Origin of the sequence: Campylobacter sp. JMF_11 EL3, assembly GCF_027736965.1 — a bacterium.
Classification (GTDB): domain Bacteria; phylum Campylobacterota; class Campylobacteria; order Campylobacterales; family Campylobacteraceae; genus Campylobacter_B.
Genome location: NZ_JAOVTJ010000003.1, coordinates 1 through 112,411 on the forward strand (window position 1 = coordinate 1; position 112,411 = coordinate 112,411).

Sequence of the window (112,411 nt, forward strand, 5' to 3'; positions counted from 1 at the left end):
AATTACCAAAGCCACTGTGATAATCTGCTTTGTAAATGTCGCGATAGGGGCGCCAACAATGCTAATTTTAAATAAATTTAATGAAAAATATGTAAGCGATTTTCCTGTGTATTTTACAAAAAGAAAATCTACAAGCATAAGTAAAATATACACAAAAATTCCCGCACAAGCAACGCCCAAAAGCCATTTTTTGTGTAAAAATTTAGCCAGAAAAAGTGAAATTATAAAGCAAAGCAACGAAGCGTATGTCATTTTAACCTTTTTATGTAAATTCGCGCAAAATATTTAAAACGCCGAATTTTAGCAAATCCTTGTTTAAAATTCTCAAAATTTTATCTTTTTGCGCTACAATTCAAATTTTACAAAATTTCAAAAGGATACAATCATGATCAAGACTTGCTTATTTCCTGCTGCGGGGTATGGCACGCGTTTTTTGCCAGCCACAAAATCGCTACCTAAGGAAATGCTTCCAATCCTTACAAAACCGCTAATTCACTATGGCGTAGATGAGGCATTAGAGGCCGGCATGGATAATATGGCATTTGTCACAGGGCGTGGAAAGCGCGCTTTGGAGGATTATTTCGATAGAAGCTACGAGCTAGAAGACCAAATCAAGGGCACTAGCAAAGAGTATTTGCTAGATGATATTAGAAATTTAATGTCATCTTGTCAGTTTTCATTTACCCGTCAAGAGGATATGAAGGGTCTAGGACATGCGATTTTTACAGGCAAAACTCTCGTTAGAGATGAGCCATTTGGCGTAGTTTTGGCTGATGATTTGTGTATAAATACAGGTGGCGAGGGCGTGCTAGCACAAATGGTTAAAGTTTATGAGAAATATCGTTGCTCAATCGTAGCCGTAATGGAAGTAGAAAAAGAAGATGTCAGCAAATACGGCGTAATCGCGGGCAAAAGCATCAGCGATGATTTGATTATGGTTAGCGATATGGTCGAAAAACCAGCCCCAAAGGACTCCCCGTCAAACCTAGCGATCATTGGCAGATACATACTCACGCCTGATATTTTTGATATCATCGAGCGCACGCCAGCTGGCAAAAACGGCGAAATTCAAATCACTGACGCGCTTTTGGAGCAGGCCAAAAACGGCGTTGTAATGGCGTATAAATTCAAGGGCAAACGCTTTGATTGTGGCTCCGTGGAGGGCTATGTCGAGGCGACGAAGTATTTTTATGAAAAAGAATTTGCAAAGAAAAAAAATGATAAAAAATAAACTTTTTTTCACCAAAGCCAAAAACGACGCGCTAAAAAATGTCGCTTTGGCGCTAAAAGATGAATTCGAAGGTGGCGAGATTGGGTATTATCATCTACCAGATAGCGGCGAGAGCGCGATTGCGCAGGCTAGCGAGTTTTTAGCTGGCAAAAATTTTAGCGCTGTCGTAGTCGTGGGAATCGGCGGTTCGAGCGTGGGTGTAAGGGCGTTTTACGAAATGCTACGCGAAAAAATAGAGCCAAATTTAAGATTTGAAATTTTGGATAATTTAGACGATTTTAGCGTCAAAAACGCCTTAGATGGGCTCAAATTTAGCGATACGCTCTTTATCATCTCGTCCAAATCCGGCACCACAATCGAAACCATTTCGCTATTTAAGGTCGTTTTAGATGAGTTTGGCGCGCAGGATTTGAGCCGTAATTTCATCTTTATCACAGATCCAAATTCGGCGTTAGAAACCTACGCAAAAGCTCAAAACGCCACCGTGATAAATATGCCAGCCAATGTGGGCGGGCGATTTAGCGTGCTTAGCGCAGTTGGTCTCGTGCCAGCTCTCGCTCTCGGGCTTGATGCGCGCGCCTTGCTAGGTGGCGCGAAAATGGCGCAAGAAAGGTTTCTAGGCGAAATCCTAAACGGAAATTTCGAAAATTTAGAAAATAACGAAGTCGTGCAAAAAGCCCGCCACTACGCCACTCACAAAAACGCCACAATCAATGTGATTTTCAGCTATTGCGACAGGCTCAAAGCCTTCAACGACTGGTATGTCCAGCTCTGGGCGGAGAGTATCGGCAAAAAAATCGGCTACACTCGCTATGGTCTAACCCCTGTTGGGCTCGTGGGCTCGCGCGATCAGCACAGCTTCTTGCAGCTTATCATGGACGGCGTGAAGGATAAAACAGTAACATTTATGAAGCTAAAAAACTCCGGCACATCGCGAAAAATCCCAAATTTGAGCTTGGGAAATTTGGCTAGTTGCGACTTTGTAAATGATCTAAGCTTGGAGAGTGTGCTAAATTTCCAGTGCGATGCGACCGCGCAGGCTGTGATAAATGAGGGTGTGAGCGTCGATGTCATCGAAGTAGGCGCGCTAGATGAGGCAAACGCTGGATTTTTGTTTTATTATTTTGAGCTACTAACTAGCGCGGTTGGGGCGATTTTGGGCGTGAATACCTACGACCAGCCGGGCGTTGAAGCAGGCAAACGCATACTAAAATCAATGATTTTAAATAGATAATTTTGTGAAATTTAGCCCATTAAACAGCTCCTTTCGATGACGATAATCTATCATTGCGCTTCGCAAGCTTTAAATACTGCGCCGATACGCTCTTTATTGTCATTGCGAGGAAAGGCAAAGCTTTGACAAAGCAATCCAGAGAAATTCCTTTGCCTCTGATTTGTCATTGCGAGAAACGGCGTAAGCCGTTTCGTGGCAATCTACGAATATAAAATTTCGACGCAGTGTTTTTGCAGAATTTCAAAATTTAAATAGAAATTTGTTTTAAATTTTATTGGATTGCTTCGCTATGCTCGCAATGACAATCAAGTGGCGCGCAGTCGCTGTCTTGGCGAAATTTTGCCCTATCCAAACCCCATATTTCAGCGAAATTTTCGAAATTTATGAGTAAAATTTAGCCCAAATTTGACAAGGAAAATTTATGAGAAATCCATTTCACTCCCTCAAATACCGCAATTTCAGGCTTTATTGGATTGGCATGAATCTCTCATTAATCGGCTCGTGGATGCAAACAATCGCGCTTCCTTGGATTGCGCTCACGCTCACGCACGACCCCTTTAAGGTGGGGCTTGTTAGCCTCGCGCAGTTTTTGCCATCGCTAATATTCACGCTATTCTCGGGCGTTTTGCTCGATCGCTTTGACAAGCTTCGCATACTTTTGTGCGCGCAAATCGGCATGATGATCATAGCGTGCATTTTCGCCTTTTTAGCGTGGTTTGAGGCATTTAGCTTCGCAAACATTTTCACGCTTTCCCTCATAAACGGCGTATTTACGGCGTTTGACTCGCCCTCGCGCCAAGCCCTCGTGCGCTCACTCATCGCTTCTAGCTCCGAGCTTCCAAACGCAGTCGCGCTAAATTCGATCTCTTTCAACCTAGCCCGTATCACAGGACCTGCGCTTGCTGGGCTGATAATGGCGCACTTTGGCGCGAAATGGTGCTTCGTGATAAATACTATTAGCTTTTTAGCCGTCATTATCTCGCTATTTTTTGTCAAAATTTCCGAGCCCGCTAGCAAAGTGTCGCGCTCAAATTTAAGCCCCCTAGCACTCATTAAACAGGGCTTTTCGTATATGCTTTCTAAAAAAATTTTAAGCGAAATTCTGTTCATTGTGCTGATTTTATCGACCTTCATACCTAATTACAATATCACAATTTCAGCCTTTGTGAAATTCGATCTGGCTCAGGGCGAGCGGTATTTTGGGTATTTGATGTCGCTTTTGGGGCTTGGGGCGCTGTGTGGGGCGCTGGGAGTTGCTAGTTTTGGGAATTTGTCGCTGAAATCTATCCGCATTTGCGCCGTGCTTGTGTGCGTGATCTGCGCGCTGGCTGGGGCTGTGGCGAGCTTTGTTTACAATGCCACGCTAATCGCGCTGCTTGGATTTTTTTTCGTTTTGACAAACTCGTCGATGAACTCGACCGTGCAAATGCACACCAGCAACGAATTTCGCGGTAGGATAATGAGTATCTACACTCTATTTTTCTTAGGAAGCACGCCATTTGGCGCGCTTTTTGCGGGGTTTTTCACGGATAAATTTGGCGCGAAATTCGGCTTTTTTATCAGCGGATTTTGCGCACTAATTTTGCTTTTGGCTCTGTTTTATCTGCGTAGAAATAAATCAAAACCTACTTAAATGCTATCTTTAAATTTGCGCTTAAAATTTGGGCAAATTCGTCGAAATTTGGCAGATCGAGTTTGGCTTTTCGCATTTTTTTACCCCACATACTCTCGGGGAAAAAGCTGTCGTTTTTAAACCTAGCTTGCAGGTGGATATGGACTTTGGGCACATAGTTTGCGAAGCTTGCGATATTGATTTTATCGGGGTTGTAGAAGTCTCGCATGCTTCTTTCGCACTCCAAAACAGCCGCCCAAAGGTGTGCGATTTGCTCGCTTGGCAAATCCGTAATCTCCTTTGCCTTAGTTTTGGCGAAAATTTTAATCCACGGGATTTCGCTCTCCTCGCGCTCGATAAAAATTATATCATCTTCGTATATCATATTTTCTCCTTATAAAAATATGGAATTTTAAACAAAATTTAATTAAAATCGCGTAAAAATTTAAAGGAAATCCGTGAAAATCGCCGTTGTAATCTATGATAATTTCTCACTTTTAAACCTAGCCCAAATTTTAACCGCCCTAAGTGCTTGCCAGCACAAAGTGCGAATCTATGCGCTCAAAGAAGCCGTGCAAAGCGCGCAAAAAGCCTGCGTGAGGGCCGATGTCAGCGACGATAGCCTCTATGGAAACGACGCTGTGATCGTCTGCGACGGAGAGTGCGAGGATTTGGTCTATAACTCAATCTTTACCGCGTGGCTTCGCTCCGGCGCAATGGCGCGCAAAATCATCGGCTTTGGGCGCTCTGCTTTGCTTTTAAATGCGGCAAAATTTGAGAATTTCACCATTTTTGACGATTTTAGCAAAGATGAATTTTTGCAAAATTTAGTATAAATTCCGCTGTCGCAAATTTCGGATACTGTGCCGAAATTTTAGATTATGGTGGGCAAGGATGCCCACCCTACTGTGCTTTTGTATTATTTTGGCTAGAATTTGTAGCAATTGTTGATAATAATTCCTCTTTTACGCCAAAAAAACCGTTGGAATTATCCGTGTGATATATTTCATCAATCTCGCATTTATCATAACATTGTAGTTTATAAAAAACTTTGCCTTTTACGATTTCCTTTGTTGCTTCTACTTTCGAAGTATGTTCGACTTCAACATTTCCGAATTTATCCATACTAAATTCAAATTTTGAGTCTATCAAATACTCTTGTGTGCCTAAAATAGGGTCGAAATTCGCACAATCTACCCCTGTTTCATCTATTTCCCAACATTTATCGTATGCATTTTTAAAAGAATTTGTGCCATATTTTTTTAAGGCTTCATCAAAATTTGAAATTGCAACTTCAATAAATTTTTTAACAACATTTATTTTAATATCATCGTTGCTTTGTGCATTTGTCGAACTCTCTATGCTTTTATTTTCTGCACCTTTTCTGCCCCATTGTTGCAAAATATCGCTGTTTTGGGCATGTATCGTAGTGGCACATAAAGTGCTAAGCAAAATTAAATTTAAAATTTTCATAATATCTCCTTTGTTTAATTAGCACAATATTCTTTTTGTAAATTTTGCGGTTCTGCCATTAATTTTTGGATCGATTTTTCTTGATATAGTTTTTTGCAAACTTCATCGCCACTATCTTTTCCTTTTCTTATTCCAAATGGCAAACCATCTTTGTTTTCAATGTAAATTTCAACGCACTCTTTTTCGTTGATTGTATATGTAGCACTCATATCTTTGTCGCTAACCTTAGTCGGCGAAATTTTCACATAGCTCATCTCTTCAAATTTAGAAAGTTTGCATGTGGCTGTATAATACGCACTCACATCACTTACTAGCGTCATAATATCTGTCGTAACCCTTGAAATATCAGCCTTATTTTTTGTTTTTAATGAATAGTCTTTTACAAATACGCTTATGCAAGAAAGGGTTTTTGGCTGTATCCAATAATCCATTATGCTTAATTTCATATTTGCACTTTTGCATGCTTTTGCGTAATATTTAAGTGCATTTTCTTTATCATTATTTTGATCGTAGGTATTAGCTAGGTTAAAGCAACCCAAAGCAAAATTTGCATCGCAGCTTTTTTGTTGCAAAGAAATTTCATCTACAAATCCGCACGCATACATATCGCCATTTTGACACGCATTTTTGTAAGCAGTTTGCATTTTTATTTTATCTTGTTCTGTATTGCCTTTATTTACCGTGCAGCTTTCTGGATTTTTGGTGAGATTGCAGATTTGCCCCAACGCATCTTGCATTTGTGAATTATCTAAATCGTTGTTTTTTGCATTTATTAAGACCATATAATTACAAGCATACACATCGCCTTTTAGCTCTTTGCATTGAGCGGTGGCTTCTTGCTCATCTTTTGCTATTTTATCATTTATATTGTTTTTGATTGTATTTTGTAATATTTCCTCAAAACCACTGCAATAAGTTTCGTTATTAGGAGAAATATCACTTTGGCAATACTCTATAATGTCCATAATCTCGCTTTTTTCTAGCCCAGCGGCATTGCAACTAAGATAAGCACACAGTGCAAATAAAAAAATCTTTCTCATTTTTTATCCTTTTATTTAAATTTATTAAATTTTTCTTTTCCTAATAGCCATAAATACTGGTCTAGCTCTTTGATACTAAGTTTTTCTAACTCGTAGAATTTTCTAAATTCAAATATTGCGTTTTTATATGTTGGATAATTTTTCAAATCGTTTTGACTAAATTTTGAAAATTTGCCTTTTTTGTCGAAATACAACAAGATTTTTGCGACATAAGAATCATAAATAGGAAATTCATCTGGATTGTGAAAAGAGCAGTATTTGCTAGCAAAAGAGTAGAAATTTTTCTCTTTTTCTTTTATCTTAATCTTCGCTATTTTATTTACCAAATTTGCGTCGCCTTTTTGCAAGCTTTCATCGATTTTTAGCTCTTTTATGTGCTTTGCCATTTCATAAATCGAAAATATATTTGTGCTGTAAAAGTCATTTAAAGCAGCCGATTTGAGCAAAATTTTAATCAAATCGGTGTTTTCAGAATAAGCCTGAAAAAGCTGATTAAGTGCCTTTTCTTGCACCCTGTAATGCTCGTTTTCTTTGTCATTATTCCAAGATTTTATGTATTTTTGCGCTTCTGATAAATTTGGTGTGGAAATTTGCAAATTTTGCTTTGTTTTTGACATTTATATCCTTTATAAAAACTTTTACATTATAATACCTCCCTCTTAATCAAAACTAAAATTTGCAATATTGATTTATAAACTATTTTAAAAGAAAATAAGTGTAATCGTAGCAAAAACTATACGCAAAAAACGCCAAAATTTTATTTTTTCGCTATCCCTACGATACGCGGGCGAATTACGATTTCGCTCAAATTTGACTTGGTTTTATACGCCTCATAGGCGAAATTTGCAATCTCGTCTGGGTCGATATAGGCGCGCTCATCACTGCTCGGCTCGAAGCGCAAATCCGCAAAAAAGGGCGTTTGCGTCATATCGGGGCTTATGCAGGTTACGCGCAAATCCTTGCGATACTCTTCAAACAAACATAGCAAAAACGCTCTTAGTCCCGCCTTGGACGCCGAATACAGCGCGCTAAATCGCGAGTGTCTGTGCGCCTCAATCGAAGCAATGCCGATGATATGGGCGTGCGAGCGTTTGAGCGAATTGATTAGCGCATTTAGGATTATCAAATTTGCGCTTAAATTCACGCTTATCACGCGCGAAATCTCATCTGCACTTACCGCCTCGAAAGGGTCGAAATTCCCCACGCCAGCGCATAAAATCACAGCATCGAAGCTCTCTTTGCTCAAATTTACTAGCTCTTTTTTAAGCGAGGCAGTATCCTCAAATCTCGAATTTAAGGTTATAATTTCAAAGCCATTTTGGCTAAATTTTCGCGCTATCGCACTGCCGATCCCGCCACCTGCGCCCGTAATCAACGCTTTTTTCATAGATTTTCCTTTATTTTGCGCATATACGCCTCTTTCATCGCGCGCTCGAATTCGTCGTTGCTGGCAAACTCGCGCCCAAAAACCTCGCCCCAGAGTGCCTCGTCCTCCATGCAAAGATAAAAAAACACTTCCTCGTGCCACGCGCGCAGGCTAGAATAGGCGAATTTAAACATTTCAAGCTTGATATTTTTGGGGTATGAAATTTTGCCGTTTGCCTGCGAAAATGGCATTTGCAAAATTTTGCTCTCTAAGCCTCTGGCGCGCAGTTTTTTGATAACTGGTTTTATAAATGTCAGCGTGCCAAAGGATACAAGTGCTACGCTACTAGGGTCAAATTCGCGCACCAATCGCGCAAAAATCGCGCTGTATTCATCACGCCAACCTTCGAAATAAATCATCGGGTGAAAGTGAAATCCCACCAAAATGCCCTTTTGCGCCAGTTTTTTGGCAGCATTTAAGCGCTCATCTAGGCTAGCGCTGAGATGTTCTTCATTTTCGATAATGATTTGCGGATTTAGCGAAAATGTCACGATGATGTTGCGCGAAATATCGTTTTGCAAAAAAAAGGAAATATTATTCGACTTGCTTTTAAGCTCCAAAATCACATTTTCATGCGCTCTGGCGAAGGAATTTAGCGCGCTTAAAATGCCGAAATTATCGCCCCACATGAGTGAATCCGAGCTCTGACCTGTGCCGATATGATAAATTTTATCACTATCAAGGTGCAGTTTCGCTAGATTTGCGCCGAAATTTTCGTCAAATCCCACGACGCCGTTTTTGTAAAACGAGCCAATCGCGCAATACGAGCAGTCAAAACCGCACGAATTGACCGCATCGAGCGTGAGTAGATTGCAACAGCGCGTCCCCTCGCTAGCGACAGGACAGCGACCAAGGGCTAGCTTTTCGCCCGCAAAACGCGATATTTCGTAGCGTTTGGGCGTGTAGTGCGGAGTGAAATTTTCATACGCAGGCGGGCGCGATTTGATTAGCTCATACGCGGATTTTATGCGCGCGAAAACCTGCTTAGAAGCGTGGTTTGAGGCGGGTTTGGATTGTAAATTTGGCGCTGAATTTACGATAGGATTTTCGCTAAAATTTACGCTAGAATTTTCGGCGAAATTTGTGTTAGAATTTGCGTTAGAATTCCCGCTGAAATTCGAAGCAAAATTTTCGCCACGATTTTCGTCAAATTTCGCTATTTTTAAAATTTCCCCCACATTTTCGCCCCAAGCCTGCAAATCAGCGCAAATTTCGGCGATTTGCTTGCGCTCTTGAAAGCTAAAATGCCCCGATAGAAAAAATTCGCGCAAAAGCTCGCTATTTTCGGCGTTTAGTGCGAGTTTGAACTCGCCATTTATTTCACTCATAACTCTCCTATTTTTTCCGCATGCGCCCTAAGTAGCGCACAAGTGCTGGCTTTGTCGATTTTAGCGTCGATTAAATGGTCGCTTACGACCTTGTAAATTTTAAATTTCACGCCAAATTTAGCGCAAATTTCTTTGAATTTCGCGCTTTCCATATCGTATAAACTTATCGTGGGCGCCGAAATTTTCGTAGTTTGCGGGGTGCTAACGCAGATTAAGCTCGCCCCTTTTGGCGCACTGTTTTCGTCCCACAAAAATCCCTCGCCGACATCGATTTCATCGCTATTACAACCACAAATTCCAAAATTTATGGCTGTTTTGGGGCTAAATTTAGCCAAAATTTCGCCAAAAATTTGCGTGTTTTCGCCGTTTTTGCCAAAGCCCACACCGCAGATAAAAAGCAAAATTCCCTCGCCTAGCCACACATTGACACTTTTTTCGCCAAAACTTGCGCCACTCTCGCCGAATTTAGCCTCTTTTTCGCCAAATTTAACGCTACTTTTTTTTAGTCTAAATCTCTCCACCAGACCCTGCGCCTCGGACTTCGTGGCGCACACGAATACTCTCATAAACTCTCCTAAACCTCGCATTTTAGCAAGCCAAGGCTAGAAAAAAGCTAAATTTGATGAAATTTTGCGTGCATTTTGTTTATTAAAACTACATAAATTTTAGCTATAATCTACGGATTAGATTTTTTAAAAGGGGCGATGATGAGCGAAACTCAATTTTCCAACTCCGTTACCTTGCGCGACAACCGCAATGGCGCGACATACGACTTCCCAATCCTTGATGGCACAATGGGTCCTAGCGTAATTGACATTTCGAATTTTTACAAAGACACTGGAATGTTTACCCTAGATAGGGGATATACCTCCACAGCCATGTGCAAAAGCTCGATTACATACATTGACGGCGAAAAGGGCGAGCTTATGCACCGTGGATACGATATCGCGTGGCTAGCGCAAAACAAACGCTACCTTGATGTCGTGTATCTACTGCTAAATAAAAAACTGCCTAGCAAGGACGAATACAACGCATTTTTATACGAGCTAAAAACCCGCTCATTTATCAACGAAAAAATCCTAAAACTTTTCGACGCATTTCCAGATCGCGCCCACCCTATGGCGGTTTTGCAGGCATGTATTGCGACACTTAGCGCGTATTACTCTAAGGATATGAGCTTTGACGATCCTAGCGAATACATGGAAATGGCAAAACGATTAGTAGCCAAAATGCCTACCCTTGCGGCGTTTTATTATCGCCACTCCAAAGGCTATCCTATCATTTACCCTGATTTGGCGCGTGGATTTACGGAAAATTTCTTGTATATGATGCGAAGCTTCCCGCACTCGCATGTCGATCTCAAACCAATCGAAGTCAAAGCCCTAGATAGCGTGCTTATGCTCCACGCTGACCACGAGCAAAACGCCTCAACGACGACGGTGCGCACGGTAGGTTCTACTCACGCTCACCCTTATGCGTGCATAAGCGCAGGTATCGGCGCGCTATGGGGACACGCGCATGGCGGGGCGAACGAAAGCGTAATTCGCCAGCTAGAAATGATAGGCACACCAGAAAATGTCGATAAATACATCGCCAAAGCCAAGGACAAATCCGATCCGTTCCGCCTAATGGGCTTTGGACACCGCGTTTATAAAAACTACGATCCGCGCGCCAAGGTGCTAAAAGGTCTGCGAAATCAGCTAATCGAAGAGATCGGAATCGATACAAATTTAATCCGTGTGGCAAATAGATTAGAAGAAATCGTGCTAAATGACGAATATTTCGTATCTCGCAACCTCTATCCAAATGTCGATTTCAACTCAGGTCTAATCCTAAAAGCGCTCGGAATTCCGACAGAAATGTTTGCCGTAATCTTCGTAATGGGCAGAAGCCCTGGCTGGATGGCGCAATGGATAGAGCTCAAAGAGCAAGAAACTATCAAAATCGTCCGCCCTCGCCAACTCTACATTGGCCCAGAGCGCATAAACGAATAGCCCAAATTTAGGGCAAAATTTGGGTTAAATTTAAATGCAAAATTTAACCCAAAATTTTTGAAATAATTTAAAATTTATTAAAATTTTACGCTATAATCCTATGTTTTTATGAAAGGGGTAAAAATGAAAAGAAAATTGTTTTTAATATCTTGCGCGGTATTTTGTTTGGGCTCTTTGTCTTACGGGGCACCAGAGCTCACGGTAGAAACCATGCCAGACGCGGCGAATTTGGATTTAGGCGCATATATGACTCCTGCTAATGCAAGCGAAACAAACGCTAATAGCGAGGTCGCAGCCGAGGCAAACGCGACTGCTGCCCAGCCAAGTGCAGAGGCGAGTGCTACTGAGGCAAACGCTACTGATGCGGCTGAAACCACAGCTGATACGAACGCAACCGCAGCCGCTCCTGCGCCTAGCATAAGCCCAGAAGTGGCAGAACAAGGCGCATTGCTGTATAAAACCTGCGTAGCTTGCCACGGCGCAAAAGGCGAGAAAACCTACACAAAAGTCCCACCTATCGTAAATTTATCTAGCGAAGAGAGATTAGAGAAGCTCCACGCCCTAAAAGACGGCACCGCAAACGACGGCAAGGGATATTATGGTATGGGCGCAGTGATGAGAGGCCAACTTCGCATAAGCGACGATCAAATCGGCGTTTTAAACGCATATATCGAATCGTTTAAAAACTAATTTAACTCAAAAATTTTGCTAAATTTGGCTTTTGGCTAAATTTAGCAATCCTAAATTCCTTCAAATTTTAAAATTCGGAGTATTTATGCAAATACGAAGCGCGAAAACCGCAGATTTGGACGCTATCAAAGCCATAGAGGACATTTCATTTCCGCCAAATCAAAGGGTCAGCAAAGAGGCTTTTGGCGAGTTTTTGGCGAAATTCGCTGATGATATTTTCGTAGCCTGCGAAAATAATCAAATCATAGGCGAGATTGTGTCGCTATGCACAAATGAGCGAGATTTCGATGATGATATGTTTTTTGGTGCTAAATTTTACGACAAAGACGGCGCGTGGCTAATGGGGCTAAGCCTTGGCGTGGTGCCAGAATTTAGGGGTCGTGAGATCGGCTCTGCGCTGATTCACGCCCTACAAACACACGCAAAAGCAAACGCAAAAAGTGGAATCGTGCTAACCTGCAAAGAGCGTTTGGTGAAATTTTACGAAAAATTTGGCTTTGTAAATGAGGGAATTTGCAAATCAAAATTCGGCGATAAAAGCTGGTATCAAATGCGCTGGGAAATTTAAAAAGGGCTAAATTTTAGCAGAAATTTGGAAGAGAACATAAAATTTATCTAAATTTAACCCTGAATTCGCGCTAAATCGCGCGTTTTTTACTTTTTACTAACGCTATAATGCCAAAAAGTCCAAAAATAATGCCAATCACGCTAAGTAGGCCTTGATATTTTGCAAAGGCCAGCTCATCGTATTTGCTAACGCCGAAATTCTCATCAATATCCACGCTAAATTCGCTTCTGTGCTCGCCATGATCACTCTGCGCGCTTATTTCGACGCGGTATTTCCCAGGCGCAGGTGGCAAAAAGGCTAGTTTGCCGTTTTCGTCCGTCTGCGCGATTTGCATAGCGAGCGCACTATCTCCTTGATAAATGCGCACTTTGGCGTGTTTGGCTGGGATAGAAGTGGCAAAATTTGCATTGATTATCACGGCTTTATCATGCGTGATATTGTAGCTAATCCCATGCGCAAACGCCAAAATAGCGCAAAACAAAACGCTGATTAAAACTCTCATTTTCGCTCAAATGTGATTGAGGTTTGGATTAAGAGTTTGTTGGCATTAGGGTCTGAATACTCGCTCCTGGCGCTTTTAGCAGCGATTACATTTAGCCCTTTTTCAACTGGAATTAGCGCGATACCAAACTCGTTTGTGCTAAATTCCCAGTCCTCATGCACGCCGACTTCAAATTTTGTTTTTGGTGATGGTTTGCCGTTTTTGAGCACCAAAACAGGGAGTTTGTCGCCGTCTTTTAGTGAAAATGGATCTGCAAGGGCGATGATTTCGAAATCAAGTCCTATCGGGCTTAGCATTGCTTCGTTCCACGAAAAATAAGTTTTACCGATTTTAAGGCTTCTTGAATTTGCAAAAACCACGCCTTTGACGCTCTTTAATCCGCCTTTGACAAAGCTTCCGCCCTCATCTGTTTCTATCCAATACCCAGCGTCGTAAATTCCGCTCATCAAAGCTGGTTTGCTGGCTGTCAGCACGACAGGCGCGGCGTTTGCGTCGTCAAATTTATAATCAATTCCTGTTTTGATAGGTTTTAAATTTTCATCGTAGCCGTTAGCTGCGATTAACTGCTCGCTTTCGTATTTTTCATACTCGCCATGAGCCCAAAATTTGACTTCATATTTGTTCGTGTCGATGTTTTGGATAACGATTTGGTGGGCATTTACACACATGCACAATGCAACGAATAAAAGTGCTTTTTTAAACATAAAATTCTCCTTAAATATTATTAAAAATAGATTAGTATTATAGCGACTAAATTTTAATATTAATTGAATTTTGGTATTACTAATATAAATTTTTTCTTTTATTGCAATATATACGAATTTTAAGCCCCTTTGTGCTAAACTAATAGGCTATTTCACACAAAAGGATATATTATGTTTCACGAATACAGAGATTTAATCACTGAACTTAAAGGCAAAAATGCACGCTTTGATGCGTTGTTTGAAAAACACGATGATTTAGATCATCAAATCGCAGCCGCAGTCGAGGGCAGAGTGCATATGAGCGATTTAGAAGTCGATACTCTAAAAAGAGAGAAACTTCGCGTAAAAGATGAAATCGGTATGTTTTTGGCTAAGATTAAAGCTGAAAAAGAGGGCAAATAAAAAGGTTGCGCACTCCGCGCAACCACAAATTTAATATCAAATTTATAAAATTACAAAAATAATTTATCTTCCAAACTGTGTAAGCGTTGTAATCCGATATCTATGTATTCCATTAATTTTTCGTTGTTTTTGACCAAATCGTCGTAGTAAGCTTTGGCTTTTTCCTTCGCTACGAAGTCAGGTTCGACATATTTTATGCCTGATTTGAACAGACCCTTTGTCTCGACAAAATATGTGCCCCAAATCTTATCACAATGCTCAATGCTAGATTCTGTAAAGCTCACAATCGAATCATACGCGACATTTCCAAGTAACTCTTGCAATTTATTAGCAGGATTTTTCAAAAACGAGTAAAAATCCTTAAACGGAGCAAATACCTGCTCTAAATTTTGCGCTGAGTCCTGATAAATCCCCTTTTTGACGCGAAACATCATCATTTCTTGCGAATTTACAAATCTCTCAACGGCTTTTATAGTATCCGCTTTATTCACTGGAAATTTCCTTTGGTTGAATTAATATAAATCGCTATTATAACACAAATTTATAAAATTTATGTTAAAATACCAGAACAAAAAGGAAAATATATACAAAAATAGGAGGTAAGTATGGAAAGACCTGTTCCCATAGATGAACAAATCGAGTTGGATTTCAGCAAAATCATCATCTCAAAGACGGATCCTCGCGGTATCATTACCTATGTCAATGATTATTTTTTGGAGGTTAGCGGATATAGCGAGGGCGAACTCATCGGCAAACCACACTCTATCGTCAGGCATCCAGATATGCCAAAAATCGCATTTAAGCTAATGTGGGATAGCATTTCTAAGGGCAGACCATTTACGGCTGCGGTGAAAAATCTAGCCAAAGACGGCAGATATTACTGGGTCATCGCCAAGCTCGATCAAGTCATCGACCCGCATACCAAAAAGGTCGTCGGACACACGGCAATATCGGAGCATACGGCATTTCGCACGCCAGCACCAGCCGAGATAATCCAGCAAATCGAGCCGATTTACAAAAAACTAGTCGAGATCGAAAATAGCTCGGGCATAAAGGCTAGCTATGAGTATTTGGAGGGCTTTTTGCACGCCAACAATACGACTTATGACGAATTTATCGAAGGGCTTGTTACAAAAAAGGGATTTTTAGACAAACTCCAAGCCAAATTTGGCAAAATTTTTGGAAGATGAATTTGGGTAGAATTTAGTGTGCCGAATTTTATTTATAGAATTCGGCACTGTTTTTTGTAATATTAAATCTAAACAAAATAGGGTTTTGTTACCAGGAATAATTCACTATAAAACAAGCTTCTGGATATTCTGTAATCGTATGTAAGCGAGTTTTTATTTCGCGAAGTGGTTCGCCTGTGCATTTCATAGCATCGTAGGCTTCATCGGAAAATTGAAAATTTCCGTTTGGTGTATAGTAAATACCATCTTCTTTTCTAAAACTTCCACCATGAAAATATTTTCCATCAAATCCATAAAATGGATAATTCCAATCTGATGACCAAAAATAATTTCTACCTAGTCTAGATGTAACTAAAATTGGTATTATAGGATAATTTCGCGATGCGTTTATAGTGACAGGAGCGAAGCGAATAGGGGTATTTTTTATCCATATTCTATATTTGCCTTCAAGTGGCGCAAGGCGATTTAAGTCGTTTTGCATGGCACTCATCCGTTGATAATTGTAGTTATATTGAGCTTCTAAGGCATTTGCGTAAGCAGATGATTGTATGATTAAAAAATAAGCAGTAAAAATTACGCAAGCATTTATCGCTGCTTTTATTGGTTTTATGCCACGATTTATGCAACCTAGGAAAATAATAGAAACAATAACTCCAAAACCCATAAAGACTCTTGGGTCAAAAGTAGGGTTTGATAAGACTAAATAAGTCCCTGTTTGCAACACAAAACTAACTACTATGCAAATAATAGTTAAAAATAGGGCTAGAATTTTGTTTATTTTGCTTTTATAAACCATAAATATGATAAATGCTATGAGTAGATATCTAAGTGAAAATTTTAAAAATATTTCATTTACATTTTGAGAGCCGTTTAAAGCTAATGTCGGCACAGATAAGGTATATAAAATATTTATAGAAATGGAATCTAATAAACTATCAGATATTGCTGTGCCAGCGTAACCTGCTGCAACTGTTTTAAGAAGAGCGATTTTATAAAATAGTAGTGGCAAAATAAAACATACAAGTGCTACAAAGCAAAATTTAAAAATTTTATTCCATTTTTTACCTTCAAGAGCCATTTTTAGAGCCAAAAATATACTTATGATTATAAAAACACTATTTGCTGCTTGATATGTCATAGACATAATCAAAACAGAAAATAGCGAAATAATGGCAAAAAGCGGCAATCTTTTGACAAATAAAAATGGAAAAATCATCAACGCTAATGCTATCGCCATAAACGGTGAATCAAATTTAAAGCTCATATTTTCTAAATAAAATGGACTTAGTCCAACAGGCACAGTTGCCAAAACTGTCATAAAATTTAGTTTATTAGTAAAAATTTTGCAAAGTGCTAATGAAGCTAGGCTAACTATGCCTAATGTTACTAGTTGCGGAATCGGTGAAATGTCTGTGTTAAAAGTAAAATCCATGTGGATGATTTTGTAAAAAATTCGCTTCCATAACGGCTATACCCATAAACAGGATCTAAAAAGCCCGGAACGCCGTCTATCGCTCTGCGCATATCGTCTTTATAGCTAATGTTTGCTCTAAAAAGTGCAAAATAACCAACTAGATAAATTCCGTAAATAATAGCAAAATATTTTTTAAAATTTTTGTCAAAAAAATCTCTGCAAATCGCAAAAAAGCCTTGATTTCAAAATTTAAGTTATGTGCTTGTTGCATCTGTCTTCTAATTTGCAGATTTTATTTTAAGCAAATTTGATAAAATTTATTGTGTAGAAAGTGGTGCGCCCGAAGGAATTCGAATCCCTGACCTTTTGAACCGCAATCAAATGCTCTATCCAGCTGAGCTACGAGCGCACAATGAAAAAGAATTTTGATTATACATTTTTATAGCTTAAATTTAGCAAAAAATAAGTAAAAATTGTGCATTTATGCTAGACATTTGACATTGTTAAAAAATTATTCACTACCATATTTTTTTATTAAATTTTGTACTATTTTTTTATTTACTTTAATTACGCTACCATGTCTAATGCCATCGGGTAAAGATAGTTTGTCTGTTCTATCCTGCCACGAAATTCCGCCGTCATTGCTTACAACTAAATTGAATTTTTTATTTCTATAATTATCAAAATAGACAAATAATTCCTTGCCTATAAATATTGCAGCTGGTCCTTCTACCCAATCGGAACCGAAATTTATAGGATTTGATACATCAACAGGAAATCCTTTTTGCATAGAATTTGAAAAGGTTACTCGTATATTTTTTTCAGCAGGATTGGAATTTTCATTTTTAACAAACATTATAAGCATATTATTTTTTGGATTTTTTATCACAGTGGCATCTATTGGCATAAAATTTGGATCAAAGTATAATTTTGAAATGGAAAAATCTTGAAAATTTTTTGTAGTAGTAACATAAATTCTATGATTATATTTTCTTTCTTTTTGACTTGTAGGCATTTGTTTATGGCGCCCTAATATGGTTGTGGAATATAGTATATAAAAGGTCGATGTTGTTTCATCGAAAAATAAATCTGGCGCCCAAACATTTTGAGCTTTGCTTTCGTGTAACATAACTGGGATTGCTTCTTGTTTTTCGAAATTAATCATATCTTTTGAGGATGTATATCCTATGATACGATCATTCCATGAAGTCGTCCATACTAAATGAAAAGTTTTATCAACATAAATTAAAGATGGATCGCGCATAAGTTTATCTTTTCCAATGTTAGGTTTTAAAATGGATTTATTATTATTTAGTGCAATCCATTTATAACCATCATACGAATATGCTAAATGAAGTCCGTCTTTTTCCTTAACAAAATATGCAAACAAATACACATCCTTATAATTAAAAATGATTTTGCATAATAAAGATATAAGAATAAGTCTCAACAGAACTTAATCGGATTTTCTCTTATCAGTTTTAGTAAAATTTGATATAAGTTTCCATTTGTTATTTTGGTAGGGTCTAGCCTAGCAACTCTTTCTTTTTAAGTAATTTTAAAAGTATATTATACATTAATTTTCCATCCTTCTTCCACCTAAACTCACACTCTTTTAAATGAAGCTCAAAATTTGCCTTAATGCCATTAAATTTAGCAAGTCTGTGTTTGGTAACACTCCACAACAAGCAAAGCAGTGCCACGCAGTGGTAGGTTTCTTGCGTAGCGTTAGCGAAGCAGAGCAAACACTGGCTGTTTGCTTGTGCCTCTACCTCGTTTTAATTTTACTTTATTTCCTTTTATACGACTAGCGCCGAAATAGCTTTCATCAAGCTCGACACTGCCAATAATTTTATCAAATTTAGCCATTTGATATTCGTAAATTTCTTGCCTAAAAATCATAAAATACTTGTTTATTGTGTTGCGATTTATGCCTAATAATTTGTTTGTCAAAGTGGCGTTTGCATCGCAGAGAAAGTGAAAAATAATTTTTTTGATTTTATAAGTGCTTAAAGTACGATTATTTGGTGTTTTCATAAGCATCATTATACCATAATGCTAGTCTAGTCCTTTTAAAATTACCTAAAACTTGACATCTATAATTGAAAAATTTTAAAATTGGTTCAATAAATTTTTAACCAAATTTTCAGATTTATATTTTTCTATTTTTTCTAAATTTGGTAGAAAATCTTTATTATTCATTATATCAGATAAATCAAAATCACTATCTGTATAATAATCTACATATCTGTAAACATCTACCGATTTTAGAAAATCAACAGTAGCGCCATTAGAAGATACATTAAGTATTCTGCAACCAAATTTTAAATAATCTACAACTTTTGATGATAAAAATAGATTGATTTTCATTGGAGCATCTATATTTACAAGTATATCTATATTTTTATCTATAAATTTAAATAAATCATCTTTGCTCATGAATGGTAGAATTTCAACTTTTTTTTCTAGCGAATATTTGGAAATTAAATTTTTTAATTTGTTTAAATCTTTATTTTTTAAAATTTGTCCTATTTTACCAAATCTACCTTGTTCGTAATAGGCATTTCTAACAGCTCCTATTAAATAAACTTTAAAATTATCATTTTTTTGATTTTTTAAATATTGAAAGAATTTCTCTGGTGTTCTTATGCCATAAAACGAACCAGTGTATGCCAAATTAATTATTTCGCTATTTTTTTGCAAAATAGATTGTTTTATTTTATTTTCTATATTTAAAGGGTTTGGAAAGATATAAAATTTTTCTTTATCAAAACCATTTGCGATATACAAATCAATAACATATTGATTTGTATGAGTTACAATGTCGCATTTTTTAAATACTTGTTTTTCAATAATTTTAGATATTGTTTTTTTTAATATATATTTTTTACTATAATACGGACTTAGAAAGCCGACATCGCTAAACATTGCTATTTTTTTGATACTATTTGGCAAAAATAAATTTACGATATGTAGCGATATTGGTTCAGAGCGAGTTATTACCAAGTCGTATTCATTTAAATTTATTTTTTTGAGAAATAATATAGTTTTTATCACAAATAAAATTTTTTCTAATCCAAAAATATTTTTAAAAATTTTTTCTAATATTTCAGGCATAGAAGAATTAACAACCGTCTTGTTTGTATAATCAAATTCTTTATTTGTAATAACATGAACTTGATGATTTTCTTTTATAAAACCTTGTAAAATACTATTAGCAACTATACCTTCTGGATTAAATTTTGACCAAATTTCGGTTGATATAAATAAAATTTTCATATTTCATTTCTCCTGTTTGTTAATAATATACCAATTAAAATAAACATTAGTATTGGAAAACTAAATCTATTGGTCATAGCAGCAACTAAATCTATTGCGCATGCCGATATAACAAGCGATTTAATCAAAAAATTTAAATTTTTTTCGAAAATAATCAATAAAAATGACAGGTAATATAGAAAGGTTCCTATGATACCAAATCTAAATAAATTTGAGAAAAAGGCAACCTCTATGTAACTATGCTCAAATTCTCTAAAAGAAGTATAACCAAACAATGTATTTAAATCAAAACTGAATATTAAAGGTAAGATAGTTTCTATTTGTTGAGTTCTATTACCTACTGATGCATCGCTATTATCGAGATTATATATTGCTTGAAAACCAGATATTAGTTTAATGTCGCCATAATTAATATATAATAATATGCCAAATGCTAATATGCAAATCACAACTATAAAATATATTAGATTTTTAAATTTGAAAAATATTATTTTATAATTAAATAGTACAACCATTGATGTAAAAATAAAAAATAATAAAATTGAAGCTTTGGAGGTACTAAATATAATTCCAATCAATATAAAAAGTATATAAAAAATATATTTCTTAGCTTTTAAATTGATATATCTTTCTATACAGATACTTACAGAAATTAATTGCATAATTCCAAATTCCGCAAAATCGTAATATATAGAACTGGTTCTATTATATAAAGCATGATTAGCATCTGAATATAATTTATAAAAAATATCGAGACCAATTTTTTCCAATATTGAAACACTTCCCGCAATTAAACCTAAAAAAATGATAAAATTTGATATTTTGTTTTTATTGAATCCTTGTTTGGAAATGCAAATTCCAAATAATATAGAAATAATTACTGTTAAAGGTCTAATTAAATCTACAAAATCTTTAAATGTAATTTTTTGATTAGCCGAAGCAAGTAATAAACTAATCAAAATCGAAACAAAAAACAAATATGATACTACTAAATATTTATATATTTGTTTGTTTATTTTTATGTTATTTAAATTAAATATTAAGTACAACGCCATAATCAAAATTGTAGTAAAATCTGTAAGTCTGGCTATACCGTATGAATAATAATAAAAATTCGGTGTAAGAAATAGCAAAGATAATAAAAAGAAGATAAAATGATTTTTTTTTACCACCACAGAAAACCTTTTACTTCTTTTATGTAAGCATAAAAATTTTCATCAAATAGACTATTTTGATTTCTATTTGGAAATTCTTGTTTTAAGTCAATAAATGTTTGTTTTATATATTTATAATTTCTAGTTTTAAATAGCATAAATAAACCTCTAACTACAATACATGAAACAACATACGGTATTTTAAAATATCTAATAGCTATTTTACACCTATTTATGTATGATAAATAATAAATATAGCTATTATTATGTCTACCACTCGGTGATCTTTTATGATAAATAACATTGTTTGTTAAAAATTTTATGCTATGACCAGCTCCTAAAATTTTAAAAGCCAAATCTATTTCTTCCATACCATATAATCCAAAATCTGTCGGATAGCCGCCTATTTTATCGATAATTTTTTTACTAACGGCATGCCCGGCTCCAATGAATATGTAAGTAAAAAAATCATTAGAAAGATTTATATTTTTATTCTTATGTGGTATTTCAAATCGATTTGCTTTTTTGCTATTATTGTCTTTTATATGAAAAGCGATTCCTCCAATATGTTTATTGCTACTAAAAGTATAGACGCAATTTTCTATTATGTTGTTAATATCTGGTATAACCACATCATCATCAAAAATAATCATATAATCAGTATGTAAATTTTCTATTATTTTGTTCCTGCCGATAGCGACTCCATAATTCATTTTATCCCAAATATATATTAAATTAATTTTTTTATTTTGTTTTATAAATTCAATTTCGTTAAAAACATCAATATTTTCATTATTATTAACAACTACCAAATTTATTTTATATTTAGATTTTATAATATCTTTTAGTGTTTCTACTAGCAAATCAGTTCTTTGATATGTTAAAATCCCAATCGTAACTAGATTATCCATTTAAATTTCCTAAAAATTTTAAAATTTTTTCACACGCTTTTCCGTCGCCGTATGGATTATGACAACTTGACATTTCATCATATTTATCTTTGTCATTTAATAAATTTTGCGCTTCGTTAAATATTATAGCCCTATCTGTCCCGACCAACTTTACAGTTCCTGCCTTTATGGCTTCTGGTCGTTCGGTGGTATCTCTCATAACCAAAACTGGTTTTCCAAGGCTTGGAGCTTCTTCTTGAATTCCGCCGCTATCTGTAATAATAAAATATGATTTTTCCATCAAATAAACAAAATTTTCGTAACTCAAAGGTTTTATCAAATATACATTTTGCAAATTTGATAAAATTTCATTTACAGGTTTTTGCACATTTGGATTTAAATGAACAGGATAAACTATGTCTATATTAGGATTTTTTAAGGCTATATCTTTTAAAGCATTGCATATATTTAAAAATCCTTCTCCAAAATTTTCCCTTCTATGACCTGTTACAAGGATAAATTTTCGATTATCAATCACTTTGTATTCTAAACTTTTTATTATATTATTTGCTATATCTTTATCGTTTTTTATTTTTTTAACAGCTAGGTGCAAAGCATCGATAACCGTATTTCCTGTAACTATGATATTTTCTTGTTTTTTATTTTCTTGCAATAAATTTTGCATAGCTTGATTTGTCGGAGCAAAATGATAATCTGCTAAAATTCCGACTATTTGCCTATTTGCTTCTTCTGGAAATGGCGAATACATATTATGTGTTCTAAGACCAGCTTCAATGTGAGCGATTTTTATTTTAGAATAAAACGCAGATAGTGCAACCATAGAAGCTGTCGTAGTATCACCATGCACAAAAACAATATCGGGCTTAAAATCATTTAAAATTTGACGCATATCTACCAAAATTTTTGCACTAATATCATACAGGGTTTGGTTTGGCTTCATTAAATTTAAATCATAATCAGCTTTTATATCAAAAAAATTTAGAACCTGATCAAGCATTTCGCGATGTTGTGCTGTAACACATACTTTTGTTTCAAACAAATCTTTATACTTGTCAAATTCTTTAACAAGCGGAGTCATTTTTATGGCTTCTGGACGAGTGCCAAATACTATTAGAATTTTTCTATTCTTTTTCATTTTCTATCCATTCAAACATATTTTTGCAAGATAACCCATTTTCGATAAAACCATATTTTTCTTGAAAATTCTGGATTTTTATTTTATATAAATTTTCCTGAAAATTTTTAATATTTTTTAGGAGTTCGGAGTTGTTTTCAGCCAAATCAAATGGCAATTCATCAATATTTATATAAAAATCTCTGTCGTTTTTGGTGTAATCTTGTAAATCTGTACAAAATAAAAACACGGGACGATTTAAAAGAAAATAGTCAAAAACTATGCTTGAATAATCGCTTATTACAGTTTCGCTAGCACAAAGCAATTCTTGACTATCCATATAAAAACTTGCATTAATTACATCTTTTGAAATATTTAATTTATCCATGTAAAAAGCTAGATTTGGGTGAAGCCTTACCAATATAATCCATTTGCCACCAAATTCATTTTGGATAGTTTTTAATAGAGCGCTATAATCTAACAAGTATGGCTCTAAGCTATTTGTTTTTCTAAAAGTTGGAGCATACAGTAAAATTTTTGTATTTTCATCTATACCATAAAAATCGTAAATTTTCTTTTTTGCATTTTTTATTTTTGCTTTATCAAAAAATATATCTGTTCTTGGGGTTCCAAATTCTGCTACTTCTCCATCATACCAAAAACTATTTTGGAAAATTTTAGTTTTAAATTTGCAACCACTTAAAATCAAATCGATATTCGCTGAATCTAATTTAGCTTTTTTTATGTAGCTTTCTGGCAAACTAGTTGCATCTTTTTCTATCATTTTAAGAGCAAAAAGTCCGTGCCAAGTTTGGATATAAATTTGTTCTTTTTTCTTTTTTGGATAAAAAATTTTTCTCGTATTATCAATCCAAATTTTAGCAGATGATAGCTCTTGTAATGCCGAAAAAGAAATTGATTCTACTATTTTGATTTCTTTTGGAAACATTGATTTATCAATATTTTTATTTTTATCCACAAGCCATACTAATTCATAATCTAAATTATTAGAAATTATATATTCAGCGATATATTTTGGATTATCGCTATAACCAGAACCATCAAAATTTGATAATACTATTTTATTATTTTTTATGGTTTTGGATTTTAATAAATTGAAAAATTTGGGCAAAAACAATATAAATAATCTTCGTTTTAGTCTTACAAATAAAGTTCCATCTATCAAATATTGAAAAATTTTTTTAAGCAACACTTTTAATTCCTTGTTTATTTGCTACAATATGATTATTGCTTTTAAAAATTCTATATCCAAGCACAATTATTTCCGTTACCAAAACCATATATGCTACCGAATATAGTGTTATATTGTTAAAAATCGCTAGTATAGTTAAACCTACAACATGTATAATCGAGCCATAAATCACGCTCAAATTTGCATACTTGGCATATCCAAGAGCTCCTAAAAACGGATAACCAAGCAAAATGCTAGGCACGACGAATATTGCTACTACCAAAAATATATTAAATACTTTTATGGATTCTGCTCCAATTTTGTTTGTAAATAGCAAATTAAAAATTTCGGTCCCTATGAAATATAAAATACAAATTCCAATTATGTTAAAAATAGTGGCAAATTTAAAAATTTTTTTAAATAACGCTATATTTCTTTCTTTTGCAATATATGGATATAACACTTGTGTTAATGGATAATAAAAAGCTTGTAATGCTTTGTATAGTTGCTCGGCAACAGCATAATATCCCACAATCGTATTTGTCGTAAAAAGACCCAAAACAAAAGCATTTGCGGAAGTATATAAGCTAACCGAAAGTCTCGATAAAAAGAAAGAAAAACTCTCTTTAAAATATCCCCAAAGAGTTGCAAAATTTTGAAATTTAAAATTTTGCCCAAAATCTATGTGAATTATTTTTAAAGAGATTAACGAGCCGATAATCAGCCCAAGTCCATTAAATAATGGTACTAAGAGATAATCACTATTTTGCTTAACAAAAACAAAAATACAAATCGTAAAAATAAGTTGAGCCGTAACTTTGACAATTGTAATATACTTCATTTTTTCGATACCTTGAAAGTACCACACAGGAAACAACGCCTGTCCTACTATCCATAAAAATGATAAATAATAAACGCTTTTATCACCTGAAAATTTTGGCACGAAAAAAACTAAAATAGTTAAAATAAGCAAAAAAATAAAAATAAAAGCTATCTTTATACTCATCACTGAGCTATAAATTTCGGTTAGTTTTGTCTCATTTTCTCGATTTATCGAAACATCTCTTGTTGCTGAAAGATTAAACCCCCAATCTACAAAAATATTTAAAAATATTATAAAAGATTGAGCAAACATAACCAAGCCATAAGTTTCTATATTTAGCACTCTTACCAAATATGGCAGAGTTAATAACGGCAAGACATAGCTGAAAATTTGAAGCACTGTTAGCGAAGCAAAATTTCCGATTAGTCTTTTTTTGTGGCTATGATTTATGGTTTGAGTGCTCATAATTTATGCTAAATTCGTCTTTTTTCTCGCTGCAATTTCGCTTTTTAGCAAAACCCAAAACACACCCAAAATACCACCTAAAAATGTCGCAATCGCTACGATTAAAAGCTTTTTAGGTTTTACGGGAGCTTCGTTTGTTACGATTAAATCATCTTTTATGATAACATTGCTTAGATTTAGCGGACTTTGAGCGGCTTTTAGCATCTCTATATTGTTTTTAAATTCAGTAATTTTTGAGTTAAGATTGTTTGATTTGGCGACTAGTTCATTTTTTTCACTTTGGGCTACCGCTATTTTTACAAATTCATCATCATGCAAATCATACTCAATTTGGCGTTTGGTAGTGATAGTGGTAGCATATTGTTCTCTTAAATCTGCAAGTCGTTCTTTTAGAGTGATTAGCGAATTGTTGCTAACAGAACTAGTTTTTAACTCTTCTTCTGTGTTTTTTATCTCATTTTCTAAATTTGGAATTACTATTTCCACTAAATTTTTATAATCTTCTTGTCGTTTGGGGATCACGACACTTTTGAGATTTGCGATTTCTTTGTCCTTATTTGGCAATAAAACAGTTTCGTATTGTTTGATTTGGTCTGTTAAATTCGCGATGTCGTTTTCTGCTTTGGCGATATTATTTTTTATATTTTGTCGTTGCAACTCGATTTCGCTTTTGTAAATATCTTGTTCTTCCTTCACTATTTTGTTTATCAAAGCGACGGCTTCGTCGTTGCTTTTACCCATAACTTCGATGTCAAAAAAGTCGTTTAGGTTGTTTTTTGTGCCACTTATTTTAGCTGAGATTACTTTTTCTACAAACGCACTCTCTTTTGGCTGACCTTTTAGAGCGTCGATATATTTGCTTTGGATTTTATTTATTATCATATCGGCTTCGACTAAAAGCTCTTTTTTATTTTCTTCTAAATTTTTATAGTAAGGTACCGAAATCCTAGCCTTTGCGCTATACCACGGCGTGGCGATTATGGTGTATAAAACGCCCAAAGCAAAAAACGCTAATACAAACATAGCAATGCTAAATTTACCTTTCCAAATTTTGCCTAGTAACTCGAAAATATCGATTTCATCGTTTTGTGAATTGGCTGAATTCATTAAATTTTCGCTCATTTGTTTTCCTTATCTTTTAAATCTTTTTTTATCTGTGTTGTTGAAATCTCCGGCGTTCGTTTTAGATAGACCACTTCGCAGCCCTCGTCTTTTAAGAAGTCAAATTTGCCTTCCCAGTCATCGCCGATGACGAAAGTATCGACATGATACAAATGCACATCTTCTTTTTTTTGCTCCCATGAATTTTCGGGGATTACGAGATCCACATAGCGAATCGCTTCAAGCAGGTGTTTGCGTTTTTCGTATGAAAAATAGCATTTTTTTTGCTTTGAATTCCAGTTAAACTCATCGGTCGAAAGTGCCACGATAAGGTAATCGCCAAGTGCTTTTGCACGGCGAAGCAAATTTATATGTCCATAATGAAGCATATCAAATGTGCCGTAAGTTATAACGCGTTTTATAGTCTTCAAAATTTTTATCCTCAAACTCAAAATTTTGCCCTAAAATGGGCTTTGAATTTCGTTTTTTCTTTTTTAAAAATTCAATCATTTCAAAATCTTAAAAAGTTCTAATTTTATCAAAATTAAACTAAAATTTGGCTACAATGTCGCAAATTTATTTTTGGAAAATTTAATTATGAAAAAATTTTATGCTATGGCTATACTTTTAGTAGCTGATGTTTTGTGCATTTTGATATCATTTTTCATCGCTGTGAGCGTGAGAAATCTCATAGAATTCGATTTTGCGGGCAATACACCGCAGCATTACAGCACCTATATTGGATCATTTTTTATATATGTTTTGATTATCGGCACATTAGCGTATCGCAAAATTTACACCAAACGCTATGATTTTTGGCATGAAAGTTATATTGTGTTTTCATCGTGTATGTTTGCGCTGGTGATGATTTTTTTCTTGCTTGCGATTAACAAAAATGTCTCGCACTCGCGATTTGTGATATTTTTGGCGTTTGGGCTGTGCGCGGTTTTGATACCGATGTGCAAATTTTTTCTTAAAAAATACCTTTACCGTGTGGGAATTTGGCAAAAAAACGCTAGGGTTATCAATGGCGATAAAGAATTCCGCCGCGAAATCTTTAAAAACCACTATTTGGGCTATAAATTTACCCGTGGCGACGACTACGAGACCGTTTTTATCGCAAATAAAAATTTAAAGAGTATTGACGAGCTAAACAGGTTGGTCGAAGAAAATGTCATCAAAAACCGCGAGGTGATTTTCACCCCTGCTTTGCAAGGATATGATTTTGCTGGCGGGGAAATTTTCAGCCTTTTTAACTCTCGCACGAATTTATTTATGCTAGAAAATTCGCTGTTAAAGCCGATGAATTATTTTATGAAGGGTTTGGTTGATTACATTGTCGTGCTTTTGGCTTTACCATTTTTGGTTGTGGCTTTTTTTGTGATTTTTGTTTTAATGAAAATCGAAGAACCAAAGGGAAAAATTTTATTTTCGCAACCACGAGCAGGCAGAAATAACAGACCTTTTAATTGCTTTAAATTTCGCTCTATGAGAGAAAACGGCGATGAAATTTTGCGAGATTATTTGCAAAAAAACCCAGACGAAGTCGAATTTTTCGATAAATACCATAAATATAAAAACGATCCACGCATTACAAAAATCGGAAATTTTATGCGTAAAACTTCGCTTGATGAGCTTCCGCAACTCATAAATGTCCTAAAAGGTGATATGAGTATCGTAGGTCCCCGCCCGTTTGTGGTCGGAGAGCGAGAAAACGGCGGAATAAGCCAAGCTGATATGAAAATTTTACTTCATGTAAAGCCCGGCGTCACGGGACTAGCACAGGTTATGGGTAGAGGCGATACTGATTTTAAAATTAGAGCTAAAATGGATATTTGGTATGTCAAAAACTGGACGCTTTATGTCGATTTTGTAATTATTTTAAAAACTATAAAAGCAGTTTTATTCCGTGAGGGCGCAAGCTAAAATTTGGAATTTTAAAATTCCAAATTTCCCCCAAATTTGCTATAATCCCCCTTTAAATTTCACATTTTACAAGGACACACATGAAAGCAATCGTAACAGTAGTCGGCAAGGACAAGGTCGGCATCGTAGCTGGCGTAGCTACCAAGCTAGCCGCGCTTGGGCTTAATATCGACGATATCACACAGACCGTTTTGGACGAGTTTTTCACAATGATGGCTGTGGTCAGTAGCGATGATAAAAAGGACTTCACGGCCCTTCGTAGCGAGCTTGAAGAGTTCGGCGCTAGTCTAAATGTCAAAATTAATATCCAAAGTTCGGCGATTTTTGACGCCATGCACAATATCTAAGGCGCGCAAATGAATATCAAGCAAGTAACCGAAACAATCTCGATGATCGAGGAGCAAAATTTCGATATCCGCACCATTACAATGGGCATTTCGCTTCTTGATTGTATCGACGCAAACCCCGAAAAAGCCTGCGAGAAAATTTACGCCAAAATCACAAAAAAAGCCGAAAATTTGGTAGCTGTTGGCGATGAAATTTCAGCCGAGCTTGGTATCCCAATCGTCAATAAACGCATCTGTGTAACGCCGATTTCGCTCATCGGTGCGGCCACAGATTTAGATGATTACACGATTTTTGCGCGCACGCTAGACGAGGCCGCGCACGCTGTGGGTGTGAATTTTATCGGCGGATTTAGCGCACTTGTACAAAAAGGCTATCAAAAGGGCGATGAAATCCTAATCCGCTCAATCCCGCGCGCCCTAGCTAAAACTGAGCGCGTCTGTGCTAGCGTAAATGTTGGCTCGACCAAAACCGGCATAAACATGTCTGCTGTGCGCGATATGGGCGAGATCATCAAACAAACCGCGAATTTAAGCAAATTTGGCTGCGCTAAGCTTGTAGTTTTCGCAAACGCTGTCGAGGACAATCCCTTTATGGCGGGCGCATTTCACGGAGTAGGCGAGGCTGATGTCGTCATAAATGTCGGCGTATCGGGTCCTGGCGTGGTCAAACGCGCCTTAGAAAAGGTGCGCGGAGAGAGCTTTGATATACTCGCTGAAACCGTCAAAAAAACCGCCTTTAAAATCACCCGCATAGGCCAGTTGGTCGGCTCAATGGCTAGCGAGAGGCTGGGCGTGAAATTTGGCATTGTGGATTTATCGCTAGCGCCGACGCCTGCTGTGGGGGATTCTGTGGCGAGAGTGCTCGAAGAAATGGGCTTGGAGCGCGTGGGCGCGCACGGCACGACGGCTGCGCTTGCGCTTTTAAACGACGCAGTCAAAAAAGGTGGTGTCATGGCGTGCAACCAAGTAGGAGGGCTATCTGGGGCGTTTATACCGGTTTCTGAGGACGAGGGCATGATAGAGGCGGTCAAGGCTGGCGCGCTAAATTTGGAAAAATTAGAGGCGATGACGGCGATTTGCTCCGTGGGGCTCGATATGATTGCGATCCCGTCCGATACGCCCGCAGCTACGATTTCAGCGATGATAGCCGACGAAGCCGCAATCGGCGTGATAAACCAAAAAACCACCGCCGTGCGCATTATCCCGTTAGGCCAAAAGGGCGATATGATCGAGTTTGGCGGATTGCTAGGCTCTGCGCCAGTGATGAGTGTAAATTCAGCCTCGTCGGCTGAATTTATCGCCAGAGGCGGGCAAATACCTGCGCCGATTCATAGTTTTAGAAATTAAAATTTTAAATTTTAGTTTTGGCTTAAATTTACAAATTCTCGCAGTGGTGCAAAATTTACCATTGCGAGAATTTTGTGTTAGCAAAATTCGTGGAAATTTATGAATTTAAATTTTCGACCTTCAAAATTGAGTTAAATTGCATTTGGGGCTTGCGAATTTTGCTCGCAAGCCTTTTTTTATTTGCGTTAAAATTTGGGTAAATTTGGCTAAATTCGTGTGAAATTTATGCAAAATTTGCGCTAAATTTTGCCCAAATTTAGAGTTTTTTCATTTTCGCTATTTCATCTCTTAACGCAGCGGCTTTTTCGAATTCCAGCGCAGCAGCGGCTTCTAGCATTTGCTTTCTTAGCTCTTTTATGATTTTGGCTCTCTCGGCGGCTGGCATTTTTTCTAATTTTTTCGCTTTGGTTAAAATTTCTGCGTTATCTTCGATTTTTAGGCTTTCTTCTATGTTTCTGGTTGCTGAGTGTGGCGTTATGCCGTGAGCGCGGTTGTATTCATCTTGGAATTTGCGTCTAGCCGTGGTTATATCGATAGCACTTTGCATTGAGCGGGTGATTTTTTTGCAAAACATCACAACTTGCCCGTTTAAATTCCTAGCAGCCCGTCCCATAGTCTGAATAAGGCTAGTTTCCGAGCGCAAAAATCCCTCTTTATCGGCATCAAAAATCGCAATCAAACTAACTTCTGGCAAATCTAGCCCTTCGCGCAATAAATTTATACCGATTAGCATATCAAATTCGCCTGACCTTAGCCCTCTGATTAGCTCATTTCGCTCTATTGCGTCGATGTCTGAGTGCATATATTTGACCTTGATACCGAGTTCGAGATAGTATTTACTAAGCTCTTCTGCCATTTTTTTTGTTAGCACGGTTACTAAAATTCGCTCATTTCTAGCTATGACCTTTTTTGCCATGTCGTGCAGAATTTCGACTTGATTGTCGCTATCTTTTATGAGAATTTCGGGGTCTAAAAGCCCCGTCGGACGCAAAATTTGCTCCACAACCTTTCCGCCGCTTAAATTCACTTCGTATTCATTTGGCGTGGCTGAAACGAATAAAAATTTGCCCTTTTTGCTGATAAATTCATCAAACATCAAAGGGCGGTTATCAAGCGCAGAAGGCAGGCGAAAGCCGTATTCTACGAGCGTCTCTTTGCGACTTCGATCGCCTGCGAACATACCGCGAAACTGCGGCAAGCTCACATGGCTTTCATCGACGATGACTAGGTAGTCTTGCCCCTTGCTCTCGTAGTAATCAAACAGCGAATACGGCGTTTCTCCGGCGTTTTGCCCTGTTAAATATCTCGCATAATTTTCGATTCCTTTGCAAATGCCCGTTGCACTCATCATTTCAAGGTCAAATTCGACACGCTGTTTTAGGCGCTGGGCTTCGACGAGTTTATTTTCATTTTCAAAAAATTTTAATCTCTCGCCAAGCTCTTCTTCAATGCCTTTAATCGCCGTTTTTAGGCGGTTTTCGCCGACGATAAACTGACTTGTGGGATAAAGGATAAATTTAGCCACGCTTTTTGTTTTTTTATTTTCCAAAACATCGAAATGATACATCGCTTCAAGCTCGTCGCCAAAAAATTCCAAGCGAATCGCTTCGTCGTTAAAATACGCTGGGTAAATGTCGATCGTATCGCCGTTAGCGCGGAAATCGCCACGATCAAAAAAATTGTCGTTGCGTTTGTAACCCATATCGACGAGTTTGCGAAGTAAAAATTTGCTAGAAAAACTTTGCCCAAGTTCTAAATGAAGCACCATGCCTTTGTATTCGGCAGGGTCACCCAAGCCGTAGTTTGCCGAAACCGAAGCTATCGTAATGACATCGTCAAAACTAAGCAAACTAGCTGTGGCTGAGAGGCGAAGGCGTTCTAACTCGTCATTTATGGAGCTATCTTTTTCGATAAAAAGGTCTTGGCGCGGTATATAGGCTTCTGGTTGATAATAATCATAATAGCTGATAAAATACTCGACATGATTTTGCGGGAAAAAGCCCTTAAATTCGCTATAAAGTTGCGCTGCAAGGGATTTGTTGTGTGTCATTATGAGAGTTGGAATTTGCAACTTTGCGATGATATTTGCCATGGTAAAGGTTTTTCCGCTTCCGGTAACTCCGAGTAGCGTTTGATATTTTTCGCCGTTTTTAATTCCTTGCACGATTTTTTCTATCGCGTTTTTTTGATCGTCGCTTGGGGTAAATTTTGATGATATTTTAAAATTTTGCAAATTTTTCCTTTATTTTAAAGCTAAATTTGGTTAGAATAAAAACTTTAAATTATATCTAAAAAAGGACAAATATGGAATCAATCTTTGACGAAGAAAAAAAAGTCGAGAGTTTGGGTCAAAAGGTCGAGGAGCTTATCAGAAGATATAGCGAGGCTAGGGAAGAAAACGCGAGATTGCGCGCAGAGCTAGTTAGTATCAAAGCGCAAAATGAGGCGATTAGTATGCAGCTTGGCACGCTAGAAGAGGACGCCGAGTATCGCAAACTAAGCGACGAGGAGCTTAGCAAAAAACTAGATGAAATTTTTGCAAAAGATGAATTTGACAACTAAAAATGAGAGAAATTTCAGTTAAATTTACAAGCAAATCTTTGAGCAAAGAGTATTCTATCAGCCTAGAAGATGAGTTTGCGCTCAGCTTCGAGCGGGACTGGCGCGAGATTGCAAAAGATGGTTTGCATGTAGATGTGGGCGAGCTTTTGAAGGCATATATTCAAAAGAGTTATGAAAATTATATGTTTTCTAGCAAAATAGAGGCTATTTCAAAAAACATCGATGAAGGAGTGAAAAGATGAGCAAAGGCGGAGCAGGCGGTAGCGGACTAGGTAGTCTGATTTTAATCATAGTTGTGATTTTTTTCGGCGTTAAGGTTGTGTGGCCAAAAATTACATCTCTTACAGACGGACCATTGGCGGCTTCTGCTGTTACGGATTTGGATAGGTTTTTTAAGGATATTAAAAGCGATTATGACGCTAAGGGCGAATTTAGAGAGCTTAAAAACATGACGAGCGTGCGCCAGTTTAGCGACGAGGATTTAAACGCGAAAGTCGTAGTCGGCAAGCCTATCAAATACGGCGTGGGTGTCAAATCTAAGGGAAATATGGAAATGTGCGCAGATATCACGCTCAAACACGACGGAAATTTATACTTTATGGAGCTTTATCCTATAAACAAAAAAAGTAATCTTTGCAAAATTTTCCATAATTTAGAGACATTTAAAAAATATTCTCGCTTTAATGTAGGTAGAGGCTGATTAAAAAATCAGCCCTCCAAGTCCAAATTTAATCATCAACGAAAAAATAATCAAAACCCCAAGCCCAGCGAAAAATCCAGCCAAAATATCATCGCTCATCACGCCCAGACCGCCCTTGATATCGCGATCGGCGCGCCCTATGATAGATGGCTTCCATATATCAAAAACCCTAAATAGCACAAGGGATAAAATCATCGCAAGCCACGAAAGGCGGCTAGCTTCAAAGCCAGAAATAATTTGCGCGAAATCTATCCCATACACCTCGCCCACGCTAGCACCGATGCTCATAGCAATCCACACGCCCACGACCTCGTCGATTACGATTTCGCTATTATCGTGCGAGCTGACCTGCTTTTCGTATTCGTCGATTATTTTTAGCGAGATTACAAAAACCAGAGCAGCGCACAAAAACAGCGTCGTTCCTCCTGCAAGTGCCAAAATCACAAGCCCTACAATCCAGCCTGCCACGCTTCCCCAAGTCCCAGGCGCAGGTCGCAAAAGCCCACTTCCAAAAAATGTAACAAATAGCTTATTCAAATTTTCTCCTTTTTAAATTTCAAATTTCAAATTTCAAGTTTTTAGCGCGCTGGTTTGATACAGCCTCATTAACTCTTCGTAAAATTCACTCTCGCTTCTAGGCTCGATAAGCCCGTCGTTAGGGAACAAATCATCGTAAAGGGCTTGCAAATCAGCGAAGCGATTAGGAAAAAGCTCGGCCAAAATCATCGCCGAAATCTCCTTTCGCATGAAAAGCGCGGGCGGCAAAATCCCAGCATAGAGCATGGCTTTGAGGTTGCGCGTGTGATAATGCACATGGTGGTGCGAGCCGTGCGGGCAGTTTTTCACGCTAGAAAGGACCTTGCATTTGTTGCAATACACATACTCTGGCATGAGCCAAATTTCGAAATTTTCGTAATCGCAAAAATCCAGCACAGAGTGCATATCGCCGTGGTCGAAATACCCCGCCACATGCTTGTGTTTTTGCCCAAAGACGACCTTATTTATGCCAAGATTGTGCGCTATGGCGCATTCAAGCGTGGGGTCGGAGTGGTTATTTAGCGCGCTAAAATCGTTTAAATCTATGAGCAAAACCCGCTCTTTTACAAGGAAATTTTCGCACAAAAACTCCAAGGTTTTTTTGCGCAAATTTGCGCTAAATGCGTCGCTTCTGCTCGAACCTACCAAAAAAATCACCACAAAATCAGCCTTGTCTATCATCAGGCGAAGTAACCTTTCATGCACCCTGTGCAAGGGATCTGCCATGGTGAAAAAGGCTGAAATTCTGGGGTTTTTGAAGCTTGATTTTCGCGCGAAAAATTCCGCAAACTCATCACCAATTATACGCGAATTTAGGCTAAGCTCGCCCCTAATCGCCTCATTTCCTGGGCGTTTGTTTTCAAAAACAGAGTTTTGTTTTTCTTCGTCCGTGATTTTTTGCGATGAAATAATTTTTAATTTTCCGCAAATTTCGCCTTCACAGATCAAATTCACTTCCGCGCCAGTTCTAAATTTCCCCGCTACAAAGGCGAAATTTTTGCCGTTTTTTAGCCTATCTTCGCCCCCAAATGCCCCAAATTTCAAAAGGTGCAGGGCGCAAAGCTCGCTTTTTGAGATTTCAATGCTATTTTTTTCGCGTGATACCATATTTTTTTCTCTTTTCCCAAAGCGATTTTCGCGAAATCCCCAAAATCGAGGCGAGTTCAGAGTCGAAATATTCGCCCTGATGCGCTAAAATCGCAAATTTCAAATATTCTTCCATGCTTAAAATTTTGTTTTTCGTGCAGTATGGAGAGAGTAAAATTTGATTTGAGTTTTCGCTAAATTCCATAGAGCAAACCTCCAAAACTAGCCGTTTTTCGGCAAAATTTGATAAAATTTGCGCTCTTTTGGCAGGCGATGTTTTATCAAATTTTTGCACGAATAAAATTTCATCTTTTATCTTTAAGTTTTCGCAATCCTCGCCATTAGCGATTATGAGTTTTGTGCCGAAATTTTGGGCGATTTGATGAGCGCACAAAAGGCGCGAAATTTCATCATAACCCTTTAAAAAAAGCGGAAATTTGAGCTTTTGCGCGTTTATTTTTGGCGTGTCGTAAATTTCTTTTAGCGCGCGCAAGAGTTCGTCGTTTCGCTCTTTTTCATGCAAAATTTGCTTAAAATACGCGTAGTGATCGAGCTTTTTGATGAGATCTTCTATCATAAACGGCTTTAAAATATAATCCGTCGCACCCGCATTTATGGGCGCTGTGACCGTGTCGTTGCTGATGTATGAGACTAGCATTATCACGATTGCGTTTTTGTGGCGCGCAATCACGCTTAGCAAATCGCCACTCCCCCACGATGATGAGAGCAAAACAGCGTCGAACTCCCCGGCGTTCAGGGCTAGTGGCAGGGTGGAAACCACGGTGCATTGGTGGTTTAGCGCGCTTAGTTTTAGGCTAAGTGAGTTTGCCAGATAGCTTTCCTTTTCGGCGATTAAGATTTTCAAAACTAATCCTTGATAAGTAGTTTTTTCCAGTCAAAATATTTTAAATTCACACTCGCAATCACCGCAATCCCCTCGCTTCGGCCCACAAAGCCTAGTTTTTCGGTGGTGGTGGCTTTGACATTTACCTTGCGCGTGGCTAAAATTTCGCACAAAGCTTTTCGCATTTGCTCTTTGTATGGGCTTAGTTTGGGCTTTTGCGCCATTATGGTAATGTCAGCATTTACGATTTCAAAGCCATAGCGGTGAATTTTATCTGTTACTTTTCGTAACAAAATTTTCGAATCAATCCCTTTGTAAGCCTCGTCTGTATCAGGGAAAAGCTCGCCAATATCGCCAATCCCAGCTGCGCCGCACATTGCATCGATTAGCGCGTGAATCGCCACATCGCCGTCGCTGTGAGCGATGAGCGAATACTCGCAAGGTATTTTTACGCCACAAAGCGTGATAAACGAGCCAGCTTCTAGCGCATGCACATCAAAGCCGTTTCCGCAAAATATCTCCGTGCAAACGCTAGGAAAATCAAAATTTTCTAAATCTGAAATTCGCGTGATTTTTCTAGCCGAAATTTCGCCCTTTACAAAGCCCAAAGTCCCGCCTACGCTTTTTATCGCAAGGCTATCGTCTGTGAAAATTTGCTCGCTTTGCAAGGCTTTTTTTAACAAATTTGTGCGTGAGAGTTGTGGGGTTTGGATTAGTTTGATTTCGTCGCGCGCTATCTCGCACTCGCCCAAATACGCCGTGTCATTTACGCCTAAATATGGGCTTACGCAGTCAAATTTGCCTAAATTTTCAAGTAGTGAGTTTATGAGATTTTGAGAAATACTAGCCCGCGCCACATCGCTTACTAAAACAAACTCGCTTTGCACCATTTCAAGGGCGTTTTTAAGCGATTTTTGGCGCATATCGCCACCAGCTATAAATTCGAATTCATCGCAAAATGAGCGCATGTATTTTAAATCTTGCGGATTAGCTACGATTATAATTTTTGCGAAATTTGCCTTTTTTGCGAGATCTTTGGCGACATGTAGCCACAGCGGATCATCACCTATGCGAAGCCACTGCTTTTTTACGGGGCTAGCAAAGCGCGTGGAATCCCCAGCGGCGAGTAAAACGAGTGATATTTCAGACATTTGATTTCCTAAAAATTTTAAAAATGTTACGAAATTATACATATTAAATTTAAAAAATAGTGAAATTTTGGCTAAATTTTGCAAATTTTACCAAGTAATGTTACGAATTTAAACACGCAAAAAAGATTTAAATTTTGCTTTTTTGTAGTAAAATTCTATCAAATTTCACAAATTTTCGCACGAAAGGTCAAAAATGCAAACCCCAAATTTAAAAGACTGCGCAACCCCAACTCAACTTTTTTACGCTAAAAATGGTGTTATCACCCCACAAATGGAGGCTGTCGCAAAAACAGAGTGTTTGGAAGCCGAATTTATCAGAGCGCAAATCGCACAGGGAAAACTCATAATCCCTGCAAATATAAACCACGCCAATCTTACTCCTATGGGAATCGGACGAGCATTAAAGTGCAAAATCAACTCAAATATCGGCTCTTCTAGCCTTAGCAGCGGCATAGATGAAGAGATCGAAAAATTGCGTCTTTCGATAAAATACGGCGCAGACACCGTTATGGATCTAAGCACTGGTGGGGATTTGGACGAAATTCGCCGTGCAATTATCGCTAATTCTACCGTTCCTATTGGCACGGTTCCGATTTATCAGATTATCCATGACATTGGGGATTTAGATAATCTAACTCCACAAATTATGCTTGATTGTATCGAAAAACAGGCAAAGCAAGGCGTTGATTATTTCACTATTCACGCTGGATTTTTGCTTAAATTTATGCCACTTGTTGCCAAACGCAAAATGGGAATCGTAAGCCGTGGTGGCTCATTAATGGCTAGTTGGATGATGAAACACCACAAAGAAAATCCGTTTTACGAAGCATTTGATGAAATTTGCGATATTTGCGCTAAATACGATGTTTCGCTTTCCTTAGGCGATAGTTTAAGGCCCGGCTGTCTATACGACGCCACAGATGAAGCCCAAATGAGCGAACTTGCCGAGCTTGGCAAACTTGCAATTAGAGCAAACGCAAAAAATGTTCAAGTTATGATTGAGGGACCTGGTCATGTGCCTTTTAATCAGATTGAATTTAATATGAAGGAAGAGCAGCGCCTTTGTAACGACGCTCCGTTTTATATACTTGGCCCACTTCCCACAGACATCGGCGCAGGGTATGATCATATCACAAGTGCGATTGGCGGGACAATGGCGGCGTTTCACGGGGCTAGTATGCTTTGCTATGTTACGCCAAAAGAGCATTTGGGTTTGCCAAACGCAAAAGATGTCAGAGAGGGCATAATAGCCCATAAAATCGCAGCTCATGCAGCAGATGTCGCACTTGGCAAAAAAGGAGCTATCGAGCGAGATCACGCTATGAGCGACGCTAGGTATAAATTTGACTGGAACAAGCAGTTTGAACTCGCGCTTGATCCTGAGCGCGCGCGCGAATACCACGACGAAAGCTTGCCTGATGAGGGCTTTAAAAATGCGGAGTTTTGTTCGATGTGTGGACCGAAATTTTGCGCGTATAAAATTTCGCGCCAAATCGCAGAGCAAAATTGCGAACACTTCCCAAAAGATGAGCGATGAATAAAACTGCCTTAATCACGGGAGCTAGTAGCGGTTTGGGGCGCGAGTTTGCGCGAATTTGTGCTGGGAACGGATATGATTTGGTTATCACAGCGCGAAATACTGACGCGCTAAACGCCTTAAAAAACGAGCTTGAAGCTAAATTTGGCGTGAGAGTTTTTGTTTTTGGGGCGGATTTATCGCAAATTACTAGCGTGGATAAAATTTGCGAATTTGTTCGCGAAAACTCCCTGAAAATCGACATTTTGATAAATAACGCAGGTTTTGGAGATCACGGCGAATTTGCTAAAAGCGATCTAAAAAAACAGCTCGAAATGGTGCAAGTAAATATCGCTAGTTTGCTAAATTTAACGCATTATTTTGCAAATTTGATGATTGAGCGAGGTGGCGGAAAAATCCTAAATATCGCTTCGGCTGCCTCTCTTACGGCTGGTCCAAAAATGAGCGTGTATTACGCAAGTAAGGCGTTTGTGCGAAATTTCAGCCTAGCACTCGCCGAAGAACTAAAAGATAAAAATATCAGCGTAACGGCGTTTTGCCCGGGTCCTGTGGCTACAAATTTTGGCGAGCGAGCTGGCGTAAAAAACGCCAAAATTTTCGCGCGAAGCGATGACGCTGGCGCCGTGGCAAGGCGAGGGTTTGAGGCGATGATGAGTGGCAAAACGCTAGTGTATGACGGCAGGTTTATTGGGCTAGCGAACCTTTTGACCCGCATTTTCCCGCTTAAATTTTGCGCCAAAGTAACAGGCTTTTTAAACGGCTAAATTTAAAAAAAATTTCAAACTTTTTAAATATAATGCGCCTTTTATCAAATTTCAAAGAAAGAGGAAAAATGAGTAAAGACGAAATTTTAAACGCGCTTCGAGGCGTGATTTATCCGGGGTTTTCGAAATCTATCGTTGATTTTGGCTTTGTAAAAAGCGTGAGTGAGGGCGAAAATCCTGTGATAGATATCGAAATCCCAAGCCAAAAAAGCGAAATTTCAATGCAGATTAAGGCTGAAATTTTAAATTTAATCCCAACTGCACAAATTTCGATCAAAACACCAAAACTAGCCCCCGAGCAGAGCAATTCGCGCTCTGGTAAAAATATCGCCCCACAAATCAAACATTTTGTGATGATTAGCTCAGGCAAAGGTGGCGTTGGAAAATCCACAACTACCCTAAATTTGGCGATTTCGCTAGCCAAACTTGGTAAAAAAGTAGGCGTGCTAGACGCTGATATTTATGGTCCAAACATGCCACGCATGCTAGGCGAAGAAAACACCCAAGCTAGCGTAATTGGACAGAGATTAAAACCGATCGAAAGCCACGGAATCGAAATGATGAGTATGGGCGTGCTAATCGAAGCAGGTCAGGGGCTAATGTGGCGTGGGGCAATGATAATGAAGGCAATCGAACAGCTTCTAAAAGATGTCGCGTGGAGTGATTTAGATGTGCTTTTCATAGATATGCCACCTGGAACTGGCGATGCGCAAATCACACTTGCCCAAAGCGTGCCAGTAACAGCCGGTGTGTGCGTAACCACGCCTCAAACCGTAGCCTTAGATGACGGCGCTAGGGGACTTGATATGTTTGAGAAGCTCCATATCCCAGTGGCTGGAATTATTGAGAATATGAGCGGATTTATCTGCCCTGATAATGGCAAAGAATACGATATTTTCGGCCGTGGCGGTGCGCAAAAGCTAGCTAGTGCTTACAATACCAAAGTCATCGGCGAAATCCCAATCGAAATCGCAATCCGCGAGGGTGGCGATAATGGCAAGCCAATTAGCTTTTATGCGCCCAAATCTGTGAGTGCGAAACGCTACGAGCAGGCTGCGCGCGCGCTGTGGGAAAAAATCGAAGAGGTCGATAGGGAGAATTTGGCTGATAATTCAGCGATTCAACCACAGGCTTAAATTTCAAATTTTACCTGCCAAACGGCGAATTTTTGCCGTTTGGTATATAAATTTTATATATCACAAATCGTTATTTTATATTTGACTTTAAATCGTTTTTATTGATACAATCTCGCAAAAATCCAAATTTAAGAAAATATATGAAATTTAACGATATTAAAATTTTACTAGCAGGAATTTGCGCATTTATCGTGGCTATCGGCACGGCGCGATTTGCTTTTACGGCACTTTTGCCACCAATGCTAGGTGATTTTTTAAGCGTAGAACGGGCTGGAATTCTAGCCTTTGCAAACTACACTGGATACTTCGTTGGCTCCTTTGCCACGGTCTTTGTGCGCGAGAGAGAGTTTAAAATTTTGCTTTTTAAACTAGCACTTTTTCTAAGCATTTTTACGACAATTATTTTAGCATTTAGCGAAAATTACTACCTTTGGTTTGGCGCGAGAGTGGCCGCAGGAGTGGGTTCGGCGCTGGTTATGGGCGTGGGTTCGTCATTTGTCTTTGACCTGCTATCTCACAACAAACAGGCCATGGCGTTTTATTTTAGCGCGGCTGGTATTTCTATCGTGCTAACCTCGCTTGTGGGAAATTTAGCGCTTGTGTTTTTTAGCTGGAAAATCGCGTGGGTTTTTTTGATAGTTTTTTCGCTTCCACTGAGCATTTTCGCGCTAAATACACTCACACCAAAGCGTGGTAAAAACGCCAAATTTTTGGTCGCAAAAAGCGAAAAATTGCCAAATTTGCTAATTTTGAAAATTTTAATCTTCGCATATTTTTTGGAGGGCATGGGATTTGTGGTGCAGGCTAGCTTTTTGCCTGATATTATAAACCGCGTAAAAGGGCTAGAAAATATGGGCACTTATGCGTGGTATTTGGTGGGCGTTTTCGCGATGTTTGGGCCGTTTGTCTGGGTGAATTTGGGGCGGAGATTTGGCGGGGTAGAGATGATGATAGTCTCACTTTTGTTACAAATTTTAGGGATTTTAATCCCAGTGTTTAGCCAAAATTTAATCTTAAATTTATTAAGTGGTGCTATATATGGAAACACGATGATGGGGCTAACTGCGCTATTTATGAGCTATGGGGCGAGCCTAGCGCCCAAATCATCGGCACCGATTATGAGTGCGCTAACGGCTGCGTATGCCATAGGAACGATAATCGCGCCGCTGTATTGTGCTAAAATCTTTAATATCTATCAAAGCTACGATAGGGCGCTAGTTTTAACCGCGATTTTTGTGGGACTTAGCGCACTTAGTCTAGGTGTGATAAAATTTTTCAAAAAGGAGCAAAAATGCCACTTATCAATGTCAAAATGACTATCGAGGACGGCGGTTTGAGCGTGGAGCAAAAGCAAAATTTAGCTAGGGAATTAACAAACGCTTTTGTGAAAGTCGTCGGCCGTGGCGAGAAAACCTGTGTCGTCATCATAGATGAGCTTAGCACCGATAACTACGCAATCGGAGGCGAGACGATAACGGCTATCAGAGCAAAGCAAAAATCATAAATTTCATAAAATTTCTTAAATTTGGAGATAAAAATGGATTCAAATTTATTAAAAGTTTTTGTCGCAGTCGCTGGTGAGCGAAGCGTAACGCTGGGCGCAAAAAAGCTAAAACAGGCTCAATCAAACATCACAGCTCGTATCAAACAGCTAGAAAACGATCTTGGCTTTAAGCTTTTTCACAGAGTTCCGCAAGGCGTTTTGCTTACCAAAGAGGGCGAAATGCTCTATCCTAGGGCGTGTGAGATTGTAAGCAAAATCGAGCGGTTAAACAAGGAGATTAAAAAATCCAAAGAATTAAGCCTGCGCGTAGTCTCCACAGAAGCAAACGCTGCGGTGCGCGTGGTGCCTTTTGCTAAGGCTTTATAATGACTTTAAGGGTGCTTCGTTAGAGCTTACCACAAATACGACTGCTGGGTGCCTTAAATGGCTACTTGATTACAAGGCTGATATTGCCTTTGTAAGCGGGATAGTCGAGCATAAAGATTTAATGACGCTAAATATTTTCGATGAGACAATGGTTATCGCAAGTCCAAAGCAAAAGTGCGAAAATGCGGTGTTTCTGGCATACCGTAAGGGGTGCGCTTATAATGATTTTGCGATGAAATATCTGCAATCTCGCAAAATAGAGGCTAAAATTTTCGAATTTGCTAGTTATGAGACGATTTTAGGCTGTGTGGAGGCTGGGATCGGGCAGACGATATTGCCACTGAGCATAATCGAAAAGCTTGGATACGATAAAAAGCTAAATTTGAAAATTCTTTCCAAAAAACAGGCAAATATCCCAACTACAATGATTTGCAGGAAGGATAATGTCCCAAATATCGAGCAGTATCTACGCGATATGAAATTATAAATTCCATATCGTTTTTTTATATGCACTCTATCGTTAGTTGATATTTGATTTCATTTTATCAAAGTTGTATAATTTTTGAAATTCCAAAATTTCTAACGATAGGGGGCAAGTATGAAAGATCAAATTTCAACTTCTAGGCGCAAATTTTTGCAATCATCGGCTGTGGTAGCTAGCATGGCTGCTACGGCGTCTTTTGGTGCAGAGACAAAACCTGCCAAAAGCGTCGCTCACGCTAGTGGGTATGGCGCGTTTTATGCGGATTTAGACGAGAGTGGCAAGGTCATAGCAATCCGTCCGCAAGAATCAAACAAAGATCCTAAATTCCCGGGTATCGAGGGCTTAATCGATAGAAATATGAAAAACCGCGTGAAGTATCCTTGCGTGCGAAAAAGCTTTTTGGAGGGCAAAAACACTCCCGAGCTTCGTGGCAAAGAGGAATTTGTGCGAGTTAGCTGGGAGAAGGCTTACGAGCTTGTGCTAGAAAAATTAAAAGCCGTAAAACCAGAAGAAATTTTTAATGCTAGTTATGACGGGTGGAGCCACCCAGGTATTTTGCACAATACCGTTCCGCTTCCTGGCAGGTTTTTTAATATCGCTTTTGGCGGTGCGGCGATTACGAGTGGGGATTATAGCGTGGGTGCTGCAAGTAGGGTAAATGGCTCGATTACAGGCGATTTGGAAGTTTTTGCATTGCAAACTACGCACGAAGTAATTTTAGAAAATACCAAAACTTATGTGCTTTGGGGTGCGGATATTTTAAAATGCAATCAAATCGATTATCGTATCGCAAACCACGCAAATGTGGTGTGGTATGAAAAATACGCCAAATCAGGCATTAAATTTATCGCGATTGATCCGCAATACACACAAATCGCGCAAAAATTCGGCGCACAGTGGATTAAAATCCGCCCAAATACCGATGTCGCGCTAATGCTTGGTATGATGCACTATCTATACACTAGTGGAAAATATGATAAAGAATTTATTGAAAAATATACTTATGGATTTGATAAATTTCTCCCTTACCTGCTAGGCAAAAGCGAAGACAAAATCGAAAAAACCCCTGCTTGGGCGGCTGGTATTACAGGCGTGATCGAAGAAAATATAAAAAGATTAGCAGATTTATTTGTAAGCGATAGAACGCTACTAGCTGGAAGCTGGTCGCTTCAAAGGGCGCAGCATGGCGAACAAATGCAATGGGCGATGATAGTTTTGGCTTGTATGATAGGTCAAGTCGGGCTTCCTGGTGGCGGATTTGGTTTTGCATTGCATTACAACGGCAACTCACAAGCTAGAAGTGGCGTGAAAATGCCCGGCGGAATTTCACAAGGCAAAAACAAAGTCGATTTGATAATCCCTGCTTCAAGGGTAAATGAAGCGCTTTTAAACCCAGGAAAAGAGATAAATTTTAGGGGCGAAAAGATCACACTTCCGCATGTCAAAGTCCTTTATGCAGTAGGAACAAATATCCTAGGTCATCACCCAGATACAAACGAAGTTTTAAAAGCCCTAGCTAAGGTTGAGACTATCATTTCCCAAGAGCCGTTTTGGACGCCGATGAGCAAGTGGGCCGATATTGTTTTGCCGACAACCACTCAGCTTGAAAGAGATGATATAGCTTATGGCGGATCGTATTCACAAGACTATGTTTATGCACTCAAAAAGGTCTTTGAGCCGCCATTTGAAGCTAGAAACGACTATGACATTTTCGCCGATATGGCAAAGCTAGTTTCTGAAAAAGCGTGGCGACAATTTACCGGTGGCAAGGATAAAATGGAGCAAATAAGGGGACTTTATGAGCGTAGCGATTGTCCAAATTATATGAGTTTTGACGAGTTCTGGGAAAAAGGATTTGTGCATTTCGAGCCTGGTGAAGAGGCGCGAAAATTCGTGCGACTTGGCGCATTTAGAGCAGATCCGGTAAAAAACAAACTCTCTACCGAAACAGGCAAAATTCAAATTTATTCAGATAAATTTGCAAGTTATAATCTACCTGATTTTAAGGCGCACCCTATGTGGTTTGAGCCTAGTGAGTGGCTTGGAAACAAAGAGCTTGTAGCCAAATTTCCATTTCATATTTTAAGTCCGCCCCCAGCGTATAGAATTCACTCAAATTTGGATAATTCTGATTTTATACGCAAAATTTGCAAAGTCGGCAACAGAGAGCCTGTAACCATAAACGACGAAGACGCGAGCGCACTTGGTGTCAAAGACGGCGATACGGTTGAGATTTACAACGATCGTGGCAGAGTGCTAGCTGGCGTAATCGTAAGCAAATCCATAATGAAAGGCGTAGTAGCACTTTGCGAGGGCGCGTGGTATGATCCAGACGAAGATGGCAGAGACCAAGCAGGACACATAAATGTGCTGACAACCTCAATTCCTACTTCGCAAATGGCACAGGCTACTTCTGCAAATACCTGCCTTGTAGCGATTAAAAAAGTAGATGTCGCCCCATACAAAGGCATAAGCGAACCAAAAGTAATCGAGGGCTAAAATGAAAAAAATAGTTGTATTTATGGCGATTTTGCTAAATTTGGCGTTTGGCGAGACGAAATTTATCGCGGATATCAAAACCGATTTGATTGATCCAAACACTAAAAGCGTGGTTGGCGAAATTTTAGAAGGTACGCCAGTAAAAATCATCAAAGATGACGGAAAATTCGCCCTTGTCGAAATTAGTGGCGAAGTAAGCGAGAATGATGATAAAATTTTGGCTCTTAAAAAAGATCCGCTTGTGGTATTTTTCAAAATGAAGGAGCAAAAGGCTACACCAAAGGCGCAGTTTTTGGTAGATAGCACGAAGCTTGGCTCAGATCCGCTTGAAGCGTGGGAAGAGGTAGAAATGCTCTATTACGATACTTGCAGTTCGTGCCATGCCGCACACAAGCCAAAAGAGCATTTAATGATTGAGTGGGACGCGCTGATTACAGCAATGCAGCTGTTTGCTAAAATCGATGATGACGAAAAAGCAAGGCTTCTTCGCTATGTCCAAGCCTACGCAAAAGACGGCATAGTCAAGGAATAAAAACTTTCTTTCAAACACTTTCGCGCTAAATTTTACTTCAAATTTGGCGCGATAAATTTTCTCCTTTATTATCAAATTAAGCTTTATTTTGATAAAATCGCGCCTTTTAAATTACAAAAAGGAAATCTATGCAAATCCCAGAAAAGGTCGTTCCGCGCGATAAAATCATCGTTCGCACAGGGCTCGTTGGAATCATCACAAATGTGGTTTTGGCGCTGTTTAAGGGGGCGATCGGGTTTTTCACAAACTCCATAGCTATTGTAATCGATGCTATAAACAATCTAAGCGATGTGTTAAGCTCGGTCATTACGATTGTGGGGCTTAAACTTGCTGGCAAAAAGCCTGATCGTGAGCACCCTTACGGGCATGGCAGGATCGAGTATCTCACGGCTCTAAGTATCGGCGTGATTATCCTATATGCGGGGTTTGCGGCGCTTATTAGCTGTGTGCGCAAGATTTTTGCTCCGCTCACGCCAGATTACGACGGCGTTTCGCTATTTTTGATTGCAGTTGCGGTCGTAGTAAAAATCGTGCTTGGCTCATATACCCATAAAATGGGTGTTAGGGCGAATTCTGACTCGCTAATCGCAAGTGGGATTGACGCGAAATTTGACGCGCTAGTGTCGTTTTCGACGCTAGTGGCAGCGTTTATTTTTATATTTTTCGGTGTGGCTTTGGAGGCGTATTTGGGCGTGATTATTTCGCTACTACTTATCAAAACAGCTGCCGAAATTTTAAAAGACACTATCAATAAAATTTTAGGAAGCCCCCTAAATATCGAGATTGCAAAGCAAATTTATACCGAAATCAAGAAAATCGACGGCGTGCTTGGCGCGTATGATTTGATGTTTCACGACTACGGCCCTGATAAAATGCTGGGCTCCGTGCATATCGAAGTTAGCGAGGATATGAGCGCGGCTAGTATAGATACACTCACGCGAAAAATTCAGAGTGAAATTTTTGCCAAATTTAGCGTGGTTATCGATACTGTGGGCATTTATGCGCTAAATTTAAAAGATGAGCAAACCGCTAAAATTTATAGTGAAATTCAAAAAATTGTTTTTAGCGATGAAAAAATTTTGCAAATACACGGATTTCACGCAAATTTGATCGAAAAAATCATCAGTTTTGATGTGATTATTGATTTTGACGCGATTAACCGCGAGCAAATACATCAAAATATCATCAAAGAAGTCAGCGCGAAATTTAGCGATTATGAAATTTTAATCGCCCTTGATAGCGATTATAGTGCCTAAATTTTGGCTAAATTTAGCCTTTTTTTGTATAATCGCAAAATTTTAAATTCCAAGGATAAAAAATGATAGAAATCAAAGATTTAGTAATGCGTTTTGGCAAACAGCTGCTGTTTGAAAATGTAAATTTGACACTTCTAAAAGGCCATAGATACGGACTAATCGGCGCAAACGGCGCAGGTAAATCGACGCTGCTTAAAATTTTAAGTGGCGAGGTCGAGCATAGTAGTGGCGAAATCGTCGTTGAAAACGGCCGCAAAATAGGCGTGCTCGGGCAAAATCAATTTGCGTTTGAGGAATTTTTGGTAAAAGACGCTGTTTTGTATGGCAACAAACGCCTATATGAGGCCGTCAAAGAAAAAGAAAAACTCTACGAAAGCCCCGAATTTACCGATGAAATCAACGACCGCTTGGCTGAGTTTGAAATCATCTGCGCCGAAGAGGATCCAAACTACGAGTATGAGACGAGAATCGAGAAAATTTTAAGTTCGCTGGGTTTTAGCGAAGATGAATTTGGCAAAAAAATGAGCGAAATCGAGGCCAGCGACAAGGTCAAAATCCTCCTAGCTCAGGTGCTGTTTCCTAAGCCCGATATTTTGTTTTTAGACGAGCCGACAAACAACCTTGACATCGACGCGATTGCGTGGTTGGAGTTCGAGCTAAACCGCCACGAAGGCACTATGGTCGTCATCAGCCACGATAGACATTTCCTAAACCGCGTCTGCACGGACATTTTGGATGTGGATTTCAAAAAGGTGCGCGAGTTTAGCGGGAATTACGATGATTGGTTTATCGCGGCAAATTTGATAAAAAAACAGGCTGAATTCGAGCGCGACAAAAAGGTCAAAGAAAAGGCAGAACTTGAAAAATTTATCGCCCGTTTTAGCGCAAACGCTAGCAAGGCCAAACAAGCCACAAGCCGTCAAAAACTGCTCGATAAAATCGACATTAGCGAGATTGCGACATCTTCTCGCAGGGAACCAAGCATACTTTTTAAACTAGGGCGCGAGATTGGAAATGAGATTTTAGAACTTAGCGAGATTGATAAGAGTTTTGGCGAGATTAAAATTTTGCAAAATTTCAATTTAAAGCTTTTAAAGGGCGATAAAATCGCCGTTATCGGGCGAAACGGCGTGGGTAAATCGACGCTGTGCAAGATCATCGTGGGCGAAATGGCGCCAGATAAAGGCAAGGTGCATGTGGGCGCGACTATCGAGCAAGGATACTTCGCGCAGGATACGAGCTCGGCGGTGAGTGGCGAAGCGAAGCTGTATGATTATCTCAGAGATGAGAAAAACAAGGATTTAGACGAAATTCGCAAGTGCCTTGGGCGAATGCTTTTTAGTGGCGCTGAGCAAGAAAAAAGCGTGGGTGCGTTAAGCGGTGGCGAAAAACACCGCGTAATGCTAAGCAAACTAATGCTAACTAAGCCAAATTTTTTGGTGCTTGATGAGCCAAACAATCACCTTGATTTGGAGGCGATTATCGCTCTTGGCGAGGCGCTGTATAGTTTCGCTGGGTGCGTGATTTGCGTCAGCCACGACCGCGAACTCATAGACGCTTTTGCAAATCGAATTTTGCATTTAAAGGGAAATGGCGAGATTGTGGATTTTCGTGGGACTTACGAAGAGTATCGTGCGAGTTTGGGAGAAGAGTGATGATAAAAGTGCGTGTAAATGGGCGTGAGTGCGAGTTTGATGCCGATATGAGCGTGGAAGAATTTTTGCGCTTACAAGGGTTTGATTTGCGCTATATCGCCGTGGAAGCCGACGGAGAGATTTTGAAAAAAGATTTATGGAAAAGTTCGCAAATTTCAGATTTTAAAATTTATGAAATAGTTGAATTTGTGGGTGGCGGGTGAAATGCTGAATTTAAAAAACGAGAGCGAATTTAGGGCTGAAATTTTCGCGCGAAATCCGCGTGGCGTGAGTGAAATTTTATCACGCGCCAGGGTTTGCATACTAGGAGCAGGTGGGCTTGGCTCAAATGTCGCTATAATGCTTGCTCGCGCTGGTGTGGGTGAGTTTTTTATCATCGATTTTGACATTGTCGAGCCGTCGAATTTAAATCGCCAACACTACGCCTTAAAGCATTTAGGAAGCCCTAAAATAGAAGCTTTAAAAGAGCAAATTTTGGGTATTAACCCTTATGCGAAAGTGCAAATTTGTGGCGAAAAAATCACTAGCGAAAATGTGCGTGAAATTTTGCGGGACGAAAAAATCATCTGCGAGTGCTTCGACGGAGCCGAAAATAAGGCGATGATAGCGAATTTATCGGCTGAGTATAGGGATAAAATTTTCGTTTGCGCTTCGGGTATGGCTGGTCTTGGGGGAGCAAATTCTATCCAAACTCGCAAATTTGGGGCAAATTTATATCTTTGTGGCGATAGCACGAGTGGGGCAGGGCTCGAAAATGGATTAATTTCTGCGCGAGTAATGCTATGCGCCGCCCACCAAGCAAACGCTGTGGTAAATTTGATATTGAACCGAGCCTAATTTTATGGCTATATTTCGTTAATTTTCGCCTTTTGCTTGAAATCTTAAAATTAATTCAGATTTTCTTTGTATAATCTCACAAATCACAAAATTTAAAGGAAATTTCAAATGGATAAATTAGTTTTAGGTGGCAAGGAATTTTCGTCTCGCTTCATAATGGGTTCTGGTAAATTCGACCATGAGATGATAGAAGCCTGTGTCCATAATGCTGGGTGCGAGATCGTAACACTAGCACTTCGCAGGGTAAGCGAGAGCAAAGATAGAAATATTTTAAATTTCATACCAAAAAGCGTTACGCTTTTGCCAAATACAAGTGGCGCCAGAAACGCCGATGAAGCCGTGCGTATCGCAAAACTCGCCCGTGAGCTAGGCTGTGGGGACTTCGTCAAAATCGAGATTATCACAGATAGCAAATTTTTATTCCCCGATAATTACGAAACCATTAAAGCAACCGAAATTCTAGCAAATGACGGATTTATCGTGCTTCCGTATATGCACGCTGATTTAAATGTGGCTAGAAGCCTAAAAAACGCAGGAGCAGCCGCTGTGATGCCGCTTGGTGCGCCCATTGGCTCAAATCGTGGGCTTATGATGAGAGATATGATTGAAATTTTAGTCGGCGAAGTGGATTTGCCAATCATCGTTGATGCAGGTATCGGTCGTCCGTCTCAGGCGTGTGAAGCCATGGAAATGGGGTGTGCCGCGGTCATGGTAAATACCGCAATCGCCACTTCTAGCGATTTAGTCCAAATGGCAAAAGCCTTTGCAAATGCGATAAATGCAGGGCGAGACGCCTATAATGCCAAATTTGGCGCCGTGCGAAATACTGCCGCGGCAAGTTCGCCGCTAACAGGCTTTTTAAGGGACTAAAATGGAAAAACCAGATCACATGAAATACCTAGCACACATGCAAGAAATCGATGATGGCTTAATGCAAAAAGTGCTAAATTTAAGGCAAAATTACGACCCAAACGCTTATAATGAAGCCGATGTTTTAAGGGCGATAGAGAAAAAAAATAGAAATTTAGACGATTTTGGCGCACTTCTAAGCGTGGTCGGGGCTAAATTTTTAGAAGAGTTAGCAAGGGCGAGTATGAGTGAAACTAGGGCGAAATTTGGCAATAATATCTCGCTTTTTACGCCGATTTACATTTCAAATTATTGCGATAATAACTGCGTGTATTGCGGATTTAGCAAAAAAAATCAAATTAAAAGAGCCAAGCTTAACGATGATGAGCTAATAGCCGAATACGAAGCGATAAAAAAGAGCGGACTTGAAGAGCTTTTGGTGCTAACAGGCGAGAGCAGGGTTGATAGCGATGTGAGCTATATCGCTCATGCGTGTGAAATCGCCAAAAAATATTTCAAGGTCGTAGGCGTGGAGATTTATCCATTAAATTCCGATGAATACGCCATTTTGCATAACTCAGGCGTGGATTTTGTAACCGTTTTCCAAGAGACATACAACACAGAAAAATACGCAAAACTGCATTTAGAAGGCAATAAGCGAATTTTCCCGTATCGCTTCAATGCCCAAGAAAGGGCGATAATGGGCGGTATGCGTGGAGTGGGCTTTGCGGCACTTTTGGGGCTTGATGATTTTCGCAAAGACGCCTTTGCTACGGGCGCGCACGCGTATTTGTTACAACAAAAATACCCGCACGCCGAAATCGCCTTTTCAGTCCCAAGACTTCGCCCGATAATAAATAATAACAAAATCAACCCGCGAGATGTCCATGAAAAGGAGCTTTTGCAGGTGATTACCGCGTATAGATTGCTAATTCCTAGTGCGAATATTACGATTTCGACGCGCGAAAGGGCTGGTTTTAGAGACGAAGCGATTAAAATCGCCACAAATAAAATTTCAGCAGGAGTAAGTGTGGGTATCGGCGGACACAGCCAAAAAAAGGGCGACGAGCAGTTTGAGATAGATGACGCCAGAAGCGTGGCTGAGGTTTGTGCTGCGATTAGGGGTGCGGGGTTAGCGCCACTGATGAGCGAGTATATTTATCTGTAAATTTGCGAAATTTGGGGCGAAAAAAGTTGAAAATCACGGCGATTTCGAATTTAGAGCTTTGTGGTAGCAAAGAGGCGTTGAAAGAGAAAATTTCACGGCTTTGCGAAGCGGGGATTAGCGAAATAATCTTGCGTGAGAAAAATTTGAGCGTGAGCGAATACTGCGCGCTTTTTTGCGAAGTTTTGCAAATTTGCGAACGCTTTGGCGTTCGCCTTTTTTTGCATAATTTTTTGGATTTAGCTTACGAGTTAAATTATAAATTTGTGTGGTTGCCTTTGCAAATTTTAGAGCAAAAATCTAATCGAAATTTAGCCAAATTTGAAAAAATTGTAGTTTCAGCTCACAGCATAAATGAAGCGGGGCTTGCCCTAAATTTGGGTGCAAATGCACTTTGTTTAAGCCATATTTTTCCGACTTCTTGTAAGGAAAATTTAGAGCCAAAGGGGCTAGATTTGATTAAGAAAGTGCGTGAATTTTGGAGTGGCGAAATTTATGCCCTTGGCGGGATAAATTCTAGTAATTTTCGCTCCACACTAGACGCAGGAACCGATAATATCGCCATAATGAGCTCTGCCATGACATGCGAAAACGAAAAAGAATTTGTGAAAAAATTTAAAATTTAATTCCATTATTAATTCGAACATATAAAACAAAAATTTTTTATTTAAGTATATATACATATATATATCGGTAAAATCCTGAGATTATTTTAGAAATTTTAGGATTGTAATGGAAAAATCAGAAGAAGGAACGTATTCAAAATTTAAGGGTTTGGATTATAAGAAAGGTGATACATTTTGTGATTTTGTTGTAAAAAATCGCTATTTTGTAGAAATTTTAGAAAATTCCGCTCTTTATGCTTCAAATTTTACCGAAATGAACGATATTGATGAGTTTAGATATAGTTTTTGCTATGATAAAAATATAACAAAGCAAAATAAAAAGAAATTGTTAGAAAAAATACAAAATCTTTATTCAGCAAAAGAAAAATTTTATTTCACATCATTTTCAGAATTCAGCGAAAAAGCACAAGACTATCTTATGTGGGCTCATTATGCAAATCGTTCTCTTGGTGTAAGAATTGATTTTAAAGTCTCGGATCAAGATGAAAAGAATTATGTCGTGCCGATAAAATACAGCAACAATTTTCCTGAAATTTCAAATATAGAAAATATACAAGCAAAAAAATTGCTCGAAATAATGAGCACAAAAAATAGCTGTTGGAGATACGAAAGAGAGCATAGGGCTATTTTTAGCGAAAATGATTTTAGCGAACTTTGCGATAATGGCAAACATTATTTTCCTATACAAATTCAAAGTATAACTTTGGGTAGAAAATTTTGTATGTCGGAAAATTCTAGGGTTTATGACCTAGATTTAGAAAAAAGTAGAAAATTTGATAAAAATGTCATAGAAGTAGCAAAATTTATATATCAAATTTTGAAAAACAATAAAAAATATTCATTAAAAATGCCTGAAATTCGTGCTTACAAAACAAAATATTCGCCAAAAACTTCTAAGATTACGGAAGATTTATTAGTAAATTTTACTTTTTTAATCGAAATTTTTAAGATAGAAAGGAAAGGTTAGTATGGTAACTGATGCTGTTGTGCCTTGTCAATATAAAGAAATTAAAGAAATTGACAATAATCTTTTTTTGGTAGGAATAGTAAGTCAAAATGGAATTGGAACTCAATATGGAATTTTTGATAAAACAGGCAGAGAGATAATTCCTTGTCAATATAAAGAAATTAAAGAATTTGATGATAATTTTTATTTTGTAGCAAAAGAAGGATATGATGGACTTTTTAATAATATACCTTTTATTTCAATATGCGGACTTATCGACAAAGCAGGTAAAGAGATAATTCCTTGTAATTACAGAGAAATTAAAAAAATTGATGATAATTTTTTTGTAGTAAGAAGTGTAGATGAATATGGACTTTTTAATAAAACAGGTAAAGAGATACTTTTTTGTATTTACAAAGAAATTAAAAAAATTGATGATAATCTTTTTTTGGTAAAAAATGGAACTCAATATGGACTTTTTGATAAAACAGGTAAAGAGATACTTTTTTGTATTTACAATGAAATTAAAGAAATTGATGATAATCTTTTTTTGGTAAAAAATGGAACTCAATATGGAATTTTTGATAAAACAGGTAAAGAGGTATTGCCTTGTATTTACAATGAAATTAAAGAAATTGATGATAATCTTTTTCTAGTATGTAGTGGAAGAAATTACGAGTTTTTTGACAAAACAGGCAAAAAGATAATTCCGTGTAAATACGATGAAATTAAAGAAATTGATGATAATCTTTTTTTGGTAAAAAATGGAACTCAATATGGAATTTTTGATAAAACAGGTAAAGAGGTATTGCCTTGTATTTACAAAGAAATTAAAAAATTTGATGATAATCTTTTTTTGGTAGAAAAAGTAACTGATGAAGGTTTCTGTCAATATGGACTTTTTGATAAAACAGGTAAAGAGATATTGCCTCGTAAATATAATGAAATTAAAAAATTTGATGATAATTCTTATTATGTTCAGAATTTTTACTATCAATGGGGGCTTGTTGATAAAACAGGCAAAGAGATAATTCCTTGTAAATACAAAGAGATTAAAAAATTTGATGATAATCTTTTTTTGGCAAAAAATGGAACTCAATATGGAATTTTGGATAAAACATATAAAGAGATATTGCCTTGCAAATACAATGAAATTAAAGAATTTGATGATAATCTTTTTTTGGTAAAAAATGGAACTCAATATGGAATTTTGGATAAAACATATAAAGAGATAATTCCTTGTAAATACAAGGAAATTAAAAAATTTGATGATAATTCTTATTATGTTAATGATATTCGCTATAAATGGGGGCTTGTTGATAAAATAGGTAAAGAGATAATTCCTTGTAAATACGAAGAAATTAAAAAAATTGATGATAATTCTTATTTGGTAAAAGTAGAATATGATCAATACGAATCTGTCTATAAATACGAACTTGTCGATAAAACAGGCAAAGAGTTTCATAATTACGATAAAATTTATTTTATCGATGGCTATGTTATAGGAAGAAAAGGTGGTTATGCTTCTACCTTTGAATATGAAAAAATAACAGTACCTCACAGAGAAAAATACGGATTTGTAAATGTTGCAAGTGGAGAGATTATGCTAGAAGCAGTTTTTTATTCACGACCAGAACTTATAAGACCCATCGCTGATAATATATTCCATATTAAAGTTGGTTACCAAGAAATGTTGGTAGATAAAAAAGGAAATTTATTGAAAGTAATAGAAAATAGAGAAATAATAGTAAATATAAACAAAAAAGATTTGCAAAGCTAAATTTATACTCTCTGTATTGCCACTATTTTAACATTTATTTTAGTTTCGTATGGTGGGCGTCCTTGCCACCGAAAATAATGCAAATTTCTTTTTGTTATCCTGCTATGCTTATCGTTGCAAAAGAGCAAAGCCGTTATGGCGATCTACAAGCCAAAATTTACAAACAAATTCTAAAAATAGAATTTAATCAAATTTTGGAATTTGGCTAAATTTAAAATTGTTCAATGCTAAATTTATGTTGAATTTTGCTTTAAATTTCTCTGGATTGCTTCGCTTTCTGCGAAAGCTCGCAATGACAGATTAGAGTAAATTTTGCATTGACGCAAATCAAGCTCTAAATAATAAAATTTATCGCAAAAATAAGCAACAATCAAGTTTTTTTAGAATAAAATTACAGGTTTTGTAATCTAAGTATAAATAAATTTGAGGGAAAAAATGTCGGCAGTTATTTCAAATTTTATTTTCACCCTTGCTTTGGGATTTTACGCGCTTACTTGTTTGCAGTGGTTTTCGTATCGTGTGGAGCGCGTAATGCATCATTTCACCAAGCCTATGTGGCATTTGTATTTTTTCATAATTCCAGTTTTGGCTCAAATCGCGGCTATGTTTTGCCCGTTTTATTACGCAGCCTTGGGCGTGGTAACGGCTAGCTATATCGCTGTTTTGGCGCTTTGGCACAGGGGGCTGGACAAAAAGCTAGTTTTTACCGATCGCATAAAAAGGGCGTTTGCATACATAGCCTCGTTTGCGGTGATTGTGGGGATTGTGGAGATTTTGATTGATATTAAATTTTCAACCGATATTAAAATTCCAGCCGTTGTTGCGCTATTTGTGGGATTGTTTTTTCATTTCAGATACGAAAAAACGCTTTTTAACCGCTTCAAAGCTAGCGCATTATCCAAGCTAAATACGATGAATAATCTAATCATCGTCCAAATCACGGCAAGTTACGGCAAGACGAGTATCAAAAACTTCCTTTATGATATCCTTAGCCCGCACTTTGTCTGCTACAAGACCCCGCGCTCGGTAAATACGCTAGCTGGGATTGTAAAGGACATAAACGATGATTTGCCAAAAAATACTCAGGTCTATATCGCAGAAGCAGGTGCCAGACTGCCTGGCGATATCGCCGAAATCACCGAGTTTTTGCGCCCGCAAATCGTAGTTGTAGGCGAGATTGGCGCGCAACATTTGGAGTATTTCAAAAGCGTAGAAAATATCCGCGCTACCAAGCTTGAAGCGCTAAATTCACCGCGTCTAAAACACGCATTTGTGCATTCTAGCACGCTTTGCCACAACAGCGCCACGATTAGCACCTATGATATCGGCACGAAGGTGATTAGCTCGACACTAGACGGGATTAAATTTAGCCTTAAAATCAATGACGAAAATTTCAGGCTCTCTGCGCCGGTGCTAGGCGAGTTTAACGCGCAAAATCTCAGCGCATGTGTCATGGTAGCGAGGTTTTTGGGCGTAAATGATGTCTATATCCACAACGCAGTAGAAAAAGTCAGAAGCGTCGAACACCGCCTCCAAAAGATCGAAAACGGCGGCAAAATCATCATTGATGACGCATTTAACGGCAATCTAGCCGGTATGCTAGCCAGCTACGAACTATGCAAAACTTACAAAGGAAATAAAGTCATCGTAACCCCTGGAATCGTCGAATCGACCAAGGAAGATAATGAAGTGCTGGCCAAAAAAATCGATGAGGTTTTTGATCTCGTGATAATAACTGGCGAGTTAAATTTAAAAACGCTCAAAGACAATATAAACCCCGGCAAAGTTTATGTGCTAAAAGATAAATCGAAAATGGTTGAAATTTTGGCTAAATATACCAAAGCAGGGGATTTGGTGCTGTTTTCTAACGACGCGCCAAATTTCATATAAATTTTAAATTTTGATTATTTTAAAATTTGCGAATTTTAAAAATTCGCAAATTTGAAAGAATTCTCACAGACCGCCAAAGAGCGCTTCGAGATTTTTTAATCCCTCTTCGTTTGATACTTTTTCGCTTGATGCGCCTGTTTCGATTAGCTCGATTTCATAGCCACTTAGCATTGAGGCTAGGCGGATATTTAGGCCGTTTTTGCCGATAGCTTTGGATTTTTGGTCAGGGTTGATATAGACGATTGCTTTGTTTTCATCTGTGATTTTGACCGAATTTACAATCGCAGGCGCCATTGCGCGCGAGATTAAAATTTCAGGCGAGGCAGAGTATTCAAACGCGTCTATGCTCTCTCCGCCAGCTTTTTTGTCCTCTTCGCTTAAATTTTTGCTCAAAAACTTACTCACAGCGTCGATTCTAGTGCCGCCTTTGCCCACTGTCGCGCCCACTGGATCGATATTTGGCGAAACTGAGCTAAGGGCTATTTTCGTGCGTTTGCCAGGAATCCTAGCGCATGCTTGGATTATGACGCTTCCGTCTTTGATCTCAGGGACTTCCGTGCGCAAAATCGCCTCCAAAAACTTCGGACTTGTGCGTGAAAGTTCTAATTTTATGCCTTGATTTTTGTCGATATAGGCGTTTTTGATGACGGCTTGGACGACATCGCCCACTTTGAAACTCTCGCCTTTTATGCGGTTTTTTTGTGGCATGTAGGCTTTGATATCGTCGATTTCGACAAATGTCGTTTCGCTAGCGTCGATTTTGGTGACGGTGCCGTGGGCTAGGGTGCCGATTTTGTTTTTATAGCTTTCGAAAATTTTCTCTTCGAGTAGGCGTTGGATATGGTAATTTAGCTCTTTTGCCAAAACCTGCGAAGCTGTGCGGCCGAGATTTTCGATATTTATATCATAGCTTAGCTCGTCGCCAATCTCAGCGTCCCCGTGTTTTTTGGCTTCGCTAATTGCGATGAAATTATCCTGTCCTGCGCGCTCGTCATTATCGGCTACGACCTGGACTTTTTGGTAGAGTTTGACCTTTTTTGTAACGGGATCTACCTCGCTGTCGTAGATAAACTGCTCGCCAAATAGCCTTTTTGCGGTTTGGATAAAGGCTGTTTTGACCCGTGCGCCCACATCTGAGGGATCAAGTCCCTTTTCGTTTGCGATAGACTCGATTATGTCTGTGATTTTTTCCATAATTTTCCTTTTCTTACACTGCTAAATTTTGGGATTTTTAAAATTTTCGAGTTCGGTATTATATTAAATTTAGACTTTATTTTTATTTAAACGAATTATTATATTAATTTTGCTAAACTCATCAGTTTAAAATTTGAAATACGAAAGGATGAAGCAATGCAAGTAAAACTCGCTAGAACTAGCCTAGAAGCGAAGCCAAAGAGTGCAAAAGTCGAAGATTTGGAAGCTCAAATCGCAAAAAGTGGTCAAAAAATTTTCTATTTAGATAGAGAAAATTCGCATAAAGATATCATTGCGCTGATAGAATTTTTTGAAAAAAAGGGATTTTCGGTCTATCAAAGAAGCGTGTATTATGGCCTAAATGAAAACGAATATATGTATGAGGTGCATATAGTTTGAAAAAATTTCTCTACATACAAACCCTCGGTTGTGCGATGAATGTGCGTGATAGCGAGCACATCATCGCCGAACTAAAAAACCAAAATTACGAACTCACAAACGATATTAACATTGCTGATTTAATCCTTATAAACACCTGCTCTGTGCGTGAAAAGCCCGTGCATAAGCTTTTTAGCGAGATTGGCGCATTTGACAAAGTCCGCAAGGCTGGCTCAAAAATCGGAGTTTGCGGTTGCACTGCTTCGCATTTGGGAAATGAGATTTTTAAGCGTGCCCCTTATGTGGATTTTGTGCTAGGAGCACGAAATGTGTCTAAAATTTCGCAAGCTGTGCGGACGCCAAAATTTATTAGCACCGATATAAACTACGATGAGAGCGAGTTTGCCTTTGGCGAATTTCGGGGCAGTCCTTACAAATCATACATAAATATTATGATTGGTTGCGACAAAAAATGTTCGTATTGTATCGTGCCACAAACCAGAGGCGACGAGCTTTCAATACCGGCTAAAATCATACTTGATGAGGCGCGCAGAAGTGCTGCGCGCGGGGCAAAAGAGATATTTTTGCTCGGTCAAAATGTCAATAACTATGGCAAAAGATTTTCCAATGCGCACGAAAAAATCGATTTTAGCGACCTTTTAGTAAGGCTAAGCGAGATTGAGGGGATCGAGAGGATTCGCTTTACTAGCCCGCACCCGCTTCACATGGACGATAAATTTTTAGAAGTTTTTAGCTCAAATTCTAAAATTTGCAAATCCATGCACATGCCACTACAAAGTGGTTCGACTAAGGTTTTGCGCGATATGAGGCGTGGATATAGCAAGGAGTGGTTTTTAGACCGCGCGCTAAAACTGCGAGATTTATGCCCAGATGTGAGCATTAGCACCGATATCATCGTGGCTTATCCGACGGAGAGCGAGGCGGATTTCGCCGATACAATTGATGTGCTAAAACAGGTGAAATTTGAGCAGGTTTTTAGCTTTAAATTTAGCCCGCGTCCGCACACGCCGGCGCAGAATTTGGCGCTAATCGACGATAAAGTCGCAAGTGCGCGCCTTAGCTATTTGCAGGGCTTGCATAATGAAATTTTAGATGAGATTATGAGCGCGCAGGTAGGTAGAGGGCACGAGGTGTATTTCGAGGAACTGCGCGAAAACAATCAAGTAGCTGGCAGAAGTTTTTCGAATTTTTTGGTTTGCGTAAATGGTAGCGAGGAACTGCTTGGGCGCACACTAAATGTAAAAATCGAAAAAGCCGCTAGAATGGCACTTTATGGAAAAGTTACCCTTTAAAAAACGCATTATCTTTTTTTGTGTAGAATATATTGGGACTTTTTTGATACGCTTGATTTATCTTACTTGTAGGGTTAAATTTAGCGATACAAAATTATCAGATGAAACTTGTGTGGTGGTGTTTTGGCACGGCAGACTTGCAATGATGCCTTTTGCCTATCTTCGCTACTGGAAGCGGTATTATGGCGAAAAAAGAAAGGTAAAGGTCATCATCTCGGACCACAAAGACGGCGAGATTATCACGAGAGTGATTTCGCATTTTGGTATTGGCGCGATTAGAGGGTCAAGCTCCAAAGGCGCAGTTAGGGCGCTGATGAACGCATTTAGCGAAATCAAAAGCGGCGTAGATGTCATCATTACCCCAGATGGCCCCAGAGGCCCAAGACACAGCGTCGCAGACGGAGCCGTGACAATCGCGCAGAAAAAAAATCTCAAAATTTACGCGCTAAACTACGAAGCGAGCCGTTTTTGGGAGTTTAGAAGCTGGGATAAAATGGTCTTGCCAAAGCCCTTTTCGCGCATAAATTACAGCCTAAGCGAGCCACTAGATATCGCTGGACTAGGTCTTGAAGAGGCGAAAGAGAAAATAGCAAATTTGCTTTTTGCTCAGGCCGAAAAAGATAAAAATTTCGATTTTTAGTTTTGCATAAACGATTTTTGGTATAATTAGCATTTTTTAGGAGAAAAAATGGGACTTTTCAAGGCTAAATCTTTTCTAAGCGTAGCGCAAAATGATAGCGAGTGCGAATTTGTTTTTAGAAAACTTGGATTTAGTAAAAAAATCGTAGATGAAAAGACGCTCAAATTCAGCGTCGATAGTGCAACTGATTTTGCGGCGCAAATGGCGGAATTTAGGCAAGGGATTGCCAAGAGTTTGCACGCAAATATACTAATCGACGATCCAGCTCAAAGGGTGATTTTTTCTAGCGAGCCAGATAGGGCGGACGAGTGCTTTTATCAAAGCGTCGATAGCGATTTTACCGTGGAATTCCCGCGCAGTGCGACTACTAAAAGCGACGAGAAATTCGGCGCGAGCTTCAACTCTTATGAAAGCCTTTTTAAGGTGCTTTATTTTTTATACAAAAATCAGCATGAAATCGATAGTGTCGCGATGTTTGTGCTTAAATTTAACGACCGCGTGGCGTTTTTGGTGGCAAACAAAAAACGCGCCCTCTATGCCGATATGATTCTCATAGATGACGAAATAAAGGGCATGATGAGCGATAGCGATGAGTTGTTTTATGAGATTTTAAATTTCCAAATCGACAATTTTTACCAGTCAAAAAACAGCGAGTTTTTGACAAATGTTTTCATTTACTCAGACGGCACGCTCAGCAATGAAATCGGCTATGTGATTTTTACACGAATCCATATCAAAACAAATCTTATTAACCTAAATTTCGCCGATTTTATCAACAAAATCGCTATGGTTGAGGCCAGAAATTAGCCCTTCGCACTCTGCTAAAATTTCGCTTCTAGCGAAAATATAGGGGCGAATTAGTGGCGGGATTTTTAGAATTCGGCATTTTTCTTTGAATTTTTTATCCATTTTTGTTTTCTCAAATGGTGCGACGAAGTAGAATTTTTCGTTTTTGCAAACGCAAATTTTACCACTTATTACGCAATCTGTTTTTTGGATTTCTTTTCGTTGATTTTGGCTAAGAACGACGCCCAAAATTTTACACGCTTTATCTATTAAATTTAGGCTTTTTTGCGAATTTTCTAGCACAAAAAATTTATCTTTTTGATATATAAATTCGCCCATTAAATTTGCTTTGTCGAGCGATAAAAACTCAAAACTTTTAGCTAAATTTAAAGCGTATTTTTCTACGAATTTATCGCTAAATTCAGCCCTTACGGCATTCCTTGCAAATTTGGTATTTTCGTTTGAAATGTCGTTAAAAAATTTGATTTTATTTTCGCTTAAAAACTCTAAAATTTGCGTTTTGCTAATGTCGTAAAAAGGTCGCACGAGTGTGAAATTTGTGCGATTTTCGATTTTTTCAAAGCCAAGCAGATTTGCTAGACCCGCACCTCGTCCAAGTTGCATTAAAAACCACTCAAATTTATCATTTAGCTGATGAGCGGTGATAAGCGTATTAAAGCCAAATTTAACGGCAATTTCATCAAAAAATTCATAGCGAATCTTCCTGGCTTGATTTTCAAAATTTGAACTATTTTGTAAATCAAGCGAAGCGGTTTTGATAAATAAATTCACGCCGAATTTCTCGCAAAGCTTTTTTGCACTTGCTTCTTCTTCATTGCTTTGTTTTCTAGTTTTATAATTCACAAAAGCACAATCAAATTTAACGCCCAAATTTAAAAGCGTGTAAAAAAGTGCCGTGCTGTCGCTACCGTGCGAAAAGGCAAGTAAATTTTTCCTACCACGCAAAAAGTCCAAAATCTCGATGTCAATGTTTAAGGTTTTCAAAATCTTTCTTTCTAAAAATATCTGTAATGATAGCTAAAAAGTGATTAATTTTGAATTTTTTGTCATTGCGAGACTTTGTGAAAGCAAAGTCGTGGCAATCCAGCAAACGGCAAAGCCGTTTTTGTAGGGTTGGCATTTGCCATACAATTTTGATTTGCCAAATTTTTCTGTGGTAAGGATTTGCTCATCCTATGCCTAACAAATCTAGCCGTTTATTTACCGTTATTATCAAATTTTTCTTTTAATTCTATCAATAAATTTTTAAAATGGTTATCTTGTAAATATTCTGCAAATTCTATCAAAATGTCAAATTCGTCATTTTTTTTGATATTTTGTAGTACTGCTTTATTGTTATTGTTGCCACGCAAAAAATCTTTAAAAGCCGACATAGTATTTTCTATTGTCTCATAATTATGAAATGGAATAACTCTTTCATTGTCCTCTGCATAAAAATAAAACCAACGAATATATGCTTCATAAGCTAATTCATTATATGTTATCTTACCGTCTCGATATCTAATGACAGCTATATCTTCCTTTCTGTCTTTATCTTTTGAATTTTTAATCTTTTCTATAACTTCATTAAATTTAGCTTTTGCCTTGTCGCTAAATTTTTTCTCAACCAAAAAATCAGACCATTTACCCACAATATTATTTTTTGCAGTATGTTCTTTTATTTTTTCTAAGCATAATTCTAGATCTTTCATATATTGCCTTTATTGATATTGAGTAATTTTTACTTTTAAGGTTTTTCCGTCATCTGTATAACGAGCAGAGTAATTTAAAGATAAATCAAGAAATTTGGCTTCACAACGCGATTCTCTATCTTGTTGTTCAATAGTATCGATTTCAGTTAGCTTTGCTTGTTTTAGTTCCTCTATATCTTTAAGCAATTTTTCTTTGTTAATATCCTTGCACACATAAAATTGCATCACTTCTTCGACTGACAGCTTCTTTTCTAAGGCAGCGCAAGCACAATACCTACCGCCTCCGTTGCAAATACCGTTTGAAAATATTATTTTTTTCACGGTTTCTTTTACATCGGTATCGCCACAACTTGGGGCTTTTGGTTTTGCTCCTATTCCGTCATCGCCACAACCAGAAAACAATATTGCACCAAAAATCATACAAATCAAATGTTTTTTCATTTTTACACCTTTAATAAAAAATCTTACTATTATACCAAGCTTTTACTTAAATCTTATAAAATTTAAGGAATATATCCCTTTAAAATTAAAAATACAAGTATTATTTCCTTTGTTAGATACAAAAACTTTTATCCGTATAATTTCTGCAAAATTCAAGGATAAAAAATGCCAAAAAAATTAACGAAACGGGATATTTGTGGGATTTTGGGGATTGATACAAAAACGCTGTATAATTGGCGCAAAAACAAGCCCGAACTTTATCGCATTGTTATGCTTGGATTTAAATTTGATGAACTTCTGAAAGCCCACGAAGAAATTTACACTGAACTTTTAAAAATAGCCGAAGAAAATAAGGAATTTAGGTTGAAATAGTTTTTGTCATTGCGAGAATTTGCGTAGCAAATTCGAAGCAATCCAGCAACGGCAAAATCGTTTAATCAAATGTTGTTTAAATTTACTGGATTGCCACGAATTTTTGCTTTCGCAAAAATTCTCGCAATGACATTAAATTTGTTTTGTGATTTTCCCTATGAGTTTTCCGCCGACGAATTCGCCAATCTCGCACTCATATAGCTGTCCGATTTGCAAATTTTGTATCTCGCTTTCGTTGATTAAAATCTCTCCGTCGATGTCTTTGTCCCAAAGAGCTAGTTTTGCGCCGTAAAAAAACTCACCTTCACTGCTAATGCCTGTGATTTCCACGATTTGCGTGGTGCCTACAAGCCCGGCAAAACTCTCACAAATCGCTTTATCCACGATTTTTTCGATTTTATTTAGCCGTTTTGTGATAACGCGAGTTGGAATTTGCTCCATTTCACAACTTGCTGTGTCTTCTTCTTTGGAGTAAGCAAAGGCTGAAATTCTATCAAATTTAAACTCGCTTAAAAACTCGCAAAGCTCGTTAAACTCGCTCTCGCTCTCACCCGGGTGTCCGATTATCACGCCGGTTCGCAAAAACGAATTTGGTGCCAAACGCATTAAATTTAGCAAATTTAAAATTTCATTTTTAGCATTTCCACGCTTCATAATTTTTAACATTTCGTCATTTATGTGCTGGATCGGCATATCGAAATAATTCACAAAAACGGGTGAGCCTATGATAGTTTTAATCAAATTTTCGCTCGTCGTGGTCGGATAAAGATAAAGAATTCGCGCAAATTTAACGCCTTTGATTTTTTCTATGCGTTTAATCAGTGCGATTAGCCCGTCTTTTTCGCCCCTATCTCGCCCATAGCTGCTCGTATCTTGCGCGATAAAGCTAAAATCATAAAATCCCTGTGCGACCAAATCCCTGACTTCGGCTTCGATGTCATCTAAATTTCTGCTTTTTAAACGCCCCTTAAAAGTGGGAATTGCACAAAAACTGCATTTTTGGTTGCACCCTTCGGCGATTTTAATGTAAGCGTGAAAATTTGAACCAGTGATTACCCTTTTTTGCGTGGTTTGCAAGTAAGTATTAGGCGAAAATAGATTTTGTTTTTTAAGTATCATCTCATCGATTTTGTCATAATCCCCGACACCGCTGAAAATATCGACTTCGGGAAGCTCACGCATAAGCTCGTCTTTGTAGCGCTCCATAAGACAGCCAGTTACAACCAAAACGCCGTTTTTTTTCTTAAATTCGGCGAGTTCGAGTATGGTTCGGATACTTTCTTGCTTCGCCGAAGCGATAAATCCACAGGTATTTACTATCATAACATCGGCGTTTTGGGGCTCGGAGACGATTTCGTAGTTTTGTAACCTACCTAGCATAATCTCGCTATCGACGAGATTTTTATTACAACCAAGGCTTACTAAATAAAGTTTTGGCATTTTTACAACCAAATATTATCGATTAGGCGTGTTTTGCCGACCTTTGCGGCGACAAGGATAATGGTGTTTTTAGGCTCGATTTGGTCTAAAATTTCGAAATTTCTATTTACAAACGCGATATAATCGACCTCTAATGGCTCTAAAATCGAAAGCATTTTATCCTTTAAAATGCTCGTGCTAATCTCGCCTTTGGCGATTAGATTGCTAGCATTTAAAAGTGAGCGTGAAATTTTAAGCGCTAGCATTTTTTCCTCTTCGTCCAAATACGCATTGCGCGAGCTTAGAGCCAGTCCGTCGCTCTCTCTGACGATTTCGCATGGCACGATATTAATATCCATTAAAAAGCTTTTTACCATATTTTGCACGATAAAGAGCTGTTGGGCGTCCTTTTTGCCCATATAGACATTGTTTGGGCGAACGATATTGAAAAATTTATTCAGCACCATACACACGCCGTCAAAGTGCCCTGGGCGGGTTTTGCCCTCCAAAATTTCAGATGTCGGGCGCACCGCTATGATTGTTGGTTCATTATCTGTGTAAATTTCGCTAACTTCTGGGATAAACATAGCGTTTATGTCTAAATTTTCGCAAATTTTAATATCTGCTTCTTCGTTTTTTGGATATTTTTCGTAATCCTCGCCTGGTAAAAACTGCGTAGGATTTACGAAGGTCGATACGATTACGATGTCGTTTTCGTTTCTGGCTTGTTTGATTAGGCTTATGTGTCCAGCGTGCAAAGCCCCCATTGTAGGGACGAAACCCACATTACCACAGGCATTGGCACGAAATGCTCGTAACTCTTCTACTGTTCTTATGATTTGCATATTTACTTCCAAATTTTGAAATTTAAAGGGCGATTATAACTCAAAAAAATTAAAATTTAACTCTGGGTTAAAAGGGTTAAAAGCTTTAAGCTGTTATAATCTCGCAAAAAATTTAAAGGCAAAACTTGGATAATTACGAATATAGCGAACTTTTGAAAAACCTTGACATAAAAATCAATAATATTAGCTCGATTATCAAACCAGATGAAATTAGCGCGCGCTTAGAGGAAATTTCAAAAATCGAAGCGGACGAGAAATTTTGGAGCGATGTGAAGCTAGCAACTCAAATCGGACGCGAAAAGACCAAAATCAGCTCGGTTTTGGCGAAATTTAAAAAGGCAAATTCTGCGCTTGATGATGCGCGTGAAATTTACGAATTAGCCCTTAGCGAAAATGATGATGATACGATAAACGACCTTTTCGAGGGCGCAGGCGAGCTAGAAGAGGAAATTTCAAATTTAGAGTTAGCGATGATGCTCGGTGGCGATGACGATGACAAAAACGCGATTATCACTATCCACCCAGGAGCTGGTGGGACAGAGAGTTGCGACTGGGCGGGCATGCTGTATCGTATGTATAGTAGGTTTTGCGAGAGAGAGGGCTTTAAGGTAGAGGTTTTGGATTTCCAAGAGGGCGATGAAGCGGGGATTAAAGATGTGAGCTTTATCGTGCGTGGCGAAAACGCCTATGGGTATTTAAAGGCCGAAAACGGAATCCACCGCCTAGTGCGAACAAGCCCATTTGATAGTGCAGGGCGTAGGCACACGAGCTTTTCAAGCGTCATGGTAAGCCCTGAGCTAAACGATGATATTGAGATAAATATCGAGGATAAGGACATTAAAATCGATGTTTTTCGCGCTAGTGGGGCAGGTGGTCAGCATATCAACAAAACAGAAAGCGCTGTTCGCATAACTCACTTAGCCACTGGGATTGTGGTGAATTGTCAAAACGATAGAAGCCAACACAAAAATAAAGAAACGGCAATGAAGGTGCTAAAATCGCGACTTTACGAGCTTGAACTTATGAAAAAACGAGAAGCAAGCGATAGTATCGAAAAAAGCGATATTGGCTGGGGACATCAGATTCGCTCTTATGTGCTTTTCCCGTATCAGCAGGTCAAGGACAACCGCTCAGGCGAGGCGTTTAGCCAGACTGATGCGATACTTGATGGCGATATAAAAAAGCTAATCGAGGGCGTTTTAATTTCGCAAGCAAACAAACAATAAATTTCATTAGAAAGGATTAATATGAGTGAAGAGGGAATTCTTCTAGCATTAGGTTATACTTCAAGCGAGGCGGTGATAGCGCAACTTCGCGGTATTTTGTCAAAATGTGATTTCACAGACACAGAGTTGGAGCACATCGTTACACTAAACGATAAGCTTAAAATTTATGATGCTTACATCGCTATGTCAAATACAAATCCGTATTTTAAAATCAAAAATGAGGCCGCTACAAAAGAGCGCAAAGAGGCTGTTGTAGATATGATCAAGGCTTGGTCGGATAAATTTAATATAGCCTTAGAAAAAGTGCCGAACAAAGACACTTACTATATCTTAGGCAGATAAAGGATAGCTTATGAAAAATTTAATCGCTGTGATGATTGCAGGATTATTTTTAGCAGGTTGTGTCAGCAATGCACCAAAAAGCGCAGTAAGCGCGCCAAAGGCTGGAAAATACAGCTATAACGAGATCCAAGACGGAATTCGCCCAGCCAAAATCGAGGGCAATATCGTCCAAAGCGACGCTTGCAGAAGCGGAAATGGTCCGTTGTGTTTTAGTTTTGCTGAATCAATGTATGCCAAAGGCGATTTCGGCTCAGCTGCAAATGCCTATAATATGGCGTGCGTAGGCACTCAAAACTTCCCAGCTTGCATGAAATTAGCTGAGATGTTCGAGCGCGGACAAGGCGTGCAACAAAACACATTTAATGCAATCGATCTTTACCGCGTAACTTGCTACCACGGATACAAAAACGCTTGCGCAAATATGAGGCGCTTGGGTTATAACGGCTAAATTTAGCCAAATTTGGGGCGAAATTTTAAAATTTATCAAATTTCGCCCTAGCTTTCAAATTTAAATTTCATAAACAAAAAATTTAATCACGCAAATGTAAAATTCGCTCCGATTTTATAAAGGAGATACAAAATGAAAATTTTAAAATTCGCAATTCTTGGCGCGATTGTCGGTCTGTTTTTCACAGGCTGTGCGCACACGAGAGCCTCAGGTAGCGTGGTGTATGATAGCGGAAGTCCGTATTATAGGGGGTATTACGAGAGCGATTATTACTATGACAGAGGATATCGCCGTCGTCCTGTGATTTATGATAGACGCCCAGTTATCGTGGATAGGCGTCCTGTCGTGGTAGATAGACGCCCAGTCGTGGTTAGGGGCAATCGCCACAGCCATATAAATACTCGCCCGCACACTCGCCCAGCCATCTCTCCGCGTCCGCACACTCATCGCCCAAGCGATAAATCAATCCGCCACGAGCGCGAAATCCGCAAAATTCATGCTAACAACGGCGAACGCGAAATGACCTTGCATCGGGCTAGAAGGGAAGCGGAAGTTATCAAAGCAAGCTCTCGTTACAAAGAAATCAAAAGGCGCGAACGCGAGGCTAGGAGCTTTGATAATGACAACGGCGAACGCCACAGAAGCGCGCACAGAGATATAAAACGCAGAACAAGATAGATGAAATTTGGCTAAATTCATTGAAATTTAGCCAAATTTGGCTGTTAAATTTAGCCAAATTCTCACAAAATTTTAAAATTTAAAATTCCCTATTTGCATTTGAAAGCATTAATTTTATGCGGTTTTCTTGATTTACTGCACTTGCGCCCGGGTCGTAGTCGATTGCGGCGATGTTGGCGTCTGGGTAGTTTTGCTTGATTTTGCGTATCATGCCACGCGCGATGATGTGATTTGGCAGACAGCCAAATGGCTGGGCGCAGACGACATTTTGCACGCCTTGCTTCATAAACTCGACCATTTCAGCTGTGAGTAGCCACCCTTCGCCCATTTTCACGCCGTGGCTGATGTATCCCTCAGCGGCTGCGCGCACCTCTTTAAATGGCGTTGGCGGACGAAATCCATGTTTTTTCATAGCGCGAATTAATTTTTTTTGGCAAAATTCTAAAATTTTAGCGACCCCAAGGCTACCCCAATACGCCGCACCGCCCTTGCCATAGAGCTTTTTGTCATACACAGCATCATAAATGCAAGTCAGCACGAAATCCATTAGTCCGGTATTTACTGGCTCTGCGTTTTCTTTGATGAGGTAAGCATTTAAGCCGTTGTTGCCGATAGGGGAGTATTTCAGATAGATTTCGCCCACGATACCAACCCTGATTTTTGGCTCGTCAGAACGCTCTATTTTGGCGAAATTTTGCAAGATATGGCTAAAATTTTTATTTAGTTTGAAAAATGACTTTTGATTTGTCAAATTTGCGATAAATTCGACCATTTTTTCGTAAATTTCGTTCGTTTGATTAGGAATTTTTTCGTATGGTTTGCATTGATTATATAGATTCATCATCAAATCGCCGTAAAAAATCGCCACAAACAGCTTGATTAGCGCCATTTTGCTCAGCGCAAATCCATTTTCATCTAGCGAGCCAAAATTTAGCGAGATCACCGGTACATAGCCAAAACCGCTCTCATTTAGGGCTTTGCGAAGCAAATTTATATAGTTGCTCGCCCTGCACCCGCCACCTGTTTGGCTTATGAGAAGTGCGACCTTGTGCGTGTCAAATTCGCCACTTTTTAGTGCATCGATAAACTGCCCGATTACGAGCAGGGCAGGGTAGCACATATCGTTATGGACATTTCGCAAGCCCTCCTCGACGATGTTTGCGCGGTTGTCCCGTAAAAGCACGCTTTTATACCCCTCATCAGCCAAAACGCTTTTCATAAAGCGAAAATGCGGATCGATCATCGTAGGGATTAAAATCGTGTGAGTGCTTTTCATATTTTTTGTAAATTTCGCAAACATCATTAGCCTTTTTGTATAAATTGAGCTTTTTCGCGCTCTAACATTGTCGCTTTTAGCGAGCGTAGGCGGATTTTAACAGCCCCTAGATTTGTAACTTCGTCGATTTTAAGCTGAGTGTAAATTTTGCCATTTGCGCGTAGCAGATCGCGCACTTCATCGCCTGTAATCGCGTCTATCCCGCACCCAAAGCTTACGAGTTGCACGAGTTGCATTTTAGGGTATTTGCAGATAAATCTAGCCGCGCTATACAGCCTGGCGTGGTATGTCCATTGATTTAGCGATTTGGTTTGCACCTGCATTAGCGGCAGGCTATCCTCGCTTAGCACGATAAATCCGAGAGAATTTAAGTAGCGATCAATCCCGTGATTTACGCTTTTGTCGATATGATATGGTCTGCCAGCAAGCACGATTGCGCTCAAATTTTGCTCGCGGATTAAATTTAGCGTTTCTTCGCCTTTGATTAAAACCGTGTTTTTGTAGTTTTCTAGCTCTTTTTTGCCCTGAAATACGGCGTTTTTGATGACATCAAGCTTAAATTTAAACCCTAAATTTGCTAGCTCTTTTCGCATAGTTTTGGCAAAAAATTCAGGCGCATTTAAATCTAGGTGCGGGTATATAAACGCCCGCTCGTCTAGCGCGCTGACATTTGCCTTGATTAGCTCTGGGTAGTATGCCACCACAGGGCAGTTGTAGCAGTTTTCGCTGATATTTTCGTCTAGGTTGTAGCTCATACACGGATAAAATATAAAATCGACATTTTGCGCTAGCAAGTCGTAGATGTGGCCATGCACGCTTTTGGCTGGGTAGCAGACTGTGTCGCTTGGTATGCTTTGATTGGCCAAAAACAGCGTCTCTTTGCGTGGTTTGCGAGATAGAGCGACGCTCATGCCTAAATTTTCAAAAAACGCACTCCAAAACGGGATCATCTCATACATATTCAAAACAAGCGGAATTCCGACCTTTGGCGCGCCGTCTTTTGGGAGTTTTTTGTATTTTTTCAAAAGCTCGTTTTTAAACTCGAACAAATTCGTAATATCGTTTTTGATAGCCTTACCTGCGCCTCTTTCACATTTATTTCCGGTGATAAATTTCGAATTTTCAAAATGCGTGATTGTAAGCGGGCATTTGTTTGTGCAAAGCTTGCAGGTATCAAATTCGCTTTTGTGCGTAAAAAGTGCAAGTTTTTCGCTCGTGATTAAATTTGAGCTCTCCGGCGCATTATCGCGCGCAAAAAGCGCAGCCCCATACGCGCCCATAAGCTCGCTGATATCGAGCCTGATGACATTTTTGCCAAGCTCTTTTTCAAAGGCTCTTAGCACGGCATTGTTTAAAAATGTCCCGCCCTGAACCACGATATTTTGCCCTAAATCGTCGGAATTTCGCACACGAATTACCTTGTAAATCGCGTTTTTAATCACACTAATTGCTAGTCCTGCGCTGATATCTTCCACACTCGCGCCGTCTTTTTGGGCCTGTTTGACAGATGAGTTCATAAAGACCGTGCAACGGCTACCAAGCTTGGCTGGGTGCGAGGCGAAAAGCCCCATTTTGGCGAAATTTTTGATTTCATGGCCTAGCGAATTCGAAAATGTTTGCAAAAACGATCCGCACCCTGAACTGCACGCCTCATTTAGCACGATAGAATCGATATTGCCGTCTTTTATCGAAAAGCATTTGATATCTTGACCGCCGATATCGATGATGAAATCGACCTTGGGGTTGAAGTGGCGCGCCGCGCTGTAATGCGCGATGGTCTCAACTATGCCGTAATCAAAGCCAAATGCGGTTTTGATTAGCTCCTCGCCATACCCCGTAACGCCTGAGCTTTTGATTTTTATGCGCGAGCCACAAAGGGCGTAAATTTCGGCTAGTTTTTCTTGTAAGATATTTATCGGATCGCCCTTGTTTGATGAGTAAAATTTGTATAAAAGCTCGTAATTTTCGCCGATTAAAACGACCTTAATCGTCGTGCTGCCACAATCCACGCCCAAATACGCGCTCCCAGAGTATGAGGCGATGTCGGCTTTGGGGACACTCGCTTTTTCGTGGCGGGCGATAAATTCGTCAAATTCGGCCTGCGAGCTAAACAGAGGCTCCTCTGATTCTAAAAGCTCTTTGTTTGGGCTTTTTTGCAAAAGTTCTATGATTTTGTCTAAATTTAGCGCAGTGCCTGTTTTTTTGGCATAAATCGCTGAGCCATACGCCACGAAAAACGGCCCGATATCAGGGAAGGTGGCGTTTTCGTCGCTTAAATTTAGCGCCTCTTTGAAGCGTTTTTGCAAACCTTTTAAGAAAAATAGCGGTCCGCCTAGAAACAAAATATTGCCCTTAACCTCGCGCCCTTGGGCAAGTCCGGCGATTGTCTGCTCGACTACGGCTGCGTAAATGCTCGCACTTATGTCTTCTTTGCGCACGCCTTGATTTAAAAGAGGCTGGATATCGCTTTTGGCAAAAACCCCGCACCGAGAGGCGATAGGGTAAATTTTGCTCGCGTTGAAGCTTAATCTGTCTAGTTCAGCGATATCTAAATTTAGCAAATTTGTCATTTGATCGATAAACGCGCCAGTTCCGCCAGCGCACGAGCCGTTCATACGCTCCTCGACCCCGCCTGTGAGAAATATAATTTTCGCGTCCTCGCCACCTAGTTCGATGACGATATCGGTTTTAGGAAACATCTGCCTAACTCCTAGCGAAGTGGCATAAACCTCTTGGACAAAGGGAATTTCGCAGTTTTTGGCGATACCCATACCGGCTGAACCTGCTATGGAAAGGCTGAAATTTTCGTTTGGATATCTTTTTTGGATTTCTAAAATTCGCTGTAAAACTAGCTCTTTTGGTTTGGCTAAATGTCTTTGGTAGGTTTTTTCTAAAATTTCATTATTTTCATTTAAAATTACTGTTTTTACGGTCGTGGAACCAACATCAATGCCTAGATATATCATAATTCATCACTCTTGAAAATTTTATTGAAATTTTACAAAATTTATTAAAAAAATAAGCTATGTAAAATTTAAATTTCGTGATTTTATACATTGTTTTTAAACGAAAATAAAATAATGATAGATTTTATCTCATTAGCGAGATAAAATCCTATTTTGCGCAAATTCGCGCTGAATTTTGGGCTAAAATTATTTTCTAAGTTCTTTAATTTTAGCAGCTTTGCCTTGTCTGTTGCGTAGATAAAATAGTTTTGATCTGCGGACACGACCACGGCGTAATACTTCGATATTTTCGATACTTTCGCTGTAAATTGGGAAAATTCTCTCTACGCCAACGCTGTTAGCACCGATTTTGCGGATGATAAATGTCTCGCTTACGCCTTCACCGCGTCTAGCGATACATACGCCCTCGAAATTTTGAACACGGCTTTTGTCGCCTTCTTTGATTCTGATAGCGACTTTTAGTGTATCGCCAGCACGAAAATCAGGCACAACTTTGTTTGCAATTTGAGCATCTTCAAATGCTTGAATATACTTGTTTTTCATAAAATGTCCTTTATTTTTTGGCGATTTTTCGGTACATATCCACCCGAAAGTACCTAGTTTTCATTAGCGCCATTTGATTTTTTAAACTGTGCATTTTAGCGTGATTACCCTTTAAAAACTCTGAAATTATAGATAAATTTTTAAAAATATCAGGTTTTGTGAAAGAGGGTGCCTCTAAAAGCCCATCTTCGAAGCTCTCTTCATCAAGCGAGGCAGTATTTCCCAAAACACCGGCTAAATTTCGGCTTATAGCATCGCTCATACACAGCGCGCCAAGCTCGCCACCAGTTAAGACAAAATCCCCTATGCAAAAAACTTCGCTGACATACTCTTCGATTATGCGCTCGTCGATCCCTTCGTATCTGCCACAAATAAAGCAAATTTCGCTCTGCCCAGCTAGGCGTTTTGCGTCGTTTTGGGTAAATTTTTTGCCAACTGGGGTTAGGTAGATGATTTTTGCGTTTGGGGAAGTTTTTTTAAACTCATCAAGCGTCCTAGCTAGGGGTTCGGTGCCGATTAAAAGACCTGCGCCTCCGCCTATCATATAATCATCGACCTTTTTGTATTTGTTGGCAGTAAATTCTCTGGGATTTAAAAAATTTAGCTCGATAATGCCCTTATCAACGGCTCGTTTTAAAATCGAGTCCTCAAAATATGGCTGGATTAAATTTGGAAAAAGGCTTACGAAGGTAAATTTCATGAATTTTCTAAAATCGCCTTAGCGTTTTTGGTTAAAATTTTGCGCTCATCAAGTGAAATTTGAACTACAAAATTATCTAGGTATGGCACAAAAAATGTGCTAGCAAGCCCCAAATTTACAAGCTCGCTCGCTGTTTTTACCTCGAAAAGATACGCGCTACCACTCTCCATTATATCGCTTACTTCGCCCAAAATTTCGCCATCTTCGCAAACGCTAAGCCCCAAAATATCAAAATAGAAAAATTCGCCTTTTTTTAGCGGACAATTTTTTCTGGTGTTTTCGATAGTTTGATAAAGGGTTTTATTTACTAAATTTTGGGCTAGTTCAATGCTCTCAAAACCTACGAATTTCACAGTGGAATTTGATTGTAAAAATGTAGAAATTTCCAAAATGGTGCCATCTTGTAAGTAAAATTTGGCACCTTTTTTAAATTGTTTTGGGAAATCGCTTTTATCGTGAAGTCGCAATGCGCCTTTTAGGCCGACTGTTTTGCCGAGCTTAGCGACTTCGAGCAGGTTTTTAGGCATCTTTGGCTTTAACCGTGATTTTGTAGTTACTCGGATCCTTGGCCTTATAGCCCATGATGACCGTTTTTATGGCGTTAATCATTTTGCCGTCTTTGCCGATAAGTTTGCCAGTATCGGCCTTATCAGCGTAGATGATAATCTCTGTGAAATTATCGCCAGATTTTAGCTCGGTAGAAATCGAGTCTGGGTGATCTACGATTAGCTTTGCGTATTCTTTTATAAAGTTTTCAACCATGATTATTTGCTTGTGATTTGAGCAACTCTATCGCTTAGTTTAGCGCCTACGCTTTTCCAGTAAGCTAGTCTTTCGCTATCTACTTTGACATTGTTTTCGTCTTTTAGAGGGTTATAATAACCGATAGTCTCGATAAAACCGCCGTCGCGTCTTTTTCTGCTATCTGTTACAACTATACGATAAAAAGGTTTTTTCTTTCTACCTAATCTTGTTAGTCTAACAACTGTTGCCATTTTTTCTCCTTGAAATTTTTAAAGTTTTAGAACTTGTAAATACCCAAAATTTGGGCATTGATAAGCTCTAAAACCGAGAATTATCTCGGTTTTTGCACAATCGAGGCTAGCCCTTGCATACCGCCTTTTGACGAGAATTTTTTAGCAAGTTTTGCCGCGTTTGTGAATTGTTTCAAAAATCTATTGACCTCGACCTGCGACAAACCTGCGCCTTGGGCAAGTCTGCGTTTGCGAGAATTGTTCAATAAATCTGGATTTTCGCGCTCTTTTGGCGTCATAGAATCAATCATTGCCTTGATATGTCTAATCTCTTTTGAATTTTCCAAGTCGATATCTTGGATTTTGTTTGCCATGCCAGAAAGTCCAGGAATCATACCGATTAAATTTTTCATATTTCCTAGCTTTTTGACGCTCTCTAACTGCGAAATAAAGTCGTTGAAATTAAATTCGCCTTTTTTGATTTTTTTGTTTAATTTTTTTGCCTCTTTTTCGTCGAAAACAGCGGCTGTTTTCTCGACCAATGTCGCTAAATCGCCCTCTCCCATGATACGGCTAGTGATACGATCTGGTATGAAACCCTCTAAATCAGCGACCTTTTCGCCTGTTCCGATAAATCTAAGTGGAATTCCTAACTGATGTGCGATTCCAAGGGCGATTCCGCCTTTTGTATCGGCGTCAAATTTGCTCAAAATCACACCGCTGATTTCAAGTACTTCGTTAAATTTAGCCGCTGTTTTCACGCCGTCTTGACCGCTCATCGCATCAGCGACATAGAAAATTTCATGCGGGTTAATCTCTTTTTTGATATTTGAAATTTGCTCCATTAGCGCTTCGTCGATTGCGAGGCGTCCAGCAGTATCGACTAAAAGCACATCATATAATCCAGCTTTTGCCTTTGCAAGGGCCTCTTTTGCGACTTTGATAGGGTTTGTTTCGTTATCTAGGGCAAAGAGATCGATCTCGTTTGCTTCGCAAAGTTGTTTTAGTTGCTCGACGGCTGCTAGGCGTTGCAAGTCGCAAGCTGCGATTAGCACCTTCTTTTTTCTAAGTTTTAAGAAATTTGCGAGTTTTACTGTCGTGGTTGATTTACCGCTACCTTGCAAACCTGCCATAAGCACGATTGTAGGGTTCGTATCAGCAAAAACAAAGCCCTGATTGCTGCCTTTTGGCGCTGTTAAAATCATGGTTAGGTTGTTTTTGATTGAATCTAAAAATTGCTTTTGACCGATTCCGTTGATTTTGACATCGGCTTCTACTAATGCTATGAAATCTTTGGTTACTTTGTGATGAACATCTGCCTTCAAAAGTGCCTTTTTTAGGGTGTCAAGCGCATTTTTGAGCGCTTTTTCATCATCGATTGTTTTTAGCTTATTAACCGCATTTTTAAATGATTCACTGATTATCTCAAACACTATCGTTCCCTTATAAAATTATTAAACCTACGATATTACCAAAATTTAACTTAAATAGCTGTTAATATTGCATATTTTTTGGTATATTAAAGCCAAATTCGTTAAATTCGCCCTTTAATGGAGCGATAAATTTAAGCCCTAAAATTTCGGTTTGGTATGAGTGCAAAAACATACGCTTTGATTTGCTTTTGGCGTATTTTTCATCGCCGATTATGCCGTGAGCGAGGCTGGCTAAATGCACCCTGATTTGGTGTGTGCGACCAGTTTCGATTGTGATTTTGACAAAGGATTTTTTACCGCTTACCATGAGCGGAAAAACATTTGTAATCGCCTCTTTGCCGTTTGGCGAAATTTTCGAAATCGCGCCGGATTTGCCCTTGATTGTGAGGATTGGGTCGGTGATTTTGATCTCTTCGCTGACTATGCCATTTACGAGCGCGAGGTATGTTTTTTTCACGCGCATGGCTTTGAATTCGTTTATCGCTTTTTGGCGAAATTCTTCGTTCTTCGCTAGCATTATCACGCCACTTGTCCCCTTATCAAGGCGATTTAAGAGAGTTGCGTGATAAATTTTTTCTAAATTTTCGCACTCCAAAAACGCAGGTTTATCCACGGCGATGATGTTTTCGTCCTCATAAATTAGCTTTGGTTTTTCTATTTTTGCGACGCTAAAAATGGTTTTTTCGCTCATCATTTCGCGCGCGACGCTAAGCTTTTTGCCGTGCGCGCTCACAAGTCCAGCATCGATTAGCGCCTTGGCTTCGTTGTTTGAAATTTTTTCTTGGATTGCTAGAAGTTTATAGGCTTTTTCTTGCATTGATTTCGTCCTTTATGATTTTTATAATGCGCCCTAAATCGCAAATTTGCAAAATTTCACTCTTTTGGGGTGGGTTTTTTAGCGCGTTACCAAGCTCGCTAGCTTCGCAAATTTTGATATTTTTTACTAGATTATACAGCGCGTTTTGGTTGTGAAAATACCTGCCGCTGATGATTTTAGCGCCAAAGTGTGCTGGCTCGATTGGATTGTGTCCGCCGATATTTGGTACGAAACTGCCACCAAGGATTACAATATCGCTAATGGCGTAGAAATTTATCAGTTCGCCGATTGTATCAAGCAAAATAAAATCGCTTTTGAAATTTTTGTTTTCGCTAAATTTTTCAAAACTCAAATTTAGCTCATCTGCCCAAATTTTCGCGATTTTGGCGCAGTGTTCGAAACGAGCAGGGTGGCGCGGGGCAAGGATAAATTTGAAATTTTTGTTATTTTGCGCGAAATTTTTTAACCCGGCTAAAATCAGCTCTTCCTCGCCCTCGTGCGTGCTAGCAATCGTGATAGTGGTGCAGTTTTGAAATTTTGGCAAAATTTTGCTTGGAGAGCTAGAATTTGCGCTTTTGATATTTCCAGCTACGATTATGTTTTTTGCGCCAAGTTCCATTAGGCGGGCTTTATCGCGTTCGCTTTGGGCTAAGACCAAATCAATATTTTCAAAAATTTTATTGTAGTAAAATTTAAAGCGCAGATAGTTTTTGTAGCTTTTATCTGAAATTCGGGCGTTTAAAAGCACGACAAAAGAGCCGTTTTTTTTCGCGCTTCGCACTAAATTTAGCCACAACTCAGCCTCGAAAATCACGGTAACTTTGGCCTTTTCTAACCAAAATGGAAGCAGGTTTTCAAACGGCAAAAAGCGCGAGTTTTGCGTGATTTGCTTCGCTGCTGCAAAGCCCGTGTCTGTGGTCGTGGTAAGGGCGATATTTTCAAAATTTGAGATTAAGTTTTTAAGCGCATTTACCTCGCCAAGACTGCAAGCGTGAAAATGCACATCACAGGGGTTGAATTTCGGATTTTTAAATAGCAAAAACCTAGCAGGAAGGCTTTTGTGATATTTTTTTTTGAGGGCTAGCACCGCCAAAAACGGCAGTGCAAGTAGCCAGATAAGAAAAGAAAAAAGTGTATAAATCACTCTGCTTCTTTGTATAAAATTCTGCCACAATATGGGCAAGTTACGATATCATCGCTTTTGATAACTGCGCTATAAACTCTGTCATTTAATCTCATAAAACAACCATAGCAGGCTTGTTTGCGCACTGGAACGACAGCTGTGTTACTAGCCCATTTGCGGATTTTTTCGTAGAAGGATACGGTTTTTGGATCCATTGATTTGATTAGTTTTTCGCGAACTGAATAAATTTTTGATCTGCTCTCCTCGACCTCGCCCATTTGGGTGCTAACCTCTGCTTTGATCTCTTCGAGTTCGGCTTCAAATGCGCTTTTTTGCGTCTCTAAATCAGCGATTAGGGCTTTTTTGGTTTCGACATGTTTTTCTAATCTATCAATTTGCTCGTTTGCAGCACTTAACTGCTCTTTTGTGATATCGACCTCGACGCTAAGGGCTTTGATCTCTTTTTCTGTTTTTAGTGAGGCTGATTTTTTCGCGCTACTTTTTGATTTAGCGTTTAGCTCTGCAATTTGAGCGTTTGTGAGTGAAATTTGCTCACTTAACTCCTCAATTTCACCGTTTAGCACATCGATTTCGTTTTTGGCTTTGTCGATTTGATTAACTTTCGAATTTAGTCTTGCTTGGGCTGCTTCGATTTTTGGCTTGAAGCTGTCTAGTTCTTTGTCGTGTTCGCACAGCTCGACTAACTGATTTAGATATTTGTTCATGATTTTCCTTTTAGTAATATTTAAATGGATTTTTTTGTTCGTTTATTATAACTTTTATTTTATCTTTTGGCAAGTGTGGAGCAAGGCAAGCCCCAAAGTAGCGCTCACTTTCAAAGTGATTGATATCTATCAAACAGACCTTGTTTTCTAAATTTTGTATCGCACTATGATATTTGATATCACCTGTGATGAAACAATCCACGCCTAAATTTTCATTTAATTCGCTTCCACTTCCTGTGCAAAGCGCGATCGTTTTGATATGCGCTTTGGCATTTACAGCCCTGATTATAGGCATGTTAAATTTGGCTTTTATGTCGCTTACAAGCTCATAAAAGCTCATATCCACGCGCATGAATTCCAAAAATTCTCTGCTTTCATAAATTTCATAGCCCAAAATTTCACGCGCGACATATTTATTTAGCAGATGTTTGTCGAAATTCGTGTGCATGGCAATGACGCTGATGTTTTTTTGGATCAGTTTGTAAATCAAATTTGAGGGATAAATTAGCGGATTTAGCGATTTTAATCCCTTGAAAATCAGCGGGTGATGAACGATGAGAAGCGAGCCTGGCCAGGCTTTTTCCACTAATTCGCTTGTAACATCTAGACTTAAATAAATATCGCTAATCTCGCTTCCTGCTTCGCCTAGTAAAATTCCGCTATTATCCCAACTCTCGGCGTCTTCGAAAGGCGCGAGAGTATTTAGAATTTCATAAATTTCGCCAAGTTTCACGAATTTTCCTCGGCTAAGCTTTTTAGGTATTTTTCTGAATCAGCGTAGCAAAGTGCGCAGTTTTTCGCCATATCACGGATTTTTAGGATATAGTCTTGTCTTTGGGTTACGCTGATTGCGCCTCTGGCATCAAGGACATTGAAGGTATGCGCTGCTAGCATGCAGTAATCATACGCTGGTAGAGCCAGTCCCTGCGCTAGGATAGATTTGCACTCGGCTGAGGCGTTTTCAAACTGCGCAAAAAGCCTTCCTGCGTCTGCGACTTCGAAATTGTATTTAGAAAACTCAAATTCGCTTCTTTTATGCACATCGCCATAAGTTACATTTTCGTCCCACGCTATGTCATAGACATTGTCCTTGTTTTGTAGATACATGGCAAGTCTTTCAAGCCCATAAGTGATCTCGCCACTGATTAGCTCGCAAGGGATTCCGCCTACTTGTTGAAAATATGTGAATTGCGTAACTTCCATGCCATCTAGCCAAACCTCCCAGCCTAGCCCCCAAGCGCCAAGAGTTGGGCTCTCCCAGTTATCCTCGATGAAGCGAATATCGTGTTCTTTGAGATTTAGCCCCAAACGCTCCAAGCTTTTTAAATACAGCTCTTGGATATTATCTGGGCTTGGTTTTAAAATCACTTGAAATTGATAATATGCGCCAAGACGGTTTGGGTTTTCGCCATAACGCCCGTCAGTTGGGCGACGGCTCGGTGCTACATAGGCTACATTCCACGGCTTATTTCCGATAGCGCGCAAAAATGTCGCTTGGTGGTATGTGCCAGCTCCACTTGGCATGTCATAAGGCTGGACAAGTAAGCAACCTTGCTCGTGCCAGTAGTTTTGAAGTGTTAAGATGATTTGTGAAAATGTCATAGCTTTCCTTTATAAAATTATTTCGATACTTTGCGAATCTTTTTGCAATGCTTCTGCCTGCTGCGCTCTGTTTGCAAGCAGTTTTGCAGCTAAGCTCTCATCGCTTAGGGCTAGGATTTGCACGGCTAAAAACGCTGCGTTTTTGGCTCCTGCCTTGCCGATAGCTAGGGTCGCTACTGGGATACCGCCGGGCATTTGCACTGTGGCATATAGCGCGTCCATGCCCCCTAGCGCGCTTCCACCAAGAGGGATTCCAAGCACAGGTTTGGTTGTGTTTGCCGCCACAGCTCCTGCTAAATGAGCTGCCATGCCAGCAGCGCAGATAAATACCTGCGCGCCCTTTTTCTCGGCGTTTGCGACATACTCGGCGGTGCGTTTTGGTGAGCGGTGAGCGGAGCTGATTATCATTTCATAAGCCACGCCAAATTCTTTTAGGATTTTCGCGCACTCATTTACGATTTCGTAATCGCTTTTTGAACCCATTATTATCGATACAAATTTCACTTTATTTCCTTTCTTAAAAAGCTAAATTCTGGCAAATTTGCAGGAAGTTTGATTTCGTTTAAATTCCCGCTGTGAATTTCGCTAAATTCTTTATTATTTCTGGCAATCAAACGGCTAAATTTGATAAATTTTTTGCCCCCATTTTCAAAAATTTCGCCAAATTCGTTTTGGCAAGGCTTAATTTGCGCCCCGTGTGGCGCGAAAATTTCATAAATTTCGCCTAGCGCGATTTTATCTTTGACGCTGATAAACTCGCCGTCATTTGAAATAGCGCAGACTTGGTGCGTGCCTTCCTCGATACTGGTGTTTAAATTTTGCGTATCGTTGCGCTCATAAGGGCGTTTGATGAGGTATCCGTCGCTAAAACCGCGATTTTTCAGCGTCGCTAGCTCGCTTTCGTAAATTTCAGGCTCAAATTTACCGCTGGCTGCGTCATCGATCGCGCGTCTGTAAGCGTTCGTGGCGCATGCGACATAATATTCACTTTTGGTGCGCCCCTCGATTTTGAAGCTATCAATCGCGCCTGTTTGGAGGATTTTTTCGGCGTGGCTAGCTAGTTTGAGATCTTTGGCGTTCATTATGTAAGTGCCCTCTCCCTCGCACTCTTGCAGGCGAAATAGGGCGTTATTGTCGTTACTTTTGGCGTAAATTTCGTATTTGAAACGGCAATCGTTCGCGCAACTGCCTCTGTTGCTAAATCGCCCGCTTTGAACCGCGCTGATTAGGCAACGCCCGCTGTAAGCAAAGCACATCGAGCCATGCACGAAAATTTCGATTTCTAAATTTGGCAAATGCTCTTTGATTAGCACGGCGTCTTTTAGCGTCATTTCGCGCGCTGCTACTATGCGCGTAGCCCCTAGCTCGCTCCAAACCTGCGCGTCAAGCCAGTTTAGGACATTTGCTTGGGTCGAGATATGTAGCGGAATATCTGGGGCGAATTTTTTTGCCAAACGCGCTACGCCAAGGGTCGCGACCAAAATCCCATCTACGCGCAAATCTTGCAAGTATTCAAGGTGGCGCGAGAGAGTGTCGATTTGGACATTTGTGGGAAATCCATTTACCGTGGCGTAGATTTTTTTGCCCATTTTATGGGTAAAACAGACGCCCTCTTCAAAGCTAGTTTTATCAAATTCCTTTGCGCTTCTTTGGCGAAGCGAAAACGCCCCCGTGCTCGCATATACAGCGTCTGCGCCATAAGATAGGGCGATTTTTAGTTTAGTTAAATTTCCTGCTGGACTTAGAAGTTCTGGTTTTTTCAAAAATAATCCTATAAAATTTTTTAAAGCGTGATTTTACTACAATTTAGCAAAAAAATATTTTAAGGAAGCAAAATGAAGGTCGATTTACATAACCACACAACCCTTTGCAACCACGCTAGCGGAAGCGTTTGCGAGTATGTGCAAAGAGCGTGCGAGCTGGGGTTTGATATCTATGGATTTGCTGATCATACGCCGATGAATTTCGACGAAAAATATCGTATGAGCTTTTCGCAGATGAGCGAATATGAGCGTATGATAAATGAAGCAAGGTCGAAATTTGGGGATAAAATCGAAATTTTAACCGGCTATGAAGTGGATTTTATGCGAAATCGCGCGCTTATTGATGAGCGAGTTTTGAGGCGCAAATGCGATTACTTAATCGGTTCGGTGCATTTTTTGGATAATTGGGGCTTTGATAATGAGGAATTTATCGCGCAGTGGAGCGAGCGCGATATAGACGATATTTACGCTGAATATTTCGCGCTGATTTGCGCTCTGTGTGATAGCGGTAAATTCGATATTTTGGGGCATTTTGATTTGATTAAAATTTTTAAATTTACCCCTAAAAAGGATATTAGGATACTAGCGCGCGAAGCTGTGAGGGCTGTGAAAAAAAGCGGTATCACGCTAGAATTAAACGCTGCTGGACTTCGCAAAATGGTAGGCGAGATTTACCCAAGCGACGCGCTTTTGGCTGAGTTTGCGAGTGCGGGTGTGGATATTAGCTTTGGCTGCGATGCGCACGCTGTGGCACAAGTGGGCTTTGGATACGATGAGCTGACGCGCAAGGCTAGGGCGTTTGGCTGGGATACGGTGGCTGTATTTCGCTCACGAGATAAAGAGCTAGTGAAATTTTAAATTTAAGGCAAGAATTTGGATATTTACGAACTAGAAAATTTAAGAAAAAATACTTTAAAGGAAATTGATAATTTAAAGCCTTTTGTTATTTTGGGGACTTTTATAATTCCGTTACTAGTTTTTTTATTACATTTATCATTTAACGATGTTGAGCGTTGGGCTTTTTTCTCGTGTTATATTATGTTATTTTTTATATTGTTATCATTTTTTAATATTATAAATTTGATGAAACAAAAATATGATAAAGTCTTATTAATATCGTATGTTTTGCCTATTGTATTAGGAATTTTTATAGCAAATTTTGTGAATAATGCTCCACATTTTTTTGTAATTACTCTTATGATATTTTCTATGTTTTACTTTTATACTTCAATTATGCACAACATAAGAATAAATAAGTCTAAGATATATAGACGCTCATTTAAAATGAAATATTTATATCATTATTTAAAAAATATTGGTTGCAAATACATACCAGAAGGTGGAATTAATTTAACAGCGATTAAAAGTAGTAATTTATTTGAAGCAATTACTTTAATAAATGAAAACGATAAGATTATAGGTCAATTTGATAGTGTTAAATTTGAAATGTGCGATGTGGTATTGCGAGATGATAGCAAAAATAACAATGCCAATGAGCTTTGGGGCATATTTTTTTATGCAGAATTTAATAAGCAAACAAATTCGGAGCTTTTTGTAGTATCTAAAAATACAGAAGCACTAAATATCAAAAAATTCAAAAAAATCACAATGGACGACACCAAATTTAACGCTACTTTTAGCGTTTATTGCGATGATATGCAAAATGCAATGTATATTTTAAGTCCTGCGTTTATGAAGCGACTTTTGGATTTGAAAAGACGGCTAAATTTCCCAATCAGCGTTAGTTTTGCGGGAGATAAAATTTATATATTTTTAGATACGGGCAAGGATAATTTTGAGCCAGACATCGATAAAAGCGTCTTGCACGCAAATCCAGCTTTTACCATAAAACGCGAACTTTCGCACTTTTTATCTATCGTAAAAACTCTAAATTTAAATACAAGAATTTGGAAAGTGTGAAATTTGGCTAAATTTAGCGTGGAATTTCGTAGAATTTTGCCATTTTGGTGGCTATGAATTTAAAATTTGTAGATTGCCACGCTCGTTTCACTCGCTCGCAATGACACTTAGAAGCGAAATTTCGGCGCAGTATCTTAAAATTTGCGAAGCGGAATTTAAAATTTCACTAAATTTTAGTGTTTTTTCAGCAAATCTTGCAGGCTCTCTTTGACATTTTTTCCGTCTAAAATTTTGCCTACTTCGCTTGAAATCGGCGTGTAAATCCCATGCTCTTTGGCGATTTTTTCGACTGCGCGCGCAGTATATACCCCCTCTGCGACCTCGCCAAGCTCGCTTAAAATTTGCTCCAAGCTTTTGTTTTTAGCTAAGCCTAGCCCCACGCGGTAGTTGCGCGAAAGCTCGCTAGAAGCGGTCAAAAACAGATCGCCAACCCCGCTAAGACCCAAAAATGTGTCGTCCTGCGCGCCAAAAAACTTGCCAAATCGTGCGATTTCGACGATTCCGCGCGCGATGAGGCTGGCTCTGGCGTTATTTCCTAGCCCCAGCCCGTCGCAAATCCCGCTGGCTATGGCGATGACATTTTTATACGCGCCACAGATTTCTGCGCCGATGACATCGGTGCTGGCGTAGGTTTTCATGTATGGTGGGAAAAGCTCTGCGATCGCTTCGGCGAGGGCGAGGGTTGTCGAGCTTACCACGAGGGCGCAAGGCAGTTTGCGCGTAACTTCGCTCGCAAATGAGGGGCCTGAGAGGTAGGCGAGGTTTTGCGCGCTCGTGTGGCGCTCGAAAATCTCGTTTAAAAACCTGCCGCTGCTGGCCTCGATGCCCTTTGAGGCGACTAGGATTTTTTGGTTTTTGTTTGTGAAATTATGGGCCAAAAACTCCGCCGTGTGCTGAGCGGCGATGACAAATACTAGCATTTCGCAATCCAAGGCTTCTTCGATACTGACGAAATTTGGCAAATTTCGCGGTGTGCGCGAGGTTATGACGCACTCGTTTTTTTCGCTTAACGCGCCACAAAGCGCACTTCCCCATTTACCTGCCCCGATGATTGCTATTTTCATAAAATTCACTTCCAAATTTAAAATAAACATGCGAATTTACCCAAAATTTGATAAAAAAATAATCAAAATTTGGATTTTTTGTGAAAAATAAAGATTGAGAGTAATATTTATATTTGTGTGATAATTAAAGCTAAATTTTCCAAATTTTGGTGTTTAAATTTAGTATTTTTACTATCGATAAAAAATTTGCAAATTCTTTTATTATAGTTGTTGCTGTTTGAGTGGCGCTTATATCGATATTTGGCTCAAAACTATCTTTTTTGGTGTCAATAAAAATATAAATTTTGCTTTTGAAAAAACTTACTATGATAGGAGAATTAAAAATTTGTCTTAATTGTGTAAGTCGCTGCATAAAAGCGGGACTTAGAATATACATTGCATTTTGCACATCATTTGAATATACATCAAAGAATTTATTAAATTCTGTATCGTCCATAGTGATTTTATCGCTTACAAAACCATAATCTTGCAATTTATATTTTTTTGTTGTTATAAAAGTCGTGAATTTAACTTTTTTGTTAAATTCAGCATAAAAAAATACGCCAAAAGTAGAAAAATTTATACTATTATGCACCATTATATCGGATAGTTCAAATTCTATATTATCGATTTTCCCGCTGATTTTATCATCGCCACCCGAAATTTCTTTCGTGCCAAAAATTAGACTATTTCTTATAAATTTTAAATTGATATTTCCTTTGGTTTCATACTCATACCCTTCTTTTAAAAACATAGGCTTTAAATGTTTTAATTTAAATGCTTTTTTGTATTCTGCTATCTTATCGTTTTTTGCTAGGTTAAAAAACGCCAAATACGACACAAACATAGCAAATAAAGTAAGATATATCGCAGTAATATATGGAAAATCTACTTTGGTATATTGTGCTAACCCAAAAAATAATATATAAGGTAAAAATAAAAAAAACATTTCCTTCATTATTATAAATTTTCTTTCATCTCTTAGATATATATAAGTAAGAAATATTGCAAAAACTATGACAGAAATAACATCTATTGTAGGATTTATAGCAACGGTAATGTCAAATTTTTGATTTTGCTTATAAGCTAAGTTAAAAAATCCAAGCGCAAGCTGATTATAAGAAATAAGTATAATAGGGATTAACAATGTATATAAAAAATATTTTATTTTTAATTTATGAATTTCTTTTAAAATTTTTATTCTTAAATTTTCTAGTTCGTTAATATCCAAATTTTCTCACTTTGGTTTCAATTTAAAAAATTTCACGCTTTTAAGAGTGCTGCATTTATCGTGCGTGAGCGAAAAAGCGTGAAATTTTTAATTTAATCTGTTTAAGTCTGGGAATTTAGAGTTTCGCCTTCAAAAGCTCATTAACCTTTGCTGGATTAAACGCTCCCTTGCCTTCCTTCATAACCTGCCCTACAAAAAAGCCAAATAGCTTATCTTTTCCGCTTTTGTATTCTGCGACTTTGTCCGCGTTTGCGTTTAAAACTGCGTCGATTATAGCTATGATTGCGCCGTCATCGCTAACTTGTTTTAAGCCAAGTTTTTCGATTACGCTATCGACACTTTCATCATTTTCCATTAAGAAATCAAGCACCTCTTTTGCCGCTTTTTGGCTGATTGTGCCGTCTTCAATGCGGGTTAAAAGCTCGTTCATTTTCGCGCTATCAACAGGGCTGTTTTCGATAGTTACGCCGTTTTTAAGGCGGCCGTTGAGCTCGACATTTAGCCATGTTACGCATAGTTTTGGTTCGCGCCCTGCGTTAATCAAATCCTCGAAATACTTCGCATTTTCATAGGTTGAGATGATGACTTCCGCGTCCTTTGGTTTGATACCAAGCTTTTCGACATAGCGAACTTTTTTCTCATCAGGCAGTTCAGGGATATTTTGCCCCTCTTTCATCATCTCATCATTGACTATCACAGTTAGCAAATCAGGATCAGGGAAATAGCGATATTCTGCGCTATCTTCCTTGCTTCTCATTGATTTGGTTACAAATTTATTCGTATCAAAAAGTCTAGTTTCTTGATAAACTAGCTCGTCGTATTTGCCATCTTCCCAAGCTGAAATTTGGCGTCCAACTTCATATTCTATGGCTTTTTGGATAAATTTAAATGAATTTAAATTTTTAATTTCAACGCGAGTGTAGAGCTTATCATCGCCCTTTGGTCGAATGCTGACATTGACATCGCAGCGGAAAGAGCCCTCTTGCATATTTGCGTCGCTGATATTTAAAAAGCGCAAAATCGAGTGCAGTTTTTTCAGGTAAGCCACAGCCTCATCGCTAGAACGCATATCAGGCTCGCTTACGATTTCTAGTAGCGGCGTGCCAGTGCGGTTTAGATCGACTAGGCTTCTGCCGTTTTCGTGGCTGTTTTTACCCGCGTCCTCTTCTAGGTGCGCACGCGTGATACCTATGCGCTTTTGCGCTCCGTCGATATTGATAAAAAGCTCGCCGTTTTCGACGATAGGGATTGTAAATTGTGAAATTTGATACGCTTTTGGCAAATCAGGGTAGAAATAGTTTTTTCTATCGAAAATCGACTTGCGATTTATGGTCGCATTGACCGCGGTGCCAAAGCTTATGGCCTTGATAACAGCTGCTTTATTTAGCACAGGAAGTGCGCCCGGCAAGGCTAGGCAAGTAGGGCAAACATGGGTGTTTGCCTTATCTCCGAAGCTAGTGGCGCATGAGCAAAAAATCTTGGTTTTTGTATTTAATTGACAATGAACTTCAAGTCCGATTATGGTTTCAAACATAAATTTTACCTTTAAAACAAAATTCTGTGATTTTACTACTAATTAAATTTGAAATCGGTTAAATTTTGAAATTTCAGCCCAAAATTTGGCAAAATTTGAGGCTAAATTTTACTTTTTGTTTTCTAATTGCTCTTTTAGATCGAGCAAATCGACTAAAAGGCAGGTGATGATGACACACACGACCCCAGGAGCTGTGCAAAGTAGCAGAAATTTAAGACCTAAAAAATAAAATGCAGGATATGAAAAAAAGATAAACGCACCGACGAAAATCAGTCCGAACGATGCGCCTACCAAAAAGTATAAGAGATTTCGTTTAAAATTAATGCTCATCAACTACTACGGCGCCAGCTAGATAAACATAGCTAAGAACCATAAAAATGAAAGTTTGCAAAATCGCCATAAAGGTTAGTAGCGCATAAGGCACCATAGGCACGAGTGCAGGGAATAGCGTAAGCATAACCAAAAGGAACATATCATCACCCTTGATATTTCCGAAAAGACGGAAAGATAACGACACAACGCGTGCGAAGTGCGAGATAAGCTCGACGATAAACATAAATGGCGCAAGAGCCTTAACTGGACCCATGAAGTGTTTGAAATATCCCACGACGCCGTGCTCTCTAATACCCTCGAAATGGTAATAAAACCACACACAAAGTGTCAAAGAAAGTGTCAAATTTAGGCTAGAAGTAGGGGATTCAAAACCAGGAATTAGACCGATAATATTGCTTAAAAATACAACCAAACCAAGAGTTGCTACAAGTGGGAGATATTTTTTGGCTCTTTCTTCGCTACCCATTGTGTCCTTTCCGATAGATAAAACACCGCCGACATAAGCCTCGGCGATATTTTGCATACCGTGTGGGACGAGTTGAAGTGAGCGAGTAGAAAAAATCGCAATAGCTATAATGATAGCAACTACTAAAAAGAAATAAAATAGATAAATAAAAGTGTGGTCGTAAGTAAATAAACTACCAGCGAACAAGAATATGTCTTTTAACATAAATTACCTTTTGGGATTAAAATTTTGCGCACATTTTACCTTTTTAATCGTTAAATTTGGTTTAAAATTTGAGCGAATTTAAGCAATTTGTTGCGCATTTTGCACTTCTTCTTCCATAATCGCAATATGCTTTGCGTGCTTGATTTTAGCGTCATCTTTGAAGGTCGCTCTGACCTTATCCATGCCGGTGTAGAACTCCTTCATCAAAATCACGCAAAGATATTTTCCAAACTGCGTCGTGGTGATTTTACCGCCTTCCACGCGGATTGCGTTTGACAGCCTAAGTAGCGAGATTTCGCGCCCTAGCTCTTTGCGTAAATTTATGCCGTTTGCGCTCCGGAATTTTGCTATGTCAATCTCGCCGTTAAAAAGCTCGGTCAAAAATATATATTTTGCTCTCTCACTCTCGCTAAAATCGCATGTGGCAATCACTGTGCTTTTGCCCTCTTTGATACGAGCTGAATAATCGCTTAGGTTGAAAGCGTTTATCAAAAGTCTGCCGTCCAAAAAGCTAAACGCACCGCTTCCAATACCCAAATATTCGTGGTTTGCGCCCACATACTCATCAGCGATATTTGAGCTTTCTCTCGCAAACGCCCATGAGTTGTTTTTGTGCCACGAGCTAAATTCATCGCAGATTATTTTGTAAAATTCCTCTTCGTTATCCACACTGCTTATGCCTAAATTTCGTGCGATTTGATCGCGCATTAGAGGCGATTTCATCAGCGGATACATGGTGATTTGCTCTGGATTTACGGATTTTGCCATAGCGATGTCGTGGAGTAAATTCTCTTTTGTTTGAAATGGGAAATTAAAAATCAAATCAAGGCTTAAAATCGGCAACACCCCAACCGCCTTGCTTAGTTTTTCGCGCAAAACCTCGCCACTGCCGAATTTCTCATATCTCGCAGCCTTGCGCAAAATTTCATCATCGAAGCTCTGCACGCCCACGCTTAATCTATCGATTAGCCCACGAAACCTTGCTAGCGAGGCAGGGTCGATGTGGTTAGGGTCGCTTTCGCATGAAATTTCCTCGATATTAAAAAGTGATTTTGCAAGCTCCAATGTGCGTAAAAGCTCGTCCTCGTCGATTAAGGTTGTGCCGCCTCCGACATAAAGTGTTTTGAAATCATATCCTGCCTCTTTCGTGCGACGCATTTCTGTTCTAAGTGCGCTAAAATAGGCTTTGCAGGCGTCTTTGTCATAGGCGTATTTGTGAAAAGAGCAATATGGACAAAATGTGTGGCAAAACGGCACATGCATGTAGAGCATGTAGCTTTTATCTGGGTTTGGCTTTTTTTCTATATTTTGATCAGAAATGTCGATTCTAAGGGAATTATAAAGTGAATTTTGCATTGTTTTACTAGCATATTTTTTGGCAAAATTTTGGATAAAATTTGTGATTATTTGCATAAAGCTTAAACCTTCTTTAAAATAAAAAATTAACTTTTAAATTTAGCGAAATTTATCTTAAAATTCATATAAATCGCAGAAAAATCGTGTATAAAAGCGTCGGAACTGCGATTGTAATCAGCGAATTTCTAAATTTAGCGTGCGCCAAAAACGAGAGCGCCAAGCAAAACACAAGCCCGCAAATAGTGGCGAAAAATGCGGTATTTTCGCCATTTTCGCTAAATTTTGGAATCATAGTTTTTAGCGCATAAATCATAAGTACTATCATAATCACAAGCCCAGAGTTTTTTTGCAGATACACGAGCGTAGGGTTTTTGCTCTTTTTTTTAAAGAGCCAAAACGGCAAAAACCTCGTAAGCACGGTAGCTATGCTAGCCATTGCGATATATGCGAAAATCTCCATTGCTAGCCTCGCTCAAAAAATTTGCGAAATGCTAAAAGCGCAAAAATCGCGCAAAGCAGTGTGCCAAAAAGATAGTATTTCACAGGGAATACAAACAGCCCCGCAAACGCGCAAATAAGGCTAAAAATCAAAATTTTATGCTGTGGGTTTGATTTAAACATTTCGTAACTTAGCATCGCAAAAAGTGCCACAAGGCTAAATTCAACCCCGCTAAAATCGACATTTAAACTAGCTCCAAGGATCGATCCAATCGCTACACCGCTAATCCAATACGAGTGGTTAAAAACAGCCGTGAGATTATAAATCAGCCCCAGCTCGCGCGCTCTTTGCTCGCTAATGCCATTTTTGCGCTCATCATCGCTTAAAAAAACGCGAGTTTTAAGCAGGGCAAATGTCTCATCAGTAAGCGCATAAATGGGATAAATTTTGCGTGGGATTGCGCGCAGTTCGTCGATGAGCGACATTGTGTAGAAAAAATGGCGAAAATTTAGCAAAAACGAGATGATAAAGGTATCTATCAGCGAGGCGCCAGTTACGATAAACGCCACCAGCACGAACTCCACGCTCCCTGCATAGACTAGCACGCTAGTTATCATCATCACCCAAAACTCCAATCCCTGCGAAATGCCGTAAATTCCAAACGCGATTCCAAGCGGAATATAGCCTAACATAACCGGTATTGTGGATTTGAAAATTTCGAATTTGCTCATAAGACGGGGTAAAATTTCGCCCAAAAAGGGCGAAATTTAAATTTTAAGATTCAATGTAGGTTTTGAGTTTGCGACCGATTTTTGGGTGTTTTAACTTTTTGATCGCAGAACTTTCGATTTGGCGCACGCGCTCTCTGGTGATATTTAGCTCTTTGCCGATTTCTTCTAAGGTGCGGTCGCTCTCATCGTCTAATAACCCAAATCTCATGCGAATCACCGTGCGCTCGCGATCGTTTAACTGCTCTAAAATATCGTCGATTTGCTCTTTTAAATCTGATTTTAGGATTTGCTCGATTGGCGAGATTGAGTTTTTATCCTCGACAAAATCGCCGAATTTGCCGTCGTCTTCGTTGCCGATTGGCGCTTCTAGGCTGATTGGCTCTTTTGTGATTTTGATGACTTGCTTGACCTTATCCACGCTAAGTCCCACTTCCTCGGCGATGACATTGATATCTGGTTCTTTGCCACCTTCTTGGATATATTTGCGTGTGATTTTGTTTATGCGATTGATAGTTTCAATCATGTGGATTGGGATACGGATTGTGCGGGCTTGATCGGCGATTGCGCGCGATATGGCTTGGCGTATCCACCATGTGGCGTATGTAGAAAATTTGTATCCTCTGCGATATTCGAATTTATCCACAGCCTTCATAAGTCCGATATTTCCCTCTTGGATTAGATCCAAAAACGGCAATCCACGGTTTGTGTAGCGTTTGGCGATACTCACAACTAGGCGTAAATTTGACTTTGCCATGCGCGCTTTTGCGTTGTCGCTTATGCGTTTGCCACGCTTGATTTGCTCTAAAATTTCTTTTAGTCTCTCAGGCTCTAAGTTGAAGCTTTTTTTGCTTGCCTCTTTTGTCAAAAATAGCTTTTTGATATCCACATAAGTCGATACCATGGTTGCTTCTGGCACACGGGCGATGATATCTTCTTTGCTTAGTTTTGTTATGTCTTTTAGGATTTTTTCGTGGTTTTCACGAAGCTCTTGGCTAAACATTGGAAGCTTGTATTCTAGGCGTTTTAGCTCTTTGTCAAACCCTGCGTCGCTTTTAAGGGCTGTTTCCATTGATTTTACGATTTCGGTAATTAGCTTGCTAGTTGGACCCAAATCCATAAGCTTTTCTTTTAAAATTTTCTTTTTAAATGCCAAATTTAGCTTAGATAGTGTGTCGTTGCTATCTTTGATTTGTTCGGCGTTTTTTTCGGCAAATCTCATCCACTCTCTTTTGGCTTTGTCTAGGGCTTTGAAGCTTTCGATGACTTTTAGAGTGCGTTTGTCGTTTTTCTTAGGGGCTTTTTTGACCTCTTTTTCCTCATCTTCGCCCTCGCTCTCATCATCGCTAAAATCATCGTCGATGTCCTCGTCCTCAGCTCCCTCTTCGTCGCTATCATCAAAGCTTTTGAAAAGCTCTTTTACGCGGCGTTCGCGGTTGATTAAAGGCTCTTTGTAATCCAAAATAAAGTCGATTAGGTATGGCACAGAGCAAAACGCGTCGATGATGATATCCTCGCCAAGCTCGATTTTTTTGCTGATTTCTATTTCGCCGTCTTTGGTTAGAAGCGGGATTTGCCCCATTTCGCGCAGATACATACGCACTGGGCTATCAGAACGCGACCACTCCAAAAGCTCGACATCATTTGAGATATCAAAATCATCGTCCCAGCCCTCGTCAAGTAGCCTTTTTTGGGTAGCTTCTTTTAATTTTGCGTCCTCGATATTTCGGATTTTTGAAATTTCAGCAGCCGAAATAAGCTCCACATCGTATTTTTTGATAAGAGTTTCGATTTTTTTTACGACAGCTGTCTTTGGAGCTATATCGAAAAATTTAATCAATCTTTCAAAGGTTATGTAGCTTTTTTGGTTTTCTTCAAAAAATTGTTCAAGCGTAGAGTTAAGTTCTTTTGCTGATACTGCCATCAAATCTCCTTGTCTGCAAAAATAACCTTTAATTATACCCAAATTTTATAAAACAAAACTTAAACTTATAAAAAATTCCCAAATTTAGGGCAAAATTCCAAAATTTAAAATTTGGCTGAATTTTTAAAATTTTGCAAAATTCATACGCTGTTTTTTGGCTAAATTGATTTAAATTTAATCTAAGTTTTGCTAAAATCAAAAGTTTATTTTAAAACTGAAAAGGTGAAAATTATGGCAAAAGTATGGAAGTTTGCAGACAATATCGACACGGACATCATCATCGCGGCTAGATATTTGAATACATCTGATGCAGATGTGCTTGCAAAGCACATTATGGAGGACGCTGACAAGGATTTTTATAACAAAATTTCGCAAGGCGACATCATCGTAGCTGGTAAAAATTTTGGTTGCGGCAGCAGTAGAGAGCACGCTCCAATGGCGCTAAAAGCGGCAGGTATTTCGTGCGTAATCGCGAAAAATTTCGCTAGGATTTTTTATCGCAACAGCTTCAATATGGGGCTTTTGATTTTAGAGTGCGACCAAACTGATGAAATTGGCGAAGGCGATGAGCTAAAAATCGATTTGGATAAGGGAATAATCCAAAATTTGACCCAAAATACGCAGTATAAATTCGGCGCAATTCCACCATTTATGCAAAAACTGCTAAATGCAGGTGGCGCGATAAATTATGCGAAATCTCAAATGAAATAATTAAGGAAATTTATGAAAACTTATAATGTTTGCGTCATAAAAGGCGATGGAATCGGCCCTGAAATCGTGGAAGAAGCGGTTAAGGTTTTAGATAGTGTGAGCCATAAATTTGGCTTTGAGTTAAATTTCGACTACCATTTAATGGGCGGTTGCGCTGTCGATATTTTCGGCGTTCCGCTCCCTGATGAGACACTAAATGCCGCCAAAGCAAGCGACGCTGTGCTTTTTGGTGCGATTGGCGGGGCTAAATGGGACAATTTAGCGCGACATTTGCGCCCTGAAAGCGGACTTTTAAAACTTAGAAAAGAGCTTGGTGCGTTTGCAAACCTGCGCCCGGCAATCATTTTTGATGAATTAATCAACGCTTCCACTCTTAAACCAGAAACTGTCAAAGGCGTGGATATCTTGGTCGTGCGCGAGCTAACGGGCGGAATTTACTTCGGACAACCACGCGAAAAACACGAAAAAAGCGCATTTAACACTATGGTTTATAGCTACGAAGAGATCGAGCGAGTATCGAAAATCGCCTTTGAAGCGGCGATGAAACGGGGCAAAAAAATCACACTAGTCGATAAGGCGAATGTGCTAGAAACTAGCCAGCTTTGGCGCGAAGTAGTCGCGGAGGTGGCAAAATCATACCCAGAAGTCTCAATCGAGCAAATGTATGTCGATAACGCTGCAATGCAACTCGTGCGCGATCCTAAGCAGTTCGATGTGCTACTAACCGAGAATTTATTCGGCGATATTTTAAGTGATGAGGCGAGTATGATTTGTGGCTCGATTGGGTTGCTTCCGAGTGCTAGTATCGGTGGCAAGGTAGGAATCTACGAGCCGATTCACGGCTCTGCGCCTGATATCGCAGGTCAAGGAATTGCAAATCCGATCGCAACCATAATGAGTGCTGCGATGATGCTACGATACGCATTTAATGAGGCCGAAGCGGCGCAGTGTATCGAAAACGCCGTGAAATCGGTCTTGCGTGATGGATACCGCACCAAAGATATAGCGAAATTTGACGCCAAAGAGATCTGCTCAACAAGCGAAATTGGCTCTATTATCAGCGATTATACGCATAAATTTTAATCTGGGCGCAAAATGGGCGAAGCGATAGAAGAAATCCTAAAAATGGAGTGCGAGGGCGATTTTTACGGCGCTTTGGCGCTTGCGCGCACGCTCTTGCGCGTAGATCCAAACGATAGCGACGCTAGGGTGGCATTTGCCAGAGTGAGATTAAATCACAGGATAAAAAGCGGTGTAAATATGCAAATGAGCGAGATTTTCCTAAGTCCTGGTGGGCATAAAAATCGTGAGCTTAAAAGGTGGCTAATAAATGGATTATGAGAACGAATTTAACGATATCATTAACGCTGTAAAAAGCGAAATTAAGGCGCAAAAACAGGTGCAAAATTCGCAAAATTCTACCAGCGCGGTGAGTTTTGCTGAGTTTATCGAGCACTCAAACGATGAATTGAGTGCTGATTTAGACAGCGACGAGATTGCGCAAAATTTAGGCGATGATGATAGCTTGAATTTTAGCGAGATGAATTTTAATGCGCCTAAAAGCAAGGCTGGCGCAAATAGCGATGAGGTGGCGTTTTTAAGCGCGGTTAGAGAGCGGATATTGGTGCTTTTTGAGGGGCTAAATTCCTTCGATAGCGCAGATATCGAGGCTAGGGTCGAGCTGAATTTGAAATTTATGGAATTTTTACTTGCGAGTATCGAAAACAGACTTGAAAATCTATCAAAATAGCGATTTTATCGCTATTTTCGACCTTCTTAAAAAACATACAAAAAGAGCGTATTTCGTCGGCGGTTTCGTGCGCGATTTTTTCTTGGGGCGCGAAAGCGGCGACATCGACATCGAAGTTTATGATATAAATCCGCAAAAATTTAGCGAAATTATGGGCGAGCTTGGCGCACTTGGGACTGGAAAGCAGTTTTTCGTCTATAAATTTCACAATTTCGACATCGCTCTGCCTCGCACCGAAAACAAGGTCGGAGTGGGGCACAAAGCCTTTGAAGTAGCCCTTGCAAATGACGAAAAAATCGGTGCTAGGCGCAGGGATTTTACGATAAATTCGATGATGATAAATATTTTTAGTGGCGAGGTGCTGGATTTTTACGGCGGTTTAAATGATTTAAGGGCCCGAATTTTGCGCGTTGTCGATGAAAAAAGCTTCGTCGAAGATAGCCTAAGAGTGTATCGCGGGGTGCAGTTTGCGGCGCGGTTTGGCTTCGATATCGAGCCAAAAAGCTTGGAATTAATGCGCCAGATTGATACTTCTGATTTGAGTGTGGAGCGGATTTGCGCTGAGCTAATCAAGCTTTTTAGGGCTAAATTTCAGGGTTTGGGGCTTAAAATTTTACACGATTTGGGGCTGTTTGAGAAAATTTTTGGCGTGCAAATTTCGCGGGAGCGGTGCGCAAAAATCGCAAATTTTATCGATAATGGGCGAAAATTTGTAAGCGACGAGGCGTTTTTTTTATACGCTGTTTTAAATTTGTTAAGCTTAGACAAAAAGCAAATTTTAGAAAATTTAAAGCTAAATTCGCATTTTAAGCGCATTTTAATCGAGCCTTTTTATAAAAAAATTGATAATGAAAAATTAATGCAAATTTCACTGCAAATGCCGATAAATTCGTGGCTGGGTGCGTATAACCAAACTCGCGTAAATAGTGCTAAAAAACTTGGAATTTATGAGAAAAAATTTATTTCAAAAATAAAAAGCGAAGCCGTCATAAATGACGGATTTAAAGGCAAAGAAATCGCAAATGAAATCAAACGCCGTCAAAAAGATGAAATTAAAAAATATTTGGCAAATTTGAATTTGTAAATTTTATAAATTTGGGTTAAGTAAGGTATAGAAAATGATAAATTTGATAAAACAAAAATATGTGCAATTACTCACTATATATTAGCTTGGAAAGGTTTTAAATGAAAACAAAATATTTATTAAGCGTAGTTTTATGCTTATCTACCCCTATATTGACAATGGCAGAAAATGCTTCTACAAATAACCCATTAGAAGCCAAAGTAGTAAGTTATAAGCATGAAAAAGACTATGATGTCGAATTTGTGCAAACCAATCTACCCGCACTAAATAAAGAGTTAGAAAATTTATTTTGTAATTACGCTTTTGGTAACGAAAGCGATATGGAAGACTGCGAAAAAGAAGATATTCATCAGTCGATTGCATACGATTACAAATATAAAGATAACTATCGCTATTATTTCAGTCAAAATTACAAATATTTTAGTAAAAACAACAAACAATATTTCCAAGTTTGCGTTATGGAAGATGGAAATATGGTTGATTATTGCAAAATTTATGATATTACCAATCCAAAAAAAGCGGTTTTATTAGACCGAGAAAATATACCAATTATTGAAGGTATGGGAATTGATTCAAGATATTTTAATCACGGTGATGACAAATACTTTTTATCTTGTCTTAAAGGTTACGGAATTAATGATTGCGCTTTATATGATGTTAAAAATTCACAAAAACCTATTTTGCTAGGAAGCAATTTAACCGCTTATTTTTTAAATGAAGAACAAATCAATAAAATTGTAAGCTATTATTTGGCTTATGGCAATTATTTTAATTATGAACCGCCATTATCATGCAAAGAAGCGATTGCAAAATACGGCATTAGAGTAAATACAGGCAAAGACCGCTTTCCGGAAGAGGTTAAAAAACAATGCTCACCAGAAATAATTAAAGAGATAGATGAAATAGATAGACATACCCCTATATATGCAATAACTCTTTCCAAAAATGTCAAAACAGCCAAATTTCCTTATACGATCAATATTCTAACTTGGGAAACATGGCGTGGGCGTTGGGGACATGTTGATGTGCCGGATGAAAAAACGCTAGGAGAACTTATTCCGCAAGATTTGTGGGAAATATTTATGATGGAAAGATAAAAAAGTATTGTAGAGTGATATCCTTGCTGCCATAATGATTAATTATATGAGCGCAAATTCGCTTCAAAAGTAGGAAGCGAAGCCGTTATAAATGACGGATTTAAGGGCAAAGAAATCGCAAATGAAATCTGGCGCTGTCAAAAAGATGAGATAAGAGAAATTTTGAAGGCAAAATTTGATTAAATTTCGCGCTAAATTCAAAGAAAATTCCCGCAAAAAAGCGTAAATTTAGAGAGTTTTTAGTAAAATCATCGGTTTGAATTAATAAGGAAGGCTTGATGTTTAATATCGTTTTAGTAAATCCCGAAATCCACACAAACACAGGCTCGATTGGGCGCATGTGCGTGAATTGTGGCAGTAGATTGCACCTAATCAAACCGCTTGGTTTTGTCATTGATGATAAGCATTTGCGTAGAGCCGGGCTTGATTACTGGGCGAATTTGGATTTGAGAGTTTGGGAGAGCTGGGACGAATTTTACGCGGCAAACGAGGCGCACAAAGAGCGATTTTTCTTCGCTACAACCAAGACAAACAAGCTGTATTACGAGGCAAAATTTCAAAAAAATGATTTTATATTTTTTGGCGCAGAGGGTCACGGCTTGCCACTAGAAATCATGCGTATAAACCGAGATAATTGTATCACAATCCCTATGACTGCGCTTGGGCGAAGTCTAAATTTGGCCACGAGCGTGGGCATTATCACATACGAGGCGATTCGCCAAAATTTGGGCGAATTTGATTTTAGGAGCGAGATTTGCGAATTTTAGCCCTACTTTTTGTCGCACTCGCACTCTTTGGCGCAGAGCTGAAAATCGCCACTTACAATGTCGAAAACCTCTTTGACGGCGAAAACAACGGCAACGAATACGAGGATTTCCGCCTAGAATCAGGCAAATGGAACAAGACAAAATATAAAGAAAAATTAAATAAAATTGCGGGCGAAATTTTAGAGATAAACGCCGATATAATCGCACTTCAAGAGATTGAAAACGAAGGCGTTTTAAAGGCTTTGGCAAATAAAACGCAGTATAAATTTTATAAATTTTCAAACCCCAAATCAGCCCCAGCTGGCGTGGCGGTGCTATCAAAAATCCCGATAATTTCGAGCGAGTATTACCGCATGAGTAGTGTCAAAACTCGTGATATATTAAGAGCGGATTTTGAGTTTGAGGGGGCGAAATTTAGCGTGTATGCCCTGCACATGCTTTCTGCACGCAATCCTATCGGGGATAGAAAAAAGAGTTTTGATTTTTTAGCAAAAATTATAAAAAACAAAAAAAACAGCGTGATTTTGGGTGATTTTAACACCGGCATTGGCAAAAATTCGCTTTTAAACGAAATTTTGGGCGAGGGCAAATTTGTCGATTTGTGGAGCGATAATGTCTGCTTTGCAAATAAACTAATCGCGTGCAAATCCCATGATAGCGGGGCTTTGCTAGATCATATTTTACTTAGCGATGATTTTTTTGGCAAGGCAAAATTTGGCTATAAAAAAGGCTCGTTTAAGGCCGAAAGCGTGGCACAAAGCTCCGATCATATCGCGCTTAGCTTTATTTTAAGCAGTGAAAAAATTTCGCCAAACAAACCCAAAAGTTTAGCCGTGCAAAGCCCAAATTTAGAGTTAAAAGAGGCGCAAATTTCTGAAATTTACGGCGATGTAAATTCTGCCCCATTTATCCTAAAAAACGCAGTCATAACCTACACCGACAAGCACGGAAGCGCGATTTCGCAAGGTAGCAAGGGCGTGTTTGTGTATGGGCTAAGTGGCGTTAGCGTGGGCGATAGGCTAGATCTTGCCGTGCAAAAAGCCAAAATTTATAGGAAAAAATTCGAGCTTAGCGAGGCAAAAATCCTCAAAAACCACGGAAATATCGGCAGTATCGAAAAATACACGCTAAAAGAGATTAACTATCACACCCTCTCTCCGGGCGATGTCGTAGCGCAAATTTGGGGCGATGTGACGGACGGGCAAATCGTGGTAAATGGGCGAAAATATAAAATTTATTCCAAAAAAGGCAAAATCAAAAATCAAAAAAACGCAAAATTTAACAACGCGTATTTTACGATTTATGATGAGCAAAAGGAGTTTATAGTTCAATGATACATCTGCTTATGATGACCGCATTTGTGCTGTTTATGGCGTTTTTGGTCATCGGCTTTAACAAACAAATGATAGAAAAAAATAATAAACGAAATCAAAAAAAGGAAGAAAAAAATGAAATTACTTATTGAAATTGGAGTCGAAGAACTCCCAGCGATCCCGTTTTTGAAGGAATACAAAAACATTGCGCCAAAATGGAGTGCGGTTTTGGAAAAATACCGATTGCAAAGCGAATTTAGCTTCGAATTTACCCCTCGCAGATTTGTCATCTGCCACGAAAATTTCGCTAGCACACAAAGCGACAGCCTCATCGTCCAAACCGGCGCGCCAAAATCAGTCGCCCTAAAAGACGGCGCATGGAGTAAGGCTGCGCTAAGCTTTGCTAGCAAATGTGGAATTAGCGAGAGTGAATTGAAATTCAAAGAAATTGATGGCAAAGAGGTGCTGTATTTCGAGAGCGTGCAAAAAGGCGAGCCTAGCAAAAGCGTGCTAGGTGCGATGATTGAGGAGTTTTTGGGTAGTTTAAATTTCGGTAGAGCTATGCGCTGGGGCGAGGGCAAATTCGAGTTTATCCGCCCACTTCGAAGTGTGGCTTGCTTGCTAGGAAATGATAGCGTGGAGTTTGAAATTTACGGCGTAAAAAGCGAGCTAGCGTTTTTCCCACACAGAAGCTTTGGGTATGAAAAGGTCAAATTTACTAGCGCAGAGGAATACTTTGCGCTTTTGGAAAAACACGGCGTGATTTTAAGCGCACAAAAACGCAAAGAAAAAATCCTAGCCGAATTTAAAGAAATCGAGAGCGCAAATGGCGTTACAATCGAAATCGACGAGGATTTGCTAAGCGAGGTTGTCGCCATTACCGAGCACCCAACCGCGCTACTTGGCAGTTTCGAGGCTGAGTTTTTGGCAGTGCCAAAAGAGGTAATCATCACTTCGATGAAGGAAAATCAACGCTATTTCCCAGTTTTCAAAAATGGCAAGCTAAGTAATCATTTCGTCGTCGCAAGCAACGCAATCACCGATGATAACAGCCTAATCGTGCGTGGAAACGAGAAAGTTTTGCGAGCAAGACTGAGCGATGCGATGTTTTTTTGGCAAAGCGATCTAAAATCGGGGCTAAATCCAGAAAAACTAAAAAGCGTTTCGTATCTAAGCGGGCTTGGCTCGATTTATGATAAGCAAGTCCGCGAAATCTCTGTCGCAAAAGAGATTGCTAAATTTTGGGATAAAGAGTTAAAAGCCGAGTTTGGTGGGGATTATACTAGCGCGCTAGAAGAGGCGATAATGCTTAGCAAGGCGGATTTACTTAGCACTATGGTGGGCGAATTCAGCGAGCTTCAAGGCATTATGGGAAGCTACTACGCTGCGCATGCGGGCAAAGACAAGCTAATCTCGCGCGCGATTTATGAGCAATACCTGCCAAATTCCGAGGACAGTGAGCTTCCTGCTGGCGTGTTTTCGTCGCTCGTGGCGGTTGCTACGAAATTTGAAAGCCTAGCAGGTCTATTTAGCATAAATAAAATTCCAAGCGGAAACAAAGACCCTTACGCACTGCGTCGCGCGGCCGCTGGAATTATCAAAATCGTGCAAAATTTGGGGCTAAATTTGGATTTGGGGGCGCTAGTTAAAAATGTAGCGGTGCAATATTCTGGGCTTGATAGCGATAAATTGTTGGATTTTATCAAAGATAGACTTTATGCTATTTACGATGTCAATCCATCTATTATAAAAGCGTGCCTAAACAGCGGCGAAGATGATATAAAGGCTCTTGGTAGCGCGATTATGGCGCTGGATAAAATTTCAAAAGATGATAAATTTAAGGATAATTTCGACACCTTCAAACGCCTATCAAATATCATAAAAGATGAAAAAATCGGTGCTGTCGATGAAGCGCTTTTCCAAAATGAAGCTGAGAGCGAGCTAAATTCGGCGTTTAAGGCGATTAGCGTGAGCCAAAACGAGCCTGAGAGCTACCTAAATGCGCTTTTTGGCTTGAAAGATAAAATCGATATGTTTTTTGAAAAAGTAATGATAAATGTAGATGACAAGGCTATCAGGGCAAACCGCATTGCAAATGTAGGTCAAATCTACAATGCGTTCAAAAAAATCGCCGATATTAAAGAAATCAGTTTTTAAGGAGAGAGTATGAAAAGGTTAATTTTAGCGTTTTTTGCTATGTTTTTTCTAATCGGTTGTGGTGGCGGTAGTGTCGATGATACGGTAAAGGGCTTTTTGGAAGCAGGGTATGCTGGCGATACAAAAACAGCCGCAAGCCTTATTTATCTTAGCAAAGAAGATATGCAAGATGAAAGTGTCAAGCCTGCATTAGAGGGCAAAGTGGGTATGTTGGTAGGCGAGGCTATGCAAGTAGCCAAAAAACATAACGGTCTAAAATCGATTGAAATCGTAGATAAAAATCTCGGCGAGGATGTCGGCACGGTGAAAGTGCGGATAGTTTTTAAAGATGGCAAAACGATAGATGATATGATGAAAGTGCGCAAAAATCACAAAGGCGAGTGGAAGGTGAATATTTTCTAAATTTTAAGGAGTAGCGATGAAAAGGTTATTTTCAGCGATTATAATGTTAGTTTTTGTGGGTTGTGGCGAAGGTCCTGAGGAAGTGGTGAAAAGCTATGTCGATTCGGTAGGGTGCAAAGGAGATATCGAAAAAGGCGCGAGCCTAGTGTATCTAAGCGAAAGCCAAATGAAAGACGAGGCCACAAAGCGCAAGGTAGAGAGCAAGCTAGACTCGATGTCAGGCACCACCACAAGAGACGCTATGAGGCGCGGAGGGTGCAAAACAATCGAAATCACCGATAAAAATATCGGCAAAGACGCTGGCAGAATGAAGGTCAAAATCACCTTTGGCGACGGCACTACCGAAGAACTTGACGCCAGGGTGCGCAAAAATCATCAAGGCGATTGGAAGGTAGTATGGCGATAGTTTATGAAATTTAAAATTTCGTTTTTTATTTTTTTGGGATTTGCGCTTTTTTTGGCGGTGCAAATCCCGCAAATCCGCCAAAATTTACCGCAATTTTTCCAAGATAAAAGCTTAAAATTTCAAACCCTAAATTTGCAAAATTTAACAAATTTGCCAAATTTAGCGCCCGGCGATCTGGTTTTTCGCCTAGGCGATGAGTTTGATAGCTTGCTAATCGCGCAAATGAGCGAGTGGAAGTATTCGCATGTGGGGGTAGTGATAGATACTGCGCCGACACAAATCCTGCACGCAATCAGCGATGAGCGATACGCTCAAAACAGCGTCGTGATAAGCTCGCTAGATGAGTTTGTATCTCGTGCGCGTAAATTTGGCGTAGCAAGGATAAATTTTTTAAGCGCACAAGAGAAGCGAAATTTGATAAATTCGCTAAATTTGCGCGTTGGCGAGGAGTTTGTTTTGGCAAAATCGACTGAGCCAAATTTGTATTGCACCACGCTAATCGAGCATGAAATCGCGCAAATTTATCCAAATTTCACCCCCGCTTACACCTATATTGACGCGCCGTTTTTTCGTGGCGAGTATCTATTCCCGCGCGCACTTGCTGAATTTAATGGCACCCAGATGATTTACGAGAGCGAGTGAAAATTCGCCATGAATTTCGCTGTGAAATTTAGTGAGAAAATTCGGGCATAAAAAAAGCTTGCCAAATTTGGCAAGCTTTGTGTGTCCGACGAGAATTTATAAAACCTTAGTAATCTAACTCTGGTTTTGGAGTAGCATCTGTTCTAGCTGGCAATACTGGGTATTTTAGAGCTGCATCAGGTAGTTTTCCGCTTAGAGCGTTGAAGAAAGTAACGATTTTGTTTGCTTCATCATCGCTGATTTCGATACCAAGTTGAACGCTACCCATTGCTTTAACAGCGTCTTTTAGTGACCAGATTGCGCCATTGTGGAAATATGGTGCAGTATCTACGATATTTCTTAGAACTGGTGCTTTAACCATACCGTTAGCATCGCCTTTGAAATCGCCAACATTAGCGAATTCGTATTTGCCTGCTACTTCGAACGGTTGCATTGTGCCGCCTAGGTTGATTCCGTTGTGGCAAGATACACAACCTTTATCGATAAATGTTTTTAGACCCTCTTTTTCGGCGTCAGTTAGGGCTTTTGAGTCGCCGTTTAAGAACTCATCATATCTTGATGGAGTTACAAGTGTTCTTTCGAAAATTCCCACTGTTGTAGCGAATAGATCGAAAGTGATTTTTGTATCTTTGCCATAAGCATCTTGGAATTCTTTAACATAGCCTGGGATTGAGTTAAGTAGTTTTTCTACGCTCTCAGGAGTTGCAGCCATTTCAGGAGCAGCTGTTGCTGGACCTGCTGCTTGCTCAGCTAGGTGAGCTGCACGACCATCCCAGAATTGCGCTGAGTTGAACACTGAGTTTAGTGTTGTAGGCGCATTGATATGGTGTGGGTTTGGAGTCCATTTGTGACCTGTTGAAGCTGGAACGCCGTCAGTTCCGCCGATTGCTAGGTTGTGGCAGGTATTACAGCTGATGATTCCACTTCTTGAAATTCTTGGGTCAAAATATAATTTTTTACCAAGTTCAACTCTTTTGTCAGTTGTTGGGAAATCTTTTGCATCTGGTGCTGCACTCTCTGCAAGTTTTGCGATTTCAGCAGCAGTTTTAGGTAGTGCTTGTAGGCCACTATCTTTTGCAAGTTTTGCCAAATCGTCAGCTGCGAATACTGAGCTAGCAACAACCACTGAACTAAGTAATAAAAACTTAACTTTCATTTTCCTCTCCTTTAAAAAAATGTAAATGGATTTTAAAATTTATTAAATAAAAAGTTACTTAAAAATTTAAGCGAAATAATAAAAATTCTTAAAAAAAAAAAAGATATAATTTATCGCAAAAAGGTGCTAGAACATAAAAAAATTACAAAATTTTATTAATTTAAGTTTTTTTTAAATTTAAAGCCGAATTTCTTCGATTTCTTGATAAATCACCCGAAATTTATCATCGATTTTAAAATCCTCGTGAAAATGCCCAAAATACCACTTTTTGAACTCTATTTTGTCGTAAAAATCCTGCAAAATTTTCGAATTTATATCATCAATTTTCGCCGCCATTGATAGTTTTATCACACGCGGTATGACAAATCTAGGACAGGTGTGCGTGATAATGATATCGACATTAAAGCTGTGTTTTGCGAGGTTTGCGTTCGCTTCGCAGATATCAGCCTGGCTTATCATTTCGTCCTCCCACCACGAAACCCCAAGCTCTCGCATATCTCTATCGATACTAAGCGCGCCACCCATGGTGAAAATTTTGCGCCCTGCGATTTCATAGACTTGCCCCCTCATTAAATGATACACGCTCTGGCTGATTTTATGCACTTTGCCACCAGCAAATTCGCTGATTTCATAGGCGTTTAATCGGTCGAAATTTTCATGGTTGCCGTCGATGAAAAGCGTGGTAAATTTACGCTCATTGAAGTATTTTAGCCACTGCTCCTCGCGCGCGTCGCTTTGAAACATATTCCAAACAAAGCCAAAATCCCCAGCGATGATTAAAAAATCATCTTTGCAAAGCGCACTTTCGAATTTTTCGAACTTCTTAAATCGTGCCATTTCGCCGCTAAATCCACGCCAGCCGCCGTGTGTATCGCCTGTGATAAAAATTCTATTCATTGCCTGCCTTTTTAAATTTTTGTTTGATTTTTTGCTTTTGCGATATTTATTTTATGCGCAAAATCCAAAATTTATGGAATTTTCGTTATGTTTTAAATTTTGTATTTACCAAAATACTGACCCAAAAAACGATTACAACTATAAAATTGAAATTTTTGTATTTTATCGGAAACGAAATAAAGCTCAAAGGAAAATTTGGTGGTGTCCCGTGCAGGCTTCGAACCTGCGGCCCTCTGATTAAGAGTCAGATGCTCTACCAACTGAGCTAACGAGACACGAACTTGTATTTTATTCATATATATATAAAAAATAGGTTAAATTTGGCAGAATTTTCGAAAATTTGATTAAATTTAAACGATTTGTTGTTTAGTGTGAAATTTCATAGATAAATTTAATGGATAAATTTTAGGCTCCCTTAGCGAGAGCCTAAATTTGAGAAATTATTTTTTTGTTTGAGTTTTGCTTGCTTTTGCGCCTTTTTTGTAAGGGCGGTCAGAAACGATTGGTTTGCCATCAGCGTATTTTTTCTCGATTTTTGCAAACTCATAATTTGCGCCTACATTTTTACCTGAGGCAACATTGCCCATTGTTAGGTATTTATAAAGAACATCTTTTAGGTTTTTAGTGTGTTCTGTATTGCGTGGAGAATCGTTTAAAATATCCTCGTAAGCGTAAATTCTCTCATAATAATCGTTTGTTAGTTGATCATCGATTGTGATGCGACCGCTATCGATTGTTACGCCAGCATACAAGCCTGTTTGCTCGCCTGGGGTTGCAATCCATGCTGAAATATCAGGTAAATCAGTAGCGCGACCAGCTTTCGCACCGTGTCCGCCAAATGCTGCACCAGCGCTTACTTCTAGTGTATCAGCACCTGTGAATACATCTTGGTAAGATTTAGTTGTGTGGAAAAGTAGCACAACATCGCTTGTCTCGTATCCTGCTTGGATACCTACGCCAAAGCCTTTGTATTTGATGAAAATCGGAGCACTCCATGTGCCATCAGCATTTTTTACGCTAAAAATTCCATCGCCGTATTGGATAGAAGCGCCAGCTGCTAGGCGTTTGACATCTGTTAGAATTGCTACTGCTTTTGCGCCTTGTAGATATTTTTGATCTACATGGAAACCGCTAGATGCGCCAAATGATCTCATAACATTAGTCGCTGCGATGACTTCTTGATTTGCTACGACATCAGCGTGCAAAAAACTAGAAACTACAAATGAAGCAATTAATAAAAATTTTTTCATATGTTTAATCCTTTTAAAATAGAAATTTAGTTATTATAACAGCAATTTCATTTTTTTTAGCTAATTTTTAACAAAAAATTGATGAAAAATAACAAATTTTTGGGAAAATAATGAAAATTTTGGCGATTTTAGCATTATGTGCGGTTAAAATTTTTGCTTTATCGATAGTAAATGGTGAAGCAATTGTTTTGAAATTTAACAAAAACACGAGTGAAATTTTAGCAAATGGCAAAAAAATTCCCCTCGTAAATTCACTGGGTAGTGATGAAAAAATTGCAATCATCGCTGCAAATTACAGAGCCAAAAACGATATCAAACTCAAAATCACCCAAGATGGCAAAACCACAACCGAGATTATAAATTTAATCAAAGGCGATTACAAAAGCGAGGCATTTTCCGTCGCTCCGTCTAAGGTAAAACCGCCAAAAGAGGCCAAAGCTCGCATAGAGCGCGAACTAGCCGAAGCAAACAAAATTTACGCTAAAACTACGCCAAAAATTTTATTACAAAAACCTTTTTTATTACCTTCAAATGCTAAAATTACATCCGCATTTGGCAATGCGCGCACCTTTAATGGCGAGCTGAAAAGCTACCACTCGGGCACGGATTACCGCGCTGCTATGGGCACAGATGTGCATAGCGTGGGCGAAGGCGTGGTCGTGATAGCAAAGGACAGATATTACGCTGGTGGTTCCGTGGTGATAGACCATGGTGCTGGCGTGTATTCGCAGTATTATCATTTAAGTAAAATTTTGGTAAAAGTAGGTGATAAAATAGGCGGTGGCGATAAGCTAGGGCTAAGCGGTGCTAGCGGGCGCGTGAGTGGGCCACATTTGCACTTTGGGATTGCTATAAATGGTGTGAGTGTGAATCCTTTGGATTTTATAAATAAATTTAATAAAGTGGTGTTTGAAAATGAGTGAAAACAAAAAATTAACCCCAAAAGAGTTGATAAAAGAGTTGATCGAAGGTAGCGAATATACGCTCAAAGACTCGGTAAAAGGGCGCGTGCGCATAGTAGGGCGAGATAAAAAAATCATAAATTTCCTCCCAAGACAATTTGGCGTAGAGAGCCTCAATGACAAAATGAGCCTAAGCCCAGAGCAAATCGAAAAAATCAAGGCAAATTTCTTATCTATTTTGCGCGAGGGGGCAAAACCAGCCACGAGTGCCGGAATCACTGGCGAGGCTAGCATGGAGCAGGATTTGCAAAGTGCTACAAAAAAATCGGTCAAAAGCAAGCCGAAATTTAACCTAGCGTCTAAAAATAAAACCTTGCAAGAAATTTACGAGGGCTCGAAAACTGCTGCTGCTAAGTCGCAGAGCAAAAGCGCGCAGTATTTCACGCCAGTAGCCGTGCGCAAGAAAAACACAAAAATCCCGTGCAAGGTGAGAATTTCGTTTTTGCGCAAAAGTTGCAGTGACGAAAAATTAGGAATCTTAGCTAGGGTGAAAATTCCGCTTTTAATGGAAAATTTCGGACTAAATGATGTCATAAACTCATCTGAACACGCGCAAATGGCGAAAAAAATGGTTCGCACAATCGCGAATTTGTATGTCGCCAAAGATTTGCGTGGCGTGCGTATAGAGGGCCCTGTGTGCCTATCTATGGGCTTTAAAAGTCAAATGGCAGATATCAGCAACCACGCCTTTGTTTTCAAACTCATCGAGGATACTTTGGTAAATAATCGCGTCATCACAGACGATAACGCTAGCGTCGTCAAAGAGATAAAAATGTATAAACAAGACGAATTTGATGGCGTTTTGGTCGATATTTTAAAGACAGATAGATAACCGCTTCAAAATTTAATCGCTTAAATTTAAGCGATTAAATTTTTCACCACTCCCCAAAGAAGTTTTGCAGCATAAAACACCAAAATCGCCGTAGAAATGTAAGCAAACGCTCTAGCCACGCTATCTGGCAGGCGCGCTCTGTTTTTATAAACCACAAGCGGAAAAAGCGTAATCCACGATAAAATCGCTACAAAAAGCCCCAGCAGCGAGAGAGCGAAATTTTCGCTACTTACGCTAGCAGAGACACTGAGCCAAAACATAATCACATAAGGATTTAGCAAATTTAAAAAAAAGCCTTTTGAGTAAATTTTGGCGTGAGAGCCAAGCTCGACGCTTTTGATTTCAGGTGTGTTGCGCGCGCTTTTGTAAATTCCATACGCAATGTATAGCAAAAAACACGCCCCAAACACCGAAATAATCGCAAATATAAGCGGAATTTTGGCAAGTTGCGAAATCCCAAATGCGCTAAGTGCTAGATAAACCATATCCGCACTCATCGCGCCAAGCCCCAAGCAAAGGGCTTTTGTGTAGCTTTGCAGGGCGTAAGACATAATCAAAACATTAATCGGACCGATTGGCACACTCACGCCAAAGCCCATTAAAATGCCGTTTATAAAGGCGTTCATCAAATTCCTTTAAATTTTTAGTGTGAAATAAAATTTAAAATTCAAAATCGCCAGTGCTACCTTTGGACATGCTCTCAAACACGGCCTTGACATACTTATCGCGCGTTTGGCAGTCTAGGATTTTTTCGCACTGGCTACAACTTTGCAAGCCATTTTGCGCTTGGCAATCTTGCAAAATGGCTAAATTTTTGTCTAAAATTTGCTCGAAAATATCGCGTTCTTGGTTATTTTCTGACATTATTTTTCGCTTTGATAAATTTCGTGCATTTTGGAAATTTCATATTTCGAGCCGAAAAAACACGGTGTGGTTTGGTGAATTTTTGAAATTTCAAGCTCTAAAAGCGAATTGTTTTTTCCGTCGCTAGTAGCACCGCCAGCACGCTCGTAGATATAGGCAAACGGCAACACTTCAAACGCCATGCGAAGCTTGCCTGCTGGGTGATCGCTCGTGGCTGGGTAGCTAAATAGCCCACCGCCTTTTAGCAAAATTTGGTGCAGGTCGCTGACCATGGCACCTGAGTATCTGAGGCGATAACCCTCGTCAAATAGCGTTCTTACGAGCACTCTGTGCGTATCGCTCCAACCTTTTTGCGTCGCTCCCGTGGCGTTTAGTTTGCCTTTTTCGTTTAAAACTAGCTCTTTTGCGAAGGCAAATTTGCCGTCCCTGCTAAGCCTGTATAGCTTCGGAGTGTCGCCTAAACATACGCAAAGCTCGATTCTAGGGCCATACACGCTATATACTGCCCCGCGCAATGAGCTTGGTGAAATTTCGCCCTCATAAATCGCAAAAATCGAGCCCACGGCGAAATTTACATCTACTAGGCTAGATCCGTCGAGCGGATCGTAAGCTACTATAAATTTGCCGTTTTCATTAATGCTTAGCATTTCCTCTTTTTCTTCGCTAATTAGCGCCTTTACGCACTCTACGCCGCGAAATTCGCGCTCGATTATCATATCGCTTAGCACATCGAGTTTAAGCTGTGTGTCGCCGGTGGAATTTTGTGTGCTAGCGTAGCCGAAATCAGCGTATTTTAGCTCTTCGCTGATTAAAACGGCGATTTTTTTTATTGTTTTTACGATTTCTTGCATACTCTCTCCTTTTTAAACTTTTTTAGCATTATCAAGTATCCATTTTGCGATACTTTGCGCGTCGTTTATGTCGAAATTTACAGGGCAGGCTTTATCCATTTGCGCTCTTGGCAAATTTGTCGCAATGGCTTGCGAAAACGGCAAATACGCCTCGTCGATTTTGTCCCTAAATAGGCTGATTCGTGGCAGGGGCAGTGTTTTTAGACCCTCCACAATCAAAATATCAAAATCACCAAATCCAGCGATAATCTCGTCGATTTGGCGCATTTGTTTTAAAAAATATGTCGTGCGAGTGGGGCTTACGACAGCCACATCTGCGCCAACCTCGCTAAATTTTGCGCTATCTTTGCCCTCGGTGTCAAATTTGGCCTTGTCTTTGGGGTCGTGTTTGACGATAGCGACCTTTAAATTTTGCTCGATAAAAATTTGCGCTACCTTGCAAATTAGCGTTGTTTTGCCAGTGTTTGACGGACCTGAAAACGCAATGGCTAATCTTTTCATCTATCTCCCTTAAAAAATAATGATTGTATCAAATTTAGCCTTTTAAAAAGCAAAATTTGATAATATACGCCAAAATTTAAAGGAAGAAAAATGCAAAATTTAACTATTTCAAAATTTGCGCGCACTCTGATTTTAGGGCTGTTTGCGCTAGGAATTTGCTCGTGTGCTAACAAAGAAAAAGTCCCTCATGACCCGGTCAAAAACGAGTTTATGGCATATACGCAAAAATTCGAAAGCGTCAAAGAGGGCGATAGATACCTGGGCGTGGCGACCTATCTAAACCCCACAATGCCTGAGATTCGCAACGAAAGAGAAGATGAGTTTTTCTTGCTAACCTCGTATCCAAAAGAGATCGAGATTAAAAATGTGCGCGTAAATGGAAGCGACGAAAATGTCAGCGTGGAGCTAATTGCCGATGAGAGCCCGCTAGCTAGCAAAGAGGTTTTTAAAATCGCGTGGTCTAATCGCTACAAAATCAGCGCGCCAAAAACGCAAAAAGATGATCTCGTGCTTAGCTTTACGACCTCAAACGACCTAAATGCGAGCGTGAAATTTCGCAAGGTTTCAAAGTCGATGTATTGGCACCCTAAGCTCAAACTCGATGATTAGAGCGGGCGCAAATTTTGCTAGAAATAAAATTTGTGATAAAATTTCAGAAATTCAAATTTGAAGGATAAAAAATGAAATGGCGTGGCGGAAATA

The 112,411-nt window shown here is 39.1% G+C and carries 127 protein-coding genes, 2 tRNA genes and 1 pseudogene (1 of these 130 cut by a window edge); 63 read left to right on the forward strand and 67 right to left on the reverse strand.

Annotated elements, in window-relative coordinates:
* The coding region (locus OFN67_RS04980; protein WP_270873981.1) for a hypothetical protein at positions 1-252 on the reverse strand (252 nt) is incomplete at its 3' end.
* 133 nt (positions 253-385) lie between these two features.
* On the opposite strand from OFN67_RS04980, the gene galU reads away from it, so the two are divergent.
* The 3 genes from galU (at position 386) to OFN67_RS04995 (ending at position 4,098) form a co-directional block, all read left to right on the forward strand.
* A complete protein-coding gene (gene galU, locus OFN67_RS04985; RefSeq protein ID WP_270868968.1) occupies positions 386-1,231 on the forward strand; it encodes a UTP--glucose-1-phosphate uridylyltransferase GalU in 846 nt (281 codons plus the stop codon).
* Complete coding sequence (locus tag OFN67_RS04990) at positions 1,218-2,465, forward strand: glucose-6-phosphate isomerase (protein ID WP_270868967.1); 1,248 nt, start codon at positions 1,218-1,220, stop codon at positions 2,463-2,465. The genes galU and OFN67_RS04990 overlap by 14 nt, the downstream gene beginning before the upstream one ends.
* A gap of 421 nt (positions 2,466-2,886) precedes the next feature.
* On the forward strand, positions 2,887-4,098 hold the full coding sequence (locus tag OFN67_RS04995) for an MFS transporter (protein ID WP_270868966.1): 1,212 nt from the start codon (positions 2,887-2,889) through the stop codon (positions 4,096-4,098).
* On the opposite strand, the gene OFN67_RS05000 is transcribed toward OFN67_RS04995, so the two are convergent.
* Entirely contained in the window at positions 4,091-4,462 is a 372-nt protein-coding gene (locus tag OFN67_RS05000; RefSeq protein ID WP_270868965.1) for an HIT family protein, read from the reverse strand. The two genes, OFN67_RS04995 and OFN67_RS05000, sit on opposite strands and share 8 nt — an antisense overlap.
* A gap of 73 nt (positions 4,463-4,535) precedes the next feature.
* Here OFN67_RS05000 and OFN67_RS05005 point away from each other — a divergent pair, with 73 nt between their 5' ends.
* On the forward strand, positions 4,536-4,913 hold the full coding sequence (locus OFN67_RS05005) for a hypothetical protein (RefSeq protein ID WP_270868964.1): 378 nt from the start codon (positions 4,536-4,538) through the stop codon (positions 4,911-4,913).
* Between the two features lie 67 nt (positions 4,914-4,980).
* Here the strand turns inward: OFN67_RS05005 and OFN67_RS05010 are convergent, their stop codons facing one another.
* The 6 genes from OFN67_RS05010 to OFN67_RS05035 all read right to left on the reverse strand — a co-directional run bounded on the left by OFN67_RS05010 (position 4,981) and on the right by OFN67_RS05035 (position 9,910).
* Positions 4,981-5,550: a hypothetical protein gene (locus tag OFN67_RS05010; protein ID WP_270868963.1), complete on the reverse strand. Its 570-nt coding sequence runs from the start codon at positions 5,548-5,550 to the stop codon at positions 4,981-4,983.
* A gap of 14 nt (positions 5,551-5,564) precedes the next feature.
* Positions 5,565-6,590, reverse strand: a complete 1,026-nt coding sequence (locus tag OFN67_RS05015) for a hypothetical protein (protein ID WP_270868962.1) — start codon at positions 6,588-6,590, stop codon at positions 5,565-5,567.
* An 11-nt stretch (positions 6,591-6,601) separates the two neighbouring features.
* The gene (locus OFN67_RS05020) at positions 6,602-7,207 is read right to left on the reverse strand and encodes a hypothetical protein (RefSeq protein ID WP_270868961.1); all 606 of its coding nucleotides are present in this window, start codon (positions 7,205-7,207) and stop codon (positions 6,602-6,604) included.
* A gap of 140 nt (positions 7,208-7,347) precedes the next feature.
* Entirely contained in the window at positions 7,348-7,977 is a 630-nt protein-coding gene (locus tag OFN67_RS05025) for an SDR family oxidoreductase (protein WP_270868960.1), read from the reverse strand.
* Positions 7,974-9,344: an SPL family radical SAM protein gene (locus tag OFN67_RS05030; protein WP_270868959.1), complete on the reverse strand. Its 1,371-nt coding sequence runs from the start codon at positions 9,342-9,344 to the stop codon at positions 7,974-7,976. The genes OFN67_RS05025 and OFN67_RS05030 overlap by 4 nt, the downstream gene beginning before the upstream one ends.
* Entirely contained in the window at positions 9,341-9,910 is a 570-nt protein-coding gene (locus OFN67_RS05035) for a hypothetical protein (RefSeq protein WP_270868958.1), read from the reverse strand. Before OFN67_RS05035 ends, OFN67_RS05030 begins: the two co-directional genes overlap by 4 nt.
* Before the next feature lie 141 nt (positions 9,911-10,051).
* On the opposite strand from OFN67_RS05035, the gene OFN67_RS05040 reads away from it, so the two are divergent.
* The 3 genes from OFN67_RS05040 (at position 10,052) to OFN67_RS05050 (ending at position 12,596) form a co-directional block, all read left to right on the forward strand.
* Positions 10,052-11,338 (forward strand): citrate synthase, encoded by a 1,287-nt coding sequence (locus OFN67_RS05040; RefSeq protein WP_270868957.1) that lies wholly within the window; start codon positions 10,052-10,054, stop codon positions 11,336-11,338.
* Between the two features lie 123 nt (positions 11,339-11,461).
* Positions 11,462-12,028: a c-type cytochrome gene (locus OFN67_RS05045; RefSeq protein WP_270868956.1), complete on the forward strand. Its 567-nt coding sequence runs from the start codon at positions 11,462-11,464 to the stop codon at positions 12,026-12,028.
* An 85-nt stretch (positions 12,029-12,113) separates the two neighbouring features.
* Positions 12,114-12,596, forward strand: coding sequence for a GNAT family N-acetyltransferase (locus tag OFN67_RS05050; RefSeq protein WP_270868955.1), 483 nt, complete (start codon positions 12,114-12,116; stop codon positions 12,594-12,596).
* Between the two features lie 70 nt (positions 12,597-12,666).
* Here the strand turns inward: OFN67_RS05050 and OFN67_RS05055 are convergent, their stop codons facing one another.
* Both OFN67_RS05055 and OFN67_RS05060 read right to left on the reverse strand, forming a co-directional pair.
* Positions 12,667-13,098, reverse strand: a complete 432-nt coding sequence (locus OFN67_RS05055; RefSeq protein WP_270868954.1) for a hypothetical protein — start codon at positions 13,096-13,098, stop codon at positions 12,667-12,669.
* On the reverse strand, positions 13,095-13,802 hold the full coding sequence (locus tag OFN67_RS05060) for a DUF4198 domain-containing protein (RefSeq protein WP_270868953.1): 708 nt from the start codon (positions 13,800-13,802) through the stop codon (positions 13,095-13,097). The genes OFN67_RS05055 and OFN67_RS05060 overlap by 4 nt, the downstream gene beginning before the upstream one ends.
* A gap of 171 nt (positions 13,803-13,973) precedes the next feature.
* On the opposite strand from OFN67_RS05060, the gene OFN67_RS05065 reads away from it, so the two are divergent.
* The gene (locus OFN67_RS05065; RefSeq protein ID WP_270868952.1) at positions 13,974-14,204 is read left to right on the forward strand and encodes a YdcH family protein; all 231 of its coding nucleotides are present in this window, start codon (positions 13,974-13,976) and stop codon (positions 14,202-14,204) included.
* Between the two features lie 50 nt (positions 14,205-14,254).
* Here OFN67_RS05065 and OFN67_RS05070 read toward each other — a convergent pair whose 3' ends face one another.
* Positions 14,255-14,695 carry a hypothetical protein gene (locus OFN67_RS05070; protein WP_270858311.1) on the reverse strand — a complete coding sequence of 147 codons (441 nt, stop codon included), beginning with the start codon at positions 14,693-14,695 and terminating at the stop codon, positions 14,255-14,257.
* A 114-nt stretch (positions 14,696-14,809) separates the two neighbouring features.
* Here OFN67_RS05070 and OFN67_RS05075 point away from each other — a divergent pair, with 114 nt between their 5' ends.
* Positions 14,810-15,394, forward strand: coding sequence for a PAS domain-containing protein (locus tag OFN67_RS05075; protein WP_270858310.1), 585 nt, complete (start codon positions 14,810-14,812; stop codon positions 15,392-15,394).
* An 88-nt stretch (positions 15,395-15,482) separates the two neighbouring features.
* Here OFN67_RS05075 and OFN67_RS05080 read toward each other — a convergent pair whose 3' ends face one another.
* The 12 genes and pseudogenes from OFN67_RS05080 to tagD form a co-directional block, all read right to left on the reverse strand.
* Positions 15,483-16,847, reverse strand: a complete 1,365-nt coding sequence (locus OFN67_RS05080) for a glucosyltransferase domain-containing protein (RefSeq protein WP_270868970.1) — start codon at positions 16,845-16,847, stop codon at positions 15,483-15,485.
* Positions 16,848-17,140: 293 nt separating this feature from the next.
* Positions 17,141-17,217: transfer RNA gene (locus tag OFN67_RS05085), tRNA-Arg, on the reverse strand.
* A gap of 102 nt (positions 17,218-17,319) precedes the next feature.
* Complete coding sequence (locus OFN67_RS05090; protein ID WP_270868951.1) at positions 17,320-18,198, reverse strand: glycoside hydrolase family 43 protein; 879 nt, start codon at positions 18,196-18,198, stop codon at positions 17,320-17,322.
* A 136-nt stretch (positions 18,199-18,334) separates the two neighbouring features.
* A pseudogene (locus tag OFN67_RS05095) lies at positions 18,335-18,851 on the reverse strand (IS1595 family transposase).
* 69 nt (positions 18,852-18,920) lie between these two features.
* On the reverse strand, positions 18,921-20,087 hold the full coding sequence (locus OFN67_RS05100) for a glycosyltransferase (protein WP_270868950.1): 1,167 nt from the start codon (positions 20,085-20,087) through the stop codon (positions 18,921-18,923).
* Positions 20,084-21,262, reverse strand: coding sequence for a hypothetical protein (locus tag OFN67_RS05105; RefSeq protein ID WP_270868949.1), 1,179 nt, complete (start codon positions 21,260-21,262; stop codon positions 20,084-20,086). The genes OFN67_RS05100 and OFN67_RS05105 overlap by 4 nt, the downstream gene beginning before the upstream one ends.
* Positions 21,253-22,152, reverse strand: a complete 900-nt coding sequence (locus OFN67_RS05110) for a glycosyltransferase family 2 protein (protein WP_270868948.1) — start codon at positions 22,150-22,152, stop codon at positions 21,253-21,255. The genes OFN67_RS05105 and OFN67_RS05110 overlap by 10 nt, the downstream gene beginning before the upstream one ends.
* Positions 22,145-23,287 (reverse strand): non-hydrolyzing UDP-N-acetylglucosamine 2-epimerase, encoded by a 1,143-nt coding sequence (gene wecB, locus OFN67_RS05115; protein ID WP_270868947.1) that lies wholly within the window; start codon positions 23,285-23,287, stop codon positions 22,145-22,147. The genes OFN67_RS05110 and wecB overlap by 8 nt, the downstream gene beginning before the upstream one ends.
* Positions 23,274-24,479, reverse strand: a complete 1,206-nt coding sequence (locus tag OFN67_RS05120) for a CDP-glycerol glycerophosphotransferase family protein (protein ID WP_270868946.1) — start codon at positions 24,477-24,479, stop codon at positions 23,274-23,276. The genes wecB and OFN67_RS05120 overlap by 14 nt, the downstream gene beginning before the upstream one ends.
* Positions 24,469-25,746 (reverse strand): oligosaccharide flippase family protein, encoded by a 1,278-nt coding sequence (locus OFN67_RS05125; RefSeq protein ID WP_270868945.1) that lies wholly within the window; start codon positions 25,744-25,746, stop codon positions 24,469-24,471. The genes OFN67_RS05120 and OFN67_RS05125 overlap by 11 nt, the downstream gene beginning before the upstream one ends.
* A gap of 3 nt (positions 25,747-25,749) precedes the next feature.
* Positions 25,750-26,868: a Wzz/FepE/Etk N-terminal domain-containing protein gene (locus OFN67_RS05130; RefSeq protein ID WP_270868944.1), complete on the reverse strand. Its 1,119-nt coding sequence runs from the start codon at positions 26,866-26,868 to the stop codon at positions 25,750-25,752.
* A complete protein-coding gene (tagD, locus tag OFN67_RS05135; protein WP_333720329.1) occupies positions 26,865-27,278 on the reverse strand; it encodes a glycerol-3-phosphate cytidylyltransferase in 414 nt (137 codons plus the stop codon). Before tagD ends, OFN67_RS05130 begins: the two co-directional genes overlap by 4 nt.
* A 166-nt stretch (positions 27,279-27,444) precedes the next feature.
* On the opposite strand from tagD, the gene OFN67_RS05140 reads away from it, so the two are divergent.
* The 3 genes from OFN67_RS05140 to OFN67_RS05150 all read left to right on the forward strand — a co-directional run bounded on the left by OFN67_RS05140 (position 27,445) and on the right by OFN67_RS05150 (position 30,467).
* The gene (locus tag OFN67_RS05140; protein ID WP_270868943.1) at positions 27,445-28,773 is read left to right on the forward strand and encodes a sugar transferase; all 1,329 of its coding nucleotides are present in this window, start codon (positions 27,445-27,447) and stop codon (positions 28,771-28,773) included.
* An 80-nt stretch (positions 28,774-28,853) separates the two neighbouring features.
* The gene (locus OFN67_RS05145; RefSeq protein ID WP_270858301.1) at positions 28,854-29,120 is read left to right on the forward strand and encodes an ACT domain-containing protein; all 267 of its coding nucleotides are present in this window, start codon (positions 28,854-28,856) and stop codon (positions 29,118-29,120) included.
* 9 nt (positions 29,121-29,129) lie between these two features.
* On the forward strand, positions 29,130-30,467 hold the full coding sequence (locus tag OFN67_RS05150) for a PFL family protein (protein WP_270873982.1): 1,338 nt from the start codon (positions 29,130-29,132) through the stop codon (positions 30,465-30,467).
* Between the two features lie 256 nt (positions 30,468-30,723).
* Here OFN67_RS05150 and uvrB read toward each other — a convergent pair whose 3' ends face one another.
* Positions 30,724-32,700, reverse strand: coding sequence for an excinuclease ABC subunit UvrB (gene uvrB / locus OFN67_RS05155; protein ID WP_270868941.1), 1,977 nt, complete (start codon positions 32,698-32,700; stop codon positions 30,724-30,726).
* A gap of 71 nt (positions 32,701-32,771) precedes the next feature.
* Between uvrB and OFN67_RS05160 the strand changes: the two genes are divergently transcribed.
* The 3 genes from OFN67_RS05160 to OFN67_RS05170 are packed head-to-tail and all read left to right on the forward strand — an operon-like array spanning position 32,772 to position 33,729.
* Positions 32,772-33,029: a hypothetical protein gene (locus OFN67_RS05160; RefSeq protein ID WP_270858296.1), complete on the forward strand. Its 258-nt coding sequence runs from the start codon at positions 32,772-32,774 to the stop codon at positions 33,027-33,029.
* A gap of 2 nt (positions 33,030-33,031) precedes the next feature.
* Positions 33,032-33,271 carry a hypothetical protein gene (locus OFN67_RS05165; RefSeq protein ID WP_270868940.1) on the forward strand — a complete coding sequence of 80 codons (240 nt, stop codon included), beginning with the start codon at positions 33,032-33,034 and terminating at the stop codon, positions 33,269-33,271.
* Positions 33,268-33,729, forward strand: coding sequence for a hypothetical protein (locus OFN67_RS05170; protein WP_270868939.1), 462 nt, complete (start codon positions 33,268-33,270; stop codon positions 33,727-33,729). The genes OFN67_RS05165 and OFN67_RS05170 overlap by 4 nt, the downstream gene beginning before the upstream one ends.
* Here the strand turns inward: OFN67_RS05170 and OFN67_RS05175 are convergent, their stop codons facing one another.
* The 4 genes from OFN67_RS05175 to OFN67_RS05190 are packed head-to-tail and all read right to left on the reverse strand — an operon-like array spanning position 33,730 to position 37,347.
* Entirely contained in the window at positions 33,730-34,266 is a 537-nt protein-coding gene (locus OFN67_RS05175) for a phosphatidylglycerophosphatase A family protein (protein WP_270868938.1), read from the reverse strand.
* A gap of 33 nt (positions 34,267-34,299) precedes the next feature.
* Positions 34,300-35,373 carry a sulfate adenylyltransferase gene (locus OFN67_RS05180; protein ID WP_270868937.1) on the reverse strand — a complete coding sequence of 358 codons (1,074 nt, stop codon included), beginning with the start codon at positions 35,371-35,373 and terminating at the stop codon, positions 34,300-34,302.
* Positions 35,351-36,217 (reverse strand): hypothetical protein, encoded by an 867-nt coding sequence (locus OFN67_RS05185; RefSeq protein ID WP_270868936.1) that lies wholly within the window; start codon positions 36,215-36,217, stop codon positions 35,351-35,353. Before OFN67_RS05185 ends, OFN67_RS05180 begins: the two co-directional genes overlap by 23 nt.
* A 2-nt stretch (positions 36,218-36,219) precedes the next feature.
* Positions 36,220-37,347 carry a bifunctional 2-C-methyl-D-erythritol 4-phosphate cytidylyltransferase/2-C-methyl-D-erythritol 2,4-cyclodiphosphate synthase gene (locus OFN67_RS05190; RefSeq protein WP_270868935.1) on the reverse strand — a complete coding sequence of 376 codons (1,128 nt, stop codon included), beginning with the start codon at positions 37,345-37,347 and terminating at the stop codon, positions 36,220-36,222.
* A gap of 193 nt (positions 37,348-37,540) precedes the next feature.
* Between OFN67_RS05190 and thiC the strand changes: the two genes are divergently transcribed.
* The 20 genes from thiC (at position 37,541) to OFN67_RS05290 (ending at position 57,173) form a co-directional block, all read left to right on the forward strand.
* On the forward strand, positions 37,541-38,884 hold the full coding sequence (gene thiC, locus OFN67_RS05195) for a phosphomethylpyrimidine synthase ThiC (protein WP_270868934.1): 1,344 nt from the start codon (positions 37,541-37,543) through the stop codon (positions 38,882-38,884).
* Positions 38,881-39,648, forward strand: coding sequence for an SDR family NAD(P)-dependent oxidoreductase (locus OFN67_RS05200; protein ID WP_270868933.1), 768 nt, complete (start codon positions 38,881-38,883; stop codon positions 39,646-39,648). The genes thiC and OFN67_RS05200 overlap by 4 nt, the downstream gene beginning before the upstream one ends.
* Before the next feature lie 68 nt (positions 39,649-39,716).
* The gene (locus OFN67_RS05205; protein WP_270868932.1) at positions 39,717-40,784 is read left to right on the forward strand and encodes an Mrp/NBP35 family ATP-binding protein; all 1,068 of its coding nucleotides are present in this window, start codon (positions 39,717-39,719) and stop codon (positions 40,782-40,784) included.
* A gap of 140 nt (positions 40,785-40,924) precedes the next feature.
* Entirely contained in the window at positions 40,925-42,100 is a 1,176-nt protein-coding gene (locus OFN67_RS05210) for a YbfB/YjiJ family MFS transporter (protein ID WP_270868931.1), read from the forward strand.
* Positions 42,076-42,288, forward strand: a complete 213-nt coding sequence (locus tag OFN67_RS05215; protein WP_270868930.1) for a tautomerase family protein — start codon at positions 42,076-42,078, stop codon at positions 42,286-42,288. Before OFN67_RS05210 ends, OFN67_RS05215 begins: the two co-directional genes overlap by 25 nt.
* Positions 42,289-42,321: 33 nt before the next feature.
* Complete coding sequence (locus OFN67_RS05220; RefSeq protein WP_270868929.1) at positions 42,322-42,654, forward strand: LysR family transcriptional regulator; 333 nt, start codon at positions 42,322-42,324, stop codon at positions 42,652-42,654.
* On the forward strand, positions 42,638-43,141 hold the full coding sequence (locus tag OFN67_RS05225; protein ID WP_270868928.1) for a LysR substrate-binding domain-containing protein: 504 nt from the start codon (positions 42,638-42,640) through the stop codon (positions 43,139-43,141). The genes OFN67_RS05220 and OFN67_RS05225 overlap by 17 nt, the downstream gene beginning before the upstream one ends.
* Positions 43,142-43,264: 123 nt before the next feature.
* A complete protein-coding gene (locus OFN67_RS05230; RefSeq protein WP_443101024.1) occupies positions 43,265-45,637 on the forward strand; it encodes a molybdopterin-dependent oxidoreductase in 2,373 nt (790 codons plus the stop codon).
* A 1-nt stretch (position 45,638) separates the two neighbouring features.
* Positions 45,639-46,169, forward strand: a complete 531-nt coding sequence (locus OFN67_RS05235; protein WP_270868926.1) for a hypothetical protein — start codon at positions 45,639-45,641, stop codon at positions 46,167-46,169.
* Positions 46,170-46,297: 128 nt separating this feature from the next.
* Positions 46,298-47,425: a cation diffusion facilitator family transporter gene (locus OFN67_RS05240; RefSeq protein WP_270865203.1), complete on the forward strand. Its 1,128-nt coding sequence runs from the start codon at positions 46,298-46,300 to the stop codon at positions 47,423-47,425.
* A gap of 62 nt (positions 47,426-47,487) precedes the next feature.
* Positions 47,488-49,080, forward strand: coding sequence for an ABC-F family ATP-binding cassette domain-containing protein (locus OFN67_RS05245; protein WP_270868925.1), 1,593 nt, complete (start codon positions 47,488-47,490; stop codon positions 49,078-49,080).
* Positions 49,080-49,283 (forward strand): sulfur carrier protein ThiS, encoded by a 204-nt coding sequence (gene thiS, locus OFN67_RS05250; protein WP_270868924.1) that lies wholly within the window; start codon positions 49,080-49,082, stop codon positions 49,281-49,283. The genes OFN67_RS05245 and thiS overlap by 1 nt, the downstream gene beginning before the upstream one ends.
* A gap of 1 nt (position 49,284) precedes the next feature.
* Positions 49,285-49,917: a sulfur carrier protein ThiS adenylyltransferase ThiF gene (gene thiF / locus OFN67_RS05255; RefSeq protein WP_270868923.1), complete on the forward strand. Its 633-nt coding sequence runs from the start codon at positions 49,285-49,287 to the stop codon at positions 49,915-49,917.
* A gap of 108 nt (positions 49,918-50,025) precedes the next feature.
* Positions 50,026-50,787: a thiazole synthase gene (locus tag OFN67_RS05260; RefSeq protein ID WP_270868922.1), complete on the forward strand. Its 762-nt coding sequence runs from the start codon at positions 50,026-50,028 to the stop codon at positions 50,785-50,787.
* A gap of 1 nt (position 50,788) precedes the next feature.
* Positions 50,789-51,934, forward strand: coding sequence for a 2-iminoacetate synthase ThiH (gene thiH, locus OFN67_RS05265; RefSeq protein ID WP_270868921.1), 1,146 nt, complete (start codon positions 50,789-50,791; stop codon positions 51,932-51,934).
* A gap of 26 nt (positions 51,935-51,960) precedes the next feature.
* On the forward strand, positions 51,961-52,557 hold the full coding sequence (locus OFN67_RS05270; RefSeq protein WP_270868920.1) for a thiamine phosphate synthase: 597 nt from the start codon (positions 51,961-51,963) through the stop codon (positions 52,555-52,557).
* 106 nt (positions 52,558-52,663) lie between these two features.
* Positions 52,664-53,524 (forward strand): DUF2971 domain-containing protein, encoded by an 861-nt coding sequence (locus OFN67_RS05275; protein ID WP_270868919.1) that lies wholly within the window; start codon positions 52,664-52,666, stop codon positions 53,522-53,524.
* 1 nt (position 53,525) lies between these two features.
* Positions 53,526-55,283, forward strand: a complete 1,758-nt coding sequence (locus OFN67_RS05280) for a WG repeat-containing protein (protein WP_270873983.1) — start codon at positions 53,526-53,528, stop codon at positions 55,281-55,283.
* Between the two features lie 77 nt (positions 55,284-55,360).
* Entirely contained in the window at positions 55,361-55,492 is a 132-nt protein-coding gene (locus OFN67_RS05285; RefSeq protein WP_270868773.1) for a hypothetical protein, read from the forward strand.
* A gap of 226 nt (positions 55,493-55,718) precedes the next feature.
* Positions 55,719-57,173, forward strand: a complete 1,455-nt coding sequence (locus OFN67_RS05290) for a Mur ligase family protein (RefSeq protein WP_270868772.1) — start codon at positions 55,719-55,721, stop codon at positions 57,171-57,173.
* 63 nt (positions 57,174-57,236) lie between these two features.
* On the opposite strand, the gene nusA is transcribed toward OFN67_RS05290, so the two are convergent.
* Positions 57,237-58,367, reverse strand: a complete 1,131-nt coding sequence (nusA, locus tag OFN67_RS05295; RefSeq protein WP_270862047.1) for a transcription termination factor NusA — start codon at positions 58,365-58,367, stop codon at positions 57,237-57,239.
* A 156-nt stretch (positions 58,368-58,523) separates the two neighbouring features.
* Between nusA and OFN67_RS05300 the strand changes: the two genes are divergently transcribed.
* From OFN67_RS05300 to OFN67_RS05315, 4 genes are read left to right on the forward strand one after another with little or no spacing between them, the layout of a single operon-like run.
* Positions 58,524-58,766 carry an HP0268 family nuclease gene (locus OFN67_RS05300; RefSeq protein ID WP_270858271.1) on the forward strand — a complete coding sequence of 81 codons (243 nt, stop codon included), beginning with the start codon at positions 58,524-58,526 and terminating at the stop codon, positions 58,764-58,766.
* Positions 58,763-60,058: a tRNA (N6-isopentenyl adenosine(37)-C2)-methylthiotransferase MiaB gene (miaB, locus tag OFN67_RS05305; protein WP_270868771.1), complete on the forward strand. Its 1,296-nt coding sequence runs from the start codon at positions 58,763-58,765 to the stop codon at positions 60,056-60,058. The genes OFN67_RS05300 and miaB overlap by 4 nt, the downstream gene beginning before the upstream one ends.
* On the forward strand, positions 60,039-60,698 hold the full coding sequence (locus OFN67_RS05310) for a lysophospholipid acyltransferase family protein (RefSeq protein ID WP_270868770.1): 660 nt from the start codon (positions 60,039-60,041) through the stop codon (positions 60,696-60,698). The genes miaB and OFN67_RS05310 overlap by 20 nt, the downstream gene beginning before the upstream one ends.
* A gap of 48 nt (positions 60,699-60,746) precedes the next feature.
* Positions 60,747-61,505 (forward strand): hypothetical protein, encoded by a 759-nt coding sequence (locus OFN67_RS05315; protein ID WP_270868769.1) that lies wholly within the window; start codon positions 60,747-60,749, stop codon positions 61,503-61,505.
* Here the strand turns inward: OFN67_RS05315 and tilS are convergent.
* The 4 genes from tilS to OFN67_RS05335 all read right to left on the reverse strand — a co-directional run bounded on the left by tilS (position 61,452) and on the right by OFN67_RS05335 (position 63,637).
* Entirely contained in the window at positions 61,452-62,489 is a 1,038-nt protein-coding gene (gene tilS / locus OFN67_RS05320) for a tRNA lysidine(34) synthetase TilS (protein WP_270868768.1), read from the reverse strand. The two genes, OFN67_RS05315 and tilS, sit on opposite strands and share 54 nt — an antisense overlap.
* Positions 62,490-62,551: 62 nt before the next feature.
* The gene (locus OFN67_RS05325; protein WP_270868767.1) at positions 62,552-62,677 is read right to left on the reverse strand and encodes a hypothetical protein; all 126 of its coding nucleotides are present in this window, start codon (positions 62,675-62,677) and stop codon (positions 62,552-62,554) included.
* 24 nt (positions 62,678-62,701) lie between these two features.
* A complete protein-coding gene (locus OFN67_RS05330) occupies positions 62,702-63,196 on the reverse strand; it encodes a hypothetical protein (protein WP_270868766.1) in 495 nt (164 codons plus the stop codon).
* Between the two features lie 9 nt (positions 63,197-63,205).
* Positions 63,206-63,637 (reverse strand): hypothetical protein, encoded by a 432-nt coding sequence (locus OFN67_RS05335; protein ID WP_270868765.1) that lies wholly within the window; start codon positions 63,635-63,637, stop codon positions 63,206-63,208.
* 165 nt (positions 63,638-63,802) lie between these two features.
* On the opposite strand from OFN67_RS05335, the gene OFN67_RS05340 reads away from it, so the two are divergent.
* A complete protein-coding gene (locus tag OFN67_RS05340) occupies positions 63,803-64,009 on the forward strand; it encodes a transcriptional regulator (RefSeq protein WP_270868764.1) in 207 nt (68 codons plus the stop codon).
* A gap of 132 nt (positions 64,010-64,141) precedes the next feature.
* Here OFN67_RS05340 and rimO read toward each other — a convergent pair whose 3' ends face one another.
* On the reverse strand, positions 64,142-65,449 hold the full coding sequence (rimO, locus tag OFN67_RS05345; RefSeq protein WP_270868763.1) for a 30S ribosomal protein S12 methylthiotransferase RimO: 1,308 nt from the start codon (positions 65,447-65,449) through the stop codon (positions 64,142-64,144).
* Between the two features lie 2 nt (positions 65,450-65,451).
* A complete protein-coding gene (gene panC / locus OFN67_RS05350) occupies positions 65,452-66,273 on the reverse strand; it encodes a pantoate--beta-alanine ligase (RefSeq protein WP_270858263.1) in 822 nt (273 codons plus the stop codon).
* A gap of 125 nt (positions 66,274-66,398) precedes the next feature.
* Here panC and prfB point away from each other — a divergent pair, with 125 nt between their 5' ends.
* The 4 genes from prfB (at position 66,399) to OFN67_RS05370 (ending at position 68,967) form a co-directional block, all read left to right on the forward strand.
* The gene (prfB, locus tag OFN67_RS05355; protein ID WP_270868762.1) at positions 66,399-67,499 is read left to right on the forward strand and encodes a peptide chain release factor 2; all 1,101 of its coding nucleotides are present in this window, start codon (positions 66,399-66,401) and stop codon (positions 67,497-67,499) included.
* A 21-nt stretch (positions 67,500-67,520) separates the two neighbouring features.
* Positions 67,521-67,841, forward strand: coding sequence for a type II secretion system protein (locus OFN67_RS05360; RefSeq protein WP_270858261.1), 321 nt, complete (start codon positions 67,521-67,523; stop codon positions 67,839-67,841).
* Between the two features lie 10 nt (positions 67,842-67,851).
* Positions 67,852-68,289: a hypothetical protein gene (locus OFN67_RS05365; RefSeq protein ID WP_270868761.1), complete on the forward strand. Its 438-nt coding sequence runs from the start codon at positions 67,852-67,854 to the stop codon at positions 68,287-68,289.
* A gap of 132 nt (positions 68,290-68,421) precedes the next feature.
* The gene (locus tag OFN67_RS05370) at positions 68,422-68,967 is read left to right on the forward strand and encodes a hypothetical protein (RefSeq protein ID WP_270868760.1); all 546 of its coding nucleotides are present in this window, start codon (positions 68,422-68,424) and stop codon (positions 68,965-68,967) included.
* 79 nt (positions 68,968-69,046) lie between these two features.
* On the opposite strand, the gene OFN67_RS05375 is transcribed toward OFN67_RS05370, so the two are convergent.
* The 15 genes from OFN67_RS05375 to OFN67_RS05445 all read right to left on the reverse strand — a co-directional run bounded on the left by OFN67_RS05375 (position 69,047) and on the right by OFN67_RS05445 (position 82,889).
* Positions 69,047-70,267, reverse strand: a complete 1,221-nt coding sequence (locus OFN67_RS05375; protein ID WP_270868759.1) for a 2-hydroxyacyl-CoA dehydratase — start codon at positions 70,265-70,267, stop codon at positions 69,047-69,049.
* Positions 70,268-70,269: 2 nt separating this feature from the next.
* Positions 70,270-73,209: an acyl-CoA dehydratase activase gene (locus OFN67_RS05380; RefSeq protein ID WP_270868758.1), complete on the reverse strand. Its 2,940-nt coding sequence runs from the start codon at positions 73,207-73,209 to the stop codon at positions 70,270-70,272.
* Between the two features lie 186 nt (positions 73,210-73,395).
* Positions 73,396-73,752, reverse strand: a complete 357-nt coding sequence (gene rplS / locus OFN67_RS05385; RefSeq protein ID WP_270858256.1) for a 50S ribosomal protein L19 — start codon at positions 73,750-73,752, stop codon at positions 73,396-73,398.
* 10 nt (positions 73,753-73,762) lie between these two features.
* Complete coding sequence (trmD, locus tag OFN67_RS05390) at positions 73,763-74,452, reverse strand: tRNA (guanosine(37)-N1)-methyltransferase TrmD (protein WP_270868757.1); 690 nt, start codon at positions 74,450-74,452, stop codon at positions 73,763-73,765.
* On the reverse strand, positions 74,449-74,979 hold the full coding sequence (gene rimM / locus OFN67_RS05395) for a ribosome maturation factor RimM (RefSeq protein ID WP_270868756.1): 531 nt from the start codon (positions 74,977-74,979) through the stop codon (positions 74,449-74,451). The genes trmD and rimM overlap by 4 nt, the downstream gene beginning before the upstream one ends.
* Entirely contained in the window at positions 74,972-75,214 is a 243-nt protein-coding gene (locus OFN67_RS05400) for a KH domain-containing protein (RefSeq protein WP_270858253.1), read from the reverse strand. Before OFN67_RS05400 ends, rimM begins: the two co-directional genes overlap by 8 nt.
* 2 nt (positions 75,215-75,216) lie before the next feature.
* Positions 75,217-75,447, reverse strand: a complete 231-nt coding sequence (gene rpsP, locus OFN67_RS05405; protein ID WP_270858252.1) for a 30S ribosomal protein S16 — start codon at positions 75,445-75,447, stop codon at positions 75,217-75,219.
* A gap of 80 nt (positions 75,448-75,527) precedes the next feature.
* Positions 75,528-76,859, reverse strand: coding sequence for a signal recognition particle protein (ffh, locus tag OFN67_RS05410; protein WP_270865094.1), 1,332 nt, complete (start codon positions 76,857-76,859; stop codon positions 75,528-75,530).
* Between the two features lie 61 nt (positions 76,860-76,920).
* Positions 76,921-77,676, reverse strand: a complete 756-nt coding sequence (locus OFN67_RS05415; RefSeq protein ID WP_270868755.1) for an RluA family pseudouridine synthase — start codon at positions 77,674-77,676, stop codon at positions 76,921-76,923.
* A complete protein-coding gene (gene waaA, locus OFN67_RS05420) occupies positions 77,657-78,820 on the reverse strand; it encodes a lipid IV(A) 3-deoxy-D-manno-octulosonic acid transferase (RefSeq protein ID WP_270868754.1) in 1,164 nt (387 codons plus the stop codon). Before waaA ends, OFN67_RS05415 begins: the two co-directional genes overlap by 20 nt.
* Entirely contained in the window at positions 78,817-79,524 is a 708-nt protein-coding gene (locus tag OFN67_RS05425; RefSeq protein WP_270868753.1) for a zinc ribbon domain-containing protein, read from the reverse strand. The genes waaA and OFN67_RS05425 overlap by 4 nt, the downstream gene beginning before the upstream one ends.
* Before the next feature lie 10 nt (positions 79,525-79,534).
* Positions 79,535-80,257: a Nif3-like dinuclear metal center hexameric protein gene (locus OFN67_RS05430; protein ID WP_270868752.1), complete on the reverse strand. Its 723-nt coding sequence runs from the start codon at positions 80,255-80,257 to the stop codon at positions 79,535-79,537.
* Complete coding sequence (gene glyQ, locus OFN67_RS05435) at positions 80,254-81,126, reverse strand: glycine--tRNA ligase subunit alpha (protein ID WP_270868751.1); 873 nt, start codon at positions 81,124-81,126, stop codon at positions 80,254-80,256. The genes OFN67_RS05430 and glyQ overlap by 4 nt, the downstream gene beginning before the upstream one ends.
* A 9-nt stretch (positions 81,127-81,135) precedes the next feature.
* Complete coding sequence (purE, locus tag OFN67_RS05440; RefSeq protein ID WP_270868750.1) at positions 81,136-81,630, reverse strand: 5-(carboxyamino)imidazole ribonucleotide mutase; 495 nt, start codon at positions 81,628-81,630, stop codon at positions 81,136-81,138.
* Positions 81,627-82,889 (reverse strand): peptidase U32 family protein, encoded by a 1,263-nt coding sequence (locus OFN67_RS05445; protein WP_270868749.1) that lies wholly within the window; start codon positions 82,887-82,889, stop codon positions 81,627-81,629. The genes purE and OFN67_RS05445 overlap by 4 nt, the downstream gene beginning before the upstream one ends.
* A gap of 72 nt (positions 82,890-82,961) precedes the next feature.
* Here OFN67_RS05445 and OFN67_RS05450 point away from each other — a divergent pair, with 72 nt between their 5' ends.
* Complete coding sequence (locus OFN67_RS05450) at positions 82,962-83,747, forward strand: histidinol-phosphatase (RefSeq protein WP_270873984.1); 786 nt, start codon at positions 82,962-82,964, stop codon at positions 83,745-83,747.
* Positions 83,748-83,762: 15 nt separating this feature from the next.
* Positions 83,763-84,809, forward strand: a complete 1,047-nt coding sequence (locus tag OFN67_RS05455) for a DUF3137 domain-containing protein (protein ID WP_270868747.1) — start codon at positions 83,763-83,765, stop codon at positions 84,807-84,809.
* A 173-nt stretch (positions 84,810-84,982) separates the two neighbouring features.
* On the opposite strand, the gene OFN67_RS05460 is transcribed toward OFN67_RS05455, so the two are convergent.
* From OFN67_RS05460 to rpoD, 9 genes are all read right to left on the reverse strand, one after another.
* Complete coding sequence (locus OFN67_RS05460; RefSeq protein ID WP_270868746.1) at positions 84,983-85,873, reverse strand: NAD(P)H-dependent glycerol-3-phosphate dehydrogenase; 891 nt, start codon at positions 85,871-85,873, stop codon at positions 84,983-84,985.
* 130 nt (positions 85,874-86,003) lie between these two features.
* Positions 86,004-87,083 carry a DUF3137 domain-containing protein gene (locus OFN67_RS05465; RefSeq protein ID WP_270868745.1) on the reverse strand — a complete coding sequence of 360 codons (1,080 nt, stop codon included), beginning with the start codon at positions 87,081-87,083 and terminating at the stop codon, positions 86,004-86,006.
* A 115-nt stretch (positions 87,084-87,198) separates the two neighbouring features.
* Positions 87,199-88,617 carry an Asp-tRNA(Asn)/Glu-tRNA(Gln) amidotransferase subunit GatB gene (gene gatB / locus OFN67_RS05470; protein ID WP_270868744.1) on the reverse strand — a complete coding sequence of 473 codons (1,419 nt, stop codon included), beginning with the start codon at positions 88,615-88,617 and terminating at the stop codon, positions 87,199-87,201.
* A gap of 108 nt (positions 88,618-88,725) precedes the next feature.
* Positions 88,726-88,911, reverse strand: coding sequence for a hypothetical protein (locus OFN67_RS05475; RefSeq protein WP_270868743.1), 186 nt, complete (start codon positions 88,909-88,911; stop codon positions 88,726-88,728).
* Between the two features lie 25 nt (positions 88,912-88,936).
* Positions 88,937-89,620, reverse strand: a complete 684-nt coding sequence (locus tag OFN67_RS05480; RefSeq protein WP_270858236.1) for a F0F1 ATP synthase subunit A — start codon at positions 89,618-89,620, stop codon at positions 88,937-88,939.
* A gap of 78 nt (positions 89,621-89,698) precedes the next feature.
* On the reverse strand, positions 89,699-91,033 hold the full coding sequence (locus tag OFN67_RS05485; RefSeq protein ID WP_270868742.1) for a coproporphyrinogen III oxidase family protein: 1,335 nt from the start codon (positions 91,031-91,033) through the stop codon (positions 89,699-89,701).
* A 64-nt stretch (positions 91,034-91,097) separates the two neighbouring features.
* On the reverse strand, positions 91,098-91,436 hold the full coding sequence (locus OFN67_RS05490) for an AzlD domain-containing protein (protein ID WP_270858234.1): 339 nt from the start codon (positions 91,434-91,436) through the stop codon (positions 91,098-91,100).
* A 2-nt stretch (positions 91,437-91,438) separates the two neighbouring features.
* A complete protein-coding gene (locus tag OFN67_RS05495) occupies positions 91,439-92,146 on the reverse strand; it encodes an AzlC family ABC transporter permease (RefSeq protein ID WP_270862019.1) in 708 nt (235 codons plus the stop codon).
* Between the two features lie 43 nt (positions 92,147-92,189).
* Positions 92,190-94,067, reverse strand: coding sequence for an RNA polymerase sigma factor RpoD (rpoD, locus tag OFN67_RS05500; protein ID WP_270868741.1), 1,878 nt, complete (start codon positions 94,065-94,067; stop codon positions 92,190-92,192).
* A gap of 231 nt (positions 94,068-94,298) precedes the next feature.
* On the opposite strand from rpoD, the gene OFN67_RS05505 reads away from it, so the two are divergent.
* From OFN67_RS05505 to OFN67_RS05565, 13 genes are all read left to right on the forward strand, one after another.
* On the forward strand, positions 94,299-94,778 hold the full coding sequence (locus OFN67_RS05505; protein WP_270868740.1) for a 3-isopropylmalate dehydratase small subunit: 480 nt from the start codon (positions 94,299-94,301) through the stop codon (positions 94,776-94,778).
* A gap of 12 nt (positions 94,779-94,790) precedes the next feature.
* On the forward strand, positions 94,791-95,861 hold the full coding sequence (gene leuB / locus OFN67_RS05510) for a 3-isopropylmalate dehydrogenase (protein WP_270868739.1): 1,071 nt from the start codon (positions 94,791-94,793) through the stop codon (positions 95,859-95,861).
* A 12-nt stretch (positions 95,862-95,873) separates the two neighbouring features.
* Positions 95,874-96,119 (forward strand): hypothetical protein, encoded by a 246-nt coding sequence (locus OFN67_RS05515; protein ID WP_270865993.1) that lies wholly within the window; start codon positions 95,874-95,876, stop codon positions 96,117-96,119.
* On the forward strand, positions 96,109-96,528 hold the full coding sequence (locus OFN67_RS05520; protein WP_270868738.1) for a CiaD-like domain-containing protein: 420 nt from the start codon (positions 96,109-96,111) through the stop codon (positions 96,526-96,528). The genes OFN67_RS05515 and OFN67_RS05520 overlap by 11 nt, the downstream gene beginning before the upstream one ends.
* Positions 96,509-97,612: a CCA tRNA nucleotidyltransferase gene (locus OFN67_RS05525; protein ID WP_270868737.1), complete on the forward strand. Its 1,104-nt coding sequence runs from the start codon at positions 96,509-96,511 to the stop codon at positions 97,610-97,612. The genes OFN67_RS05520 and OFN67_RS05525 overlap by 20 nt, the downstream gene beginning before the upstream one ends.
* Positions 97,613-97,713: 101 nt before the next feature.
* On the forward strand, positions 97,714-98,709 hold the full coding sequence (locus tag OFN67_RS05530; protein ID WP_270868736.1) for a hypothetical protein: 996 nt from the start codon (positions 97,714-97,716) through the stop codon (positions 98,707-98,709).
* A 278-nt stretch (positions 98,710-98,987) separates the two neighbouring features.
* The gene (locus OFN67_RS05535) at positions 98,988-99,476 is read left to right on the forward strand and encodes a tRNA (cytidine(34)-2'-O)-methyltransferase (protein ID WP_270868735.1); all 489 of its coding nucleotides are present in this window, start codon (positions 98,988-98,990) and stop codon (positions 99,474-99,476) included.
* Positions 99,464-100,810, forward strand: coding sequence for an endonuclease/exonuclease/phosphatase family protein (locus OFN67_RS05540; RefSeq protein ID WP_270868734.1), 1,347 nt, complete (start codon positions 99,464-99,466; stop codon positions 100,808-100,810). The genes OFN67_RS05535 and OFN67_RS05540 overlap by 13 nt, the downstream gene beginning before the upstream one ends.
* Positions 100,807-100,941 (forward strand): hypothetical protein, encoded by a 135-nt coding sequence (locus OFN67_RS05545; protein ID WP_270868733.1) that lies wholly within the window; start codon positions 100,807-100,809, stop codon positions 100,939-100,941. Before OFN67_RS05540 ends, OFN67_RS05545 begins: the two co-directional genes overlap by 4 nt.
* On the forward strand, positions 100,925-102,946 hold the full coding sequence (gene glyS, locus OFN67_RS05550; RefSeq protein WP_270866000.1) for a glycine--tRNA ligase subunit beta: 2,022 nt from the start codon (positions 100,925-100,927) through the stop codon (positions 102,944-102,946). The genes OFN67_RS05545 and glyS overlap by 17 nt, the downstream gene beginning before the upstream one ends.
* Positions 102,947-102,955: 9 nt before the next feature.
* Complete coding sequence (locus OFN67_RS05555) at positions 102,956-103,348, forward strand: DUF4878 domain-containing protein (protein ID WP_270866001.1); 393 nt, start codon at positions 102,956-102,958, stop codon at positions 103,346-103,348.
* Between the two features lie 16 nt (positions 103,349-103,364).
* Positions 103,365-103,754 carry a DUF4878 domain-containing protein gene (locus OFN67_RS05560; protein WP_270868732.1) on the forward strand — a complete coding sequence of 130 codons (390 nt, stop codon included), beginning with the start codon at positions 103,365-103,367 and terminating at the stop codon, positions 103,752-103,754.
* Positions 103,755-103,757: 3 nt separating this feature from the next.
* Positions 103,758-104,396: a YiiX/YebB-like N1pC/P60 family cysteine hydrolase gene (locus OFN67_RS05565; protein ID WP_270868731.1), complete on the forward strand. Its 639-nt coding sequence runs from the start codon at positions 103,758-103,760 to the stop codon at positions 104,394-104,396.
* Positions 104,397-104,502: 106 nt separating this feature from the next.
* On the opposite strand, the gene OFN67_RS05570 is transcribed toward OFN67_RS05565, so the two are convergent.
* The 4 genes from OFN67_RS05570 to OFN67_RS05585 all read right to left on the reverse strand — a co-directional run bounded on the left by OFN67_RS05570 (position 104,503) and on the right by OFN67_RS05585 (position 107,699).
* Positions 104,503-105,552, reverse strand: a complete 1,050-nt coding sequence (locus tag OFN67_RS05570; protein WP_270858218.1) for a cytochrome-c peroxidase — start codon at positions 105,550-105,552, stop codon at positions 104,503-104,505.
* Positions 105,553-105,729: 177 nt separating this feature from the next.
* Positions 105,730-106,449: a metallophosphoesterase family protein gene (locus OFN67_RS05575; protein ID WP_270868730.1), complete on the reverse strand. Its 720-nt coding sequence runs from the start codon at positions 106,447-106,449 to the stop codon at positions 105,730-105,732.
* A gap of 199 nt (positions 106,450-106,648) precedes the next feature.
* Positions 106,649-106,724: transfer RNA gene (locus OFN67_RS05580), tRNA-Lys, on the reverse strand.
* Positions 106,725-106,889: 165 nt separating this feature from the next.
* Positions 106,890-107,699, reverse strand: coding sequence for a lipid-binding SYLF domain-containing protein (locus tag OFN67_RS05585; protein ID WP_270868729.1), 810 nt, complete (start codon positions 107,697-107,699; stop codon positions 106,890-106,892).
* Between the two features lie 110 nt (positions 107,700-107,809).
* Here OFN67_RS05585 and OFN67_RS05590 point away from each other — a divergent pair, with 110 nt between their 5' ends.
* Entirely contained in the window at positions 107,810-108,622 is an 813-nt protein-coding gene (locus OFN67_RS05590; protein WP_270865123.1) for a M23 family metallopeptidase, read from the forward strand.
* Entirely contained in the window at positions 108,615-109,493 is an 879-nt protein-coding gene (locus OFN67_RS05595; RefSeq protein WP_270873544.1) for a hypothetical protein, read from the forward strand. Before OFN67_RS05590 ends, OFN67_RS05595 begins: the two co-directional genes overlap by 8 nt.
* 26 nt (positions 109,494-109,519) lie before the next feature.
* On the opposite strand, the gene OFN67_RS05600 is transcribed toward OFN67_RS05595, so the two are convergent.
* Genes OFN67_RS05600 through mobB form a run of 4 tightly spaced genes read right to left on the reverse strand, consistent with a single transcriptional unit; the run spans position 109,520 to position 111,709 of the window.
* Positions 109,520-110,119: a LysE family translocator gene (locus OFN67_RS05600; RefSeq protein ID WP_270868727.1), complete on the reverse strand. Its 600-nt coding sequence runs from the start codon at positions 110,117-110,119 to the stop codon at positions 109,520-109,522.
* 34 nt (positions 110,120-110,153) lie between these two features.
* Entirely contained in the window at positions 110,154-110,357 is a 204-nt protein-coding gene (locus OFN67_RS05605) for a hypothetical protein (protein WP_270858212.1), read from the reverse strand.
* Positions 110,357-111,208, reverse strand: coding sequence for a class 1 fructose-bisphosphatase (locus tag OFN67_RS05610; RefSeq protein WP_270868726.1), 852 nt, complete (start codon positions 111,206-111,208; stop codon positions 110,357-110,359). The genes OFN67_RS05605 and OFN67_RS05610 overlap by 1 nt, the downstream gene beginning before the upstream one ends.
* 12 nt (positions 111,209-111,220) lie before the next feature.
* A complete protein-coding gene (mobB, locus tag OFN67_RS05615; RefSeq protein WP_270868725.1) occupies positions 111,221-111,709 on the reverse strand; it encodes a molybdopterin-guanine dinucleotide biosynthesis protein B in 489 nt (162 codons plus the stop codon).
* A gap of 90 nt (positions 111,710-111,799) precedes the next feature.
* Between mobB and OFN67_RS05620 the strand changes: the two genes are divergently transcribed.
* Together OFN67_RS05620 and ypfJ are read left to right on the forward strand one after the other, a co-directional pair.
* The gene (locus OFN67_RS05620; protein WP_270868724.1) at positions 111,800-112,318 is read left to right on the forward strand and encodes a hypothetical protein; all 519 of its coding nucleotides are present in this window, start codon (positions 111,800-111,802) and stop codon (positions 112,316-112,318) included.
* 71 nt (positions 112,319-112,389) lie between these two features.
* A protein-coding gene (ypfJ, locus tag OFN67_RS05625) for a KPN_02809 family neutral zinc metallopeptidase (protein ID WP_270868723.1) crosses the window boundary here: on the forward strand, positions 112,390-112,411 show its 5' end (the start). It continues 860 nt past the right edge of the window; the window shows 22 of its 882 coding nt (coding positions 1-22); it begins with the start codon at positions 112,390-112,392; the stop codon falls past the right edge of the window.

Bases quoted from the DNA above. Each gene is read 5' to 3' on its own strand.
- galU (WP_270868968.1), top strand. From the start codon at position 386: ATGATCAAGACTTGCTTATTTCCTGCTGCGGGGTATGGCACGCGTTTT.
- OFN67_RS04990 (WP_270868967.1), top strand. From the start codon at position 1,218: ATGATAAAAAATAAACTTTTTTTCACCAAAGCCAAAAACGACGCGCTA.
- OFN67_RS04995 (WP_270868966.1), top strand. From the start codon at position 2,887: ATGAGAAATCCATTTCACTCCCTCAAATACCGCAATTTCAGGCTTTAT.
- OFN67_RS05000 (WP_270868965.1), bottom strand. From the start codon at position 4,462: ATGATATACGAAGATGATATAATTTTTATCGAGCGCGAGGAGAGCGAA.
- OFN67_RS05010 (WP_270868963.1), bottom strand. From the start codon at position 5,550: ATGAAAATTTTAAATTTAATTTTGCTTAGCACTTTATGTGCCACTACG.
- OFN67_RS05015 (WP_270868962.1), bottom strand. From the start codon at position 6,590: ATGAGAAAGATTTTTTTATTTGCACTGTGTGCTTATCTTAGTTGCAAT.
- OFN67_RS05020 (WP_270868961.1), bottom strand. From the start codon at position 7,207: ATGTCAAAAACAAAGCAAAATTTGCAAATTTCCACACCAAATTTATCA.
- OFN67_RS05025 (WP_270868960.1), bottom strand. From the start codon at position 7,977: ATGAAAAAAGCGTTGATTACGGGCGCAGGTGGCGGGATCGGCAGTGCG.
- OFN67_RS05030 (WP_270868959.1), bottom strand. From the start codon at position 9,344: ATGAGTGAAATAAATGGCGAGTTCAAACTCGCACTAAACGCCGAAAAT.
- OFN67_RS05035 (WP_270868958.1), bottom strand. From the start codon at position 9,910: ATGAGAGTATTCGTGTGCGCCACGAAGTCCGAGGCGCAGGGTCTGGTG.
- OFN67_RS05040 (WP_270868957.1), top strand. From the start codon at position 10,052: ATGAGCGAAACTCAATTTTCCAACTCCGTTACCTTGCGCGACAACCGC.
- OFN67_RS05045 (WP_270868956.1), top strand. From the start codon at position 11,462: ATGAAAAGAAAATTGTTTTTAATATCTTGCGCGGTATTTTGTTTGGGC.
- OFN67_RS05050 (WP_270868955.1), top strand. From the start codon at position 12,114: ATGCAAATACGAAGCGCGAAAACCGCAGATTTGGACGCTATCAAAGCC.
- OFN67_RS05055 (WP_270868954.1), bottom strand. From the start codon at position 13,098: ATGAGAGTTTTAATCAGCGTTTTGTTTTGCGCTATTTTGGCGTTTGCG.
- OFN67_RS05060 (WP_270868953.1), bottom strand. From the start codon at position 13,802: ATGTTTAAAAAAGCACTTTTATTCGTTGCATTGTGCATGTGTGTAAAT.
- OFN67_RS05065 (WP_270868952.1), top strand. From the start codon at position 13,974: ATGTTTCACGAATACAGAGATTTAATCACTGAACTTAAAGGCAAAAAT.
- OFN67_RS05075 (WP_270858310.1), top strand. From the start codon at position 14,810: ATGGAAAGACCTGTTCCCATAGATGAACAAATCGAGTTGGATTTCAGC.
- OFN67_RS05100 (WP_270868950.1), bottom strand. From the start codon at position 20,087: ATGAAAATTTTATTTATATCAACCGAAATTTGGTCAAAATTTAATCCA.
- OFN67_RS05110 (WP_270868948.1), bottom strand. From the start codon at position 22,152: ATGGATAATCTAGTTACGATTGGGATTTTAACATATCAAAGAACTGAT.
- wecB (WP_270868947.1), bottom strand. From the start codon at position 23,287: ATGAAAAAGAATAGAAAAATTCTAATAGTATTTGGCACTCGTCCAGAA.
- OFN67_RS05125 (WP_270868945.1), bottom strand. From the start codon at position 25,746: ATGAGCACTCAAACCATAAATCATAGCCACAAAAAAAGACTAATCGGA.
- OFN67_RS05130 (WP_270868944.1), bottom strand. From the start codon at position 26,868: ATGAGCGAAAATTTAATGAATTCAGCCAATTCACAAAACGATGAAATC.
- OFN67_RS05140 (WP_270868943.1), top strand. From the start codon at position 27,445: ATGAAAAAATTTTATGCTATGGCTATACTTTTAGTAGCTGATGTTTTG.
- OFN67_RS05145 (WP_270858301.1), top strand. From the start codon at position 28,854: ATGAAAGCAATCGTAACAGTAGTCGGCAAGGACAAGGTCGGCATCGTA.
- OFN67_RS05150 (WP_270873982.1), top strand. From the start codon at position 29,130: ATGAATATCAAGCAAGTAACCGAAACAATCTCGATGATCGAGGAGCAA.
- OFN67_RS05160 (WP_270858296.1), top strand. From the start codon at position 32,772: ATGGAATCAATCTTTGACGAAGAAAAAAAAGTCGAGAGTTTGGGTCAA.
- OFN67_RS05165 (WP_270868940.1), top strand. From the start codon at position 33,032: ATGAGAGAAATTTCAGTTAAATTTACAAGCAAATCTTTGAGCAAAGAG.
- OFN67_RS05170 (WP_270868939.1), top strand. From the start codon at position 33,268: ATGAGCAAAGGCGGAGCAGGCGGTAGCGGACTAGGTAGTCTGATTTTA.
- OFN67_RS05180 (WP_270868937.1), bottom strand. From the start codon at position 35,373: ATGGTATCACGCGAAAAAAATAGCATTGAAATCTCAAAAAGCGAGCTT.
- OFN67_RS05190 (WP_270868935.1), bottom strand. From the start codon at position 37,347: ATGTCTGAAATATCACTCGTTTTACTCGCCGCTGGGGATTCCACGCGC.
- thiC (WP_270868934.1), top strand. From the start codon at position 37,541: ATGCAAACCCCAAATTTAAAAGACTGCGCAACCCCAACTCAACTTTTT.
- OFN67_RS05200 (WP_270868933.1), top strand. From the start codon at position 38,881: ATGAATAAAACTGCCTTAATCACGGGAGCTAGTAGCGGTTTGGGGCGC.
- OFN67_RS05205 (WP_270868932.1), top strand. From the start codon at position 39,717: ATGAGTAAAGACGAAATTTTAAACGCGCTTCGAGGCGTGATTTATCCG.
- OFN67_RS05210 (WP_270868931.1), top strand. From the start codon at position 40,925: ATGAAATTTAACGATATTAAAATTTTACTAGCAGGAATTTGCGCATTT.
- OFN67_RS05215 (WP_270868930.1), top strand. From the start codon at position 42,076: ATGCCACTTATCAATGTCAAAATGACTATCGAGGACGGCGGTTTGAGC.
- OFN67_RS05220 (WP_270868929.1), top strand. From the start codon at position 42,322: ATGGATTCAAATTTATTAAAAGTTTTTGTCGCAGTCGCTGGTGAGCGA.
- OFN67_RS05235 (WP_270868926.1), top strand. From the start codon at position 45,639: ATGAAAAAAATAGTTGTATTTATGGCGATTTTGCTAAATTTGGCGTTT.
- OFN67_RS05240 (WP_270865203.1), top strand. From the start codon at position 46,298: ATGCAAATCCCAGAAAAGGTCGTTCCGCGCGATAAAATCATCGTTCGC.
- OFN67_RS05245 (WP_270868925.1), top strand. From the start codon at position 47,488: ATGATAGAAATCAAAGATTTAGTAATGCGTTTTGGCAAACAGCTGCTG.
- thiS (WP_270868924.1), top strand. From the start codon at position 49,080: ATGATAAAAGTGCGTGTAAATGGGCGTGAGTGCGAGTTTGATGCCGAT.
- thiF (WP_270868923.1), top strand. From the start codon at position 49,285: ATGCTGAATTTAAAAAACGAGAGCGAATTTAGGGCTGAAATTTTCGCG.
- OFN67_RS05260 (WP_270868922.1), top strand. From the start codon at position 50,026: ATGGATAAATTAGTTTTAGGTGGCAAGGAATTTTCGTCTCGCTTCATA.
- thiH (WP_270868921.1), top strand. From the start codon at position 50,789: ATGGAAAAACCAGATCACATGAAATACCTAGCACACATGCAAGAAATC.
- OFN67_RS05275 (WP_270868919.1), top strand. From the start codon at position 52,664: ATGGAAAAATCAGAAGAAGGAACGTATTCAAAATTTAAGGGTTTGGAT.
- OFN67_RS05280 (WP_270873983.1), top strand. From the start codon at position 53,526: ATGGTAACTGATGCTGTTGTGCCTTGTCAATATAAAGAAATTAAAGAA.
- OFN67_RS05285 (WP_270868773.1), top strand. From the start codon at position 55,361: ATGCAAATTTCTTTTTGTTATCCTGCTATGCTTATCGTTGCAAAAGAG.
- OFN67_RS05290 (WP_270868772.1), top strand. From the start codon at position 55,719: ATGTCGGCAGTTATTTCAAATTTTATTTTCACCCTTGCTTTGGGATTT.
- nusA (WP_270862047.1), bottom strand. From the start codon at position 58,367: ATGGAAAAAATCACAGACATAATCGAGTCTATCGCAAACGAAAAGGGA.
- OFN67_RS05300 (WP_270858271.1), top strand. From the start codon at position 58,524: ATGCAAGTAAAACTCGCTAGAACTAGCCTAGAAGCGAAGCCAAAGAGT.
- OFN67_RS05310 (WP_270868770.1), top strand. From the start codon at position 60,039: ATGGAAAAGTTACCCTTTAAAAAACGCATTATCTTTTTTTGTGTAGAA.
- OFN67_RS05315 (WP_270868769.1), top strand. From the start codon at position 60,747: ATGGGACTTTTCAAGGCTAAATCTTTTCTAAGCGTAGCGCAAAATGAT.
- OFN67_RS05325 (WP_270868767.1), bottom strand. From the start codon at position 62,677: ATGAGCAAATCCTTACCACAGAAAAATTTGGCAAATCAAAATTGTATG.
- OFN67_RS05330 (WP_270868766.1), bottom strand. From the start codon at position 63,196: ATGAAAGATCTAGAATTATGCTTAGAAAAAATAAAAGAACATACTGCA.
- OFN67_RS05335 (WP_270868765.1), bottom strand. From the start codon at position 63,637: ATGAAAAAACATTTGATTTGTATGATTTTTGGTGCAATATTGTTTTCT.
- OFN67_RS05340 (WP_270868764.1), top strand. From the start codon at position 63,803: ATGCCAAAAAAATTAACGAAACGGGATATTTGTGGGATTTTGGGGATT.
- rimO (WP_270868763.1), bottom strand. From the start codon at position 65,449: ATGCCAAAACTTTATTTAGTAAGCCTTGGTTGTAATAAAAATCTCGTC.
- panC (WP_270858263.1), bottom strand. From the start codon at position 66,273: ATGCAAATCATAAGAACAGTAGAAGAGTTACGAGCATTTCGTGCCAAT.
- OFN67_RS05360 (WP_270858261.1), top strand. From the start codon at position 67,521: ATGAGTGAAGAGGGAATTCTTCTAGCATTAGGTTATACTTCAAGCGAG.
- OFN67_RS05365 (WP_270868761.1), top strand. From the start codon at position 67,852: ATGAAAAATTTAATCGCTGTGATGATTGCAGGATTATTTTTAGCAGGT.
- OFN67_RS05370 (WP_270868760.1), top strand. From the start codon at position 68,422: ATGAAAATTTTAAAATTCGCAATTCTTGGCGCGATTGTCGGTCTGTTT.
- OFN67_RS05375 (WP_270868759.1), bottom strand. From the start codon at position 70,267: ATGTTTGCGAAATTTACAAAAAATATGAAAAGCACTCACACGATTTTA.
- OFN67_RS05380 (WP_270868758.1), bottom strand. From the start codon at position 73,209: ATGATATATCTAGGCATTGATGTTGGTTCCACGACCGTAAAAACAGTA.
- rplS (WP_270858256.1), bottom strand. From the start codon at position 73,752: ATGAAAAACAAGTATATTCAAGCATTTGAAGATGCTCAAATTGCAAAC.
- trmD (WP_270868757.1), bottom strand. From the start codon at position 74,452: ATGAAATTTACCTTCGTAAGCCTTTTTCCAAATTTAATCCAGCCATAT.
- rimM (WP_270868756.1), bottom strand. From the start codon at position 74,979: ATGCCTAAAAACCTGCTCGAAGTCGCTAAGCTCGGCAAAACAGTCGGC.
- OFN67_RS05400 (WP_270858253.1), bottom strand. From the start codon at position 75,214: ATGGTTGAAAACTTTATAAAAGAATACGCAAAGCTAATCGTAGATCAC.
- rpsP (WP_270858252.1), bottom strand. From the start codon at position 75,447: ATGGCAACAGTTGTTAGACTAACAAGATTAGGTAGAAAGAAAAAACCT.
- OFN67_RS05415 (WP_270868755.1), bottom strand. From the start codon at position 77,676: ATGCAAGAAAAAGCCTATAAACTTCTAGCAATCCAAGAAAAAATTTCA.
- OFN67_RS05425 (WP_270868753.1), bottom strand. From the start codon at position 79,524: ATGAACAAATATCTAAATCAGTTAGTCGAGCTGTGCGAACACGACAAA.
- glyQ (WP_270868751.1), bottom strand. From the start codon at position 81,126: ATGACATTTTCACAAATCATCTTAACACTTCAAAACTACTGGCACGAG.
- OFN67_RS05450 (WP_270873984.1), top strand. From the start codon at position 82,962: ATGAAGGTCGATTTACATAACCACACAACCCTTTGCAACCACGCTAGC.
- OFN67_RS05460 (WP_270868746.1), bottom strand. From the start codon at position 85,873: ATGAAAATAGCAATCATCGGGGCAGGTAAATGGGGAAGTGCGCTTTGT.
- gatB (WP_270868744.1), bottom strand. From the start codon at position 88,617: ATGTTTGAAACCATAATCGGACTTGAAGTTCATTGTCAATTAAATACA.
- OFN67_RS05480 (WP_270858236.1), bottom strand. From the start codon at position 89,620: ATGTTAAAAGACATATTCTTGTTCGCTGGTAGTTTATTTACTTACGAC.
- OFN67_RS05485 (WP_270868742.1), bottom strand. From the start codon at position 91,033: ATGCAAATAATCACAAATTTTATCCAAAATTTTGCCAAAAAATATGCT.
- OFN67_RS05490 (WP_270858234.1), bottom strand. From the start codon at position 91,436: ATGGAGATTTTCGCATATATCGCAATGGCTAGCATAGCTACCGTGCTT.
- OFN67_RS05495 (WP_270862019.1), bottom strand. From the start codon at position 92,146: ATGAGCAAATTCGAAATTTTCAAATCCACAATACCGGTTATGTTAGGC.
- rpoD (WP_270868741.1), bottom strand. From the start codon at position 94,067: ATGGCAGTATCAGCAAAAGAACTTAACTCTACGCTTGAACAATTTTTT.
- OFN67_RS05505 (WP_270868740.1), top strand. From the start codon at position 94,299: ATGGCAAAAGTATGGAAGTTTGCAGACAATATCGACACGGACATCATC.
- leuB (WP_270868739.1), top strand. From the start codon at position 94,791: ATGAAAACTTATAATGTTTGCGTCATAAAAGGCGATGGAATCGGCCCT.
- OFN67_RS05515 (WP_270865993.1), top strand. From the start codon at position 95,874: ATGGGCGAAGCGATAGAAGAAATCCTAAAAATGGAGTGCGAGGGCGAT.
- OFN67_RS05520 (WP_270868738.1), top strand. From the start codon at position 96,109: ATGGATTATGAGAACGAATTTAACGATATCATTAACGCTGTAAAAAGC.
- OFN67_RS05530 (WP_270868736.1), top strand. From the start codon at position 97,714: ATGAAAACAAAATATTTATTAAGCGTAGTTTTATGCTTATCTACCCCT.
- OFN67_RS05535 (WP_270868735.1), top strand. From the start codon at position 98,988: ATGTTTAATATCGTTTTAGTAAATCCCGAAATCCACACAAACACAGGC.
- OFN67_RS05545 (WP_270868733.1), top strand. From the start codon at position 100,807: ATGATACATCTGCTTATGATGACCGCATTTGTGCTGTTTATGGCGTTT.
- glyS (WP_270866000.1), top strand. From the start codon at position 100,925: ATGAAATTACTTATTGAAATTGGAGTCGAAGAACTCCCAGCGATCCCG.
- OFN67_RS05555 (WP_270866001.1), top strand. From the start codon at position 102,956: ATGAAAAGGTTAATTTTAGCGTTTTTTGCTATGTTTTTTCTAATCGGT.
- OFN67_RS05560 (WP_270868732.1), top strand. From the start codon at position 103,365: ATGAAAAGGTTATTTTCAGCGATTATAATGTTAGTTTTTGTGGGTTGT.
- OFN67_RS05565 (WP_270868731.1), top strand. From the start codon at position 103,758: ATGAAATTTAAAATTTCGTTTTTTATTTTTTTGGGATTTGCGCTTTTT.
- OFN67_RS05570 (WP_270858218.1), bottom strand. From the start codon at position 105,552: ATGAAAGTTAAGTTTTTATTACTTAGTTCAGTGGTTGTTGCTAGCTCA.
- OFN67_RS05575 (WP_270868730.1), bottom strand. From the start codon at position 106,449: ATGAATAGAATTTTTATCACAGGCGATACACACGGCGGCTGGCGTGGA.
- OFN67_RS05585 (WP_270868729.1), bottom strand. From the start codon at position 107,699: ATGAAAAAATTTTTATTAATTGCTTCATTTGTAGTTTCTAGTTTTTTG.
- OFN67_RS05590 (WP_270865123.1), top strand. From the start codon at position 107,810: ATGAAAATTTTGGCGATTTTAGCATTATGTGCGGTTAAAATTTTTGCT.
- OFN67_RS05595 (WP_270873544.1), top strand. From the start codon at position 108,615: ATGAGTGAAAACAAAAAATTAACCCCAAAAGAGTTGATAAAAGAGTTG.
- OFN67_RS05600 (WP_270868727.1), bottom strand. From the start codon at position 110,119: ATGAACGCCTTTATAAACGGCATTTTAATGGGCTTTGGCGTGAGTGTG.
- OFN67_RS05605 (WP_270858212.1), bottom strand. From the start codon at position 110,357: ATGTCAGAAAATAACCAAGAACGCGATATTTTCGAGCAAATTTTAGAC.
- OFN67_RS05610 (WP_270868726.1), bottom strand. From the start codon at position 111,208: ATGCAAGAAATCGTAAAAACAATAAAAAAAATCGCCGTTTTAATCAGC.
- mobB (WP_270868725.1), bottom strand. From the start codon at position 111,709: ATGAAAAGATTAGCCATTGCGTTTTCAGGTCCGTCAAACACTGGCAAA.
- OFN67_RS05620 (WP_270868724.1), top strand. From the start codon at position 111,800: ATGCAAAATTTAACTATTTCAAAATTTGCGCGCACTCTGATTTTAGGG.